The 115343-nt window shown below is 31.2% G+C and carries 112 protein-coding genes and 1 tRNA gene (1 of these 113 only partly in view); 62 read left to right on the top strand and 51 right to left on the bottom strand.

What is annotated here, in order from left to right:
* Window positions 1-27 precede the first annotated feature (27 nt).
* From LX78_RS14780 to LX78_RS04985, 3 genes are all read left to right on the top strand, one after another.
* Complete coding sequence (locus LX78_RS14780) at window positions 28-354, top strand: hypothetical protein (RefSeq protein ID WP_170109799.1); 327 nt, start codon at window positions 28-30, stop codon at window positions 352-354.
* Window positions 355-1091: 737 nt separating this feature from the next.
* Complete coding sequence (locus LX78_RS04980; protein WP_109681545.1) at window positions 1092-1856, top strand: hypothetical protein; 765 nt, start codon at window positions 1092-1094, stop codon at window positions 1854-1856.
* Window positions 1857-1909: 53 nt separating this feature from the next.
* Window positions 1910-2983 (top strand): PCMD domain-containing protein, encoded by a 1074-nt coding sequence (locus LX78_RS04985; RefSeq protein WP_109681908.1) that lies wholly within the window; start codon window positions 1910-1912, stop codon window positions 2981-2983.
* Window positions 2984-3145: 162 nt separating this feature from the next.
* On the opposite strand, the gene LX78_RS04990 is transcribed toward LX78_RS04985, so the two are convergent.
* From LX78_RS04990 to LX78_RS05035, 10 genes are all read right to left on the bottom strand, one after another.
* Window positions 3146-4699 carry a T9SS type A sorting domain-containing protein gene (locus LX78_RS04990; protein ID WP_109681546.1) on the bottom strand — a complete coding sequence of 518 codons (1554 nt, stop codon included), beginning with the start codon at window positions 4697-4699 and terminating at the stop codon, window positions 3146-3148.
* A gap of 18 nt (window positions 4700-4717) precedes the next feature.
* Window positions 4718-5701, bottom strand: coding sequence for a HipA domain-containing protein (locus tag LX78_RS04995; RefSeq protein WP_109681547.1), 984 nt, complete (start codon window positions 5699-5701; stop codon window positions 4718-4720).
* Window positions 5698-6015, bottom strand: coding sequence for a HipA N-terminal domain-containing protein (locus tag LX78_RS05000; protein ID WP_109681548.1), 318 nt, complete (start codon window positions 6013-6015; stop codon window positions 5698-5700). Before LX78_RS05000 ends, LX78_RS04995 begins: the two co-directional genes overlap by 4 nt.
* On the bottom strand, window positions 5987-6226 hold the full coding sequence (locus LX78_RS05005; protein ID WP_109681549.1) for a helix-turn-helix transcriptional regulator: 240 nt from the start codon (window positions 6224-6226) through the stop codon (window positions 5987-5989). Before LX78_RS05005 ends, LX78_RS05000 begins: the two co-directional genes overlap by 29 nt.
* 235 nt (window positions 6227-6461) lie before the next feature.
* A complete protein-coding gene (locus LX78_RS05010) occupies window positions 6462-7073 on the bottom strand; it encodes an ATP-binding protein (RefSeq protein ID WP_170109800.1) in 612 nt (203 codons plus the stop codon).
* Between the two features lie 87 nt (window positions 7074-7160).
* Entirely contained in the window at window positions 7161-7970 is an 810-nt protein-coding gene (locus LX78_RS05015) for a transcriptional regulator (protein WP_109681551.1), read from the bottom strand.
* A 27-nt stretch (window positions 7971-7997) separates the two neighbouring features.
* The gene (locus LX78_RS05020; RefSeq protein WP_109681552.1) at window positions 7998-8297 is read right to left on the bottom strand and encodes a helix-turn-helix domain-containing protein; all 300 of its coding nucleotides are present in this window, start codon (window positions 8295-8297) and stop codon (window positions 7998-8000) included.
* 224 nt (window positions 8298-8521) lie between these two features.
* On the bottom strand, window positions 8522-9358 hold the full coding sequence (locus LX78_RS05025) for an RteC domain-containing protein (protein WP_109681553.1): 837 nt from the start codon (window positions 9356-9358) through the stop codon (window positions 8522-8524).
* A gap of 98 nt (window positions 9359-9456) precedes the next feature.
* Window positions 9457-10704 carry a site-specific integrase gene (locus LX78_RS05030; protein WP_109681554.1) on the bottom strand — a complete coding sequence of 416 codons (1248 nt, stop codon included), beginning with the start codon at window positions 10702-10704 and terminating at the stop codon, window positions 9457-9459.
* Window positions 10705-10977: 273 nt separating this feature from the next.
* A tRNA-Ser gene (locus LX78_RS05035) sits at window positions 10978-11062 on the bottom strand.
* A 182-nt stretch (window positions 11063-11244) separates the two neighbouring features.
* Here LX78_RS05035 and LX78_RS05040 point away from each other — a divergent pair.
* The 8 genes from LX78_RS05040 to LX78_RS05070 all read left to right on the top strand — a co-directional run bounded on the left by LX78_RS05040 (window position 11245) and on the right by LX78_RS05070 (window position 21876).
* The gene (locus LX78_RS05040) at window positions 11245-11883 is read left to right on the top strand and encodes an NAD(P)H-dependent oxidoreductase (RefSeq protein ID WP_109681555.1); all 639 of its coding nucleotides are present in this window, start codon (window positions 11245-11247) and stop codon (window positions 11881-11883) included.
* A gap of 4 nt (window positions 11884-11887) precedes the next feature.
* The gene (locus LX78_RS05045; RefSeq protein ID WP_109681556.1) at window positions 11888-13084 is read left to right on the top strand and encodes a DegT/DnrJ/EryC1/StrS family aminotransferase; all 1197 of its coding nucleotides are present in this window, start codon (window positions 11888-11890) and stop codon (window positions 13082-13084) included.
* Between the two features lie 46 nt (window positions 13085-13130).
* Window positions 13131-17018 carry a two-component regulator propeller domain-containing protein gene (locus LX78_RS05050; RefSeq protein ID WP_109681557.1) on the top strand — a complete coding sequence of 1296 codons (3888 nt, stop codon included), beginning with the start codon at window positions 13131-13133 and terminating at the stop codon, window positions 17016-17018.
* A 108-nt stretch (window positions 17019-17126) separates the two neighbouring features.
* Window positions 17127-17261, top strand: coding sequence for a hypothetical protein (locus LX78_RS14985; protein WP_281267904.1), 135 nt, complete (start codon window positions 17127-17129; stop codon window positions 17259-17261).
* 6 nt (window positions 17262-17267) lie between these two features.
* Entirely contained in the window at window positions 17268-17696 is a 429-nt protein-coding gene (locus LX78_RS05055; protein WP_109681558.1) for a hypothetical protein, read from the top strand.
* 37 nt (window positions 17697-17733) lie between these two features.
* On the top strand, window positions 17734-20418 hold the full coding sequence (locus tag LX78_RS05060) for a tail fiber domain-containing protein (RefSeq protein ID WP_109681559.1): 2685 nt from the start codon (window positions 17734-17736) through the stop codon (window positions 20416-20418).
* Window positions 20419-20422: 4 nt separating this feature from the next.
* Window positions 20423-20881: a T9SS type A sorting domain-containing protein gene (locus LX78_RS14785; protein ID WP_170109801.1), complete on the top strand. Its 459-nt coding sequence runs from the start codon at window positions 20423-20425 to the stop codon at window positions 20879-20881.
* Between the two features lie 29 nt (window positions 20882-20910).
* Entirely contained in the window at window positions 20911-21876 is a 966-nt protein-coding gene (locus LX78_RS05070; RefSeq protein ID WP_109681560.1) for a hypothetical protein, read from the top strand.
* Here the strand turns inward: LX78_RS05070 and ribB are convergent, their stop codons facing one another.
* The 10 genes from ribB to nhaC all read right to left on the bottom strand — a co-directional run bounded on the left by ribB (window position 21877) and on the right by nhaC (window position 31979).
* Window positions 21877-23034, bottom strand: a complete 1158-nt coding sequence (gene ribB, locus LX78_RS05075) for a 3,4-dihydroxy-2-butanone-4-phosphate synthase (RefSeq protein ID WP_109681561.1) — start codon at window positions 23032-23034, stop codon at window positions 21877-21879.
* A gap of 33 nt (window positions 23035-23067) precedes the next feature.
* Complete coding sequence (locus LX78_RS05080) at window positions 23068-24828, bottom strand: LptF/LptG family permease (protein ID WP_245881478.1); 1761 nt, start codon at window positions 24826-24828, stop codon at window positions 23068-23070.
* 76 nt (window positions 24829-24904) lie between these two features.
* Window positions 24905-25543 (bottom strand): LolA family protein, encoded by a 639-nt coding sequence (locus tag LX78_RS05085; RefSeq protein WP_109681563.1) that lies wholly within the window; start codon window positions 25541-25543, stop codon window positions 24905-24907.
* 65 nt (window positions 25544-25608) lie between these two features.
* Window positions 25609-27972, bottom strand: a complete 2364-nt coding sequence (locus LX78_RS05090; protein ID WP_109681564.1) for a DNA translocase FtsK — start codon at window positions 27970-27972, stop codon at window positions 25609-25611.
* A 113-nt stretch (window positions 27973-28085) separates the two neighbouring features.
* The gene (locus LX78_RS05095) at window positions 28086-28454 is read right to left on the bottom strand and encodes a diacylglycerol kinase (RefSeq protein WP_109681565.1); all 369 of its coding nucleotides are present in this window, start codon (window positions 28452-28454) and stop codon (window positions 28086-28088) included.
* On the bottom strand, window positions 28447-28953 hold the full coding sequence (gene tpx / locus LX78_RS05100) for a thiol peroxidase (protein WP_109681566.1): 507 nt from the start codon (window positions 28951-28953) through the stop codon (window positions 28447-28449). The genes LX78_RS05095 and tpx overlap by 8 nt, the downstream gene beginning before the upstream one ends.
* A 107-nt stretch (window positions 28954-29060) precedes the next feature.
* The gene (locus tag LX78_RS05105) at window positions 29061-29318 is read right to left on the bottom strand and encodes a DUF6952 family protein (RefSeq protein ID WP_109681567.1); all 258 of its coding nucleotides are present in this window, start codon (window positions 29316-29318) and stop codon (window positions 29061-29063) included.
* A 6-nt stretch (window positions 29319-29324) separates the two neighbouring features.
* Window positions 29325-29633, bottom strand: coding sequence for a thioredoxin family protein (locus LX78_RS05110; RefSeq protein WP_109681909.1), 309 nt, complete (start codon window positions 29631-29633; stop codon window positions 29325-29327).
* A gap of 100 nt (window positions 29634-29733) precedes the next feature.
* Window positions 29734-30372: a peroxiredoxin gene (locus LX78_RS05115; RefSeq protein ID WP_109681568.1), complete on the bottom strand. Its 639-nt coding sequence runs from the start codon at window positions 30370-30372 to the stop codon at window positions 29734-29736.
* Between the two features lie 140 nt (window positions 30373-30512).
* Window positions 30513-31979: a Na+/H+ antiporter NhaC gene (gene nhaC, locus LX78_RS05120; RefSeq protein ID WP_109681569.1), complete on the bottom strand. Its 1467-nt coding sequence runs from the start codon at window positions 31977-31979 to the stop codon at window positions 30513-30515.
* A 306-nt stretch (window positions 31980-32285) separates the two neighbouring features.
* On the opposite strand from nhaC, the gene LX78_RS05125 reads away from it, so the two are divergent.
* Window positions 32286-33011 carry a hypothetical protein gene (locus LX78_RS05125; RefSeq protein ID WP_109681570.1) on the top strand — a complete coding sequence of 242 codons (726 nt, stop codon included), beginning with the start codon at window positions 32286-32288 and terminating at the stop codon, window positions 33009-33011.
* A gap of 177 nt (window positions 33012-33188) precedes the next feature.
* Window positions 33189-34214 carry a metal-dependent hydrolase gene (locus LX78_RS05130; RefSeq protein ID WP_109681571.1) on the top strand — a complete coding sequence of 342 codons (1026 nt, stop codon included), beginning with the start codon at window positions 33189-33191 and terminating at the stop codon, window positions 34212-34214.
* 57 nt (window positions 34215-34271) lie between these two features.
* Here LX78_RS05130 and LX78_RS05135 read toward each other — a convergent pair whose 3' ends face one another.
* On the bottom strand, window positions 34272-35477 hold the full coding sequence (locus LX78_RS05135) for an aminotransferase class I/II-fold pyridoxal phosphate-dependent enzyme (RefSeq protein ID WP_109681572.1): 1206 nt from the start codon (window positions 35475-35477) through the stop codon (window positions 34272-34274).
* A 164-nt stretch (window positions 35478-35641) separates the two neighbouring features.
* Between LX78_RS05135 and LX78_RS05140 the strand changes: the two genes are divergently transcribed.
* The gene (locus LX78_RS05140; RefSeq protein ID WP_109681573.1) at window positions 35642-36100 is read left to right on the top strand and encodes an Lrp/AsnC family transcriptional regulator; all 459 of its coding nucleotides are present in this window, start codon (window positions 35642-35644) and stop codon (window positions 36098-36100) included.
* A 2-nt stretch (window positions 36101-36102) separates the two neighbouring features.
* Window positions 36103-36729, top strand: coding sequence for a CPBP family intramembrane glutamic endopeptidase (locus LX78_RS05145; RefSeq protein ID WP_109681574.1), 627 nt, complete (start codon window positions 36103-36105; stop codon window positions 36727-36729).
* A gap of 40 nt (window positions 36730-36769) precedes the next feature.
* Here the strand turns inward: LX78_RS05145 and LX78_RS05150 are convergent, their stop codons facing one another.
* The gene (locus LX78_RS05150) at window positions 36770-37858 is read right to left on the bottom strand and encodes a sensor histidine kinase (protein ID WP_109681575.1); all 1089 of its coding nucleotides are present in this window, start codon (window positions 37856-37858) and stop codon (window positions 36770-36772) included.
* The gene (locus LX78_RS05155) at window positions 37855-38631 is read right to left on the bottom strand and encodes a LytR/AlgR family response regulator transcription factor (protein ID WP_109681576.1); all 777 of its coding nucleotides are present in this window, start codon (window positions 38629-38631) and stop codon (window positions 37855-37857) included. Before LX78_RS05155 ends, LX78_RS05150 begins: the two co-directional genes overlap by 4 nt.
* 255 nt (window positions 38632-38886) lie before the next feature.
* On the opposite strand from LX78_RS05155, the gene LX78_RS05160 reads away from it, so the two are divergent.
* The 3 genes from LX78_RS05160 to LX78_RS05170 all read left to right on the top strand — a co-directional run bounded on the left by LX78_RS05160 (window position 38887) and on the right by LX78_RS05170 (window position 43010).
* A complete protein-coding gene (locus LX78_RS05160; protein WP_109681577.1) occupies window positions 38887-40056 on the top strand; it encodes a T9SS type A sorting domain-containing protein in 1170 nt (389 codons plus the stop codon).
* 294 nt (window positions 40057-40350) lie between these two features.
* Window positions 40351-41751 carry a dihydrolipoyl dehydrogenase gene (gene lpdA / locus LX78_RS05165; protein ID WP_109681578.1) on the top strand — a complete coding sequence of 467 codons (1401 nt, stop codon included), beginning with the start codon at window positions 40351-40353 and terminating at the stop codon, window positions 41749-41751.
* A 218-nt stretch (window positions 41752-41969) separates the two neighbouring features.
* Complete coding sequence (locus tag LX78_RS05170; protein ID WP_109681579.1) at window positions 41970-43010, top strand: serine hydrolase domain-containing protein; 1041 nt, start codon at window positions 41970-41972, stop codon at window positions 43008-43010.
* 55 nt (window positions 43011-43065) lie between these two features.
* On the opposite strand, the gene LX78_RS05175 is transcribed toward LX78_RS05170, so the two are convergent.
* Window positions 43066-43782: a LytR/AlgR family response regulator transcription factor gene (locus LX78_RS05175; protein ID WP_109681580.1), complete on the bottom strand. Its 717-nt coding sequence runs from the start codon at window positions 43780-43782 to the stop codon at window positions 43066-43068.
* Window positions 43783-44835, bottom strand: coding sequence for a sensor histidine kinase (locus tag LX78_RS05180; RefSeq protein ID WP_109681581.1), 1053 nt, complete (start codon window positions 44833-44835; stop codon window positions 43783-43785).
* Window positions 44836-45173: 338 nt separating this feature from the next.
* Between LX78_RS05180 and LX78_RS05185 the strand changes: the two genes are divergently transcribed.
* From LX78_RS05185 to LX78_RS05205, 5 genes are all read left to right on the top strand, one after another.
* The gene (locus LX78_RS05185) at window positions 45174-45578 is read left to right on the top strand and encodes a MotA/TolQ/ExbB proton channel family protein (RefSeq protein WP_109681582.1); all 405 of its coding nucleotides are present in this window, start codon (window positions 45174-45176) and stop codon (window positions 45576-45578) included.
* Between the two features lie 24 nt (window positions 45579-45602).
* A complete protein-coding gene (locus LX78_RS05190) occupies window positions 45603-46835 on the top strand; it encodes an alpha/beta hydrolase-fold protein (protein ID WP_109681583.1) in 1233 nt (410 codons plus the stop codon).
* Window positions 46836-47258: 423 nt separating this feature from the next.
* Window positions 47259-48098 carry a helix-turn-helix domain-containing protein gene (locus LX78_RS05195; RefSeq protein WP_109681584.1) on the top strand — a complete coding sequence of 280 codons (840 nt, stop codon included), beginning with the start codon at window positions 47259-47261 and terminating at the stop codon, window positions 48096-48098.
* A 127-nt stretch (window positions 48099-48225) separates the two neighbouring features.
* Window positions 48226-48624, top strand: coding sequence for a GlcG/HbpS family heme-binding protein (locus LX78_RS05200; RefSeq protein ID WP_109681585.1), 399 nt, complete (start codon window positions 48226-48228; stop codon window positions 48622-48624).
* A 188-nt stretch (window positions 48625-48812) separates the two neighbouring features.
* Window positions 48813-49700, top strand: a complete 888-nt coding sequence (locus LX78_RS05205; RefSeq protein WP_109681586.1) for an arsenite methyltransferase — start codon at window positions 48813-48815, stop codon at window positions 49698-49700.
* A gap of 84 nt (window positions 49701-49784) precedes the next feature.
* On the opposite strand, the gene LX78_RS05210 is transcribed toward LX78_RS05205, so the two are convergent.
* Window positions 49785-51140, bottom strand: a complete 1356-nt coding sequence (locus LX78_RS05210; RefSeq protein ID WP_109681587.1) for a DEAD/DEAH box helicase — start codon at window positions 51138-51140, stop codon at window positions 49785-49787.
* Between the two features lie 230 nt (window positions 51141-51370).
* Between LX78_RS05210 and LX78_RS05215 the strand changes: the two genes are divergently transcribed.
* The 5 genes from LX78_RS05215 to LX78_RS05235 all read left to right on the top strand — a co-directional run bounded on the left by LX78_RS05215 (window position 51371) and on the right by LX78_RS05235 (window position 58800).
* Window positions 51371-52684, top strand: a complete 1314-nt coding sequence (locus LX78_RS05215) for an anthranilate synthase component I family protein (RefSeq protein ID WP_109681588.1) — start codon at window positions 51371-51373, stop codon at window positions 52682-52684.
* An 85-nt stretch (window positions 52685-52769) separates the two neighbouring features.
* Window positions 52770-54095: a tRNA lysidine(34) synthetase TilS gene (gene tilS / locus LX78_RS05220; protein WP_109681589.1), complete on the top strand. Its 1326-nt coding sequence runs from the start codon at window positions 52770-52772 to the stop codon at window positions 54093-54095.
* The gene (locus LX78_RS05225) at window positions 54085-56088 is read left to right on the top strand and encodes a protein-disulfide reductase DsbD family protein (RefSeq protein WP_109681590.1); all 2004 of its coding nucleotides are present in this window, start codon (window positions 54085-54087) and stop codon (window positions 56086-56088) included. The genes tilS and LX78_RS05225 overlap by 11 nt, the downstream gene beginning before the upstream one ends.
* Window positions 56089-56211: 123 nt before the next feature.
* Entirely contained in the window at window positions 56212-57831 is a 1620-nt protein-coding gene (gene ade, locus LX78_RS05230; RefSeq protein ID WP_109681591.1) for an adenine deaminase, read from the top strand.
* Between the two features lie 3 nt (window positions 57832-57834).
* Window positions 57835-58800: a YheT family hydrolase gene (locus LX78_RS05235; protein WP_109681592.1), complete on the top strand. Its 966-nt coding sequence runs from the start codon at window positions 57835-57837 to the stop codon at window positions 58798-58800.
* 2 nt (window positions 58801-58802) lie between these two features.
* Here the strand turns inward: LX78_RS05235 and LX78_RS05240 are convergent, their stop codons facing one another.
* Window positions 58803-59780 (bottom strand): NAD(P)H-dependent flavin oxidoreductase, encoded by a 978-nt coding sequence (locus LX78_RS05240; RefSeq protein ID WP_109681593.1) that lies wholly within the window; start codon window positions 59778-59780, stop codon window positions 58803-58805.
* Between the two features lie 142 nt (window positions 59781-59922).
* On the opposite strand from LX78_RS05240, the gene LX78_RS05245 reads away from it, so the two are divergent.
* The 5 genes from LX78_RS05245 to LX78_RS05270 all read left to right on the top strand — a co-directional run bounded on the left by LX78_RS05245 (window position 59923) and on the right by LX78_RS05270 (window position 65184).
* Entirely contained in the window at window positions 59923-61461 is a 1539-nt protein-coding gene (locus LX78_RS05245) for a YifB family Mg chelatase-like AAA ATPase (protein ID WP_109681594.1), read from the top strand.
* Window positions 61462-61509: 48 nt separating this feature from the next.
* Window positions 61510-62013, top strand: coding sequence for a hypothetical protein (locus tag LX78_RS05250; RefSeq protein ID WP_109681595.1), 504 nt, complete (start codon window positions 61510-61512; stop codon window positions 62011-62013).
* Between the two features lie 883 nt (window positions 62014-62896).
* A complete protein-coding gene (locus LX78_RS05260; protein ID WP_109681597.1) occupies window positions 62897-63601 on the top strand; it encodes a hypothetical protein in 705 nt (234 codons plus the stop codon).
* A gap of 376 nt (window positions 63602-63977) precedes the next feature.
* Window positions 63978-64361 (top strand): hypothetical protein, encoded by a 384-nt coding sequence (locus tag LX78_RS14715; protein ID WP_146192543.1) that lies wholly within the window; start codon window positions 63978-63980, stop codon window positions 64359-64361.
* Window positions 64348-65184 carry a sensor histidine kinase gene (locus tag LX78_RS05270; RefSeq protein WP_245881479.1) on the top strand — a complete coding sequence of 279 codons (837 nt, stop codon included), beginning with the start codon at window positions 64348-64350 and terminating at the stop codon, window positions 65182-65184. Before LX78_RS14715 ends, LX78_RS05270 begins: the two co-directional genes overlap by 14 nt.
* 9 nt (window positions 65185-65193) lie before the next feature.
* Here LX78_RS05270 and LX78_RS05275 read toward each other — a convergent pair whose 3' ends face one another.
* Window positions 65194-65910, bottom strand: a complete 717-nt coding sequence (locus LX78_RS05275) for an RluA family pseudouridine synthase (RefSeq protein WP_109681599.1) — start codon at window positions 65908-65910, stop codon at window positions 65194-65196.
* A gap of 41 nt (window positions 65911-65951) precedes the next feature.
* Window positions 65952-66770: a 3-methyl-2-oxobutanoate hydroxymethyltransferase gene (gene panB / locus LX78_RS05280; protein ID WP_109681600.1), complete on the bottom strand. Its 819-nt coding sequence runs from the start codon at window positions 66768-66770 to the stop codon at window positions 65952-65954.
* 120 nt (window positions 66771-66890) lie between these two features.
* On the opposite strand from panB, the gene LX78_RS05285 reads away from it, so the two are divergent.
* A complete protein-coding gene (locus LX78_RS05285; RefSeq protein WP_109681601.1) occupies window positions 66891-67349 on the top strand; it encodes a nuclear transport factor 2 family protein in 459 nt (152 codons plus the stop codon).
* A 67-nt stretch (window positions 67350-67416) separates the two neighbouring features.
* On the opposite strand, the gene LX78_RS05290 is transcribed toward LX78_RS05285, so the two are convergent.
* Window positions 67417-68838, bottom strand: coding sequence for an L-serine ammonia-lyase (locus LX78_RS05290; protein ID WP_109681602.1), 1422 nt, complete (start codon window positions 68836-68838; stop codon window positions 67417-67419).
* Between the two features lie 208 nt (window positions 68839-69046).
* On the opposite strand from LX78_RS05290, the gene dnaK reads away from it, so the two are divergent.
* Entirely contained in the window at window positions 69047-70960 is a 1914-nt protein-coding gene (dnaK, locus tag LX78_RS05295; protein ID WP_109681603.1) for a molecular chaperone DnaK, read from the top strand.
* A gap of 68 nt (window positions 70961-71028) precedes the next feature.
* Here dnaK and LX78_RS05300 read toward each other — a convergent pair whose 3' ends face one another.
* On the bottom strand, window positions 71029-71553 hold the full coding sequence (locus LX78_RS05300; RefSeq protein ID WP_109681604.1) for a nicotinate-nucleotide adenylyltransferase: 525 nt from the start codon (window positions 71551-71553) through the stop codon (window positions 71029-71031).
* Window positions 71554-71910: 357 nt separating this feature from the next.
* Here LX78_RS05300 and LX78_RS05305 point away from each other — a divergent pair, with 357 nt between their 5' ends.
* The 3 genes from LX78_RS05305 (at window position 71911) to LX78_RS05315 (ending at window position 75237) form a co-directional block, all read left to right on the top strand.
* A complete protein-coding gene (locus LX78_RS05305; RefSeq protein WP_109681605.1) occupies window positions 71911-72858 on the top strand; it encodes an NAD(P)H-dependent flavin oxidoreductase in 948 nt (315 codons plus the stop codon).
* A gap of 111 nt (window positions 72859-72969) precedes the next feature.
* On the top strand, window positions 72970-74508 hold the full coding sequence (locus LX78_RS05310) for a M28 family peptidase (protein WP_109681606.1): 1539 nt from the start codon (window positions 72970-72972) through the stop codon (window positions 74506-74508).
* 42 nt (window positions 74509-74550) lie between these two features.
* On the top strand, window positions 74551-75237 hold the full coding sequence (locus tag LX78_RS05315; protein WP_109681607.1) for a hypothetical protein: 687 nt from the start codon (window positions 74551-74553) through the stop codon (window positions 75235-75237).
* A gap of 29 nt (window positions 75238-75266) precedes the next feature.
* Here LX78_RS05315 and LX78_RS05320 read toward each other — a convergent pair whose 3' ends face one another.
* From LX78_RS05320 to LX78_RS05330, 3 genes are all read right to left on the bottom strand, one after another.
* On the bottom strand, window positions 75267-75839 hold the full coding sequence (locus tag LX78_RS05320) for a GNAT family N-acetyltransferase (RefSeq protein ID WP_109681608.1): 573 nt from the start codon (window positions 75837-75839) through the stop codon (window positions 75267-75269).
* Window positions 75840-75911: 72 nt separating this feature from the next.
* Window positions 75912-76214, bottom strand: coding sequence for a GIY-YIG nuclease family protein (locus tag LX78_RS05325; protein ID WP_109681609.1), 303 nt, complete (start codon window positions 76212-76214; stop codon window positions 75912-75914).
* A gap of 199 nt (window positions 76215-76413) precedes the next feature.
* Window positions 76414-77049, bottom strand: coding sequence for an alpha/beta hydrolase (locus tag LX78_RS05330; protein ID WP_109681610.1), 636 nt, complete (start codon window positions 77047-77049; stop codon window positions 76414-76416).
* A gap of 41 nt (window positions 77050-77090) precedes the next feature.
* Between LX78_RS05330 and LX78_RS05335 the strand changes: the two genes are divergently transcribed.
* The 9 genes from LX78_RS05335 to LX78_RS05375 all read left to right on the top strand — a co-directional run bounded on the left by LX78_RS05335 (window position 77091) and on the right by LX78_RS05375 (window position 85159).
* Window positions 77091-77516, top strand: coding sequence for a PaaI family thioesterase (locus tag LX78_RS05335; protein WP_109681611.1), 426 nt, complete (start codon window positions 77091-77093; stop codon window positions 77514-77516).
* Window positions 77516-78637 carry a chorismate-binding protein gene (locus LX78_RS05340; RefSeq protein ID WP_109681612.1) on the top strand — a complete coding sequence of 374 codons (1122 nt, stop codon included), beginning with the start codon at window positions 77516-77518 and terminating at the stop codon, window positions 78635-78637. Before LX78_RS05335 ends, LX78_RS05340 begins: the two co-directional genes overlap by 1 nt.
* A gap of 51 nt (window positions 78638-78688) precedes the next feature.
* Window positions 78689-80449 (top strand): 2-succinyl-5-enolpyruvyl-6-hydroxy-3-cyclohexene-1-carboxylate synthase, encoded by a 1761-nt coding sequence (gene menD / locus LX78_RS05345; RefSeq protein ID WP_109681613.1) that lies wholly within the window; start codon window positions 78689-78691, stop codon window positions 80447-80449.
* A gap of 57 nt (window positions 80450-80506) precedes the next feature.
* Window positions 80507-81337 carry a CvfB family protein gene (locus LX78_RS05350; protein WP_109681614.1) on the top strand — a complete coding sequence of 277 codons (831 nt, stop codon included), beginning with the start codon at window positions 80507-80509 and terminating at the stop codon, window positions 81335-81337.
* A gap of 57 nt (window positions 81338-81394) precedes the next feature.
* Window positions 81395-82234: a 1,4-dihydroxy-2-naphthoyl-CoA synthase gene (locus tag LX78_RS05355; RefSeq protein WP_109681615.1), complete on the top strand. Its 840-nt coding sequence runs from the start codon at window positions 81395-81397 to the stop codon at window positions 82232-82234.
* A 26-nt stretch (window positions 82235-82260) separates the two neighbouring features.
* Complete coding sequence (gene menA, locus LX78_RS05360; RefSeq protein ID WP_109681616.1) at window positions 82261-83166, top strand: 1,4-dihydroxy-2-naphthoate octaprenyltransferase; 906 nt, start codon at window positions 82261-82263, stop codon at window positions 83164-83166.
* 194 nt (window positions 83167-83360) lie between these two features.
* Entirely contained in the window at window positions 83361-84038 is a 678-nt protein-coding gene (locus LX78_RS05365) for a metal-dependent hydrolase (protein WP_109681617.1), read from the top strand.
* 13 nt (window positions 84039-84051) lie between these two features.
* Window positions 84052-84648 (top strand): hypothetical protein, encoded by a 597-nt coding sequence (locus LX78_RS05370; protein ID WP_109681618.1) that lies wholly within the window; start codon window positions 84052-84054, stop codon window positions 84646-84648.
* A 61-nt stretch (window positions 84649-84709) separates the two neighbouring features.
* Entirely contained in the window at window positions 84710-85159 is a 450-nt protein-coding gene (locus tag LX78_RS05375) for an SRPBCC family protein (protein WP_109681619.1), read from the top strand.
* On the opposite strand, the gene LX78_RS05380 is transcribed toward LX78_RS05375, so the two are convergent.
* Together LX78_RS05380 and LX78_RS05385 are read right to left on the bottom strand one after the other, a co-directional pair.
* Window positions 85152-85943, bottom strand: coding sequence for an SDR family oxidoreductase (locus LX78_RS05380; protein WP_109681620.1), 792 nt, complete (start codon window positions 85941-85943; stop codon window positions 85152-85154). The two genes, LX78_RS05375 and LX78_RS05380, sit on opposite strands and share 8 nt — an antisense overlap.
* A gap of 10 nt (window positions 85944-85953) precedes the next feature.
* A complete protein-coding gene (locus tag LX78_RS05385; RefSeq protein ID WP_109681621.1) occupies window positions 85954-86850 on the bottom strand; it encodes a sterol desaturase family protein in 897 nt (298 codons plus the stop codon).
* Between the two features lie 58 nt (window positions 86851-86908).
* Here LX78_RS05385 and LX78_RS05390 point away from each other — a divergent pair, with 58 nt between their 5' ends.
* Genes LX78_RS05390 through LX78_RS05400 form a run of 3 tightly spaced genes read left to right on the top strand, consistent with a single transcriptional unit; the run spans window position 86909 to window position 90013 of the window.
* Window positions 86909-87943, top strand: coding sequence for an o-succinylbenzoate synthase (locus LX78_RS05390; protein WP_109681622.1), 1035 nt, complete (start codon window positions 86909-86911; stop codon window positions 87941-87943).
* Window positions 87944-87946: 3 nt separating this feature from the next.
* Window positions 87947-88918 carry a CPBP family intramembrane glutamic endopeptidase gene (locus tag LX78_RS05395; RefSeq protein WP_109681623.1) on the top strand — a complete coding sequence of 324 codons (972 nt, stop codon included), beginning with the start codon at window positions 87947-87949 and terminating at the stop codon, window positions 88916-88918.
* 6 nt (window positions 88919-88924) lie between these two features.
* The gene (locus LX78_RS05400; protein ID WP_109681624.1) at window positions 88925-90013 is read left to right on the top strand and encodes an AMP-binding protein; all 1089 of its coding nucleotides are present in this window, start codon (window positions 88925-88927) and stop codon (window positions 90011-90013) included.
* Between the two features lies 1 nt (window position 90014).
* On the opposite strand, the gene LX78_RS05405 is transcribed toward LX78_RS05400, so the two are convergent.
* Both LX78_RS05405 and LX78_RS05410 read right to left on the bottom strand, forming a co-directional pair.
* Window positions 90015-90437, bottom strand: coding sequence for a DoxX family protein (locus LX78_RS05405; RefSeq protein WP_109681625.1), 423 nt, complete (start codon window positions 90435-90437; stop codon window positions 90015-90017).
* Window positions 90438-90495: 58 nt separating this feature from the next.
* Entirely contained in the window at window positions 90496-92124 is a 1629-nt protein-coding gene (locus LX78_RS05410) for an acyl-CoA carboxylase subunit beta (protein ID WP_109681626.1), read from the bottom strand.
* A 145-nt stretch (window positions 92125-92269) separates the two neighbouring features.
* Here LX78_RS05410 and LX78_RS05415 point away from each other — a divergent pair, with 145 nt between their 5' ends.
* From LX78_RS05415 to ettA, 7 genes are all read left to right on the top strand, one after another.
* A complete protein-coding gene (locus tag LX78_RS05415) occupies window positions 92270-92626 on the top strand; it encodes a DoxX family protein (RefSeq protein ID WP_109681627.1) in 357 nt (118 codons plus the stop codon).
* Between the two features lies 1 nt (window position 92627).
* The gene (locus LX78_RS05420) at window positions 92628-93158 is read left to right on the top strand and encodes an NADPH-dependent FMN reductase (protein ID WP_109681628.1); all 531 of its coding nucleotides are present in this window, start codon (window positions 92628-92630) and stop codon (window positions 93156-93158) included.
* Window positions 93159-93160: 2 nt separating this feature from the next.
* Complete coding sequence (locus LX78_RS05425; RefSeq protein ID WP_109681629.1) at window positions 93161-93442, top strand: GNAT family N-acetyltransferase; 282 nt, start codon at window positions 93161-93163, stop codon at window positions 93440-93442.
* A 10-nt stretch (window positions 93443-93452) separates the two neighbouring features.
* On the top strand, window positions 93453-93890 hold the full coding sequence (locus LX78_RS05430; RefSeq protein WP_109681630.1) for a MarR family winged helix-turn-helix transcriptional regulator: 438 nt from the start codon (window positions 93453-93455) through the stop codon (window positions 93888-93890).
* Window positions 93891-93938: 48 nt separating this feature from the next.
* Window positions 93939-94658 (top strand): pirin family protein, encoded by a 720-nt coding sequence (locus LX78_RS05435; protein WP_109681911.1) that lies wholly within the window; start codon window positions 93939-93941, stop codon window positions 94656-94658.
* 104 nt (window positions 94659-94762) lie between these two features.
* A complete protein-coding gene (locus tag LX78_RS05440) occupies window positions 94763-94945 on the top strand; it encodes a CAL67264 family membrane protein (protein WP_055444644.1) in 183 nt (60 codons plus the stop codon).
* Window positions 94945-96636, top strand: a complete 1692-nt coding sequence (gene ettA, locus LX78_RS05445; RefSeq protein WP_109681631.1) for an energy-dependent translational throttle protein EttA — start codon at window positions 94945-94947, stop codon at window positions 96634-96636. The genes LX78_RS05440 and ettA overlap by 1 nt, the downstream gene beginning before the upstream one ends.
* A 66-nt stretch (window positions 96637-96702) precedes the next feature.
* Here ettA and LX78_RS05450 read toward each other — a convergent pair whose 3' ends face one another.
* The 5 genes from LX78_RS05450 to LX78_RS05470 form a co-directional block, all read right to left on the bottom strand.
* Window positions 96703-96948, bottom strand: a complete 246-nt coding sequence (locus LX78_RS05450) for a hypothetical protein (protein ID WP_109681632.1) — start codon at window positions 96946-96948, stop codon at window positions 96703-96705.
* Window positions 96949-97032: 84 nt separating this feature from the next.
* Complete coding sequence (locus tag LX78_RS05455) at window positions 97033-97962, bottom strand: MBL fold metallo-hydrolase (RefSeq protein WP_109681633.1); 930 nt, start codon at window positions 97960-97962, stop codon at window positions 97033-97035.
* Between the two features lie 27 nt (window positions 97963-97989).
* Entirely contained in the window at window positions 97990-98733 is a 744-nt protein-coding gene (locus LX78_RS05460) for an MBL fold metallo-hydrolase (protein ID WP_245881480.1), read from the bottom strand.
* A gap of 114 nt (window positions 98734-98847) precedes the next feature.
* Window positions 98848-100323: a helix-turn-helix domain-containing protein gene (locus LX78_RS05465; RefSeq protein WP_109681635.1), complete on the bottom strand. Its 1476-nt coding sequence runs from the start codon at window positions 100321-100323 to the stop codon at window positions 98848-98850.
* A 107-nt stretch (window positions 100324-100430) separates the two neighbouring features.
* Window positions 100431-101453, bottom strand: coding sequence for a formimidoylglutamase (locus LX78_RS05470; protein ID WP_109681636.1), 1023 nt, complete (start codon window positions 101451-101453; stop codon window positions 100431-100433).
* 101 nt (window positions 101454-101554) lie between these two features.
* Here LX78_RS05470 and LX78_RS05475 point away from each other — a divergent pair, with 101 nt between their 5' ends.
* Window positions 101555-102439 (top strand): chromosome partitioning protein ParA, encoded by an 885-nt coding sequence (locus tag LX78_RS05475; protein ID WP_109681637.1) that lies wholly within the window; start codon window positions 101555-101557, stop codon window positions 102437-102439.
* Between the two features lie 74 nt (window positions 102440-102513).
* Here the strand turns inward: LX78_RS05475 and LX78_RS05480 are convergent, their stop codons facing one another.
* From LX78_RS05480 to fumC, 4 genes are all read right to left on the bottom strand, one after another.
* Window positions 102514-103083, bottom strand: coding sequence for a hypothetical protein (locus LX78_RS05480; RefSeq protein ID WP_109681638.1), 570 nt, complete (start codon window positions 103081-103083; stop codon window positions 102514-102516).
* Window positions 103067-104302 (bottom strand): imidazolonepropionase, encoded by a 1236-nt coding sequence (gene hutI, locus LX78_RS05485; RefSeq protein ID WP_109681639.1) that lies wholly within the window; start codon window positions 104300-104302, stop codon window positions 103067-103069. The genes LX78_RS05480 and hutI overlap by 17 nt, the downstream gene beginning before the upstream one ends.
* Before the next feature lie 99 nt (window positions 104303-104401).
* Entirely contained in the window at window positions 104402-105805 is a 1404-nt protein-coding gene (locus LX78_RS05490; RefSeq protein WP_109681640.1) for a T9SS type A sorting domain-containing protein, read from the bottom strand.
* A 79-nt stretch (window positions 105806-105884) separates the two neighbouring features.
* The gene (fumC, locus tag LX78_RS05495) at window positions 105885-107282 is read right to left on the bottom strand and encodes a class II fumarate hydratase (protein ID WP_109681641.1); all 1398 of its coding nucleotides are present in this window, start codon (window positions 107280-107282) and stop codon (window positions 105885-105887) included.
* A 166-nt stretch (window positions 107283-107448) separates the two neighbouring features.
* Between fumC and LX78_RS05500 the strand changes: the two genes are divergently transcribed.
* Both LX78_RS05500 and LX78_RS14790 read left to right on the top strand, forming a co-directional pair.
* Window positions 107449-108525 (top strand): T9SS type A sorting domain-containing protein, encoded by a 1077-nt coding sequence (locus LX78_RS05500; protein ID WP_109681642.1) that lies wholly within the window; start codon window positions 107449-107451, stop codon window positions 108523-108525.
* A gap of 97 nt (window positions 108526-108622) precedes the next feature.
* Complete coding sequence (locus tag LX78_RS14790) at window positions 108623-108799, top strand: hypothetical protein (protein WP_170109802.1); 177 nt, start codon at window positions 108623-108625, stop codon at window positions 108797-108799.
* A 74-nt stretch (window positions 108800-108873) separates the two neighbouring features.
* Here LX78_RS14790 and LX78_RS05505 read toward each other — a convergent pair whose 3' ends face one another.
* From LX78_RS05505 to prfB, 3 genes are all read right to left on the bottom strand, one after another.
* Window positions 108874-111330: a TonB-dependent receptor domain-containing protein gene (locus LX78_RS05505; protein WP_109681643.1), complete on the bottom strand. Its 2457-nt coding sequence runs from the start codon at window positions 111328-111330 to the stop codon at window positions 108874-108876.
* 117 nt (window positions 111331-111447) lie between these two features.
* Window positions 111448-111789 (bottom strand): arsenate reductase (glutaredoxin), encoded by a 342-nt coding sequence (arsC, locus tag LX78_RS05510; RefSeq protein ID WP_109681644.1) that lies wholly within the window; start codon window positions 111787-111789, stop codon window positions 111448-111450.
* A gap of 3 nt (window positions 111790-111792) precedes the next feature.
* Window positions 111793-112900, bottom strand: a protein-coding gene (prfB, locus tag LX78_RS05515; RefSeq protein WP_109681645.1) for a peptide chain release factor 2 whose coding sequence is annotated in 2 segments (ribosomal slippage) — window positions 111793-112836 and window positions 112838-112900 — 1107 coding nt in all. Because the reading frame shifts where the segments join, the coding sequence is not laid out codon by codon here.
* Window positions 112901-112995: 95 nt separating this feature from the next.
* On the opposite strand from prfB, the gene LX78_RS05520 reads away from it, so the two are divergent.
* Together LX78_RS05520 and LX78_RS05525 are read left to right on the top strand one after the other, a co-directional pair.
* Window positions 112996-114021: a threonine aldolase family protein gene (locus LX78_RS05520; protein ID WP_109681646.1), complete on the top strand. Its 1026-nt coding sequence runs from the start codon at window positions 112996-112998 to the stop codon at window positions 114019-114021.
* A gap of 36 nt (window positions 114022-114057) precedes the next feature.
* Window positions 114058-114996, top strand: coding sequence for a hypothetical protein (locus tag LX78_RS05525; protein WP_146192544.1), 939 nt, complete (start codon window positions 114058-114060; stop codon window positions 114994-114996).
* A gap of 67 nt (window positions 114997-115063) precedes the next feature.
* Here the strand turns inward: LX78_RS05525 and LX78_RS05530 are convergent, their stop codons facing one another.
* Window positions 115064-115343, bottom strand: the 3' portion of a protein-coding gene (locus tag LX78_RS05530) for a YbaB/EbfC family nucleoid-associated protein (protein WP_109681648.1). It continues 44 nt past the right edge of the window; only the last 280 of its 324 coding nucleotides appear in the window; the start codon falls outside the window, past its right edge; it ends in the stop codon at window positions 115064-115066.

A 115343-nucleotide genomic window follows, 5' to 3' on the forward strand; every position in this document is an offset into this window, starting at 1 on the left:
GGTCTCATTGTTCTATATGATGCTTTCATGTATAATATACCACTCTATTATATTTTATTTAGTATAGGGGGGTTGCTTATTGGAAAATTGTATTATTTATCTCATAAAGTTATCGTAAATCAAGAAAATTTAGGATTATCTCTTGAGAATAATGGGTTGAGTATTGTGTTTCTTATTGTATTAATAACAATACGATTTATTATTGGTGAAAAGTTACTAGAAAAGTTTCATGTAATTTTAGTTACCGACGCTTTAAATCTATTTTTTATGGGTATTTATTATTCGAAATGGAAAGTAATCATGCAACAAATAGATAACCTTTATTATCTTGTTTTAAAGCAATTTAAAATGTAAATCAAAAGAATTAAATATTGTTTAACCTTAATTTTATTAGAGATTAGAATAACAAATAACATCTAATGATTCACCTATAAATTTAATAACACACTTATAAATTATGAAATATATTTTAAACTTTAGTATGTAACTTTTTTTTCTGATAACACAGGTAGCTGTTTCACAAGACTAAAAGCCCTCCGATAGCCTAAAAATGGAAGATAGAATTGATGACTTTAGAGATAATACATTAGTCTATACGGGGCAGGATTAAATAGACTAGTCATTCCATAATTCAATACCTTTATTTGGATCTAAAGCTCGCATTGCATTTGGCGGTTATGTTAAACTTGATTATTTACAAGATTTTGATGGGGCTTATGACCGTTTTCAATATGAGATCCAAAATGTTCCTATTGTCGTTGAAATTTTGGTACAGAGGGGAAAGCGTTTTCTCCAACTGAATTTAGAGCTGGAATCCAATGAATACCTAATACTTATATCATTCCTTCATTTACTTTTGGTTTTCAGTTAAATGGCAATACAGGAGCTGGATTTGAGATAAGAGTTATGATTATTACACCACCTTTCTTGAAAAAAGATTATTTAAAACAAAATATCCTTGAATATTAATTTTAATAAAATGTAATTTGTGAATAATGAAATTTTATTCTATTCCGCTTTACTATCAAAATGAAATAATTATATTTATTTAAATTGTAACAATATAATATTAACCTCGTTTAACGAATTACATGACAAATTTTATAAAAATCATAGTGGTTTTTTTAGTGTTTTCTTCAGAATTAACATGGTCGCAAACTAAAAATAAAGAAAAAGATAGTACATATACTCCTTATGAGTTATTAACTAGTTACTATACGAATACTTTTAAACCGTTTCAAAAGAAAAATATTTATGTGGGCTTGTCGTTAGCGCTAGAAGACAGACAATCTGAAAACATTAATGTTTTGGTTGGAACCATTTTGGATGGTGATCGTACAAAATACGATATTAACCTAAAAAGCGGTTACTATATTGGAAATTATGTTATGGCAGGTGTTAACTTTAATTATTTTCAGGATAAATTTTCAGGGCTTACATTAAAAGATTCCGATAGCATACAATCCAATTCGTTAACACGGAGTTATGCAGTAACGCCTAATCTGCGATCTTCTGTACCATTAACCGAAAATGAGCGTTTAAGTTTTTTTACGGATATAGGTCTTACTTTTGGAGGAGGTAACACTGTTACGAAAGATGTTAAAAATATAGACGAAGTTGACAAATCATATACCAAAAATTTTAATTTTAGAGTTGGTATCAGTCCTGGTGTAACCTTTTTTGTAATGGAAAATTTTGCATTTGAAATACAATTGGATTTATTAGGATACGAATTAAACAGTTCAAAGACTACTGTAAATGACATTGATCAGTCTAGTAAGACTAGACAAAATATTGATTTAAATATCGATATTTTATCCATGCAATTGGGACTAGCTTATTACTTTAGAAATTGACAAAATTATTTATGTTAACGATAAAAAGAAAGATTGGTTTAAAAAATATAACAATGAAAAAACTAGGTGTTTTATTAATAATGGGTATGGTTCTGTTTTCTTGTGTAAAGGAAGATTATTATGGACAATCACCCTATGGGAATATCAAACAAATCCTATTAAGTAATCAATCAGGTAATGCCACTATTTTGGCAGACAGTCTCCTAGTAACAGTTGAAATTCCGGGAGGTGTTGATTTAACAACTATTACGATTGAAAATTTGGTTCTCTCCTCTTTTGCACAATCCAACAAAATGCAAGGTGATCTCTTAAATTTGGAGAACGATGGTACGATTCAAGTTACGGCCGAAGATGGCTCTGTTTATTTATGGACCATCAGAGCCTACGTAGCCTCCGAAGCCCCTCAACTTGATAATTGGGAGCTTAACTCTTGGTATTTAACGGGAGGTAATTATTATGAGCCGGGTACTGATGCAACCTCAACTATTTGGGGCACGGGTAATCCCGGTACCCAGATTTTAAATAATTTGGCGACTATTCCGGAGGATCTTGGGGCTGATAATTTAGCGGCAAAAATGATAACTCTGGATAATGGCTCATTAGCTGGAACATTTGGCGCACCAATTTCAGCAGGATCTATATTTACCGGCTATTTTAATCCAGATAATATAGATTTAAGTGATCCTCAAGCAGCCATTGAGTTTGGGACTCCATTTTCCGGAAGACCCCTAAAAATACGGTTCAAATATAGTTATGTCCCTGGTGCAGAAAACAAAGATCAAAATGGTGACCTACTTAACTACGGTGATGCCTGCGATATTTATGCCCTGTTAGAAATACGGCAAAATGGACAGACACAGCGTTTAGGTACTGCTTGGTTTAGAAGTGAGCTTGAACAAGGAACGTTAATTACTCAAGAAGTTGTTTTTACCTACGGTGCATTAGATTCTAATTTTCCAGACTATATGTATCCTGAAAACAACGCCTATGTAAGTGATGATTTAGCTCAATTTGCCTTACCAACACATATTACATTTGTAGCCTCTTCAAGTTTTGACGGTGCTAATTTTTCTGGTGCTATAGATAGTATGCTAATTATTGATGATGTCGAGATGGTCTATGAATGATGCTTATTATTAAAATAAATAGCTCTGGTGTAGCAGAGTTGATTTTTTATTTTTTAAACGTAATCAGATCATGGATAAAGTGAAAATAATAATAAGATTATTAAACAAAAAAAAGCGCGATATATCGCGCTTTTTTTTACTGTAAAAATTAAATATTTAAACTTATTTTTTAATAATTCGTTTAACAATTTTATTTCCATTAGAATCACTTACTTTAACTAAATACATACCTGGATTTAAATCAGATAAATCGAAATGAGAGCCTTTGTTAAAACGTTTCACGGTTGCTCCTAAAATATTATAAACAACGATAGTATTAGGTTCGTTTCCATTCTTAAAAGAGATATTTAAAACATCTTTAACCGGATTGGGATACATAGTCATTTCAATATCTTGAATTGTTGGTGTTTCTATACTTAAAGTAGCATAAAGAACATCATAAGTTATTACTCCAAGATCGGGAGTAGCTATAAATGTTCTAAAGCCTTCACTAATATCAATAAAATCAAATGCAATTCCATTAGAATTACTGTATTCCAATTCTGTTACGGGTATCATATTCCAGGTAGAACCATAATCTTCAGAGTAATAAACAGCTGTACTACTAATAGCTGAACTATTAACACCTGCTACCAACACCTCTGGATTGTTTGGATCATAAGATATTTTTGTCACGTGGTTTGTTGGTAAAATATTGGTCCAAGTTGCATAATTGTCTGTTGATTTCCAAACACCATTTTCAGTAGCTAAAACAAATTCATTTGCATTATATGGGCTTTTAACAATATTATAAATAAATCCAGAATTAATATCTAGTGTTAATCCTGTACTAGAATTTGTCCAAGTTGCACCACGATCTAAACTTGACCATAATTCACCACCTATTCCGGCTAATACTTCTTGATTGTTGCTTGGGTTAACCCAAGTTGAATAATGTCTTCCGGTACTAGGCATTGTAACTTGTGAAATTGTTGGAGACCAAGGATCTGGACTAGTTATGTCGATAATAAATGTACCGCTAGCCATAAAAAGTTCAAAAGAAGCCCAAACTTCATTATTATTTACAGGATCTGGATAAATGTTTAAAACAGGATCATAAAAACCTGTATAAAAGGTTTGAAAAGATTGACCATGATCTGTACTAGCATTTAAGGTATTACCATTAAAATCACCAGCTGCAGAAAAAATACGACCATATTGACCTTGCCCTTGATCTACAAAAAATAATGGTGCAGCATTACCTGATACAATATCAACTGATTGCACTCCATAAGCAGTTTCAACACTTGTATTTAGGTTTTTAGATGCCAAACCTTCTTGAACACCATAATAAAGGTATGGGTCTTGACCACTATCTGCATTGGCTATTCCAACATAAGTTGTAAAAGAGTAAGGTGAAAACATTCTTTGAATGGTACTGCCGCCATCAGTAGAACGAAATGGATACCAGTTAGAGGTATAAATTACTTCGTTAGCATCATAAGGATTAAATGTAGCTGATAATCCAAAATAATATTCAGGTACCCAAGGACTATAAGTTTGAACTGACCAATTGGCACCACCATCTGTGCTTATGGCAATTTCATTGGTCTCTAAAACGTAAATTTTATCTTGAATAGTTGGGTGAAAAATCACTTCATTGATTGCTTTTTCAAAATTTTGGAAATATTTATCTAATGTATTATATCTGATGTTTTGGCATTTGATTTCGAACATATTTAGAGCAATAGAATTTTAATATAAGTTCCAATCATTATTCTTGTTATTAACAAAGCTTAAATTGATTTGTTTTGCTCTTGTTTCAATTAACTCTTTAAGTATTTCTTTTTGTTCTAATGTTAAGAAGCTATTATTTATTAACTCAAGCCACTGTCGCATGCCTTTTTCTATACGATTCCATAGGTTTTCAATAGCTTTTGCAGGGATTTGTACTTTGGCCATGGCTTCGTTAAAATCTAGGCGCTTGATTTTTCGCTTTTTTCCGTTGAGGTTTAGCGCTAATTCTTCTTGATCTTCTGGAATTAATAATTTAACCGCTACCATATCATAGGCTGGTGCCAATGCATAGTGTTTACTGTCTTTTGCAATGAGTGAAAAGTTTTTTAAATGCATATCGTTATTTCCAATCAGGAAAGAAACAATAACTTGCTCATAAAATTTTACGGCATCCAGTAATGGGTTTTGTGTATAGGTAATAATACCCTTTGCAATTTGCTCGTAAGATCCACGATATTTATGTTCTGTAAGACGCTCTGTGAATTGGCAAGCATCTTCCATTGGGTATTTTTCGTTATTGGCAGTTCGATCTATACGCTTGGTTAAATAAGCTAAAGCACCATCTTTTAATGGGATTAATAAAAAGGGTACTGTAGCTATGCCACAAGCTTGTGCTAATAACATAGATAGTGCCTCAATTTCTGGCATTTGTGGGTACATTTGAAATGGTGGTTTTAAAATATACCTGCCATTTAATGCACCTACAATGGTTAACCTATTTTGAGCATTTTCTTGAGTGAAACCTAATGATAATTTTGGTTGTACACCAGTAACGATGATGCGTTGTGCTACATTTTCTTTTGCCAACGCTTCGATTTGAGACATCTCAACCTCTAATTTTAGTACAGGCGTGTCTTCTTGCCAAAATGCTGTTAGGCAGTTTTGATGGTAGTTTATGTTACCATCTTCTAGTTTTTTGTGACATGCTAAACAGTAGTTCATACTTTCTCTATAATGCTAATATTGCCAATACAATCTCTACATGTGGTTAATAATAAGCCCATGCGGTCTCTTGGATTTATTTTCCAATTTTTATGTGCGATGTCTAATAACCAACCTTCCGGAATTAAACCATCGAAGAAAGGGAATAGGTATTCGGCACTAAACGATTCTTCTTGTAATGGTAACGTTAAACTCACTGCTAATGCGCTTTCATTTTCTAGGTATGCTTTTTCATACTTGAAATGATAGCCATTATCGTCCTCGGTTAATATACCTGCCAACGTTTTATTTACCCAGATTTCTCCTTGTCTCATCGCTTATAGGTGTTGGTGTTAGTGTGTGTCCAAAAAATAATAATACCTGATTTACTTTATCGGTCATTATATTTGGTTTTCCCTGTTCGAGTTCGCGTACAAAACGCAAGCCTACACCTGTAAAGTCTGATAACTCTACTTGTGTTAGATTTGCTTTTTTACGTCTATCCCTTACAAATTGGGCTATTGTATTTTCTCTATCCCATTCCATTGTATTATACCTTTATGGGTACAATATAGTGAATTATTTTACAATTATACCTTAAAGGGTGTAAATATTTTAATACTGCTGTATTTATACCTTTTAGGGTGTAAAAATGCTATTTTTAATTTGTGATTTGAATTGAGTTAATTACTAATTCGTTCATAAATTTTGCATGTTCATTGTCAATGAACATCAAAGAATAATGAACACCGACATCAATAATTTTTTTTAAAATACTGTGCTATTGCCTTCGTTTGTCTTTTGAATTATTATTAAAGGCTATTAAATTTAAGGTTTCTCTTAATCTGCTTCTAACTCGATTGCCATAATGATGTTCAAGTTCTGATGCAGATAGGTTAGTGGTGAGATGTGTTTTAACTTTTTTGCTAATAAATAAATCATAGCGACTTAATAGAATTTCGCCCATCACATTACACTCGTTACCGAAGTATTTTAAATTGTTTTCTGTACCAAGATCATCAAAGCAGATGATGCCTGCTTTGGATTGATGTAAACTTGGTTTGCTATATCTGCTTATGACGTCGTAACCCTCTTTAATGAACTCGAAACTCACTTCTCGACACGATTTCACATAGTATTTGTTTTGAGGGGAAGCTAAATGTTTCATTAGTGTCATTAACGTTGTTTTACCACAGCCAATAGGACCAGAAAGTAGTATTCCTTTTTCTAAATTAATATCGAGTTGATTTGTTGCTTCTTCATCACCTGTGCTGTAGGCCATGAGTTTATGAATAATGGTTTTGTCTTCGTCATAAATTTTGAAATGGTTACCAAATAGTTCTTGTCCTTTAGATTCTAGCCATTTGGTTGCTTTTTGGTAATTGTAATTCATTTTGATTAGCAGTTGTATTTATGAGATTGCTTCAGATAGGTCTTTCAAATAAGCAGATTGCCGCGTCGTAAACTTCTCGCAATGACGTTAGAGTGGTTCAGAATAATTTTTATTGGTTGCTGTGTTGAGGTTTTTTGCGCGAATTGTCGGTGTTATGTCGGTGTTGTGGTGGTGTTGCGCATTGAAATTGAAGCTATTAATCATCCAATTCTGTGCAGCAGCTTTCCAATTGGCCATAGGTGTTTTGCCACCTACTAGCCAGCCATTACTGGAGAAGTAATTAAAAAACTTTTTTGCTTCTAATTCTGGAAAGTTTTGTTCCAGGAAGTAATTGATCAGATCTTTTTCATTTGGCGTAATCATACTTTTATTTTTTTGACGCAACTTTTTTTGTTTTGTATTAGCAGCTTCTTTTATTAAATCTAAAGTTTCATTTTTAGAATCTAGAGATTGCTTCTTTATGTTTGTATTGTTTAATTTATTTGTATTGTTTATACTGTTTATATAAGATACTTCTGCTTGTTCAGGAATTGTACCAGTACCAGTATAAGACTTGCCTGTTACTTGTTTTATAACCTTGCTGTTTTTTGGTTTTGGTTTTAAGTTTTCAGAAAAATTAAAGAGATGTACTAAACTTCCTTTATAGGGGTTGTATGATGGTTCGTATTTAATATATCCTAATGCGTGTAAATTTTTTAAGCATTTATGGTAAGTTGCTTTAGAGCTTATCTTGCTGATGCGCATGACTTCATCGCGCGAAATGCTAATGGGATTTCTGAAGCGGTTGCAGTTCCAGAATTGAAACAATGCGATATATAAACTGATATGTGTTGGGTTTAAGGTGTTATCGTTAATGACTTTATCGAAAAAACCTGTTAAGTGTTTAATGTAGTTCATGATTAAAGGTTTAAAATTTTATGATGATTAATTTTCTAGCATGTTTTGGATGTCTTCATACTTATAGAAGATGATGCCACCAATGCGCTTAAAATTGAGTGTTCCGTTAATTCGAAGATTTTGAAGCGTTCCTGGAGAGATGCGTAATAGTTTTCTAACTTCTGATGATTTTAACCATTGCGCTGGTTTGTCTTCTTTTTTGACATTTTTTAATTCTTGAAGTAATGCATTAACCACATTTAATAGATCTCTTTTAGTCACTAATTGGTGATTCAAAAGCTCTAAATTTTCGGTTTCTGGGAAAAGTGTTTTTGGATGTAAATTCATAAAGTGTTTTGTATTGTTATGATACAAAGCAACTTCATTTCGTAATTTTTCACTAACAAGGTAAACCCAAGGTGGGTGCTATTTTAATTGAAAAATATTTAATATGTTGATTTTTAATTATATGACTAGCGATCTCTTATAGGTTTGTTTAGATGAGAAGTTGAAAACTGTTTAAATTATTGCCATTAATAATGGAAACCATAGTAGGGAAGACCCTGTGTGTTTTAGGAGTCTTCTTCCATCAATTTTTGGTTGAGGCTGTCCACCAAACTATTTAAGAATTTTGTTCGAACCGTTTTTCTGATCTTGATATCTTGATATACTCGGTAAATGCTATCTTCTAATTTAATATTAAAGAGTTTACCAATATGAGTCGCTAATTCTTTAACATCGGTGTTACCATTGTTAATTAGCTTTGCATGTTTTAATGCATAGATGAGTTCTACCAAATCTATTTTGGTACCAGACCAGGAATAATTTACTGGTTGACCATAATTATTGGTGCCATTTTTATTATCGATTTCGTCAATTTTACGTTCCAAGAAATTAATCAGCATGTCAGCACTAATTAAGCTGGCTACTTGATAATCATGAGACGTCGATATTTTAGAGTCAAAAAACAATAGCATGGAGTGATCACGAATGATATCCTTATAGGGTCTTCTAATAAAATAATTGGTGTCGCTGTAAGTTGCTCTGCATCTAAAGTATTCATAGAATTCGCGATTTTCTTTTCCTAATTGAGTCGCTTTATTTAATGCCTTGATGTAATGTTTACGTTTTCCTTTTTTGCTTGGAGGCAATGTAGATTCAATTTTTAAAATGTGTTTGTAGTACAATATTTTAGAAACTAATGATGGTTTTAGTTCTTTAAAGAAATAGATTTCATCTTTTTCGTTTGCAAAGCAAAATGTTTTCACCCATTTATTGATTTGCTTTAGCTTCTTTTCAAGAAAGAAAATCATTTTTTGACTATGCTCAATACTATTGCAATAGGTGCATTTGAGTAATTCAAAGTCACGCTCCAATTCCTGAAAGAATGGTATGCAAAAGGTATTCATAGATTAAAAAATGGTTTATTTCGAGTGCTATCAAAATAAACCATTTTCTGTTAAAATTATTGAATTGAACACTTAAAAAGTTTTCAACAACATCAAAATTAACCAATTTGTTTGGCTTTTGTAATGGTATGTGTATTACCCAGTTTTTCCTTTAAAAGCCTCATGTCGTCACTTACTTTTCTATCTAAAACTTTGGCGTAATGCTGTGTGGTTCTTAAATTTTTATGACCAAGCATTTTACTAACGCTTTCGATAGGTACGCCATTTGAAAGGGTGACTGTAGTCGCAAATGTATGACGCGCAATATGGAATGTGAGTTCCTTGTTTATTTCGCAAATTCCTGCTATTTCCTTTAAATAGGCATTCATTTTTTGATTGCTTAATATGGGTAGTAAACGATTTTCATTTAAGCATTGTGGATGCTCTAAATATTTATCGATAATTAATTGTGTTACCGGAAGGATCGGAATTTTAGAAGCAGATTCCGTTTTTTGACGGTGTGTAAATATCCATTTCTCACCATCAATACCTAAACTGATGTGAGATTTGGTTAGGTTCTTTACATCGATATAAGCCAGACCAGTAAAGCAGCTAAATAAGAATATATCTCGAACTAGTGATAAGCGCTCTGTTGGGAATTCTTTGTTTAGTATTTTCTGGATTTCATCTTCTGTTAGGTATACGCGTTCTACTTCTCTAACTTTTGCTTTGTAGTTGCTAAATGGATTTTTATCTATCCAATTATTCGCTAAACAGATCTTGATTATTTTGCCGAAATTCTTGATGTATTTTACAGCTGTATTATTACTGCAGTTTCTTACACTTCTTAAATAGAATTCATATTCCGTAATAAATGCATGGTTTATTTTTAAGATGTCGATGTCTGATATTTTATATTTCCATTCTAAAAAATCAACGGTATGTTTTAATGATGTTTTGTAACGTTCTAATGTGCCTGGTGCGTATTCTTTACCAATCAGTTCTTCAATCTTTTTATTATGATCTTGAAAAATGGGAATGAGCATGCGTTGTTTTTCATCAAGTCCGAGTAGTTTGCTTTTAAATGCTTTTGCTGTGATTGGAATATTTTGATGAATTAACTCCATCTGCATGTCAATAATCTTGACTTTTAGCATATCAAGCTGTCTATTTACTGAACGAGCTTCTTCTGATTGGCCTTTCATTTTGCCTGCAGAGGTGGACCATTTGGATGGATCTACAAATCTTCCGGTGCTCATTTCAATTCGTTTTCCGTTAACTGTAATGCGTGTGTAAATAGGGAATAAGCCATTCGCATTGACTTTTGCTCTTTTTGCATAAAAGAGGATAGAAACTTTTGTTTTCATTTTTGGTAACCTTTTTAATTAATAATAAACTTAATTTTTACCTCAATACGACACAAGATGTTTGATTTTTGAACCAGTTTTAGTACTGGTTAACCCTTGTAAACATTGAAGAAAGCTTAAAATTCGGTTACCCTAAAAATTGAAAAAGTTGAGGTAACCGATTTTACCACCTTTGTTACACGATTTAATGAATATTTTGGTATATGCTAAAAAGAAAAAACCCCTTAAAACATACGTTTTAAAGGGTTTTGGTGGAATTTGTTTAATTCCTAGCGGAGAAAGAGGGATTCGAACCCCCGGAGGTGTGACCCTCAACAGTTTTCAAGACTGCCGCATTCGACCACTCTGCCATTTCTCCTTGAGTGTCTCATTAGGTATTCCCTAATTGCGGGTGCAAATATAGAATCCTTTTTTGATTCTTTCAAATAAATAAACTGAAATTTTGTAAAGAAATTTTTCACATGAAATATTATTTTGATTATCTGTTAGTTGAAACAAAATGCATGTCTTACTTTTGTGGTTCTTATTAGAGAATCAATAATGGATATAATACATCATTTACAATGGCGTTACGCTACTAAATCATTTGACTCATCAAAATATATTGCTGAAGAAAAATTAAACGTTTTATATCAAGCTTTTAATTTAACAGCTACATCTTATGGACTACAACCTATTAAATTAGTTGTAATAAAAAATAAGGAGTTGCAATCAGACTTGGTAAAACACTCAATGAATCAGGTTCAAATAGCTCAAGCATCACACCTTTTAATTTTTTGTATTGAATCAAATATTGATGAAGAATTTGTTTTGGAATATTTTAATAGAGTACATACGATTCGAAATACATCCAAAACGATTTTAAAACCATTTCAAGATTTTTTAATTTCCGATTTTGAAAGCAAACCATTAAAAGAAATTGAAGATTGGGCTACCAAACAAGCCTACTTAGCTATGGGAAATATATTAACTGTTTGTGCTTTAGAGGGTATAGATTCTTGTCCTATGGAAGGTTTTGATCCAGAAGCTTATAACGAAATTCTTAATTTAAATAAACTTGGATTAAAATCTGTGTTACTTTTACCAATAGGATACAGAGCTACAGATGATATATTTGCAGATTTTAAAAAAGTAAGAAAAACGGTTACTGAAAGTGTTATAGAATTGAAAACAAATTAGAATTATGCCTGGATTTGAATTATTTGGAGATAAAGAACGAAATGAATTAAACGATGTTTTAGATAATGGTGTCTTGATGCGTTACGGATTTGATGGTATGAGAAAAGGCCATTGGAAAGCCAAAGCATTGGAAACCGAATTAGAAAATCAACTTCAAGTAAAACACGCACAATTGGTTTCTAGTGGAACAGCAGCTGTTTCTGTGGCTATGGCTAGTGCAGGAATTGGAGCAGGAGATGAGGTTATTATGCCGACATTTACCTTTGTAGCCAGTTTTGAAGCCATTATGATGCTTGGAGCCATTCCTATTCTAGTTGATATTGATGATACACTAACACTCTGTCCAGAAGCAGTTGAAAATGCTATAACATCAAAAACTAAGGCTGTTATGCCAGTTCATATGTGTGGAAGCATGGCAAATTTAGAGGCTTTGCAAGCTATTTGTAAAAAACATAATCTTATTTTAATTGAAGATTCTTCGCAAGCAACTGGAGCAACTTATAAAGGAAAACCGTTGGGAAGTATTGGAGATTTAGGCTGTTTGTCTTTAGATTTTGTAAAGATTATTACAGCTGGCGAAGGTGGAGCAGTCTTAACAAATAATGAAACATATTATAAACATGCCGATCATTATTCAGATCATGGACATGACCACGTTGGAAACGATCGTGGAGCTGAAACCCATCCATTTTTAGGATATAACTTTCGAATTTCAGAATTGCATGCTGCCGTTGGTTTGGCACAATTAAGACGTTTAGAAGAGTTTGTTGCTATTCAAAAACGAAACTACATCGTACTTCGTGATGCTTTATCACAAATACCTGAAGTAACTTTTAGAACTGTTCCAGAAGGTGGTATTGAAAGCTATTCATTTTTAAGTTTCTTTTTACCAGATTTAGAAATAGCTCGTATAGCTAGTACATCTTTAAAGGAAAATGGCATAGATGCCTGCTTTCATTATTACGATAATAGCTGGCACTACATTAGAAAATGGGAGCATCTTACAGAACTAAAAACCTTATATCCAATTTCAACAGAAGTAAAAGACGGTTTAAAATATCTTCAAACAAAAACCTTTAAACAGTCTGACCATTATATAGGCAGAAATATATCTTGTTTGATAAAACTGTCTTGGACAGAAGATGAAGTTAAACAACGTGCTGAAAAAATGGTTCATGTAATTACTTTAACTTTAAAATAGACAATCAAAAACAATTTAGTAACTTTAAGTAACGAATCAGCTATAAATGAATTACTTAAAGTTCCTTTTTGTTTGTTTACTTTCTAATATTGCTTTTTCTCAAAGCAATAAACAAGTTGCATTTAGAGAACTAACGGTAGAGCATGGGCTTTCACAAAATAGCGTGGTAAGTATTGCTCAAGATAGTATTGGGTTTATGTGGTTTGCCACACAAGATGGACTCAATAAATATGATGGACGAGAATTTATACATTATAATGTTCAATTTGAAGATGTTACCCGATCTACTTATAGCAAGCTCGGAAAAATTTATGTAGATAATTCAGAAGGGTTGTGGATTGTGTCTAATTCCGGGAAATTAGAGTACTATCAGAAAGATACAGATAGTTTTCAGAAAGTTTCAAATATCGCAAATGTAAGCACACTCATTCAAGACGCTGCTCAAAACTACTACATTGGCACCTATGAAGAAGGTATTTACAAAATTCATCATCAAACAAAAGATACTATACAATTTTTAAAACCACCAAACGCACACTTAACCATTTATGATTTTCTAGAAACAAATAACAAGACCATATTAGCAGCAACTAATAATGGTATTATTGAAATTAAAGATAACACCTATGAATTAATAGAAATTGCTGCAGAAACTAATTTTAGCTCACTTACAAAGTCTAGAGAAAACACCTTGTTTTTAGGGAGTTATGGTAAGGGGTTATTTGTGAAACATAAAAATGACATTGATTTTAAATCGTTTCAAGGCTTTTCTAATTATTTATTACCCGAAAACTTAATCATTCAAGATTTGTTGTTTGATAAGCGAAATCGATTATGGATTGCAACTTATGGCCAAGGGGCTTTTTTAGTTGATTTTGAAGAAAAAACCATTCAAAATTTTACCGAAAATAAAAATGACCCTTATGCCATGCATTATAATGATGTTTTGTCATTGTATGAAGACTACACTGGTACTATCTGGTTAGGAACAGATGGTGCAGGATTAAGTTATTATGATGAATACTTGGTTAAATTTAATGTTTTGACCAATGACCAAGTACCACAAAATATTAATTTAGATGTAATTAGAGCCATAACCATAGATGATAATCATTCTATCTGGGTTGGTACATCTGGAAAAGGGCTCACTAAAATAAATACTAACAATCAAGAATTCTTTACGTATACCACCATCAATTCCAATCTTTTGGGAGATAGAATTATGAGTTTGTTGTATGATGATGGCAATCTTTGGATAGGTCATCAAACCCATGGACTTCAATTGCTGAATGATGCAGGAAGAATGGTATCTTTTAAAGAAACAGAACCGTTTACCATCTGGAAGATTTTTAAAGACACATTTGGTAATCTGTGGCTTTGTACTAGAGATCATGGTCTCATACAATTTGATAAAAATCAAGGTATTATTAAACAGTTAACTTCAGAAAATTCAAATTTTAGTACTAACAATATACGAACCATTGAGCAGGGCAATGCAAGCACACTTTGGGTAGGAACAGAATCTGATGGGTTATACAAGTTGGATATTAAAGAAAATCAATTAGTTAAAATCTATAATGTAACTGATAAAATAAAGTCGCTCTATTACGATGACCCAATACTTTGGGTGGGTACCAATGGTTACGGGTTAATGGCTTTTAATACTAATAATAATACTATAACAATCTATTCTAAAACCGAAGGCTTGCCAAATAATGTTATTTATAGCATTCTGCCAGATTCTGAAGATAATTTATGGTTGAGCTCCAACAAAGGAATAACCAAGATAAAAATTGAGAACGATACCATTTCGGATATTGAAAATTATACGAATTACGATGGTTTACAAGCATTTGAATTTAATACAGGAGCTTATTATAAAGACAAAAATGGAATTTTATATTTTGGTGGTTTAGAAGGTTTAAATTGGTTTGATCCAAGCCAGTTAGAATTTAATCCTATAAAACCAAAGACTATTATTACTGGGTTTGAAGTATTTAATGATCCAAGGGATTTGATTGAAAATATAACCCTTAATTCAAATGAAAATACAGTAACCTTTACGTTTTCTTCTTTACATTTTTCACAACCTGAACGTAACCTATATAAGTATAGATTAATTAATAACGATGCCGATTGGATTATGTCTGGAAATACTAATCTAGCACATTACACCAATTTGTCTCCTGATGATTATGAATTTCAGGTTATTTCATGTAATTATGATGGGGTTTGGAACACAACTCCAGCAACGTATTCATTTACTATTTTAAAACCGTGGTACGCTACCAATTTTTCAAAAGCAGTTTATATTTTATTTGGTATTTTATTAGTCTTTTTAATGTATCGCTATTTAAAATGGCGTTGGTATGTAAAAAACCAATTGCGATTAGAACACGATGAAACGGAAAGGTTAAAAAAGTTGGATGAATTCAAGACCAAACTTTACACCAATATTTCTCACGAATTTAGGACACCATTAACACTCATTTCTGGACCAATTGATAACCAACTAGCAAAACAAGAGCTTTCTAAAAACGATAAGAAAGAACTCACATTGGTTAAACAAAATGCTGATAGGTTACTCAAGTTGGTAGACCAAATGCTTAACCTTTCTATGATAGATTCTGGACAAATCAAACTCAAGGTTTCTGAAGGTAATTTATCTGTTTTATTAAAGCAAATAATAAGTGCGTTTCAATATAAAGCGAATCAGAAAAATAGTTATATAAAAAGTACTATTCAAGATTTAAACCATGTATGGTTTGATAAGGATATTATAGAGAAAGTAACATCCAACTTACTATCAAACGCTGTAAAATATGCGCCAAAACAAAGCGATATTATTTTTGAAGCTAATAAGCAAGACCACATGTTGGTTCTATCGGTTATAAATACGAGTAGTCATGTGGGCAAAAAAGACTTAAGTAGTTTGTTTCAAAGGTTCTATCAAGATAACGAGCTGTCTGAAGGTGTTGGTGTAGGTTTGGCGTTGGTGAGAGATTTAGTAACACTATCCAAAGGAACTATTATTGCCAACAATATAGATGATGATAAAATTCAGTTTTCCTTATCAATTCCTATTCATAAAGATGCTTTTAGTGATGAAGAGATTGTTAATAATACTATTGAAAATCAAAATAAAGTACTATCGCAAGCAAATGTAGGTGTTAATAAAAGTAAACCTACTGTATTGATTGTTGAAGACGACTCTGAAATTCGTGCATTTATTGTGTCAACTTTCAAAAGGAGTTATAATATTATTGAGGCAACCAACGGTAAAATAGGTATTGAAAAAGCCCAGAAAAAACTCCCTGATTTAATTATTAGTGATATTATGATGCCTATACAAGATGGTATAGAACTGTGTCATAACATTAAAACCAATGAGCTTACCAGTCACATACCTATTATTTTGTTAACCGCAAAAGTAGGCGAAGAGAATGAAATTCAAGGGATTAAAACAGGAGCAGATGCTTATGTTACCAAACCGTTTAATAGTGAGAAACTCAAAATTAGAGTCGAAAAGCTTATTGAAAGTAGGTTGAAACTGCAAAAGCATTTCAGTAAAACATTAAGCCTCAATCCAGAATTGGCAATCACTTCAACCGAAACAGAATTTTTAAAACGTCTTCAAACGGTTTTAGATACACATATAACCAATCCGGAATTTACTAGTGAACGTTTTGCCAAACTCATGCAAATAAGTCGAACACAGCTTCATAGAAAATTAAAAGCCATTACAAACATGACAACCAGTGAGTTTATACGTTCACAACGTTTAAAACTTGCTGAAGATTTACTGAAGAAATCTGATGCGACTATTTCTGAAATAGCCTATCAAGTAGGCTTCAATACACCTTCCTATTTTATCAAATGTTTTAAAGAAATTTACCACTGCACACCTAATGAGTTCCAATCAAGAACCTTCTAAATAGGGTGCTTTTAAAAGCATGAAACATATCTTCTAACCTTTGAAACATATCTGGTATTCAAAGGAAAACCTTCTATATACATTTATCACATCTTAAAGAATTGATGAATGAAAAATCATACCGAAAATCATAAAAAAGAAGACAAAATATATTTAAGTATAGATCATCTTAAAGAAGGACAATATCAGTTAAATATACTACTTAAAGACAAAGTAGTGAAATCAATAAAAATCAATAAATAATTTTATATGAAAACAATTAACAAAATACTTATGGCCTTAATCGTGGTAACATTAATATCATGTAGTGACGATAACCCATTAACAGATTCAGGTCAAAATAATAACAATAACAACAACGAGCCAACTTACAATCTTGATGCCCTTCAAGGAGATTGGATTCGCGTTGGAGGGAACAACCCTAATAATGAAGGGATGGTAGTTAAGGTTACTAATGACAAAGCTAAAATTCTTGATCCTGTAGCTTCAGGATTTCTGGTAGACGACATTAAATGGAAAACAATAGAAGCAATAGACGAGGAAAACTACAACCATTTAGAACTTGGTAGCGACCTTAATTATTATAACGGAACCATAGAGTTTGGTGTAGACGACACTTTAAGAATATCTGTAGGCTCATCTGGTCCTGGTAGTGTCCAAAAATGGATACGTCAATAAAATAATTACAAATGCTATTAATCATAAATACAAAATCATGAAAACACAACTAATCATCGCTATTGCATTATTGGCAAGCTTAACAGCAGTTGCGCAACAAGGCATAAATTACAAAGCTTTAATAAAAGATAATTTAGGTAACGTGGTTGCCAATCAGTCCATAGATGTGCAATTTGCCATTTTGGAAGGAGCCACAACGGTTTACCAAGAAGACCATACGGTTGATACGGATTCCAATGGACTTATAATCCTAAACATAGGCGAAGGCACTACTAGTGATGTTTTTTCTGCCATAGATTGGGGAGCAGACAACCATTTTTTAAACGTACAAATAGATACAGGTTCTGGCTTGGTAGATTTAGGAACTTCACAATTTAAAGCAGTGCCTTATGCCTTAAATGCAGCTAATGTTTCTGGTTTAGAAGCTTTAGACGAAGGCAATGGTATTGGTTGGAGATTCATAGGACGAAACGAAGCTAATTATGGCAATATTGGGTTGAATGCTGCTGATTTTAGCTATAGTGATTTTGTTTCCAATATTTATGGTGCTACTGGGAATTACTCAACGTCAATGGGTTATTTAACAACTGCTTCTGGCGAGCGATCAACAGCAGTAGGTTCTGTTACAACTGCTTCTGCAGCTAACTCTGCTGCTATGGGATATGGCACTTTAGCAGATGATTTTAATAGTTTGGTTGTAGGTACTTTCAATGAAAATTCAACGTCATCAACGACCTTATTTCAAGTAGGAAATGGTACTGATATAAATGATCGATCAAATGCTTTTGTTGTAGAAAGAGAAGGAATGATTACAGCACCCAGTTTAGATGTAGAAGAAATCACTGATCCAAAATCCTTGGTAACAAAAGAATATTTTGATGCAAATGGTTCTGCTTCTACTGGTTTAGAAGCTATTGATGAAGGCAATGGTATTGGTTGGAGATTTATTGATAGAGATCCAGCTAATTATGGAAATATAGGTCAAAATGCGGTTGATTTAAGTATTAGTTCTAATTCTAGTTCAAATTTTGGAGCTACTGGTAATTATGCAATAGCATTTGGCGCTGTAGTAACAGCTTCTGGTATAGGATCAATAGCTGGTGGAACAGGATCTATAGCTTCTGGCTTAAGTTCCATAGCATTAGGTATTAATTCCCAAGCAACTGGTGATAATGCAATAGCTTTAGGTGATTCAGCAGAGGCTTCTGGAGCGGATGCGATAGCCTTAGGTAATTCTAATGCTGTGGGGAATGGATCACTTTCATTTGGATTTTTATCTTCCGCTAATGGTAGGTTTTCCACTGCAATTGGCTCTGGATTAATTGTTAATGCATTTAATTCTATGTCAATAGGGCAACTTAATATTGGAGGCGGAAATCCAGAAAGTTGGATACCAACGGATCCGTTATTTGAAATTGGAAATAGTACTGATCCATCTAATAGAAGTAATGCCTTAACAGTTCTAAAAAACGGGACAATAACTGCACCTAGTTTCGATATTACAGAAATTGCAGATCCAAAAGCATTAATCACTAAAGAATATCTAGAAGCTAATGTTTTATCAGCTTCTGGTTTAAGAGCAATAGACGAAGGTAATGGTATTGGTTGGCGATTGATTGGTAGAATTCCAAATAATTACAATAATATTGGTAAAGATGCAGTTGATTTTAGTACAGGTACCTCGATTGCGCCTAGTGGAGCATCTGGTGATAATTCATTTTCTATGGGTTCTTTAAATTATTCATCAGGTAATTACTCATTTAGTTTTGGTTTCCAATGTAGTGCTACAAATGATTACAGTTTAGCATTTGGCCTTTATGCAAATGCAACAGGGACAAATTCCATATCTATAGGGTATAATAATAGAGCTAACGGAAGTTATTCTGTTGCATTAGGTTATAATACTGAAGCAAATCAAACTTATGCTGTAGCTATGGGAGAATCTACAGTTTCTTCTGGGATATCTAGTGTGGCTATGGGAGCAGAAACCACAGCTTCAGGTAATGGTTCTTTTGCAATGGGAGACAGTAACATTGCTTCAGGAAATACCTCTGTAGCTTTAGGGATTATTACGCAAGCGAGTGGTGATTATTCGTTGGCTATGGGAAATAATGTTCAGGTTTCTAGTTTTGCGGCTTCAGCATTAGGATACAACTTAATAAATGACGATTCTTATGCAACTGTAGTTGGTCAGAATAATGACAATACTACTACCTCTAGTGCTTTGTTTCAGGTTGGGAATGGTGTAAGTACAGCGAACAGAACTAATGCCTTCACCGTTTTTCGTAATGGCACTGCAACATTAGCTGGTACCTTAACTCAAAGTTCAGACCGACGCTTAAAACAAGATATAATTGAATTAGACTATGGTTTAAATGAAGTGCTCCAACTTAAACCAGTGAGCTACCATTGGAAAAAACATCCAGACCAACCAAAATCTTTAGGCTTAATTGCTCAAGAGGTACAACCAATTATTAAAGAAATTGTTCATATAGCTGAAGACAAAGACAATACTTTAAGTATTAGCTACACCGAGTTAATTCCAGTGCTTATAAAAGCGATGCAAGAACAGCAAGCTATTATTGACAATCAAAAACAGACAATTCAAAGTCAAGTACAAGCAAGTTCAGAGCAAACCGCATTATTACAAACGCTTTTAGACCGAGTAGAGGCTTTAGAAAAGCAAGCCATTTCTTCAGATATAGAATTAGTAAAAAACTAAAATCATGAAAAAAGTATATTTCTTAATGATGTTATGCGTAGGATTTGCAGCGACAGCTCAAACGATAGAAAAGTTTAGTATTGATAATGGAGGTGCAAGTACCATAGCTGGGGAAGTAAACATACTTTACACTATTGGTGAAGTTAATATTCAAGAATTAAGTGTAGGAAATATTCATGTTTCTGAAGGATTTATTAATCCAATTACAGATGGATCAACTTTATCAATAGAAAGTGAGACTGCAGAAGCTATTAAAATATTCCCAAACCCTGTCTCCGAAACCCTCTATATTTCAACAGACCAACAAATTGAAACGGTAACACTATATGATTTATTAGGCAAACAGGTTTTATTAGCAAAAAAAGTTAATCAAATAGAAGTTCGCAATTTGAAATCAGGAATTTATTTACTTAAAATAAAAACAGATAGAAGTAAAATCACAAAAAAGATAATAATTAACTAACTTTGAATCAAGCCATTAAAAATTAAATTATGAAAACTAAAAACCAACCAATTTTTATATTACTAATTCTATTTAGTATATTTTTCAATTGCAAAAACGACAAGAGAACCGAACCTATTGAAGAAACAATAGTTGAAGTAGAAGAGGTAATTGAAGAACCGTCTAATGTTATTGATATTGTAACTCGAAGCATGGAATTTCAAAGTGTAGATACCATCTCTTCTGGTTGGAATACCTTTAAGTACCAAAACCTATCCAATGAAACACATTTCTTTTTATTAGACAAATATCCTGAAGGTAAAAGTGTAGATAATGCAATTACAGAGATAGCTCCTGTTTTTGAGGAAGGTATGGATCTTATTAATGCAGGTAAAGCAGAAGAAGGTTTTGCTGCCTTCGGTAAATTACCAGAATGGTTTGGAGATATTATTTTCTCGGGTGGTTCTGGCTTAATTGCACCAAAGCATACAGCTACAACTACTATAAAATTAGATCCAGGTTATTATATTATGGAATGCTATGTGAAAATGCCTAATGGTAAATTCCATACACTTATGGGAATGGCAAAACCTTTAATTGTTGCAGATGAAGATAGTGGAAATATACCTCCAGAAGCAGCCGTTAATATTACGTTATCAGGTGAGGAAGGAATAACGTATGACAAAACTATAACAAAAGGAAAGCAAGTGCTTTCTGTGTTTGTAAAAGACCAAAAACCTCATGAAAATTTTATCTGGCACGATTTAAATTTGGTGAAACTTGAAGAAACTGCAAGTGAAGACGCTTTGGAAGCATGGATGGATTGGTCAGACCCAAATGGATTGATAACGCCAGTTCCAGAAGGTGTTACGTTTTTAGGTGGAGTTAACGATATGCCAGCTGGAAATACAGGCTATTTTACTGTTGATTTATTACCAGGTAAATATGCCTTTATTTCTGAAGTGCCTAATACTAAAAGTAAAGGACTTTTTAAGGTGTTTGAAGTAATAGAATAATTAATACTTTACATATTCCACAATCTCTAAACCGTAGCCAATCATACCAACACGTTTGGTTTGTTCGCTATTAGAAATTAGGCGTAGTTTATGGATATCTAAATGATGTAGAATTTGAGCACCAATACCAAAATCTTTATGGTCCATTTCTATTCGTGGTGCTTTAATTATTACGCCATCAATTTGAGATTCTTTTAAAACATGCAATCGTTTTAAGAGATTCATAGATTGAGATTGTTGATTCACAAAAATAATGGCTCCTTTTCCTTCATCATTAACAACCTTAAACATGTCGTCTAGTTTTTCATCAGCATTGTTTGTTAAGGTACCAAGAATATCAGTGTTTACTAATGTAGCATTCACACGAGTTAAAACAGGCTCGTATTTATTCCAAGTACCTTTAGTTAAGGCAATATGTATTTGGTCGTTTGTTGTTTGCTGAAAAGCTCTTAGACGAAATTTTCCAAAACGTGTTTCAAGGTTAAAATCTTCCTTCTTCTCAATTAGAGAATCATGCTCCATTCTATATGCTACAAGGTCTTCAATAGAAACTATTTTTAAATCAAATTTTTCAGCAACCTTCATTAGTTGAGGTAAACGTGCCATAGAACCATCTTCATTCATAATTTCAACAATCACTCCAGCAGGTTTTAAACCAGCCAAACGAGCAAAGTCTATAGCAGCTTCTGTATGCCCTGTTCTTCTTAAAACACCACCTTGTTTAGCTACAAGTGGAAAGATATGTCCAGGTCTACCTAATTCAAATGGTTTTGTATTTATGTCGACAAGTGCTTTTACAGTTTTAGCTCTATCGCTCGCTGAAATTCCTGTAGTTACACCATTACCTCTTAAATCTACAGAAATAGTAAATGCTGTTTCCATTGGGTCAGTATTATTATTAACCATTGGATTTAATTCAAGTTCTTTACAACGTTTTTCTGTAAGTGGAGTGCATATTAGACCACGACCATGAGTTGCCATGAAATTAATCATTTGAGGTGTTACCATTTCGGCAGCAGCCAAAAAATCTCCTTCATTTTCTCTGTCTTCATCATCAACTACAATAATTACTTTACCATTTCTAATATCGTTAATGGCTTCTTCAATAGTATGTAACTGTATTTTGACAGATTCTTTAGTCGTTTTATGCGTAGACATAAGTTTTAATTAAATGTTTTGCAAAGATATGGGTTATTTTAAACTTTTAGGTAGGACCTCTTTTAATTTATTTCTTCTTAAATAAAAGACAATAGGATAGAAAATTAGAATTAAAAAAGTAGAAAAAAAGCTTTTTGTGAATAAGGTAGATTCTACCAATTTAAAAATTTTAGAAATAGCAATTCTTTCTTGGAAGAAATAGATAAAATACACAAACCATGAAATTGCACTTAATTGAATACTAATTTCTGCAAATTCTGGTAATTTATTATTTCTAAAAACAAAGAATAAAATTAAAGAACATAAGCCTATAAAATAGAAGATTATTGATATAGCACTTGTTGCTTTGTAATCTTTGTACAGAGTAAAAAATGTATTTCTGTTTTCAGATTCTATTTCAATAAAAGTTTCTTGAGTTTCTTGGCTGTTTTTGCTTTTTGTAAATTTTGTAGTAACTAATTTTTTTAGAGGCTCTATTACATGGTCAAATTCAAATAATCCACGATCTTCGGTAGCTCTTTTTGTTAAATATATTCCTAATGGCAACATAATTAGTGTGGAAAACCAAGACGCAAAAACAGGATTTAAGCTACCATCTTTTGCGCTGTTTTTGGCAAAAATACCAATAAAGTGATATGTTAAAAACAACAAAATGGCAACAACCATAGGAAGTCCAATTCCACCTTTTCTAATTAATGCACCTAATGGAGCACCAACAAAAAATAAAATAATACATGCAAAGCCTAAAGCTAATTTTTCATGAAGTGCAATAATGTGTCTATTTAACCAAATGCTTTTTGTTTTAAGTCCTTTTTCTTTGTTTTCAATTATTTGTGTGGTGCTTTTAAAGGAATTTGAAGCTAAATCTATTAATTGTACTTTATCCTTATAATTAAATAAGTCTAATACAGCACCATTATAAATAGTATCTTTTTTTACTGAAACACCTGTATTTATTGTTGGGAATGTGGTTCTGTTATATAAATTGTTAGCTAACTCTTTAATGTTATTTTCTCTGTCAATTTTTAAAGTATCTATAGTGTAGCTTAAGTCTGTAATATTAAGCATATTGTATTTATCGCTAATGTTTTTTTCCTCTAGGTCGATATTGTTAAGGTTAGATAAATCAACGTTAATAGTATACTTTTCAAAGTAACTTTTAGTCATTGGTCTTTTCTGCCTTTGTTTATGATCCTTTGGAGGCGTATCATCATAAAAATAGCCATCAAATAGAATGAGTTGCAATATATCTGAATCTTTTTCACCTAGAAGCTCTCCATTTTTAGAATAGATAGTGGTGTAATTTCCAGATTGACCTTTAGACTTTTTATGAATTAAGACTTCTTCTAAAAATTGACCTCTTTCACCACTTTTTTTAGCAACTTTAATATTATACTCGCTACCAACCTCGTTAAATTGTCCTTCAGCAATTACCATTGCAGGTTTTAATTTAGCTATGTTTTTCCTAAGATTATAGGAATTATATTCTGCCCAAGGAATAACATTGTTTGAGAAAAAGAAAGTTGTAATACCTAATGCTACTATAAAGACACTAAGTCCTGCCATAGCTCTTTGAAGTGAAATACCAGTTGATTTCATGGCAGCAAACTCGTAGTTTTCTGCAAAATTACCAAAGACCATTATGGATGCTAAAAGAATGGTTAGTGGTAGAACAAGAGGAATTAATTTTGGTGAGAAATAGAGTAAAAACTTAGCAACCACAACCATATCTAAATCTTTTCCAGCAAGCTCTTTAATATAAAGCCATATGGTTTGTAAAACAAAAATCAGCATGAGAATTACAAACACGCTGATAAAAGTTTTTAGGTAAGAGGTTAGTATGTATCTATCTAAAATTTTCAAAAGTTACTTAATCCAATTTGTTTATATAATAGTCTTTATACTTGTTCTTATCAAAAGTAAATAAGGATTTCGATATAGGTTCGTTTGTTTTAAAAGAATTAACAGTTAATGTAGTTTTAGTGCCATTTTTGCCAACTTCAATTAAATTGTATATGTGTTTTGTTTGCGCATCTATTCCTAGTAGCACATTTTTAATTTCGGAATTGGAATCTATAGGTGTTAATTTTACATACTGTATTTTTCTTCCTTTTACATCTTGAATAATGTCCATTTTGTAGGAGTAACCATCTTCATAAAACGATAGCATTTTACTTGGCGTAATGTTACTGTCTTCATTAGAGACATCCGATGAAATTGTTACTTCTTCATCATCAGGACTGATGCTATATAACGTTTTACCATCGAAGATACGTGTGGCTCCTAAAATGTTTAATCGGTATTTATCTCCTTGCATAACAACATCTCCACGAGTTTCCTGTTTAATATTTTCAGCAGAGTTATCTAATACATATTTAAAATCTAGCGAAATGTTTTCGTAGCTTTTTGCTTTTTGCGAAACTTCGTCTAAAAGCGCTTTAGCTTTAGTGTCTTGCCCAAATGAAATGGCGTAAATGAAGAGGGTAAAAATTACTGTTATTTTTTTCATTTAATAAAATTTTAATCATTCCCTTAGTACTACCATAAGACAGACCAGATAGGAAATTTATTTAATTAATTTGTTTCATTTTCTAAAAGTTGATCTAGTGCTACTAAATCTGGAACTAAAACTTGTCTCGCTTTACTTCCTTCGAAACCACCAACAATTCCAGCAGCTTCTAGTTGATCTATTAATCTTCCTGCACGATTATAACCTAATTTTAGTTTACGTTGCAATAAAGAAGCAGAGCCTTGTTGAGCTGTTACAATAATTTCGGCAGCTTCACGAAAGAGTTTATCTCTGTCTAAGATATCTATATCAAGACTTGTGCCACTTTCCTCACCAACATATTCTGGAAGTAGGTATGCATCTGGATATGCTTTTTGCGAACCAATAAAGTCTGTAATTTTTTCAACTTCAGGTGTATCTACAAACGCACATTGAATACGTATCATATCGTTACCTTGAGTAAATAGCATATCTCCACGTCCAATTAGTTGGTCTGCTCCAGAACCATCTAATATTGTTCTAGAATCTATTTTACTTGTAACTCTAAAGGCAATTCTAGCTGGGAAATTTGCTTTAATAATACCTGTAATAACGTTAACAGATGGTCTTTGAGTTGCAATAATTAAATGAATTCCAATAGCACGAGCTAACTGAGCTAATCTGGCAATTGGTGTTTCAACTTCTTTTCCAGCTGTCATTATTAAATCGGCAAATTCATCTACAACTAAAACAATATAAGGTAAAAATTGATGACCATCGTTTGGGTTTAGCTTACGTGCTTTAAATTTTGCATTGTATTCGGCAATGTTTCTACATAAAGCATTTTTAAGCATCTCGTAACGGTTATCCATTTCAATACAAAGGGAATTTAATGTATTAATAACCTTGGTGTTATCTGTAATTATGGCTTCTTCGCTATCTGGAAGTTTTGCTAGATAATGACGTTCTATTTTATTGAATAATGTTAACTCAACTTTTTTAGGATCTACTAAAACAAACTTAACTTCGGCAGGATGCTTTTTGTAAAGTAAGGAAGTTAAAACAGCATTAAGTCCTACAGATTTTCCTTGTCCTGTTGCTCCAGCCATTAGTAGGTGAGGCATTTTTGCCAAGTCTACAACAAAAGTTTCGTTGCTAATGGTTTTTCCTAAAGCTATTGGTAATTGCATTTCTGATTTTTGAAATTTCTGTGATGCAATAACTGAGCGCATTGAGACTATAGTCGAATTCTTATTAGGCACTTCTATACCAATGGTTCCTTTACCAGGAATTGGTGCAATAATTCTAATTCCTAAAGCTGAAAGAGATAAAGCTATATCGTCTTCTAAATTTTTAATTTTTGAAATTCTAATACCTGCATCAGGTACAATTTCGTATAATGTAACCGTTGGTCCAATGGTAGCTTTTATGCTTGCAATACCAATTTTGTAGTTGTTTAAGGTTTCTACAATTCGGTTTTTATTTTCTTCAAGTTCTTCTTGATTGATAGTAATCCCTTCAGTTTCATACTTTTTTAATAAATCTAATGAAGGGAATTTGTAATTGCTAAGCTCTAAAGTAGGATCGAATTGACCAAAATCTTCAACTAATTTATTAGATAAGTTATCGGTTTCAGATAGTTCTTCTGCAACTTCTTCAACTTCAATAGTCATTTCTGGCTCTACTTTTTCTTCAATTTTTACAGTTATGGGTTTTGCTTTTTCGGTTTCTTTAGGTTCTTCGTCTTTATCTTCAACAGATAACTCAAATGCAGATTTTATATCTTCAGCTTCAGCAGTTAAGTCGTTGTCAATTGGAATTGAAACGTCTTCATTTGAAGTTTTAAAGTCTTGTTTAATATCTTTTGATGCTCTTTGAAACAGATTCTTAAAAGTTTCAGCAGTCACTTTAAACCTAATAGCTAAATATGTAATTAGAAGAAAAACAAGTAGGAGAGAAGTGCCGATTTTACCTAAATAGTCTTGTAGGAAGGTATTCATTTCTAAACCAATAGTACCACCTAATATATCTAAAGTATTAGCAAAAAAACCAAATAGAATAGACAACCAGATTACAATAAAGGTTCCCCAAAACCAATGAGTTCTTAATTTACTGAGATTTGAATTTGTTAAAATAAATACACCAGAAAGGAATAAGAGTCCAGAAAAAATAAATGAAGCAACTCCAAATCCTCTATAAATAAAGAAGTCGCTTAACCAAGCTCCTGTTTTATTTAACCAGTTTTCAGTTTTTACATCTCTGGTTGAAAATTCGGTTAATGTGCTTTGGTCTGCTTTTCCAGTAAAAATATAAGATACAAAGGCAACAAAAAGTAAAAGTCCTAAAATTGATAAAAAGCTACCCAATATCAGTTTTTGCTGACTAGACATTTTAAAACTTGGGGCTTTAATTTTAGGTTTGCTTGTTTTTTTTGTTTTATTTTTTGCCATACGTATTGTTTGTAAAAAACAGAAATCTAATTTTAATAAAAGTCAAGATTGCATTGTTTCCACAATGCAACAAAAATACAAATTACTAACGTTTATCCTAGTCCTAAAAGTATTTAAAAAATCTTAGGAAAATAAATGATGCAACCAATGATTATTGCTACAACTGCAAATATAAAAACAGCTCCAGCAGCAAGGTCTTTTATTAAACCAATTTTTGTATGAAATTCTGGATGTATAAAATCTGCAATTTCTTCAATGGCAGTATTTATGCCTTCAATAGAAATTATTAATCCAATAATTAGTGTTTGAATAATCCATTCTGTTGCACTCAGTCCAACAAAAAAGCCAATAACTGTCATTAAAACGCCAATAAATACTTGAACTTTAATGCTAGACTCGGTTTTTATTAAAAGCACTGCGCCTTTAAAAGCATATTTTATGCTTTTAATTCTATTTATTAAAAACGATTCTTTTTTATTCATTTAGTAAAGCATATAAGCATGCTTTATAGTTTGGTTCATCTACAATTTCTGGAACTTGTTCGGTATATGTTACAATTCCGTTTTCATCAAGAACAATAACACAACGAGAGTGTAATGCTTCAAGAGGACCATTTATAAAATCTAAACCATAAGCTTTTCCAAAGCTACCATCTTTATAATCAGAAAGCATTAAAACATTATTAAGACCTTCTGCACCACAAAAACGTGCTTGAGCAAATGGCAAATCTCTTGAAATACATAATACTTTTGTGTTTTCCATTTCTGAGGCTTCTTTATTGAATTCTCTAACTGATTGCGCACAAGTACCTGTGTCAATGCTTGGAAAAATATTTAAAACAACTTTGTGTCCTTCAAAATCTGATAGAACTTGTGTTGATAAATCTGTAACTGTTAATTTAAAGTCTGGTGCTTTTGTTCCAAGTTTTGGAAGCGTTCCAGATGTTTGTATTGGGTCTCCATGTAAGGTTACTGTTGCCATAATTTGTTTTTTTAATTTATAGTTAAAAGTAATGATTATTGATTAAAACAAAAAGCCTTTTCTAGTTAGAAAAGGCTTTTATAATTTGATATTTTTTTAAATGAATATTATTTATCAATAGAACCAAGTACACGTTTCATAAAACTATTTAGCGCTTCTTTCTTAGGAGTACCATCTTTAACCATTTTATTGACTTCGATGGCTCCATACATGTTTGAAATAAGCTCTCCAATAACATCTAATTCCTCATCTTTTAATGAAGGAACTTCAGTTAAAGATTCAAGAGTTTCAATAGTTTCAATAACAAAATCCTCATCGTTTTCTTCAATGAATTGTGTTAGGTGTTTTATTAATGGTAATTTCATTTAAAATTAATTTAAGGTATTAACTAAATCTTTTAAAATTTCAAATTTGTTTGTTTGCACCTGATTTACAAAATCTCCCTTTTTGAAAGTCGCAAAGGTTGGTAAATTATCAACTTTTGCTAGTTTTCTTGATTCTGGAAATTTTTCAGCATCTGCAATTACAAAAGTTGTTTGATCCATTTCTGAAGCTAATTTTTTGAATTTAGGCTTCATAATTCTACAGTTACCACACCAAGTTGCTGAATATTGAACAACAACTGTGTCGTTATTATTAATAATCTCTTGAAGATTATCTTGTTCTAATTCTTGTACCATATTTTTTAAATATTTCAAATTCCCTGTCTTGCCGACAGGCAGGCAAATTTCAACTTCAAAATTCCAAAACAATATCAATTGGAATTTTTAATTTATTGATTTAATGAGAGGCTAAGTACTCAGCAGTTCCTTTAGCATTAGCTTTCATAGCATCTTTTCCTTCTTCCCAGTTAGCTGGACAAACTTCTCCATGATTTTGAACATGAGAATATGCATCAATTAAACGTAAAAACTCATTGACGTTTCTTCCAACTGGCATGTGATTAATACCTTCATGGAATACTGTTCCTTCTTCGTCTATTAAATAAGTAGCTCTATAGGTTACATTGTCACCATCAACAGTAACAATTCCAGTCTCTTCATTATATTGTTCGTTTGTAATATCTAAAATTCCAAGTGTAGCAGCAAGATTTCTGTTTGAATCAGCTAAAATTGGATACGTTACACCTTCAATTCCACCATTATCTTTTGGAGTGTTTAACCACGCAAAGTGTACTTCAGGAGTATCGCAAGATGCACCAATTACAATGGTATTACGTTTTTTGAATTCTTCCATAGCTGCTTGGAAAGCATGTAATTCTGTTGGGCATACAAAAGTAAAGTCTTTAGGATACCAAAATAAGATTACTTTTTTGTTGTTATTTATCGCTTCTTCTAGAACGTTCACTTTAAAAGTGTCTCCCATTTCGTTCATTGCGTCTACGTTTAAATTTGGGAATTTTTTACCTACAAATGCCATGTGTATTATGTTTAAATATTAATAAATTTCTTTAATGCAAATATAGCCTAGATTAGGATTATTAAAGGCTAATAAAATCTTAATTTTTTATTGTGTTATAAGTTTTACTTATGATAAAAATAAAAAACAATAAGAAAATTCTATTTTGAAGAAAGTTGTTTGATTTTAATCTGTAAAGCTGCAAAGAATAGTGTAGTAAAAGGGCTAAGCCAGTTAAAAATTGCATAAACAAAATAATCTGCAACACTAACACCTAACACACCAGATTGATAAGCGCCACAGGTATTCCATGGTATTAAAACAGAGGTAACAGTCCCAGAATCTTCTAAAGTTCTACTTAAGTTCTCTGGAGCTAAGCCTTTATCTTGATAAGCTTTTTTAAACATTTTTCCTGGAATAACTATGGCTAGATATTGATCGCTAGCTATGGTATTTAATCCTAAACAGCTTATTACAGTACTTGCAAATAAGCCAAATACAGTTGTAGCAACAGAGAGTAAAGCCCTTGTAATTCTAGAAAGCGCACCAATAGCATCCATAGTACCACCAAAAACCATAGCGCAGCAAATTAAAAAGATAGTCCAAAGCATCCCTTTCATACCACCAGCAGAGAATAAGTCATTAAGCTTTTCATTGTCTGTAGTAATTTGAGTATCGGTAAAAATAGCATTGATTATCGAGCCAAATTTAGAAGATGCTAATCCGTCTAAAATATTTGGTTGAAAAATAAAAGCAAAAACAGCAGCTAGTAATACACCAGCTCCTAAAGCAATTAATGGTTTTGTTTTTAATAATATAAGCGCAATTACTGCCAATGGAACAATAAATAAAAGTGGTGTAATATTAAATGTTTTACCAATACTGGTTAATAAACTACTTAAATCTGCATTTCCAGTAGTATCGATAGACATACTTATAATACTAAATGTAATAAGTGTAATAATAATGGTTGGAACTGTAGTTAGAGACATATATCTAATATGAGTAAACAAATCTGTTCCTGCCATTGCTGGAGCTAGGTTTGTTGTATCACTTAATGGCGACATTTTATCACCAAAATAGGCTCCAGAAATAACAGCTCCTGCAATCATTCCAGTGTGAATTCCTAAAGCACTTCCAATTCCAATTAAAGCAATACCAACGGTCGCAGAAGTGGTCCAAGAGCTACCTGTAGCAATAGAAATAACGGCACATATAATTACTGAAGCAGGCAAGAATATAGCAGGACTTAATACTTGTAAACCATAATATACCATAGCAGGTATAACACCACTTACTAGCCAAGTTCCAGCCAAAGCTCCAACTAAAAATAATATCATAATAGGAACAAAGACACTTTTTAAGTTTTCCCATATTTCTTTCAGCATGATGCCAAAATTAACTTTATTAAAAAAACCAACAATAGCAGCAATACCACCACCAATTAATAAAATAAACTGATTAGAATACTCACCTAAGGCTTCACCATCTGCAACAAAAATGTTATAAGCTAACATCATCATTAAAAGAACAACTGGAATTAATGCTTCCCAAATATTAAGTTCCTTATTTTCAATAATTGTTTGATCTTCGATTTCAATTTCGGAAAGATTTTTATCGTCTTGCATTGCTTAAGTTAGTTTTTAGGATTGTAATGTTACGATTTTCACTTTAAGTATGCAAAAAAAAACTATTTAAGAGAGTTACAGTAATATTTAATTTTGACAAATACTTATGATACCTTTTTTTAATTAAAATTAAAATATTTAAATTATAGGTATCCTTCACTTTTTATGATCTTAACTTGTCAATGACTAAACAATTAAAAAGCTTATACACGATAACTAAATTATTGCCTAGTTTATCGAAATAACCTTTTTTTAAAATAGAATTAAATATTTGTATTATATCTTTGATTTACAATTATTTTAGTCATGAGTTTTCAGAAAGTTATCATGCTTTTTTGTATTATTAATCTCTTTTCTTTTGAGTTTTCTGCACAAGTTGGAATTGGGACAACATCTCCTCATGCTTCTTCGGTTTTAGAAATTAATAGTTCAAATTCAGGTATTCTAATACCTAGAATAGCTTTAACGTCTTCTACAGATGTTGTTACTATTCTGGCTCCAGAAGTAAGTTTATTAATATATAATACAAACACAGTAATAGATGATATTACTCCAGGTTTCTATTTTTGGGATGGAAACCAATGGGATAGGGTTAATAAAGAAATTGAATTGGTTTATGGTGAAATATACAAATCTCAATCTGCTTCTTTACAACTATTAAATAGTAGTGTGCCAATTGAGTTTGGTTCTGTAGGTGTTAATCAAGGTGTAACAGCAAACAGTAATAGTTTTCAAGTTTCTCAAGCAGGAGTATATAGAGTTACTTATTCAATTTCGGTCTATAAATCAGGTGGTGGCCCAATTACTTTGGGGTTTTGTTTAGCTACTGGTTTTACTACTGCTGATCGGATTCCAGGTTCTTTTTGTCATTCGAATTTAGATGCTACAAAAGAAATAAATTGTGTTATGAATAAGATTATTCATTTAAACGCAAATCAATCAATCTATCTTTTTCCAGATATTACAAATACAAACGTAAGGGTAAAACCAAATTCTGCTACCATGAATATTGAATTGATAAAAGCTGATTAGATTCTAGATTAAAATAATTATTATTTTAATCTATACAGTTTATTCAATGTTATAACTGAAAATCTCTATGATATATACAATAAGAAGGTTTGAATAATTCCAATTGATGATTCTAAAATTTGACCAGTCTATAAATATTGAATAGATTATCTTTTTGTTATGTATGTTTGTATTTAAATGGATTCACTTACTCAAATAGTTTTAGGTGCTGCGTGTGGCGAAGCAGCTCTAGGAAAAAAAATAGGGAATAAAGCCTTATTGTTTGGTGCTATTGGTGGAACCATTCCAGATTTAGATGTCTTTGTTGGTAATTGGCTTTATGGCAACGAAATTGACGCCATGTTATTTCATAGAGGCTTTATGCATTCCATATTATTTTCTGTACTAGGAGCCCTTTTTTTTGGATGGCTTTTTTACAAATTATACAATACTGGAAAACGTAAAGACACTACCAATTTGAAAGCTTGGATATGGTTATTCTTTTTATCGTTATTTACACATCCTATCCTAGATTGCTTTACGCCTTATGGAACGCAACTTTTTGCTCCATTTAGTAAATATCGCGTAGCATTTAATAATATTTCTGTAGTTGATCCTATTTACACTTTACCTTTCTTGTTCAGCATCCTTGTGATGATGTTTTATAAACGAAATTCTCAAAATAGGGCACTTTGGTTAAGGTTAGGAATAGGTGTTAGTTCAGCATATATGCTCTTTACATTTGGGAATAAGGTTTATATGGATTCCATTTTTAGAGCATCGTTAAAACAAGAAGGCATTGCATATCAACGTTATTTTACCCAACCTACAATTTTTAATAATGTCCTTTGGTATGGGACTGTTGAAACGGAAACATACTACTATGTAGGTTATTATTCTCTCTTGGATAATGGTAATAGATACTCAGATTGGACTAAAATACCTAAAGTTAGAGATTTAACAGCTGATGATTTTAAACGTGTCGAAAGATTGGCTTGGTTTAGTAATAACTATTATAGTATCTATAAGATGGATAATAACTTGTATAAGTATAATGATCTACGCTATCCTTTAACAAATAAGAACAATCCTAATTCTTCTGTTTTTAGTTTTGTGTTATTTAATGATAATGGAAACTTAAATATGAAACCCTTTCAACGAAGTGAAGATAATGTTTCTGAAACCTTAACAGTACTTTGGGAACGATTGAAAGGAAAAAAATAATAGTGCTTTAGAATTGAGCTAAAGCACTATTTAAAAATTATAATTTCTATATGATTTTTATGCCTTTAAAATAGAAAGTGAAATCATACATTCACGCATGGTGTTATATGTACGATCAATATCTGCATCTAGGCCTATTGAAAAACGAATTAAACCATCGCTTAATCCCATTTCTTTTTGTTCGTCTTCAGGAATTTCAGAAGAGGTTGAGCTTCCAGGAGCAGAGAATAAGGTTTTATAAAAACCTAAACTTACTGCTAAATATCCTAGGTTTTTTTCTTGCATTAACTCCATTAAAGCATTGGCTTTATCAATAGAACCTACGTCTATTGTTAACATACCACCAAAGCCATATTTTTCGTTCATCATAGACTTGAATAAACTATGTGAAGGATGTGAGGCTAATCCAGGATAAACCGTTTTTAATCCTAATTTTTCAAATTTTTCAGCTAAATACGTAGCATTCAAACTGTGTTGTTGCATTCTAATATGAAGTGTTCTTAAATTCTTTAAAACTGATGCTGCTCTTAAACTGTCCATAGTAGAACCTAAAAGCATACAAGCACCATTGTTAACGTTACGTAAATCGTTTATAAATTCTTGTGTACCACAAACAACACCACCAACTGTGTCGCTTGAGCCGTTGATGAATTTTGTTAAACTATGGATTACGATATCTGCTCCTAATTGAATTGGTGAAATAGAAAGAGGAGAAAAGGTATTGTCAACAATTAATTTTAGGTTGTGCTTTTTAGCTAATTTGGCAAGCCCTTCAATATCTGCTACTTCCAATAATGGATTACTAACAGATTCGCAATAAAGCACTTTGGTATTTGGTGTAATAGCTGCTTCAACTACATCTAATTTTGTGATATCAACAAAACTTGTTTCAATATTAAATCTTGGCGTAAAGTTCTTTAGAAAAGCGTAAGTACCACCATAAATGGTTCTACTAGAAACCACATGGTCTCCTGCACCACAAAGCTGCATGATTACTGGAGTAATGGCTCCCATTCCTGAGGCTGTTACATTAGCCGTTTCTGTGCCTTCCATTGCAGCTAAAGCTTCACCTAAATATAGATTTGATGGTGAAGAATGACGAGAATATAAATAACAACCATCTGCATTACCTTCAAAAGTATCAAACATGGTTTTTGCTGAAAGAAAAGTGTAAGTAGATGAATCTGAAATGGAAGGATTAACGCCTCCAAATTCTCCAAAATATTGTAGATCCTGTATGTTGTTTGCTGGTTTAAAAGCCATAATATTATTAATTTAAGTTAAATGTGATGTAAAAATGGTGATTAATAGGCAATATATCAATAGAGGTAATTTTCTTTAGATAATAAATCTATAAATAGATATATTTGTAGATTAATAATAAGTTTAAAATGTTTGTAATTCACTTAAACTGAAAATTTTTCAAAATGACTTTCGATGCGATTGATAAAAAATTACTAGCCTTATTGCAGGCAGATAGCAAACAAACCAATAAGCAGCTTTCTTTAAAATTAAATCTATCAGTAACAGCAGTTTACGAACGGATTAAAAAACTGGAGAATAATGGCGTTATTTCTAAATATGTGGCTTTAGTTAAGAAAGATAAAGTAGAAAAAGATTTTGTTGCATTTTGTCATATTAAGCTTATACAGCACTCTCAGGCTTATGTGGTTAAATTTGAAAAAGAGGTTGCCAATTTAGAAGAAGTATTGGAGTGTTATCATATTAGTGGCGATTACGATTACCTTTTAAAAGTAATTGTGGAAGACATGGAAGCTTTTCGAGAATTTATGGTGAATAAACTTACGTCCATAAACCATATTGGTAGTACACACAGTATGTTTGTAATAAATGAAGTAAAACATACCACTGCTATAACTGTTTAATTATGAAATCTACCACGTATAAACTAATTGAGTTTTTTATAGTTTTTATATTAATACCTATCAGTTTTACTCTTGATTATTCAATTTGGTTAAAACTGGCTATTTGTGTACTTGGGTTTATATATGTGGTATTTGTATTATTAAAGGTTGAAAACAATAAATTTAAAATTGCAACGTATCTTAATTGGAAGTTATTTTGGAAACAGACTATTGTTAAGCTAACTGTTATAGCTATTTTGACAACTCTTTTTGTGTATTTTACAGATAAAGAATCATTGTTTCAAGTTGTACAAAACAAGCCATTAAAATGGCTGATTATTTTATTTGTTTATAGCGTTTTTTCAGTATATCCTCAGGAATTAATTTTTAGAACATTTTATTTTCAAAGATTTCAAACCTTTTTTAAAAACAAAAACCTGTTTATTTTCATTAATGCTATTGTATTTTCATTAGCACATTTGTTTTTCCGAAACACCTTAGTATTAATCATGACTTTCTTGGGAGGTATTCTATTTGCGCTCACTTATTCAAAATTAAAATCTACTCTATTGGTTTCAATTGAACATGCCATTTATGGATGTTGGTTATTTACTGTTGGAATGGGAGAGATGCTTGGGTTTCCTTCGTAAAGTAGTAATATTTCTAAAGTTGATACTTTTTAAATCTATATTAATACTGCAAAGGGATTTTTATTATAGTAATAACACCCTTTTTCGATTTTAATGTTTTAAAGGTGAAACTATAGTCAGTATTGTAAAGGGTTTTCAATCGTTCAATACTGTTTTTAATTCCTATGCCTTCATTTCTTTTTTTGTTTTTATCTAATATTTTACCATTATTCTCAATCTCTAAAACAAGGTTATTCTTCTTTTTATAAATATTGATTTTTATTTCTAAATCGGTATGCTCTGCCGAATAGCCATGCTTAATAGAGTTTTCAATGATTGGTTGAACCATTAAACTTGGTATTAAAGCATTCTTGACATCGTCTTCAATGTCTATTTTAATAGATAAATGATCAGAAAATCGAATAAGCATGATTTCCATGTATTTTTCAAGAATCACTAATTCTCTGCTTAGAGGTATGGTGTCTTCATGTTTAATAACAATAATTTCTCTTAAAAGATCTCCTAAATAAGAAATCATGTTTTGTGCTTTACCAGGATCTAGAGAGATTAAAGATGAAATACTATGTAAAGTATTAAATAAGAAATGAGGGTCTAATTGAGCCTTTAACATTTCTAATCTGGCATTTGTTACCTGTTGAGTTAATTGGACTTTCTGTAATTCTATTTTTACAATTTTATTAATATAATAATAGCAATATATAATGCTAACAAAGCCAACGTAGCCTAGAAAATGAAGATTTGAACTGGCAACAGCTTCTATGAAAAAGTCTTTAATATTTATGGAATCTAAGGTTTTTTGATTTGTGATAATTTGGTATGCATATAAGAAAATATACATCGTAATAATGTAAAGCATTGATAATACAAAATGTATAAGAATTACATATTTCCATTTATAATGCCTGTCGAATGTTAATTTAGTAATGAGTATTATTAAAATAATAACAGGGGGAATAATAAGCAGGTTTGTAACGAGTGGATCAATTATAGTTTCCTTCCAATTTAATCTGCCATAGACTCCTAAATTATTTAATTTTAAAACGATTCCTCTTGAAATTAAATAGATGTGATACAGTAAGACATAGCCTAACAGAATGTAGAATAATTTTTTATCTATATACTTTTTCATTTTCTTAGGCCTATTTTTTTTAAAAAGTCCTTTTTATAACTTCTACTTATTCTAAACTGTTTTAAATCTTTCATTTTAACATCTATTTCACCAAAATTAGATTTAATAACTTCCTTAATATATTCAATGTTTATAATAGTAGAGCGATGAATTCTGCTAAATTGATTATCAGGTAATTCAAGCATCATATTTGACATGGAATTACGAAGTAAATATTTTTTATCGGTTGTGAATATTTCTATATAGCTATTTGAAGCTGTTATGTAATTAATATTATTTGCTTCTATAAATGTTGTTTTATTTTTTAATGGAATTGGGATTGTTTTTTTTGTTGAGACTACTTTTTGTTCCTTAGGCTGTATATATTCAAGTAGAGACTGGATTTTATGTTGCAAAAAATCTGTGTCATTAGACTTAAAGGTTTCTAATACTTTGTTTATAGATTTATAAAATCTGTCTTCACTAAAAGGTTTTAATAGATAGTCAAAAGCAAAATAATCAAAGGCTTTTAGAGTATACGTGTCAAATGCAGTAGCAAAAATAACTAAATGAGAGTTTATAGAGATAGCTTCTAAAACATCAAAACCAGTCATGTCCTTAAGTTTAATATCTAAGAAAATTAAATCTGGTATATGCAGATTAATTAATTCTACAGCTTCTTTTCCTGTGCCACACTGCCCAACAATTTCAAATTCAGTTCTAGGAATCAATAATCTTTCAATCATCAATCTAGCTAAAGGCTCATCATCAATTATTAAGGTAGAAATTTTCATTTATAGTCAATATAAAAACAGTGATTTAAAATAGAATTAGTCCAATTTATATAAAAAAAACGGATAATCTTTAATATGGAATATGTCTTATTTTAGGTAAAATGTTATTCACTACAAAATAACAGTAGTTGACAACAAAATTCTAGCAGTTAACATCATTTCCAATAAAATCACCCATAGAAGTTAATAATTTTAAAAAAGCAATCAGGTCGATTGTGCTATTAATTTAACGGATTATTAATTAAATAACAGATTATGAAAAATTTTTACATCTTGCTACTAGTATTGTTTACAATTAGTGCAAACTCACAAACAGTTACTACTTATTTAAATTCCCCAGATGCTACTGTAGACGATGATTTAGTTTTAGATTCTCAAGGAAATCTATATGGTTCTAATTTTTACGGAGGTAACGTTTATAAAATCACTCCAGATGGAAGCTCATCACTATTTGTGTCAGGATTAATTTATGCAAATGGTTTAGCAGTAGATTCAGAAGACAATGTTTATGTTAATGCATATTTAGAAGGGTCTATTAACAAATACGATAGCGATGGTAATTTACTTCAAATATTCCCAATTGGAGATGGTTATCCTTCTGGGCTTATTAAAGCGTATAAAAGCGATAATATGGTGTTTACAGATGTTGGAGATAACAGTATTAAAGAATTGTCAACTACAGATGGCACTGTAAGTGTGCTAACAGGTGGGGAAGGCCTATTAAACATACCAGTAGGTATTGTTTATGGTCCTAAAGGAGATTTATATATAGGAAACTATATTGGAAGAGAAATCTATCGTTTACCAGCAAAAGGTGGTGACTTGGAGTATGTTGCTACAGTTCCTGCCCCAAATAATTATGTGCCATATTTAGCCTTTATTGCTTATGCACAAGGATCTTTGTATGGAACAGTTTACGGAGAGCATAAAATTTATAAAATAAACCCACGAAATGTTGATGATGTAGAAATATATTCAGGTAGTGTTTTTGGAAATACGGATGGACATTTGTCTGAAGTAACATATGCGTTTCCAGCTGGTATTCTAGCAAATCAATCTGGTAATACTTTGTATGTTTCAGAATTTGATGGTAATGGTAATATTAGAAAAATTACTAATGGAAATGCGTATGGAAACAATTCAAGAATGGTCGAAAACACGTTGCGTATAGAAACATATCCTAATCCAGCTACAGATTATATCAATATAGTAAGTCATTCAGATTCTGAGAAAAAATCCAATAACTTATTTGATATAAAACTTTATAGTATCTCAACAGGTCTTGAAGTGCTAAGCCAAGAAGCTGTTGATATTAATGGTAAGTATTCTTTGTCCTTAATAGGATTACAAACAGGATTATATGAGCTAATTATCTCAAATGATGAAGCTAAAAAGTCAAGTACCATTGTTATAAATAGAAAATAAGTTTTAATATTGATAAGAGAAACTATAATACTTAATAATACCTAGTTGACTTAATTTTAATTTAATTTTAAAATTAATTTGGAACGCTTCTCTTCAAACCTGTGCTATCTATTGCTATTAGTTATATACTTTAGTAATAGTTAGCACTTTGGTTTTTTCTATACTAAAACAATCAAAAAAATCATGAACTGTCATTCGCTATTCATAAATCAATATTGTATTTTTGTACTCGTTTAAAAAACTATGTCATGCTGAGCTTGTCGAAGCATCTTTATTAATATTTAATACAATTATATGAATTCATACGATGTAGCCATTATTGGTTCTGGTCCTGGAGGATATGTAGCAGCTATTCGTTGCGCACAGCTAGGAATGAAAACTGCCATTATAGAAAAATATCCAGTTCTTGGAGGAACTTGCCTAAATGTAGGTTGTATTCCAAGTAAAGCCCTTTTAGATTCTTCTCATCATTATGAAGATGCTGTGAAACATTTCGAAGAACATGGAATCGATATTCCAGGAGATATAAAGGTGAATTTAAAACAAATGATTGCCAGAAAACAATCAGTTGTAGATCAAACTACAGGTGGTATTGATTTCTTAATGAAGAAAAATAAAGTGGATGTCTATCAAGGTTTAGGAAGCTTTAAAGATGCCACACATATTACTATTAAAGGTGAAGAAACTACTGAAATAGAAGCGAAAAACACGATTATTGCTACTGGAAGTAAACCTTCAAATTTGCCATTCATAAATATTGACAAAGAGAGAGTTATAACTTCAACTGAAGCGTTGAAACTTACCGAAATTCCAAAACACTTAATCGTTATTGGTGGAGGTGTTATAGGTTTAGAGCTTGGACAAGTTTACAAACGTTTAGGAGCAGAAGTTTCTGTTATTGAATATATGGACAGAATTATTCCAACTATGGACGCTGGCTTGTCTAAAGAATTAAACAAGGTCTTAAAGAAGCAGAAATTCAAAATTAATGCCTCTCATAAAGTAAAATCTGTTGAAAGAAAAGGTAATGAAGTTATAGTAAAAGCAGATAATAAAAAAGGCGAAGAAATAGAATTTAAAGGCGATTACTGCTTGGTATCTGTTGGACGTCGTCCTTATACAGATGGCTTGAATGCTGAAGCAGCAGGTGTTATATTAAACAACAGAGGTCAAGTGGAAGTTAATGACCACTTACAAACCTCAGCTAGTAATATTTATGCCATTGGAGATGTTATAAAAGGTGCTATGTTAGCTCATAAAGCTGAAGAAGAAGGTGTTTTTGTAGCTGAAACCATAGCAGGACAAAAACCACATATTGATTATAACTTAATTCCTGGTGTGGTTTATACATGGCCAGAAGTTGCTGCTGTTGGACAAACAGAAGAGCAACTTAAAGAGGCAGGAGTAGATTATAAAGTTGGACAATTCCCTATGCGTGCTTTAGGTAGAAGTAGAGCTAGTATGGATTTAGATGGTTTTGTGAAAATTCTAGCAGATAAAACTACAGACGAAATTTTAGGAGTTCACATGATTGGTGCACGTGCTGCAGACATGATTGCTGAAGCTGTGGTAGCCATGGAATACAGAGCTTCAGCTGAAGATATCTCTCGTATGTCTCATGCGCATCCAACATTTACAGAAGCCATTAAAGAAGCTGCTTTAGCTGCAACAGGCGATAGAGCTTTGCATATTTAACAAATTCCTGCAAAAGCAGGAATCTCATAATAAAAAGCCACCAATAAGGTGGCTTTTTATTGTTTATAACTGTTTATAACTTCAATAGGGATTCACTATTTAAAATTTTAATTTAGCTTCTGTCTGTCGGCGAATAGGTGTCATCAGATATAAAACATTGAAAAGATTTCTTATCAAGTCGTTTTTTAGAAATTTATAAAGTCACTTACAAAAGTATTATGACAAAGAAAAAAACAAAACGAATTTTTAAAATTGTATTAATAGTAGCAACCATATCCTCCTTATTTTTTGTGCCATGGCTTTTAGTTAAAGCATGGATACTTCCACTACCAGATGCGATTCAGGAACAGATGGACAAAGCTATAGGTTATGGATTTGATGGTATGATAGTTTATGTGGACCAAGCTGGTAATCCACCTCAGTATTTTGCTTCTGGGTGGCACAATCGAGAAACTAAGGTGCCTGCCAAACCAAACGCACTTTTTAAACTTGCCAGTATTAGCAAGCTATATGATGCTGTGGCTGTTACCAAATTGGTGAGTGATGGACAGCTTTCTCTTGATAAAACCATTGCTGATTATTTACCGGAACTTGAAGGAAGAATCGAAAACTCAAACAAAATATCTTTGAGATTGATGTTACAGCATAGAAGCGGCATTCCTAATTTTACAGACGCTCCAAATTTTTGGGCTGCTCCAACTGAGACCTATGAAGAAAGTCTTGCATTGATTCTAGATAAGTCGGCCAACTTTGAACCAGGTGAAGACTATGAATATTGTAATACAAATTATCTTTTAATCAATAAGATTATGGATGACGTACTAGGTTATAATAACTTTCAATTTCTTGAGGAAGAAATACTCATGCCGCTAAATCTTAACAATACCTTCGGTTCACTCAAAGAAGTGAATTTGAAGGATGTAATGAGTGGCTATCATGTTGGACATCCCTTTGATTTAAAAGAAGACGAACATGGCATGTTAGCAACAGCAGAAGACGTAGGTATTTTCCTAAGAGCATTGAATGATGGATCATTGTTTGAACCAGGAGAACAGGAAATATATGCCTCTATTTATAAATATGAACATGCAGGTTGGGTTCCTGGATATCAGAGTTTTGCTAAATATCACGAAGACCTTAATGCTGTAATTGTTGAGTTTTATAGCACTACTGATCCTAAATTGTACAATTGGAACTTATCAGAAATCATAAATAATAGAATTGTTAAAATACTGAAAAGACAACAAAGGTCTGAATAATGTATAAAAGGAATTAAGGTGCTCTTTTTTTTAACGATAAACGAAACTTATTTTTTTAATATTTCTCCAACAACTCCAAAACCTCCTTTTTATAGCTTCTACTAATAGTTAAAGCTTGTCCATGAATAACAATATGCTCATTGGTAAAAGAAGATATATGTGCCAAAGCTATAATAAACGATCTGTGGATTCTAATAAATTGCTTGTTAGGTAGTTTGGCCTCAATAGCACTTATGGTTTCACGAGTGACAATAGTTTCATTAGCTAAATGGATTTTTATATAATCGCTAAAACTTTCAATGTAAATAATGGCATCGAAATCAATTTTAATCATACGCCTGTCTGAACGAACGAACATAAAATTATTGCTTTCTATTTCTAGAGTTTCGTTGTTTTTAGAATCACTATAAACTTCAAAATAGGTGTTTACAGCTTTTAACAAGCGTTCAAAGGAAATGGGTTTTAGTAAATAATCAACAGCTTGAAGCTCAAAACCTTCCACTGCATAATCTCGATAAGCTGTAGTAAAAATAATTTTTATGTTTTTGTTTATGGACTTAGCAAAAGCAATTCCAGAAATTTCAGGCATGTTAATATCCAGGAACACCAAATCAATGTCGTTATTACTAATCTCATTAAATGCTTCCATGGCATTGCTGCAACTTGCCACGATATGGATATTGCTTATTTTAGAGAGATGTGTAGCAATAATTTCTCTGGCAATGGCTTCGTCATCGACAATTAAACAGGATATTTTTTTAGTTTTACTCAATTACTTTGTACTTAATGATAAGTTTACTTTAAATAGGTTTTTTGAATCGTCTATGTTTAGTTCATATTTGTTTTTGTACAGTAAATCCAAGCGTTTTTGCATATTTTCTAAACCAATACCATTATCACTGGTTACCGATTTGGAGCTTGTATTTTCAATAGAGAAAACAATATGTTCTTCAGTACAAGATAAATCAATTTTAATAGTTAACACACCATCTTTTATATGACCATGTTTAAAACTATTTTCAATAAAAGGCAGTAGGAGCATAGGAGCAATTTGAGCGCTTTCTAAGATGTTTTCAGTATGGAAAGTGACATCCAACGTGTTGTTAAATCGCAATTTTTCAAGCTCAATATAATCTTTTATATGATTTATTTCTTCAGTAAGTAACACAAAAGGTTTATCTACTTGATAGAGCAAATAATCTAACAAGTTTGAGAGTTTTAAAATCATTTCAGGTGTTTCATCAGCTTTTTTTAACGCAAAACCATACATGGTATTCAAAGTATTAAACAAGAAATGTGGATGAATTTGCATTTTTAGGTAATTCAGTTCCTGTTCTTTTAGTTTTAGTTGCGTTTCTAGAATTTTAGTTTCGAGTTTCTTAGTGTTTTCGGCTTGAATTAAATTCAATTTTAACAATTTAAAAGCGCTAACAACTACAACTACCAAATACACGCTAGTTGTTACCAACAAGATGTTTCTGGTAATGGGATTCATGTCGGTATATTCAAAATTAGCCAGATAAATCAGGCTAAAAAAAATAGAAACCATAATAAGATAACCCGAAATAATCAATGTATATAAACTGTATAGACCAAATTGCCAATAACGTTTTGTTACTAAATATTCTGGTATTAATTTATAAATAGATACGTAAGTTGTTGCAATGGTTACAGGCATTAAAAACAACGAAAATAGCAAGGTGTTATTAAAATTATCACTCCCAGAACCAAAAAAATATGTAAAGAATAAAAGTACTGCGCACCAAAAGAAGATGTGAAGAATCGCACGTGCTATTGTTTTTAATATGGTTTTTCTTGTAAACATACAGTTTCTTTAAAATACAAATATATTTTGGTTGTTTAATATCTTGTAGTCTCGTCACCCTGAAATTATTTCAGGGTCTCATAATTGTATGATTTTATGCGATTCTGAAATAAGTTCAGAATGACGACAATCAACATAAAATTCTTTTAAATACATTTTAAGCTACAATAATACCATATTTTTTAAGTGATTTCATTTTTTGTAGATGAATGACGGAATTAGCAAGGGTTTCAGCAGATTGTCAAATCCATTACTAATTTGGTTGTTTATCGCATTTAAGTTTTTTATCCAAACTTCTCCAGTAAGTTTGACACATCATTAATTTAAAACCATCAGTTATGAAACTATTAGTATTATTTCCAGAAGCAGTTATTACATTAAATCCTTTAGCAGATCGATTTAGCGAAGGAGGCTTTTTTATGTTTCTAATTTTAATCTGCCTACTATTGTCATTATTCTTTATTGTGAAAGGTTTTTTAAGTTTAAAATCTAATATACCAACTTCCAAGCGCATGCTTCAATTAGCTGTAGATACAAGTCTTTTAGGTCTAGTTATGGGCTTTTTTGCTTCTGTACTTGGATTAATTACAGCTTTCGATTCTATTGAAGCCATGGGAAATGCCGATCCATCTATTTTTGCAGGAGGACTTAAAGTGTCTCTATTAACTGCAACTTTTGGCTTATTTACTTTTATTATTGCTAGAATTGGAATTGTTGTTTTAAGAGGATTACAAAAGGACTAATTAACATAAATCAATCAAATCGATATGCGAACAGTTGTATTTATTTTTATTTGTGTTTTTTTTCAACTAACAGTTAATGCACAAACAGAATACTTGTATCAAGTAGGAAAGAAAGATAGTTTATATTCAAGCGTACTTAACGAATCTAGAGATATTTATATTCAAGTTCCTGAAAGTTATCAATCAAATACAGAAGAGACTTATCCTGTTGTTTATATATTAGATGGCGATGTACTCTTGCCAACTGTAGTTAATGTTCATGATTATTACAGTGGAGGTTTTATGCCAGAAATGATTATAGTTGGTATTTCTAATGCTGAAAACAGAACGAGAGATTTAACAACATCTAAAATCACATCAAGACGTGGAATACCTTATAATGAAGAAAATGGCGAAGCAGATAATTTCCTAGAGTTTATTGAAACTGAACTTATACCTTATGTAGAAGGAAAATATCCAGTTACTAATTATAGAACATTAATAGGTCATTCGTATGCAGGATTGTTTACAATCTATACCTTATTAAATAAACCTGAATTATTTGAAAACTATATAAGCATCGATCCAAGTTTAGATTGGGACGACCAGAAATTATTAAAGCAAGCTGAATCTATTATTCTTAAAAATGATTTCAAAGGGAAAGGTTTGTTTATGTCTTTAGGTGGTCAATTACACATGCAAAATGCTGATATAACCATAGACAACGTCATGCAAGACACATCAGAATATACGTTGTTTGCACGTTCCAATATGATGTTTTCAAATGTTATAGAAGAAAACCCGGAAAACTCCTTGTTTTATAAGTGGCAGTTTTATCCTAACGATTTACATGGAACTATTCCACAGCCTTCTATAAAAGATGGTTTGATAACACTTTTTGAATGGTTTCAAATGGAAAGCATGGACAAAATCAATAGTCCAGAAACAGCCATAGAAGAATTGTTAAACGTTATTAATCATCGGGAAGAAAAATTGTATGACCACTTTGGTTATCAAACACCTCCATATCCAGAATTTTTATTTAATATGTTAGGTTATATGAATATAGATATGGAACAATTAGACAAATCTAAAATGTATTTTGAACAAGCTATTAAATATTACCCAAAAAGCGCTAATGCTTATGATTCTATGGCAGATTATTACGAAGCTATAACTGACTATAAAAACACTTTAAAATATGTAGCTTTAGCCTATAAGATAAGTGGTAACGACTACCATAAAGAGAGATTAGAAAAGCTTAAAGCTCGAAACTAAACAGAGATATCATTATATTTCAATTAATTGCGAATTATATAAATACTGACAATCAGTTTTGTATATGATTCGCTTTTTTATTTGTTATTGTTTATAATTAGTGTAATAGAATTTTCCTATATACTTGGTCAAGTAATAAAAATTGAAGATATTAGACGTTAGTTAATAATTTATGTTATTAATTATTTGAATAATTATGTTGAATTCAAAGCTAGACTTATGTATGGTATAAGTTATTGTTAGGAAGGTTTTGATTAAACAAGGTTATTCTAGTCCCTTTTTAGAAATGAAAAGGGACTTTTTTTGTTATTTTGAATGGTTTTAATTGTAAAAGTCTTTTTTGATTGAAATTGGATATTAACTGCAAAATAAAAGATATAAAGTCTATATTTATAGTACAAAATTTAAGCTAAACGTCAAACGATGCCTATAGAAAACATACCAGAAATCTATATTAAAGACAAAGAAAAACGGCCTGATTTATTTGTCTATGATTTTAAAATGACCAATGATGTAGTTAAAAGCAAGGTCAATCTTGGGATGAATATGTTTAGCTTTCTACAAGTTGGTAAAAAGCAAGTCCATTTTGCAGGTACTGCAGTTGCTGTAAATAAAGAACAATCTCTATTACTAAAAAAAGGAAACTGGCTCTGGACGGAATTATTAGACACTGAAGCAATATATTATTGTAAACTTTTCTTTTTTTCTGAAACGAAACTTAAAGAGTTTCTAGAAAAGCACACAAGAAATGTAGCAATAGTAAAAGACGAAATACCATTTTTTATAATCAGAAATGACGCATATATCACGTCTTATTTAAACTCATTATCTACCATAAGTGATGCACCAGCTGTTTTTATGGAAAATCTACTGTCTGTAAAGTTTGAAGAATTAATGCTTTATTTACTTCAGAAATACGGAAGAAAATTTGAACTTTATCTGTATTCTTTAATCGCTTCAGAAACATCTCCCTTTAAAAAGATTATAGAAAATAAGATTCATTCTAATTTAAAACTTGAAGAAATAGCCTTTTTATGCAATATGAGTTTATCTACTTTTAAACGGCAATTTATTAAGGAATACAATGAGTCTCCTGGAAAATGGCTACAAAACAAAAGGCTTCAAAATGCCAAAAATCTTTTAGAACAAGGTAAGTTAAAGCCTTCAGACATCTATTTGGATTTTGGTTATAACAATCTTTCAAATTTTAGTATCGCTTTTAAGAACAAATTCGGATTTAATCCTAGTGAAATCTCTTCTTAATTCTTCAAAAACTTCATTTTCAAACTTGACCTTTTTTCATAAGTTATTGAACTGTTTTAGTAATTAGATGTCTTATCTCTCATAGTATATTTGCATCACAATAATAACAAAACTAAAAACAAAAATTATGAATATTACATTAGCACAAGCAGAAAAAGCAATTACAGCAGCAAAACTAAAATCTACAGCAATAGACACTAATATGAACATTGCAGTTGTAGATGCAGGAGCAAATTTAGTAGCATTTGGTAGAATGGATGGCGCATGGTTAGGATCATTAGACATCTCTATAAAAAAAGCAAAAACAGCCCGTTTTTTTGATATGAACACAGGAATTATTGGAGAGTTATCTCAACCAGGACAACCTTTATTTAATATTGAACACTCAAATAATGGATTAATTACTTTTCCTGGTGGCGTGCCAATTAAAAACGCATCAGGTGAAATTATTGGAGCCATTGGAGTAAGTGGAAGTTCAGTTGAAAACGATCATACTGTAGCAGAAGCAGGAGCAAAAGCAATCTAAATACATTATTATTTTATTGCTGAAAATTTAGTAAATAATTTTATAATAAATTGAGATTATCCATAATCCCTTTTCATATTTGAAAAGGGATTTTTTTATAATAATTTTAAAATTTTAATAATAATTATTTTCTATTTAAACTATTAATCGTAATATTGCAATGAAGTAATCAATAAGAAATTTTAATCATGAAAAAAGAGCAAGAATTAAAAGACATTGTAAAGGAACGCTATGCTAAAATAGCAGAACAAGGAAAGGCAGAAAACGCTTCGTCTTGTTGTGGAGCGACTACACCATCTAATAAAGTGTATAATATAATGATGGACGATTATTCTGAAACTTCAGGTTATATTGAAGATGCTGATTTAGGATTAGGATGTGGACTTCCTACCCAATTTGCACAAATTAAAAAAGGAGATACTGTAATCGATTTAGGTTCTGGAGCAGGTAATGATTGCTTTGTTGCTAGACATGAGACTGGAAGCGAGGGAAAAGTTATTGGGATTGATTTTACACCAATCATGATTCAAAAAGCTAGAATAAATGCTGAAAAACTTGGATATAATAATGTTGAGTTTAGAGAAGGAGATATTGATGCTATGCCAGTAAGTAATGATGTTGCTGATGTAATAGTAAGTAATTGTGTGTTAAATTTAGTACCTAATAAAGAGAAAGTAATTGCTGAAATTCATAGAGTATTGAAACCAGGTGGACATTTTAGTATTTCGGATATTGTTTTAGTAGGTGAATTACCTGTAGCATTGAAAGAAGATGCCGAAATGTATGCTGGCTGTGTGGCAGGAGCTATTCAAAAAGATGACTATCTGAAATTTATAGAAGACAGAAATTTTAAGAATATAAAAGTTCAAAAAGAAAAAACAATTAATATTCCAGACGATATTCTTGGTAAATATCTATCACAAGATGAAATAAACTCTTTTAATAAAGGGACAACAGGTATTTTTAGTATTACTGTTTATGCTGAGAAAGACGGAGTAAAACAAGAGAAACCGAAACTTAAACTTTCTGAAATAGAAGCTTCAGATTGTTGTGAACCAACAAGTGGCTGTTGCTAAATTCCTGCAAAAGCAGGAATCTCAATCATAAAAAAATCCCTTTTCTGTAATGAATAGGGATTTCTTGTATTTATAAGTTTTTAATTACTTTTTCTTATTTCGTTTATTGTAATTCTTATCTCCACGAGTTTTTGGTTTTTTATACTTCTTAGCAATTTTAAACTTGTAAGATCCACCAAGATTTTCCTTCATATTCTTCTCCTTTTTCTCATGAAAAGCAGGACCAATTTCTTCATTTTTTTTGAGTCTTAAAGGGTTGTTACGTTCTTTTATAACTTCTCTTTCTTCTTCAATAAGTTCAGTTGAAATAACAACGTTTTCTGGTATTTCCATGAATGGAATTTCCATTTGCATTAAAGCTTCAATCTTTTCAAGGGATTCCTGTTCTTTTTCTGTAGAAAATATAATGGCTTGACCTTCACGTTCTGCACGACCTGTTCTACCAATTCTGTGCATATAGTTTTCTGGGAATTCAGGTGTATCAAAATTAATTACATGAGATACATTATCGATATCTAGCCCACGAGCCATAACATCTGTAGCGACTAGAATTCTATTAAAACCTTCTCTAAATTGTTCAATACTACGTAATCTGTAGTTTTGAGTTTTGTTGGAATGAATGACGCATAACTCATCATGAAAAGTTTCGTCTAAAGCATCAAATAATCTATCAGCCATTTTTTTGTAAGCCACAAAAATAAGCACTTTGTTAAATTCTTCAGTATCACTTAATAAATGATTTAAGAGATTCAGCTTCGTATAAAAATTCGGAACAGTATATTTAGTTTGCGATATGTTTTCCAAAGGTGTACCCGAAACAGCTATCGATACACGTTCAGGAGCAATAAAAAAGTCGTAAATTAAATCATCTACATCTTGAGTCATAGTTGCAGAAAACATAATATTTTGTCTTCTTTCTGGAAGAATATCAAAAATATTTAAAAGTTGATGTCTAAAACCTAAATCCAGCATGACATCTACTTCGTCAATCACTAACTTTTGAATAGATTTTAACTGTAAGACTCTACTAACTGCCAAATCATACAAACGTCCAGGAGTTGCAACTATAATGTCTAAACCTTGAGCAACAGCTTGTTTTTGAGTGTTTATGTTAACGCCTCCATAAACACCAAGCACACGAATATTTATATATTTTGCCAGTTTTTCTATTTCTTCAACAACTTGAACAACCAGTTCACGAGTTGGAACCAATACTAAAACTCTAGGATTCTCTTGTTTAGAAAATTTTAGGTTTTTTAAGATAGGCAACATATAAGCAAAGGTTTTACCTGTTCCAGTTTGCGCTATCCCAACCACATCTTTACCAGAAGCCACTACATTAAAGGCTTGTTCTTGGATTGGAGTAGGTTGTGTAAATCCTAAATCATCTAAGGCGTTGTATAAAGGTGTGTTTAAATTTAAATCTCTGAAATGAGCCATATTTAGATATTATTATTAGAATTTGTTTTAGCGAATTCAATCTGACATTAAATAAATGATAACAGCGAGCAGATTAAAACGTGCTCATGGTTATTTTATCTGCTGCAAAGATAGATTTTTATAAGGATTTCACATTCCTGAGACGTTAGGAATCTTTTATATAAGAAAATATATAGATTATAGTTTGCTTCAGCTTTCAAATCCGTTTTTAATTTCGGTAATTTGTAATATTGAGAACAATACATTTATATAAGCCAGAATCTGTAGAAGAATTTAAAAAGCAACTCTTAAATTGGAGTCAGCAATTTTATGAGATAGTATGGATGGATTCCAATCAAGTTCAACAAGCTTATACAAGTTTCGATGCAGTATTAGCAGTAGATGCCATGACTTGTATTCAAACAGATTATCACGAGGCATTTTTAAAATTAAAAGAATATCAATCTATAACTAAAGATTGGATATTTGGGTATTTGACTTACGATTTAAAAAATGCTGTTGAAGACTTAAACTCTAAAAATTTTGATGGATTACAGTTTCCAGAGCTCTTTTTTTTCCAGCCTAAAAAGCTGTTTTTATTTAAAGGAGATACGGTTGAAATGCACTATTTAAATATGGTTGCAGATGAGTTTGAAGATGATATAAACGCTATCTATAATTGCAAGCCTGCCTTGTTGGCAGACAATGACGAAGGAAGAGGCAAACTGTTGAATGATATAAAAATAAAGCTTCGTATCCATAAGGACAAGTATCTAACCAAAGTAAACGTCATGCTCGATCATATTCATCGTGGAGATATTTATGAAGCTAATTTTTGTCAAGAGTTTTATGCTGAAAACTCACACATTCATCCTTTAGAAACATATATAAAACTCAATAATATTTCAAAACCTCCTTTTGCAAACTTTGTTAAGTTAGGAGATAAATACGTGTTATCTGCTTCTCCAGAACGTTATTTAAAGAAAAAAGGAAATAAAATTATATCGCAACCTATAAAAGGAACAGCCAAACGTTCGAATAATAATAAAGAGGATGATTTTTTAAAACAACAATTGGCTGAAGACGAAAAAGAGAGAAGCGAAAACATTATGATAGTCGATTTGGTTCGAAACGATTTATCTAAAACTGCAATAAAAGGAACAGTAAAAGTGGAGGAGTTATGTCAAGTTTATAGCTTTCCTCAAGTGCATCAAATGATTTCAACAATCACTTCAGAAATTGAAGATTCAGAACATGCTGTAAATGTTTTAGAATCAACGTTCCCAATGGGAAGTATGACAGGAGCACCAAAAATTTCAGCCATGCAAATTATAGAGAAATTAGAGGAAACCAAACGTGGTGTGTACTCAGGAGCAGTAGGATATTTTTCTCCTAAGAACGATTTCGATTTTAATGTAGTTATAAGAAGTATTTTATATAATGAAACCAAAAAGTATGTGTCGTTTTCAGTAGGAAGCGCCATAACTGCAAAAAGTAATCCATTAAAAGAATATGAAGAATGTTTAATTAAAGCTAAGGCTATGCGTGAGGTGCTTGAAAACTAAAGTTTTCAGCTAAAAGTTAAATGTTAAAAGTTTCAAGGTGTTATCTTTGAAAGATATTTAATATCATTCGTGAATTTGTGGCAAGATGTTTAAAAAATTCCAAGAACATATCAATAATAATTTAAGTTTTCTAAAGGAAGGTAAGCTCTTGGTTGCTGTATCTGGAGGATTAGACAGTGTCTTATTAACACATCTATGTCATGATTTAAAATTAAACATCAGTCTAGCACATTGTAATTTTAATTTAAGAGGAAATGAAAGTGATGCAGATGAAGAGTTTGTCTTGCAATTAGCAGAAGATTTAGAGTTAGAGGTATTTATTGAAAATTTCGATACAGATTATTTCTCGAGAATCAATAGCATATCAACACAAATGGCTGCTCGAGAATTACGATACAATTGGTTTTCTGAATTAGCAGAACAACTACATTTCGACTATATTTTAACAGCACATCATGCAGACGACAATCTGGAAACATTTTTAATTAATTTGTCTAGAGGAACAGGTTTGGATGGTTTAACAGGTATTCCAGAAATAAATGGAAATATTATTAGACCATTCTTGAATTTCTCCAGAGAAGAATTAGAAAACTATGCCAAAGAAAACAAAATTGAATGGCGTGAAGACAGTAGTAATGCTTCAACTAAATATTTAAGAAATAAATTAAGACATGAAGTTATTCCCGTTTTAAAAGAATTAAATCCACAGATACTTCAAAATTTTAAGTTGACACAATCTCATTTACAAGACTCAAAAAACATTATTAAAGATAGAGTTGAAGAGGTTTTAGAAAAAGTAGTTACAAAAATTTCTGAAAACGAAATTCATTTTAGTATTGGCAAAATTAAAAACTTATCTAACCCAAAAGCTTACTTATTTGAAATCCTAAAAGAGTATCAATTTACCGAATGGCAAGATGTAGAAGATTTACTCGAAGCACAAACAGGAAAGCAAGTTTTTTCTAACACATATCGATTGTTAAAAAATAGAGATGTTTTAATTCTTACTGAAATTCATAAAAAACAAGCAGAAATTGAAGAGGTTTCATTTTCCGAAAATGATAGTCAAGTAGAAATTCCTTTAGGAACACTAACTATTACGGAAACTCAAAATTTCAAAGAACATAACAACTTAACGATATATGTAGATAAAGATTTGTTAAAATATCCTTTAACAGCAAGGAAATGGGAAAAAGGAGACTATTTTTACCCTTTTGGAATGGAAAGTAAAAAGAAATTGAGTAAGTTTTTTAAAGACGAAAAACTTTCTATGTTAGAAAAAGAGAACGTTTGGTTGGTATGTTCTAATGAAGATGTGGTTTGGATAATAAATTACAGAGCAGATAACCGATTTAAAATTACAGAAAAGACAAAAAACATATTAAAAATATCCCTAAAGAATGAAACATAAATTAACCCTTTTTATCACGCTTTTTTTTACTGCTTTTTTAATGCAAGCTCAGGTTTTAAATCCTGTAACATGGACTGGAGAAGTTGAAAAATTATCAGATACTGAATACAATTTAATATTTCTAGCAGATATTGAGGATCATTGGCATTTATACTCTCAAACTATGCCAATAGGAGGAGATGTAATTACTCCAATTCCAACTGATTTTATTTTCGATTCTTTAAGTCAGGTAAATAATTATAAGTTAATTGGAAAAACTCTTGAAAGTCCTTATATAACGGCTTATGATAAAGTGTTTGAAATGGACTTAAATTATTTTGATAAGGAAGCAACCTTTACTCAAAAAATTGAAGTTTTAAACCCAAACCTCAAAACCATAGAAGTTATTGCTTCGTTTCAGGCTTGCGATGATGAGCGTTGTATTTACCAAGATAAAGATGTTGTTTTCGATTTAACAAAAGCAACTATAGCATCTGAAGATCCATCGAATTATGTTGAAGACGAATCAAAAACTGTAATAAAAAAAGGTATAGACCCAGTTAAAACTGATGATAGCAAAGGATTAACATCTATATTTTTTACAGCTTTCTTTTTAGGATTCTTAGTATTGTTGACTCCTTGTGTGTTCCCAATGATTCCAATGACAGTAAGTTACTTTACCAAACAAAGTAAAACTAGAGCTTCAGGAATTAAAAACGCTTTGTTATATGGATTTTTCATTATAGTAATATATACATTATTAGGGACAGCTATTTCAGCCCTTTTTGGAAGTAATGCTATGTATGAATTCTCAACAGGTGTTACTTTTAATGCGATTATGTTTATTGCCTTAATTGTATTTGCTTTTTCATTTTTGGGAGCATTCGAAATTATGTTACCAAATTCTTGGGTAAATAAAGTAGATAGTGGTGCAAATAGAGGAGGTGTAGTTGGTATTTTCTTTATGGCATTGGCTTTGGCTGTTGTGTCATTTTCATGTACGTTTCCTATTGCAGGAACTGCTTTATTGGATGCAGCAACAAAAGGAGGTATAGCTCCAATAGTTAGCATGTTAGGTTTTTCATCTGCCATTGCATTACCTTTTGGGTTGTTTGCGTTTTTCCCAAGTTGGTTAAATTCTTTACCAAAATCTGGAGGATGGTTAAATACAGTCAAAGTAGTTTTAGGATTTTTAGAATTGGCTTTTGCATTTAAATTCTTATCGATGATCGATTTGGTTTTAGAATGGCATTTCTTAGAAAGAGAAGTTTTTTTAGCGATTTGGATAGCTATTTTTGGAACTCTAGGATTGTATTTATTAGGGAAAATTAAATTACCACACGATTCACCTTTAGAACATATTTCTGTTGGAAGATTGAGTATGGCCATATTAGCTTTATCATTCACTTTATATATGGTTCCTGGTCTTTGGGGAGCACCTTTAAAATTAATAAGTGGTTTTCCACCTCCAATGAGCACGAATAGCGAATCGCCTTATGGTGTTGGCTTTATGAAAAAGCAAGTGTCTGCTTCTGGAGAATTTGTAGCTAAAGAATTACCGAAAGATGCTCATTTTGGACCTAACGATTTAATCGCGTTTCACGATTACGAAACTGGGATGGCTTATGCCAAAAAAGTGAACAAACCAGTGATGTTAGATTTTACAGGTTTAACTTGTGTTAACTGCCGAAAAATGGAAGAACAAGTTTGGGTAGAAGATGAAATATATGCTTTATTAGATAATGATATTGTGCTTATTTCACTGTATGTGGACGATAGGACCAAACTTCCTGAGGCAGAACAATTCGAATCTGAACTTACTGGAAACAAGGTAAGAACCTATGGACATAAATGGTTGGAATTTCAACAAACAAGATATAATACTAATGCGCAACCATTGTACGTAATTCAAAATTTAGAAGGCGAAGATATTAGTCCATCTGTTGGTTACACGCCAGATGTTGAAGAATATTACAATTGGTTGAAAAAAGGCATTGAGAATTTCAAGAAATAAACAAATTCCTACGAAATCGAAGATTCACGAATCCAATAATATATATTGTGAATTAATGAGTAAAGTAGGAATCTCTTTTTACAAAAAGGAATTCATTATTAAAGATAAGATTCCAATTTAAGTATGAAACTTCAAGGAAACATCGTAGACATAGAAAATCAACGCATTTTTAAAGGTGAAATTACCATTAAAGATGGAAAGATTTTTAGCATAGAAGAAAAGCCGAATGATGTCAATCATTATATCCTTCCAGGATTTGTAGATGCACACATCCATATTGAAAGTTCCATGTTGGTTCCAAGTGAATTTGCCAGAATTGCTGTAAAACATGGAACGGTTGCAACGGTTTCAGATCCTCATGAAATTGCCAATGTGCTAGGTATTGAAGGTGTGGAGTTTATGATTGCCAACGGAAAGAAAACTCCTTTTAAATTCAATTTTGGAGCACCTTCTTGTGTGCCAGCAACTAATTTTGAATCTGCAGGCGCTGTTATCGATTCCGAAGGCATTAAAACCTTAATGGCTAATCCTGACATTAAATATTTAGCCGAAATGATGAATTATCCTGGCGTTTTATTTGATGATGAAGAAGTCATGAAAAAGATAGCTTGGGCAAAACACAACAACAAACCAATTGATGGTCATGCTCCAGGATTACGAGGCGACGATGTGACTAAATACATTCAAGCTGGAATTAGTACAGATCATGAGTGTTTTACTTACGAAGAAGGTTTAGAAAAACTTCAAAAAGGGATGAAGGTTCTTATTCGTGAAGGTTCAGCTGCTAAAAATTTTGAAGCACTTATCGATTTACTTCCTGAACATTATGAAAACATGATGTTTTGTAGTGATGATAAGCATCCAGACGATTTATTGTTACATCATATAAACAATCTATGTGCAAGAGCTATTGCTAAAGGCATGGATATTTTTAAAGTCTTAAAGGTAGCTTGTGTTAATCCTGTTAAACATTACAATTTAGATGTTGGTTTGCTTAATATTGGAGATATTGCCGATTGTATAGTGGTTGAAGATTTAAAAGACTTTAAAACACTTCAAACATATATTAATGGAAAATTGGTTTTCGATCAAGGTGTTTCAAAAATACATTCTGTTCCTTTTGAAATTCTAAACAACTTTCATACAGATAATAAAGACCTTTCAGACTTTAAATTAGAATCTTCAGCTAAACAAATCCGTGTTATTGAAGCCTTGGAAGGACAATTGGTAACAAATGAGCTTATTGAAGATAGTTTGTTGCAAGACGGAAATTTAGTTTCAAATGTTGAAAAAGACATTTTAAAAATGACTGTTGTAAACAGGTATCAAAATCAGAAACCTGCTATTGCCTTTATAAAGAATTTCGGAATTAAAGAAGGAGCTATTGCTTCTTCTGTTGGACATGATTCGCATAACATCATAGCAGTAGGAGTAAGCGATGAAGCTATTTGTAAAGCTGTTAATTTACTTATTGAAAACAAAGGTGGTATTTGTGCAGTTTCAGATACAATAGAAAAAGTGGTGGCATTGCCAGTTGCAGGAATTATGAGCGATCAGGATGCAAAAACAATTGGAAAACAATATGCTGAACTTGATAAAATGGCAAAACAATTAGGAAGCACACTACATGCACCTTATATGACTTTGAGTTTTATGGCTTTGTTGGTGATTCCGTCATTAAAATTGAGCGATAAAGGGCTATTTGATGGAAATACGTTTCAGTTTACTAGCATTGAAGTTTAGAAAATGCCTATAATAGAATCAGTCTACAAAGCACCATATTTTTTTAGAAAAGGTTTTGTGTCAACCGTTTATTCAGGATTATTTAGAAAAGTAAATGGTCTGATTCAAAAAAGAGAACGGATTACCTTGTCTGATGGCGATTTTCTGGATTTAGATTGGAGTTATTCCGAAGGAAAAACAGAAAGGCTCATCATTATTCTTCATGGCTTGGAAGGGAATGCACAAAGACATTACATGGCTGGAACTGCCAAACTTTTTAATCAGAACCAAATCGATGCTGTTTCCGTAAATTTTCGAGGATGTAGCGGCGAAGATAACTTGTCTTATCGTTCGTATCATTCAGGAGATACTGGAGATTTAGAACAGGTTATTCAACATATTTTAAACACAACCGAGTACTCCGGAATTTATATTAAAGGTTTTAGTTTAGGTGGTAATGTCGCTTTAAAATATTTGGGTGAAAACCAAAATATTCCTGAGCAAATTAAAGCAGGAATTGCTGTTTCTGTACCTTGTTTTTTAGCTGGTTCAGCTAAAGAATTACACACTTTAAAGAATAAACCGTTTCACGATAAATTCAAATATAATTTAAAAGAGAAATTAATTATTAAAAAATTGAAACATACTGATAAATTGAATGATACGGATATTACTTCAATTAAAACTTTATATGATTTTGATAATCTTTATACCTCTAAAGCACATGGATTTAAGGATGCTCAAGACTATTACAAACAGAGTAGTAGCTTACAATTTCTTCCAAACATCCATATTCCAACATTGCTTATTAATGCGCTTAACGATTCGTTTTTGTCAGCAGAATGTTATCCAGTAAAAGAAGCTAAAAACAATCCAAATTTATTTTTAGAAATGCCAAATCATGGAGGTCATGTTGGATTTTTTCAATTTGGTGGTTTTTATTATAATGAAAAACGTGCATTGGAGTTTATAGAGCAAAACGATAAATAATTTTACTTATAAATCTCTAGATACTTAACTTGCTCTTCAATAGCCAATTTAAAGTCTTTTTTGAGTTCTGAAACTAATTCTGCTACACTAGGTGCATTATGAATATTAGTAACACCTTGTCCAGCAGACCAAATGGTTGCCCAAGCTTTAGCATCATCTTTATGTACAGTTAATTCTTCACCAAAATCGACTTTCTTTTTTCGTTTAAGCATCTCTTCGGTGATTCCCATAGCTTCTATACTAGGACCTAGAAAGTTTGCTGCAACACCAGAAATAGCTGCTGTATAAATTATATCGTCTGCTCCAGCTTCAATAATCATATCTCTGTATTCTTTTGGAGCTTTGCTTTCTTCAGTATTAATAAAACGGGTTCCCATATAAGCCAAATCAGCTCCCATTTGTAAGGCAGAAGCAATATCTCGACCTGTACTAATAGTTCCAGCAAGTAGGATGGTTTTCTTGAAAAAGCTTTTAATTTCGGCTACCAAAGGCATCGGATTAATGGTTCCAGCATGTCCACCAGCTCCTGCAGAAACTAATATTAATCCATCAACTCCAGCTTCAGCAGCTTTTTCTGCATGACGTTTTTTTATAATATCATGAAACACTAAACCACCATAGGAATGTACAGCTTTAACCAATTCTGAAACTGCTCCTAAAGAGGTGATAATTAATGGGACTTTATGTTTTATACATAGCTCTAAATCTGCTTGTAAACGTGGATTTGAATTGTGTACAATCAGATTGACACCAAAAGGTGCAGCTTTTTTTCCAGTTTCTTTTTCAAAGGTAGCAAGAGCTGTTTTAATTTCTATCAACCAAGCTTCAAAGCCTTCACTTGTACGTTGGTTTAAAGCAGGAAAAGTACCTACAATGCCATTTTTACAACATTCAATAACTAATTGTGGTCCTGAAATTAAAAACATTGGGGCAGCAACAGCTGGTAATGTTAAATCTTTTATAAACGATGGTTTACTCATTATTTAGTAGCTTTAATTACAAATATACCAATCTAATTCTTTGCATTAAATAAAATGATTCAGAATTATGAATAAGCTATTAGGGTTGTTTTAGTTCTTTAATAATAAATGTTTTTTCTTACATTTAAGCAAACAATTGAATATGCTTAAAAAAGTCTTTGGAAGTGCTGTGTTTGGAGTAGAGGCGACTACCATTACTGTTGAAGTGAATGTGGACACAGGTATTGGATATCATTTGGTTGGATTGCCAGACAATGCTATTAAAGAAAGTAATTTTAGAATAGCAGCAGCTTTACAAAATAATGGTTTTAAAATCCCAGGTAAAAAGATTATTATTAACATGTCTCCTGCCGATTTACGCAAAGAAGGCTCTGCATACGATTTAACCTTAGCCATTGGCATTCTTGCAGCAACCAATCAAATTCAAGCCGAAGATTTAGAAGATTATCTTATTATGGGAGAATTATCCCTTGATGGTTCTTTGCAACCTATTAAAGGTGCTTTACCTATTGCCATAAAAGCTAAAGAAGAAGGTTATAAAGGCTTTATCTTGCCTAAGCAAAATGCCAAGGAAGCTGCTATTGTTTCTGGACTAAACGTGTATGGAGTTGAAACCATTGAACAAGTCATCAATTATTTTGATAAAGGTGAAGCATTAGAGCAAACCATTATTAATGTAGAAGAAGAATTTAATAGAAGTCTCAATTTCCCAGAATTTGATTTTTCAGATGTCAAAGGACAGGAATCTATAAAGCGCTGTATGGAAATTGCAGCAGCTGGAGGACACAATATTATTTTAATTGGTCCACCAGGCGCAGGAAAAACCATGCTAGCTAAGCGTTTGCCAAGTATTTTGCCACCAATGACTTTACATGAAGCTTTAGAAACTACCAAAATACATTCGGTTGTTGGTCGTGTTAAAGAAAATACAGGTCTTATGGCTCAGAGACCGTTTAGAAGTCCTCACCACACAATTTCAAACGTTGCATTAGTTGGAGGAGGAAGCTATCCACAGCCAGGAGAAATTTCTTTGTCGCATAATGGTGTATTATTTTTAGATGAATTACCAGAATTTAAGCGCGAAGTTCTGGAAGTGATGCGTCAGCCTTTGGAAGACAGAGAAGTAACCATTTCCAGAGCGAAGTTTACGGTAACGTATCCTTCGTCGTTTATGTTAGTAGCAAGTATGAATCCGAGTCCGAGTGGTTATTTTAACGATCCAGATTCACCAGTAACATCATCACCAGCTGAAATGCAACGCTATTTGGGTAAGATTTCAGGACCATTATTAGATAGAATCGATATTCATATAGAAGTCACTCCTGTGCCTTTCGAAAAGCTGTCTGATACCAGAAAAGGAGAATCTTCCATTGACATTAGAAAACGCGTAACTGCAGCAAGAGTCCTTCAAACCAAACGCTTTGAAGATTCTAAATCAGTTCATTACAACGCGCAAATGAACACGAAACAAATAAGAAAACACTGTTTGCTAGACGATGGTTCCATGCAGTTGTTAAAAACAGCCATGGAGCGATTAAATCTATCTGCCAGAGCTTACGATCGCATTTTAAAAGTCTCCAGAACCATTGCAGATTTAGAAGGAAGCGAAGACATTAAAGGCTCGCATATTAGTGAAGCCATCCAATACAGAAGTTTAGACAGAGAAGGTTGGCTAGGCTGATATTTTTGTTAACTTTAAAAAGTTATTAATCAATTTAAATAAATACTTATGAAAAAATTTAGTTTACTTATTTTAGGAATTCTTGTAGGTGCTTTTGCAACCTATTATTTTTGTCCAAGTTGCAGTGTTGAAGAAACTGAAGTTGCCATTGTTGCACCCAAAGGACTTATTACACCAGAAGAAGCTAAAACTTTAGACCAAGCGTTTAACAGCAGGCATGCTTTAATTAGCGATTCTATAGTAAAACGTCCAGACAACCGGTCTTCTTGGTGGTCATTAAAAGACATGCGCGATTATTTAAATTATGCTGAAAATGAATCTAAAGATTTAGGTTACACTATGGATGGTGTTCGTGTGTATCTAGGTGCACATGCAACAACTAATGAAGTTGGTTATACCACCATGTTTTTAATACCAACTGGCGTTGAAAACATTTCTCAAGGAAACAGCACCTTATTTAATATGTTGCCACCAGATAGTGGAGATATTCCTGGAGGAGGTCTAAATGCAGGAAATCCAGGAAACCCTCCACCAGCTAATTATCCTCAATAGTTAATTCATGTTTGATTTATTATATAGGTATAGTGAACAATTAAATGACCTAATTTTAATTGTATGTGCTGTTATTGGGATTGTATATTATAAAAAATATAAAAATTATAATAGCAAAATATTTATATACTATTTAATTTATGTGGTATTCGTTGATTTTATTGGAAGTTATCCATATTATGTTATTGAATACGAACAACTTCATGGTCTGCGAGATTATTTAAAAGAAACTTATTTTAGCAGAAATTTTTGGTGGTTTACTACTTTTTGGAATATAGGAAGTGTCTTATTTATGTCTTACTATTATTATGTAATTTTAAAAACTAGAAGTTTTAAAAAAATTGTAAAGTATGTCTGTTTCATATTTTTGTTTAGTTCTGTTATTTATATTAGTCAAAATTTAAACTCATTCTTTAATTCACAATTAAAATTTGTCAATATTTTTGGTGCATTAGTCATTTTGAATTGTATTTGCTTATACTTTATTGAAATTCTCAATAGTGACAAAATATTAGTCTTTTATAAATCGTTAAATTCTATAATAAGTATTACTTTGTTTTTATGGTGGTTAATTATAACCTCTCTTTTATTTTATGAAGTATATTTTTCTGCATTAGATATAGGCTATTTAAATTTAAGAAGTAATGTGTATTTATTTTCAAACTTATTTATGTACTTAACATTTTCATTTGCTTTAATTTGGTGTGATCCAAAACAAGAAATCTAAATTTTAACTTAAAAGAGGTCTATGAGAATTTTTAATTATGCTGAAAACGAATCTTAAAAAAATATAACTCATAGACTTTTAGAGTATTAACATGATAGTATTTTAAATAATTATTATTACATTGAATATAAATTTATTACGTAAGCAATTTTAAGGATGAAAGATTTCCTTCTTAATAATTACATGTTTGTTAATTTAGCAGTTGTTTTTATAGCAGCTATTACTGGCTTGTTATTATTTAAAAAATTCAATAATACACCTGTAAAGTATTTTATATACTTTCTAGTATATGTATTTATTGCAGATTTACTTGGTTCTTATACAAGAATTTTAAACCAATTAGATCTTTCTTATTTAATTGAGGATACTGTATTTAAAAGAAATTTTTGGTGGCATACACTTACTTGGTATATTGGAAGTGCCATTTTTTTTAATTGGTACTTTAGAAAAGTAATAAAAAATAATTTCTTACGGAACGTTCTTCGTTATGCATTACTTTTATTTTTAATTATTTCTGTAGTTAGTATAGCAATTAACTTCAGACAATTTTTTGAAGGCACTTTTAATATAATCAGAATAGGGAATATGTCTATCATTATGTTGTGTGTGGCTTTTTATATGTTTGAAATTCTAAGCAATGAAAAAGTATTGGAATTTAATAAAGACATCAATCTATATATAAGCGTCATTATTTTTATTTGGTTGCTAATTACTATACCATTGGTGCATTTTGTTTGCGATAATGCGAACAAAGACCCAAATCAAGCTGAATTAAAATGGATGATTATGCTGTATGCTAATATCTTTATGTATTTATCTTTTGCCATTACTCTAATAATTTCAAAGTCTAAAAAGGACTAATAAACATGATGTTTTTTAATATAAACTAAAATAACACTCAAATTCTGTGCTCGATTTTTTAACTAGTTATTTTAATTTTATAGTTTATGGTTTTGAGATTCTTGCGGCAATAGCGGGTTTGTATTTTTTAAATAAAACTAAAAACAAAAGCACAAGAATTTTTGTTTTTTATTTGTTATATGTTGTTTTTGTTGAGTTTGTTGCTGTTTGTTTAATATTTTTTAAGTCAACATTACTAGTTTCATATTTAATAAGTCTAGGAATTAAGAGCACAAGCTGGTTTAATTTGTTTTGGTTATATGGTAGTATTTTGTTTGTATTGTTTTATTACCACTCATTATTAACTAACACTAAATTTAAGTTGGTTTTAAAAATTATGGCAATCTTATTTTCAGTAGTCATGTTAAGTCATTTTATAGTATTTCCAAACGTATTTTTAACAGAACATCCTCCTCTTTATCAAATTTCAGGATTGATTATTACTTTAATCTGTGTTGCCTTATATTTTATTGAATTCTTAAATGATGAAAAAGTATTAATGATTTTTCAAACGTTTAGTTTTTATGCCACTTTAGGACTGTTTGTTTGGTGGTTAATTATAACACCAGTTATTTTTTATGATAATTACAATACCATAGCAGATTGGGATTTTGCTAACTTAAAGAGAAGAATTTTTTTATTCGCTAATATATTTATGTATACTTGTTTTACCGTTGGATTTATTATTACTAAACCTAAATCTAATAATGAGATTATTTAATTTCTTTTTCTTATTTCAACAGCCTTCTATATCTACCTCTGCAGAGCGCTACTTACTAATCTACATGATTGGTGTTTTACTAATAGTAACCACCTTGGTTGTTGTTTTTTTTATTGTTTTTCAAAAACGAAAAAATAAATTGTTGTTAGATAAAATAAAACAACAACAAGCTTTCGATGAAGAAATTGCACAAACTCAAACAGAAATACAAGAGGAAACCTTAAAACATATAGGTAGAGAATTGCATGATAATGTAGGACAATTACTTGCATTTGCAAGCATGCAACTAAACATGCTTAAAGCGCAAGTAAATGAAGATATAAAAGATAAAGTAGCTGATGCATCTAGCGTTATAAAAGAAAGCTTGCAGGAAGTTAGAGAGCTTTCAAAGTCTCTAAATTCTGATGTTATATTGAATGCTGGTTTTGAAGATTCTATTATAAATGAATTAAAGCGTATTAAACGAATGAAATTAATGGAAGTTGATTTTGAAAGTTATGGAGGAAAAATTGTGTTTCATAACGAAAAAGATGCCATTATTTTATTTAGAATTTTACAAGAATTTATGTCAAATTCAGTTAAGTATTCTAAAGCCAAACAAATAAAGATTGTGTTAGATTATACAGAAGAAATGCTTATTATTCAAGCTTCAGACGATGGTGTAGGATTTGACATGAAAGCTGTTAAAAAAGGTTCCGGATTAATTAATATGACAAATCGAGCTAATCTAATAGAGTCTACTTTTAGCCTTACATCTCAACCAAACCAAGGAGTTGCTATAAAAATAGAATATCCTATTTCAAAAAGAACGATAACAGGTTAAATTTGATGTTTAACTATTGCTTTCGCAAGCATCCCAAACTGGATCTTTTGGAAGTGGAGCAGTTACATCAATAAAGTCATTAGAAACAGGATGAGTAAACTGTAAACTCCTAGCATGCAAACTGATACTTGCATCTTTATTACTTCTGTCGAAACCATACTTTAAGTCGCCTTTTATTGGACAACCTAAGCTGGCTAATTGAACGCGTATTTGGTGATGTCTACCAGTTTCTAAGGCAATTTCAAGTAAAAAGTAATTGTCTAATTCTTTTAAAACTTGATAATGAAGTATGGCTTTTTTTCCATCTGGAACTTCTTTTGGGTAAGCTGTAGATTTATTGTTTTTCGGATTCTTTCTTAACCAGTGTATAAGTGTGTCTTGTTTTTTTGGAGGCATTATTTTTACTAAAGCCCAATATGTTTTAGACGTTTTTTTATCTGCAAACAACTTATTAAGTCTAGGTAAAGCTTTACTAGTTTTTGCAAACATAACTACTCCAGTTGTAGGTCTATCAAGTCTATGTACTACACCAAGATATACATTTCCTGGTTTGTTGTATTTGTCTTTAATAAAGTCTTTTACAACATCGCTTAAGGGTTTGTCTCCAGTTTTATCTCCTTGAACAATATCTCCTGCACGTTTATTTACTATAATAATATGGTTGTCTTCGTAAAGAACTTGAAGGTTTTCTTTGTTTGAAAGTATTTTATCTGAAGTTTTTGCCACGAATACACGAATAATTAATATTTATTACTGAACACAGAACATTAATACTGTTCCTCATCATTAGGAAAATCTTTCATTTTCACATCATCTACATATTGTGAAATAGCCGAAGTCATATCTTCATACAAATTCATATAGCGTCGTAAAAAACGTGGATGAAATTCATGCGTCATTCCAATCATGTCATGCAAAACTAGAACTTGTCCATCAACACCATTTCCAGCGCCAATTCCTATAACTGGAATTGAGACACTTTTAGCAACTTCAGCTGCTAATTTTGCTGGAATTTTTTCTAGCACAATAGCAAAACACCCTGTTTTTTCTAGCATAAGTGCATCTTCTTTTAATCGGATGGCTTCTTCCTCTTCTTTTGCACGAACAGTATAAGTTCCGAATTTATAAATAGATTGAGGTGTTAAACCTAAATGTCCCATGACAGGAATACCAGCATTTAAAATTCGTTTTATAGATTCTTTTACTTCTTTTCCACCTTCAAGTTTTACAGCATGTCCACCAGATTCTTTCATAATCCTAATTGCAGATCGTAAGGCTTCTTTTGGGTCACTTTGGTAACTTCCAAAAGGTAAATCTACTACAACTAAAGCACGATCTATGGCTCTTACCACAGATGAAGCATGATAAATCATTTGGTCCAATGTAATTGGTAAAGTAGTTTCATGTCCAGCCATAACATTACTTGCAGAATCACCAACAAGTATAACATCAACTCCAGCTCCATCAACAATTTTTGCCATGGTATAATCGTATGCTGTAAGCATGGAAATTTTTTCACCATTAGCCTTCATATCAACTAAGGTTTTTACAGTAATTCTTTTATATTCTTTTTTTGCTACAGACATAGTATGTGGTTGATTTTTATAGATTGTAAAAGTACTAAATTAGAAATTTAATGTTAAACTTTTCTTTAAAGTCTTTATAATAACTAGTTGTTCGGTTAATTTAGTTGAAAACAAATTAAAATGGGACGAATAATTACTTTTTTAGTACTATTAATAACAACAGCAATAACAGCTCAAAATAGTGAGGAAGCTCAGGTGAAATTAGCTGTTGACACTTTTTTTGAAGGTTTTCATAAAGGAGATACAACACTAATGAAATCTGTTATGATTGATAAATTTTTAACCCAAACAACCTATAAAGATAAGGAAGGGAATGGCATGTTAGTCAATGAAGATTCTTCTAAATTAATTCAAGCTATTGCTAATAGACCAGCAGATCAAAAATGGGATGAACGCTTATTAGATTATAACATTCAAATAGATGGAACCATGGCTCATGTTTGGACACCTTACGAGTTTTGGTTTAATGACCAATTTAGTCATTGTGGTGTTAATTCTTTTCAATTGTTTAATGATTCAGGTAACTGGAAAATTATATACTTAATAGATACTAGGAGGAGAAAAGGTTGTCAAGAGTAGATTACTTGATAATAGGTTATTTGAATTTAAGAAATCTGACTTTAAAAACAGATCCAGAAATCTAAGATTAACAATCTGCCATATTAACACCAACGGCAAGTCCACCTTCGCTAGTTTCTTTGTATTTAGAATTCATATCCTTAGCAGTTTCCCACATAGTTGCCACAACTTTATCTAAAGGAACTTTCACATTTTTCGGGTCTGTATCTAAAGCTAATTCAGCAGCATTTATGGCTTTTATGGCTCCCATAGCATTACGTTCAATACATGGTATTTGTACCAAACCACCAATTGGGTCGCATGTTAAACCTAAATGATGTTCCATAGCAATTTCAGCAGCAATTAATACTTGTTCTGGTGTACCACCAAGTAGTTCGGTTAAAGCTCCAGCAGCCATGGCAGAACTCACGCCAATTTCTGCTTGACAGCCTCCCATAGCAGCACTAATAGTAGCACCTTTTTTAAAGATACTTCCTATTTCTCCAGCTACTAATAAGAATTTTTTAATGTCTTCAAAATTCCCATCATGATTTTCAATCACTAAATAATACATTAAAACGGAAGGAATAACACCTGCACTACCGTTAGTAGGAGCAGTTACTACACGTCCTAAAGAGGCGTTAACTTCGTTGACTGCAAGAGCAAAGCAGCTAACCCATTTTATTATTTGTCTAAACTTTACTTCGGTATTTCTAATGGAATAAATCCATTCAACTGGATTCGAATAAGGCGTATTGCCTTTTAAATTTTGATTCATATCGTAAGCTCGACGTCTTACATTTAAGCCTCCAGGAAGATTACCTTCTGTATGACAGCCTATGTACATGCATTCTAACATGGTGTCCCAAATACGTTGTAACTCTTTATCTATTTCTTCTTCCTCTCGAATAGATTTTTCATTTTCTAAAACAACTTGAGAAATTGGTAAACCTAAATCATTACAAAACTGTAAAAGCTCAGTTCCTTTATCAATTGGATAAGGAAAGGAGCATTTAATTTCAAAATTTCTCTTATGATTTGTACGCTCTTCTTTGACTACAAATCCACCACCAATAGAGTAGAAGGTAGATTTTTTCTTCTTACCATCTATCAAAGCAGTAAAAATCATTCCATTAGAATGAAACGGAAGAAATTTTCTATTGAAGACGATGTCAGTTTCAGGATTAAAAGGCAAAGCTCTTTCATTATTTAAAACTAAAGTATTGGTGCTTTTAATGTTTGATATAATGGTAGGTATAGTTTCTGTTGGAATAGTTTCTGGATCACTACCACACAAACCTAACATGACAGCATAGTCTGTAGCGTGTCCTTTTCCTGTAAGCGATAAAGAACCATAAAGATCTACATGAATGCTTTCCACTTTATCAAACGTATTATTGGCTTTTAATTCTTTTATCCAACGTTCAGCTGCGCGCCAAGGACCTAATGTGTGAGAACTTGATGGACCTACGCCAATTTTTAACATATCGAAAACCGAAATACACTCCATGTTTTATGCCTTTTGTTAAAACAAATATATAGTTTTTGTCCATATTGTAGTTTATTAAGGAAGAATATTCGTTAAAGTTTCTGTCTGAGAAAGTGACATCATGTCATATTTTTTCTCATGGCATAATCATTGACTTATACATTCCGAAATTAAAAAATTGAACACAACGTTTTCGTGAAGACGAAAATTTATAAAAACAAATATTATTATGAGTAAAATTATTGGAATCGATTTAGGAACAACCAACTCTTGTGTCTCTGTAATGGAAGGTAATGAGCCAGTTGTAATTCCTAATGCAGAAGGTAAGCGTACAACGCCATCTGTTATCGCTTTTGTTGAAGGAGGCGAGATTAAAGTTGGTGATCCAGCAAAACGTCAGGCAGTTACAAACCCAACAAAAACGGTTTATTCTATTAAACGTTTTATGGGTAATAAATATTCTGAATCTAAAAAAGAAGCAGAACGCGTACCATACAAAGTAGTAAAAGGAGATAACGATACACCTCGTGTAGACATTGATGGTCGTTTATATACACCTCAAGAGTTATCTGCAATGATTCTTCAAAAAATGAAGAAAACTGCTGAAGATTATTTAGGTCAAACAGTAAGTGAAGCAGTAATTACTGTTCCTGCTTACTTTAATGACTCTCAACGTCAAGCAACTAAAGAAGCTGGTGAGATTGCAGGTTTAAAAGTTAGAAGAATTATTAACGAACCTACTGCTGCAGCCTTAGCTTATGGAATGGACAAAAAAGGTAAAGACCAAAAAATAGTGGTTTTTGACTTTGGTGGTGGAACACATGATGTATCTATCTTAGAATTAGGAGATGGTGTTTTTGAAGTACTTTCAACAGATGGAGATACACACTTAGGTGGTGATGATGTTGATCAAAAAATTATTGATTGGTTAGCAGATGAGTTTAAAGCTGAAGAAAGTATTGATTTACGTCAAGACCCAATGGCTTTACAACGTTTAAAAGAAGCTGCAGAAAAAGCGAAGATTGAATTATCATCTTCTGCTCAAACTGAAATCAATTTACCTTATGTTACTGCTACAGCAAGTGGACCAAAGCATTTAGTACGTACATTAACAAAAGCAAAGTTCGAGCAATTAATAGACGATTTAGTAAAACGTACTATAGAACCTTGTAGCGCTGCATTAAAAGCTGCTGGTTTATCTAAAAGCGATATTGATGAAGTTATTTTAGTAGGTGGTTCTACACGTATTCCTGCTGTACAAGAAGCTGTTGAAAAATTCTTCGGAAAAGCACCAAGTAAAGGTGTAAATCCAGATGAAGTAGTTTCTTTAGGAGCTGGAATTCAAGGTGGAGTTTTAACTGGAGATGTTAAAGATGTCTTATTATTAGACGTAACACCTTTATCTCTAGGTATTGAAACTATGGGTAATGTTATGACAAAGCTTATTGAAGCGAATACGACTATTCCAACAAAGAAAAGTCAAGTATTCTCTACAGCAGCAGACAATCAGCCATCCGTAGAAATCCACGTATTACAAGGAGAAAGAGCTATGGCAGCAGACAATAAAACTATTGGACGTTTCCACTTAGATGGTATTCCACCAGCAAGAAGAGGAACTCCTCAAATTGAAGTAACTTTCGATATTGATGCGAATGGTATTATTAAAGTATCTGCTACAGATAAAGCAACAAATAAAACTCAAGATATTCGTATTGAAGCATCTTCAGGTTTAACTGAAGAGGAAATTCAAAAAATGAAAGCTGATGCTGAAGCAAACGCTGAATCTGATAAGTTAGCAAAAGAGAAAGCAGATAAATTAAATGCTGCTGATGCTATGATTTTCCAAACTGAAAGTCAGTTAAAAGAATTTGGTGATAAATTATCTGATGATAAAAAGAAACCAATTGAAGAAGCACTTGAAGAATTGAAAACAGCATTCGAAACTAAAGATCTTGCTGTTATCGATCCAGCTTTAGAAAAAATAAACGAAGCTTGGAAAGTAGCTAGCGAAGAAATGTACAAAGCACAAGCTGAAGCACAACAAGGTGGTGAAGCAGGACCAGATGCTGGACCAGACGCAAGTCAGAATGGGCAAGCAGAAGGAAGTGATGTTGAAGATGTAGATTTCGAAGAAGTGAAATAATTCAATAAAGTATATTAAATAAAAAAAGCGCAACTATAGAGTTGCGCTTTTTTATTAAAAGAAAACCGTTAAATTAATTTACCATCTATACCAACTTTTAGAGTTTTCTTTTCATTATCTTTTTTAATCTTTAGCTTATATACTTTTTTAATATCCTCATTAAAATAATAGGACACTAAATATGTGTCACTATGAATAGTCCATCCAGGATATTCTTTATAGATAGCTTTCCTTACTGCAGGAGGTAAAGTGACATCATTAAATTTTTCGAAAGATTTTAAAATTTTACCTTCGCTATTATAAGTTGCAATAATACTTCCACTATTGGAAGATGCATCCTTAAAAATAACTTCGTAAGCTTCAAATTGTTTGTCAAATACTGGAGATTCTGTAACATCAAATTTCGCAACTTTTTTCTCAAGTTGTTTGACTACTTCTGGAGTGTTCACGTCGTGAACAGCGTTTAAATAACTTAGATTTAGTGGAGAAATAACCACATCTGCTAATTGCACTTCTTCTATCTCATTGCTTGATTGAGAGAAACTTAGGTTGGCGATTCCTAAAAATAGTAAGCCAAGAAAAACTGTTTTCATAATATTAGAAAATTTAAAAGGTTACATGTTAAAAATTCTAATCTTAAAGATGGTTTTGATTAATAACTCGATGGTTTTAATCTATTTCGATTTTTGATTGATGAAATGGATGTTAGTATAATTAATCATTTAAAATTATACTTAAACTTACATATAAAAGTTAGTTTGTAGGATGCTAATTAAGAAGGATTTATGATAAGTTTTTGAATAAATTAAGACAAAAACTAGTTTTTAATATTTTATTAAGAATATTATTGGCTGTCTGTTAAAATTGTAATATCGAAAATACTATGCATGCATAATATTTTTTGATATCTTTGCTTACTATTTTATTTTTTTTCATAAATCTAATTTTAAATGAAAACCAAACTAACTGAACTTTTAGATATAACATACCCAATTATTCAAGCTCCAATGTTTTTGGTGTCAAATACAGCTATGGTTATTGAAGCCATGAAAGGTGGAATTGCAGGTTGTATTCCGGCATTAAATTATAGAACCTTAGACGATTTAAGAGCTTCTATTCAAGAATTAAAAGCTACAAAAGTAAATGGTGGATCTTTTGGTTATAACCTAATTGTTAATAAATCTAATATAAAATATAAAGAGCAACTACGAGTATTATGTGAAGAAGGTTGCGATTTTATTATTACTTCTTTAGGGAGTCCTGAAGAAACTATTAATCAAGCTCATGCTGTTGGAATAAAAGTTTTTTGCGATGTCACAGATTTAAAATTTGCTCAAAAAGTAGAAGGATTAGGTGCTGATGCTGCTATAGCAGTAAATAACCAAGCAGGTGGTCATAGAGGCAACATGAATCCAGAAGAGTTAATAAAGCATTTAACCGATAATATATCTATTCCTGTTATTTCTGCAGGAGGTGTTGGATGTAAAGCAGATATAGATAAGATGTTAAGTTATGGAGCTGCTGGAGTTTCGGTTGGAAGTCCGTTTATTGCTTCAGTTGAAGCTGGAGTTACAGAAGAGTATAAACAAGCTTGTGTAGACTATGGAGCAGAAGATATTGTAATGACCGAACGAATTTCTGGAACACCTTGTACAGTTATTAATACACCTTATGTTCAAAAAATTGGCACCAAACAAACATGGTTAGAATCTGTATTAAACAAAAATAAAAAATTAAAGAAATGGGTAAAAATGATTCGTTTTACAATAGGTATGAATGCAGCTACTAAAGCAGCTACTAAAGTTACTTATAAAACGGTTTGGGTTGCTGGACCTAGTATTGAATACACTAAGAGTATTCTTCCAACAAGGGATATTATTAAAAAACTGACCCAATAAAAATTATTATATCTTCACTCTATTACCATTTCCATATAAATTAATAAGATAAAAACATATACGATTAGTTTTAGTTCATTAACTTCGGAATTACTTTTTTAAAACGAAATCATGAAATTAAAATCAATACTTGTCTTTTTATTGTTCGTAGGAAATTTATTTAATAGCTATTCTCAGTCAGTTACAACAGAGAATGGTGTCATGCTTGAAAAAATTAAAAACGAAGGTTTTAATAACTCTCAAGCTATGTCTATGTTAAGTACATTAACAGATGTTTACGGACAACGCCTTACAGGATCTAACGAATATTTAGCAGCAGCAACTTGGATGTCTCAAAAAATGACAGCAATTGGTTTACAGAATGTGCATTTTGAAAACTATTGCGATAATTGTCGTGGTTGGAGTATGGAAAGTTTTAATGTGGAAATGATTTCACCAAATTTCATGCATATCTCAGCTTATCCATTGTCTATGTCTAAAAGTACAGAAGGTATTGTTACAGGAGACGTGGTTCAAATAAAAAAGTATAAGCACTTAGATTCAGTTAAACTTCAATTTGCAGGAAAGTTAAAAGGTAAAATTATTTTATTAGGCAAGGAGCCACGTAGAAAATCTTTAACAGATACTATTTTTGTAAGATATTCTGAAGCAGATTTAAATAAAATGGCAAAACAAGATTCTGCCAAAGTAAAACAAACTCGATTACCAGAATTATTAAAATCTTGGGAAACAGATGACATTAAAGAAGAAGCATTTCTAAAATTCTTAGAAGCAGAAGGTGCTTTGGCTATTTTAAAATCCCGTTCCATGTATTCGGGTGTTTTACATCCTGATGGCACCTATTTTTATAAAGAAGGTCAATTTAAACCCTTACCATATTTTACTATTATGCCTGAGCATTTTGGCAGATTAGCAAGAATGATTGATATGGACGTAATGCCAAGAATACGTTTAAATTTAGAAACAACTTTTTACTATAAACCAGAGAATAATGTTAATATAATTGCTGAATTAACAGGAACAGATAAAAAATTAAAGGATGAAACAGTTATGGTAGGAGCTCATTTCGATTCTTGGCATTCTGGAACTGGAGCTACTGACAATGGAGCAAGTTCTATTGTTTTGGTTGAAGCTTTAAGAATTCTTAAAGCTATTGGTTATCAGCCAAAAAGAACCATTAAACTTGGGCTTTGGGGAGGAGAAGAGCAAGCCTTCTTAGGATCTGTGTCTTATGGTAAAAAACATTTTGGGCAACATGAAGAGGAGCCAAATGAAGCATCTACAAAAGTATCAGCATATTTAAATTTAGATAATGGAGCAGGAGCTATTAGAGGCTTATATCTTCAAAATAACCCTTTTGCAAAACCTGTGTTTAAAGAGGTTTTTTCATCTATTTCAGATTTATCTGAAGGAACATTAACTATAGAGAATACGTTATCAACAGACCATGAAACGTTTGATTTTTACAACATTCCTTCTTTTCAATTCATTCAAGATCCTTTAGAATATAATACAGTAACACACCATACACAATTAGATCTATTAGAATATGTTCCTGAACAAGATGTAATTAAAAATGCAGTAATTTTAGCTTGGACTATTTATTCACTTTCAGAAAATGAAGAAAAAGTGCCTAGAAAGAAAAACTAATTGATAAATAACATTTAATGTTATTTGAATAAAGTTATTATTATGAAAAAAATATTTCTATTAATAATTAGCATCTCCTTTTTATCTTTTGTTCAGAAGGATAGGGATTTAGAAAAATCAAAATATTTTGAAGGTCAAATTATTTATGATATTGAATATTCTCCTTACAGTGATAATTTTCCATCAGAAAAATTAAAGGAACTAATTGGATCTAAAATGGTACTAACATTTAAAAAAGGGAATTATAAAAAAGAATATTTTTCACCAAGTGGAAACTTAGTACAACAAAGATATTTAAGTTTGAAAGATGAGAAATCATATGCAAGAACTAACGACTCTGATACTATAATTTGGTTAGATATAACTAAACATGAATCGAAAACTACTTTTGAAATAATGAAAGATAGTACTATTTTAAATCATCCTTGTAGAATTATAAAAACTAAATCAATTGTTTCTGTAGAACAGTTTAAGAATAAACCGTTTGAAATTGAAAGTGTTTTTAAATATGCTAAAGATTTGCCAGTTAATCCAGTTTGGTATTCAAATTATTATGAAGATAATTTCAATGAAATAATTAGAATAGGTAAAGGAATCGCAATTGTTTCAATTCATAAAGGAATTTTTTGGGAGCAAAAATTAAAGTTAAAATCTATTATAAAAAGAAAAGTAAAGGATAAAGAAATAAAATTGAATATTTCAAAAAATACTCCTCTTAAAAAAATATAATTACACGTCAATAATTTAAGTAAAAACTCCTAAAATCCTTCAAAAACAGTCCTTTTAATTTCAGCCCATTCCTCTTTTAAAATGCCATAACAACATGTACTGCGTTTAAAACCATCTTGCATGAGTGTGTCCTTTCTTAAAACACCTTCAAGGGTTGCTCCAATTTTTTCAACAGCCTTTCTGGAACGTGAATTACGTTCATCGATTCTAAATTCTACTTTGTCAAATTTTAAAACTTCAAATGCATATTGTAACATTAAAAATTTCATCTGTTTATTTAATCCAGAACCATGAAACTCTTTACCAATCCATGTCCAACCAATATGTAGTAGTTTGTTCTTCCAATTTATAAATCCAAATCGAGTGCTTCCAGCATAGGCTTGTTTGGTTTTATCGTAAATAATAAATGGAATGGTTGTTTTGTTATAATAACCATCTACAGCAGTTTGCACGTATTCTTTAAGTGCTTCTGGTGTTGAAATATCGCTAGGTGAGTAGAAGATGAGATCTTTTTCTTTTGCAATATCTTGAAGATGTTTGTAGTTACTCAAATCCAATAAGGAGAGTTTTACATAAGTATTTTCTAAATGTGGTGCTGTCATAATAATTTACCGTCATTGCGAATCCAGACCTAAGTCTGGATGTGGCAATCTGTTTATTTTGTTCTAATATATTTAAGTATCGAATTTAAAAAGCCAACCATCAGATAAATCATTCCAATTAGGATTCTCTCTGTTTATTAAGTCTTCTTTTCGCTTTCTATTTCCTTTTTTTATTTGTTTTTCTCTAACTATTGCTTCATTTATTGAAGTAAATTCTTCAAAGTAAACCAATTTATTACAGTTATATTTTGTTGTAAAACCTTTATATGTTTCGTTTTTATGTTCAAAGACTCTTTTTATTAAATGATCAGTAACACCAACATACAGAGTGGTATTATTTTTATTTGTCATAAAGTAAACATACGATGTTTTCATTAGTTTTGTAATAGATGTTCTATTGAGAGATTGCCACGTCGCAAGCTCCTCGCAATGACGTTTCAATTAAGAGGTTGCCACGTCGTAAACTCTTGGCAATGGCGTTTAAGTATGAGAGATTGCCACGTCGCAAGCTCCTCGCAATGACGTTTCAATTAAGAGATTGCCACGTCGTGAACTCCTCGCAATGACGTTTGCTTTATACCAGAGCATTAATAAGTTCTACATTAACAATATGTTTCCCTTCAAAAGGAATAATTTCTAGTGCATTCCCAAATAAATCATTAGTTCTTTGGGTTTCATGTACAATGCGTTCTTCATTTAAATATTCGTCCTTTGTGCCATAAATCATGGTTACTTTGGCATTTAGAAAACTAAAATCTTCTGGAGTTAACTCTTTTGGAATTCCTCCAGAATGTAGTACCATTTGAGAACATGGTAATTTTCTTTTGGCAACATATCTCATTGCTACACTAACACCTTGAGAATATCCAAAAATTATTAAATTTTTATCATTTGGTAATTGCTCTGCTTCAAAAACAGCATCAAAATATCGCATCACATTTTCAGTTTCTTTAAGCGTATTTTCTTTAGTTAACCAACTTGCACCAACATGTTTAAATTTTGGTGGAATGTAATATTTACTTTGTGCTTGTGGAGCAATTACATAATTTTCATCTGCATTCAATCCACTAAAATATCTTAAAAAATAACGACTTAAAAACCCCATGCCATGACATACAAACCAAATGTTTTTAGTTTTATCTGTTAAAGTATTTATGGTAGCATAACTATTGGTAGTTGTATAGGATATTTCTTTTTCTTCTAAATTCATTTCGTACTTTTACATTTCGATTTTAAAAATACAAGATTTTTATGCCATTATCTAAAAAAGACCAGTTAGTTGAATTAAATAAAATCAATAAAAACACCTTAATGGAAACTTTAAAAATAGAGTTTATTGATTTTGGTGACGATTTTTTAGTAGCTAGAATGCCAGTAAACTCGAAAGTTCATCAACCAGATGGCGTATTGCATGGTGGAGCAACAGCAGCTTTAGCAGAAAGTGTTGGAAGTTATGCTGCGCAACTATTCTCTAATTTGGATGAGGTTTTTGTAAGAGGTATAGAAATTACTGCTAACCATTTAAAAAGCGTTAAAAGTGGTTATGTATATGCTAAAGGTACTTTTTTACATAATGGAAGAACCACTCAACTAATAGATATTAGAATAACAGACGATAACGATAATTTGGTGTCTATTTGTAGATTGTCCACCATTTCGCTTCCAAAAAAGACATAATGACTTCAGATCATTTTTTAGATTCAATACAGCAGCAATTAGTTAAAAAATTACCATTTGTTGCTTACAGTAAACCAAAAGAAACTTTGGTTAAAGCCATACTGCAAAGTAATAGTGAAGTATATGTAGTTGAAGATTATTCTGAAAAAGGTTTTGTTTTTGCTCCTTTTGACACTTCTAAAGATGCAGTTTTAATTCCAATTAAAAACTCGTTGTCAATTGAATGTAAACATGTCATTACTAACAATAGTGAGAATTCTCAATCTATTATTCAAAATACGGACTCTAGTAAAATACATCACATAAATCTAGTTGAAAAAGGGATTGAGGCTATTAGAAAAGAACAATTTCAAAAAGTAGTATTATCAAGATGTGAGGAAGTTGAGTTTTTGGGAGTAAACCCAATTGATGTTTTTCAAAAATTACTTCAAAGTTACCCAACAGCTTTTGTGTATTGCTGGTATCATCCAGAAATTGGTTTATGGCTTGGAGCAACTCCAGAAACACTATTAGAAGTTGAAGGTTCTCGCTTTAAAACCATGGCTTTAGCTGGAACTCAGAAATATCAAGGTACTGTAGAAGTATCTTGGGAAAACAAAGAAAAAGACGAGCAACAATTTGTAACCGATTTTATAGTTAACAACTTAAAGAATTCAACAATTAATTTGAAAGTTTCAGATGTTGAAACTGTAAAAGCTGGAAGTTTATTACATCTAAAAACAAACATAACTGGAGCACTAAATTTTGAATCCTCAAAACTTAAACAAGTGTTAAAAGCACTTCATCCAACTCCAGCAGTTTGTGGCTTACCAAAAGAAAAAGCAAAGCAATTCATTTTAAAAAATGAAAATTATAATCGTGAATTTTATACTGGATTTTTAGGCGAATTAAATTTTCAAGAAAAAACAACTAGGAACACCAACAGGAGGAATGTTGAGAATAATGTCTATACCTCAGTAAAAAATGTTTCAAACTTATTTGTCAATCTACGTTGCATGCAAATTTTAAAGCAAAACGCACTAATTTATGTAGGAGGAGGTATTACAAAAGACTCAAATCCAGTAGCTGAATGGCAAGAAACAATAGCAAAAGCTGATATCATGAAAAAGGTTTTACAATAATTTTATTTAGTAAACCTATTTACTACATTTACATCTAGATTTCTTTCTAACATGTTATACCCAAAAAACCCTCTTGCACAAACTGTAATTCAGTTGTGTAAAGCCAAAAATATTCAACATATTGTTATTTCTCCTGGAAGTAGAAATGCACCTTTAACTATAGGTTTTACTAACGATTCTTTTTTTACATGCTATAGTATTGTAGACGAACGTTGTGCTGGTTTTTTTGCACTTGGTATTGCACAACAAATTGAGAGTCCTGTGGCACTGGTTTGTACATCTGGTAGTGCTTTGCTTAATTATTATCCAGCAATTGCAGAAGCTTTTTATAGCGATATTCCTTTGGTAGTTCTTTCAGCTGATAGACCTCGTTATTTAATTGGAATAGGAGATGGGCAAACCATTAATCAGAAAGATGTTTTTGCAAATCATATTCTTAATTCTGCCAATTTAAAATTGAATTATGAATATGGTCCAAAAAACACTAATGAAGGTGAACCAGCCATCATAAAATCAATTGAAAACAAGTTGGAACGTATTTTAGGTGTGAAGCAAGAAATTGATGAAGAAAATGAAACTAAAATCAATACAGCTTTAAATAAAGCTATTTCTGGAAATGGACCTGTTCATATAAATATTCCTTTTGAAGAACCACTATATGAAACAACAGACAAATTGGAAGTTAAGCCCAAAGTGATTGACATTGAGGTTAGAAAGAAAAAAATAGACGATTTCTTTATCCAGGAATGTTATGATGATTGGAATAGTTATTCTAAGAAAATGATTTTAGTTGGAGTTAATCATCCTAATAAAATAGATCAACATATTTTAGATGAATTAGCCAAAGACAATAGCGTGATTGTTTTTACCGAAACAACTTCTAATGTTTATAATAAGCATTTCTTTAATAGTATAGATAAAATGATTGCGCCTCTTTCAGAAGAAGAATTTCAAGAGTTGCAACCAGATATTTTGGTAACTTTTGGAGGTTTGATAGTTTCAAAAAAAATAAAAGGATTTTTAAGAAAATTTCAACCTAAGCATCATTGGCATATTGATAAAAAAAATGCAAACGATACTTTTTTCTGTTTGGACAAGCACATTGAGGCAACTCCAAATCAGTTTTTTAACTCTTTATTACCAAGACTTACACATTTTGTAAAGAGTGATTATAAACCACATTGGAGTGATGTAAAATCTGTAAGAGATGAAAAGCACCAAGCGTATTTAAACGAGATTCCTTATAGCGATTTTAAAGTTTTCGATTCTGTTTTAAAGGCGATCCCAGAACAAAGCATATTGCAATTAGGAAATAGCTCTGCTGTTAGATATGCACAACTTTTCGATTTAAAGAAAACCATACAAGTTTTTTGTAATCGTGGTACAAGTGGAATAGATGGTAGCACGAGCACAGCCATTGGTTGTGCAAAAACAAGTAAAAAGCAAACAACTTTAATAACAGGAGATTTGAGCTTCTTTTATGATAGTAATGCCTTATGGAATAATTTTATACCTAATAATTTTAGAATTATACTAATCAATAATCAAGGAGGAGGTATTTTTAGAATTCTTCCAGGACATAAAAATACCAAGAAATTTGAAACCTTTTTTGAAACAACACATGACCTAAATGCAAAGCATTTATGTAAAATGTTCGATTTTGATTACGTTACAGCTTTAAACGAAAGACAAGTAAAAACGCAATTAAAGACATTTTTTGCAGAATCTAACCAGCCTAAATTGTTAGAAATCTTTACACCTAGAACTATAAATGATAATGTGTTGTTAGATTATTTTAAGTTTATTAAGTAAATCTAAATCTGTCATTTAATTTTTCCTTCGCAATCCTAATATTACTACCTTTGCAGCATGATAAAATTAGGAGAATACAATACCTTGGAAATACTTCGCGAATCTGAACAAGGTTTATATTTAGCAGATGAAGAAGGAAATGAAGTGTTATTGCCAAATAGATATGTTCCTGAAACATTTAAAATTTGGGAAAAAATAGAAGTCTTTGTTTATTTAGATAACGAAGAACGCTTAGTTGCAGTTACAGATAAGCCATATATTAAAAAAGGAGATTTTGCACTTTTAAGATGTAATGCCGTTACAGATCATGGTGCTTTTTTAGATTGGGGAATGGTAAAAGAATTATTCTGCCCTTTTAGAGAACAAGCTTTTAAAATGAAAGTTGGAGGCTGGTATTTTGTCTATTGTTTTTTAGACGAACAAAGTAATAGACTAGTAGCTTCTAGTAAAACCAATCGGTTTTTAGATAATACAGAATTAACTGTTAGTCAGTTCGATGAAGTAGATTTAATTGTTTCTCATCCTTCAGATATTGGTATGAATGTTATAATTAATAAAAAGCATTTAGGTCTTATCTTTAAAGATGAAATATTCCAAGACCTTAGCGTAGGAGATAGATTAAAGGGTTTTGTGAAAAAAGTAAGACCTGATAATAAAATTGATATTGTTCTAGGGCAAATAGGTTATAGAAACATAGAACCTAATGCTGATGCTATTATGGTACAACTTCGTGATAATAGTGGTTATTTAAATTTAACTGATAAATCTAATCCCGAGGATATTAAAACAATCCTTCAAATGAGCAAAAAAAGCTTTAAGAAAGCTGTTGGAACTTTATATAAGCAAAAATTAATTGAAATTAAAGAAGACGGAATTTATTTAATTTAGTAGTTTTATTTATTAAAGTGAAAAATTAGTTTCTCATCTTAAAGATGAATTTGTATTATGAGTGAAATAAACTGGATTACAGCTAAAGAATACGAAGACATTACCTACCAAAAATGTGGAGGTGTTGCAAGAATTGCATTTAACAGACCTAATGTTCGAAATGCTTTCAGACCAAAAACTACAAAAGAATTATACGATGCGTTCTATGATGCTGGCGAAGATGTAAATATTGGAGTCGTATTACTTTCTGCAGAAGGGCCTTCAACAAAAGATGGTGTGTATTCTTTCTGTTCTGGAGGAGATCAAAAAGCTAGAGGACATCAAGGTTATGTTGGTGAGGATGGTTACCACAGATTAAATATTCTAGAAGTACAACGTCTTATTCGTTTTATGCCAAAAGCAGTTATTGCAGTTGTTCCTGGTTGGGCTGTTGGTGGAGGACATAGTTTACATGTGGTTTGCGATTTAACGCTAGCTAGTAAAGAACATGCTATTTTTAAGCAAACAGATGCAGATGTTACTAGTTTCGATGGTGGCTATGGTTCAGCTTATCTAGCAAAAATGGTTGGACAGAAAAAAGCACGTGAAATCTTTTTCTTAGGAAGAGATTATTCAGCTCAAGAAGCATATGAAATGGGAATGGTAAATGCTGTTATTCCTCATGAAGAGTTAGAAGAAACAGCTTATCAATGGGCTCAAGAAATATTGGCTAAATCGCCAACATCTATAAAAATGTTGAAGTTTGCTATGAATTTAACAGACGATGGCATGGTTGGTCAACAAGTGTTTGCTGGAGAAGCAACACGATTGGCATATATGACAGACGAAGCCAAAGAAGGTCGTGATGCTTTTCTAGAGAAACGTAAGCCTAATTTTCCAAAAAAATGGATCCCTTAATTCTATTATAGACTCAAAACTTATTTATGTCAAAAAATTTTAAGACTTGGTTGTCTGCATTTAGGTTAAGAACGCTTCCATTATCAATTTCTGGGATTATAGTTGCTGGAAGTTTAGCTGCATACAATGGTTTTTTTGATTGGTTAGTTTTCTTGTTAGCCATTCTTACAACTTTGAGTTTACAAATACTTTCCAATTTAGCAAACGATTATGGAGATGGAGTAAAAGGAACTGATAATAATGAAAGGGTTGGTCCTGAACGTGCTTTGCAAAGTGGTAAGATAACTGCTAAGAGTATGTTTGAAGCCATTAAAATAAATATTCTAATATCTATTGGGTTATCATTCTTTTTAATTTTAGCAGCTTTTGGGAGAAACCATTTTTGGTTAGCTATGTTGTTTTTTGGACTGGGTTTGCTTTCTATTTATGCAGCTATTAAATACACAATGGGTAATAACGCTTATGGATATAGAGGATTAGGAGATTTATTTGTTTTTATATTTTTTGGATTTGTTAGTGTTGTTGGTGGATATATCTTATTTTCTAGACAAATAGACCATATTGTATTTTTACCTGCTAGTATTATTGGCTTATTAAGTGCAGCCGTATTAAATCTAAATAATCTACGTGATGTGAATTCCGATAGAAATGCAAATAAAAACACTCTTGTGGTTAAATTGGGATTTGAAAAAGGGAAAATATATCATTATTTTTTAATTATTACTGCAATTGTATTATCTGTTTTATTTGGAATATTATACTACACTTCAATTTTTAACCTCATTTTTTTTATAGCTTATATTCCATTAATTAAACACCTTATTTTTGTATCTAAAAATAGAGAACCAAGATTATTGGACCCAGAATTAAAAAGACTAGCATTAACTACTTTCTTCTTGAGTATTTTAATGGCATTAGGCCATTTAGTTTAACAATAGTTGTTAAAATATCTTCTTAAAACCTTGTTTTTCAATTAAATATGTTTTATATTTAAGCTGTTGGTAGGTTATTATCAATAATTGAAGCACTATAAATGCTTCATATTTGGGGATTGAAAAACTCAAACAGATTTATAAAATTTGTTTGAGTTTTTTTGTAACTTCAATTTTCTTAAAACACGTTTCAAATGAAAATTACTTTTTATGGTCATGCAAGTTTAGGAATTGAAGTTAATGATGTTCATATTCTAGTAGATCCTTTTATTTCAGCTAATGAGAAAGCTTCTCATATTGATATTAATACTTTAAAAGCAGATTATATTTTATTAACTCATGCACATCAAGATCATATTTTAGATGTTGAAGTTATAGCCAAACGTACAGATGCAGTTATTGTTTCTAATTATGAAATTGTATCGCATTTTCAAAATAAAGGCTTTGAAGGTCATCCAATGAATCATGGTGGAAGCTGGGATTTCGAGTTTGGAAACGTAAAATATGTAAACGCTATTCATACCTCTTCATTTCCTGATGGGAGTTATGGTGGACAACCAGGTGGTTTTGTTATTGAAGGTGAACATAAAAATATTTATATAGCAGGAGATACTGCTTTGACAATGGATATTAAATTAATTCCTCTGCAAGTTAGATTAGACCTGGCTATTTTGCCAATAGGTGATAACTTTACTATGGGAATTGATGATGCGATTCTGGCAAGCGATTTTGTGCAATGCGATAAAATCTTAGGCTACCACTTTGATACCTTTGGCTATATAGAAATTGATCATGAAGAAGCAAAACGAAAATTCTTCGATAAAAATAAAGATTTAATGCTTTTAGAAATAGGAGAGAGTATTGAGTTGTAAATTAACTATTTCTATGAAAATAAAATTAATTTTAGTGATTTTACTTATCACAAATTTATCTTTTGGACAAAAAGAAAAAGATAAATTTAGAAAGTATACTGTTATTTCAATTGAAGGTGCTTCTGAAACTGTTTATAGTAAAATATTGCCTGTTGATGAAATAGGTATTGGAATTAAATTATACGATTATAATGGTAAAAATATTAAAAGAAAAGTAACTCCTATGCTTTACGACTATATAATTTTTAAAGATATTGATAGCTCTTTAGTGAAATTAAAATCAATCAAAAATGATAGAAAAACGATGAATTTTAGATATAAAAAGTCATTCATGGAGGTTTTAATTGATAAACCAAATGGAGAAAAAAATAATGGTAAAATTGGTTTTTATAGACATGATTATTTTGTTGCTAATGGAGCTGGACAAGCAATGGAGTATAACTTATATTTTGAAGATGACAAAGGGACATATAGAGTAGATAGAAAGAAGAATTTTAAAACACATTCTGAATTGTTAGGTGAAGAATTATTTAAAAAAATGAAACAATCCAAAAAAAATAAAACAGAATTTTTATATGATTATTTTAGAAACTATAATGAAGAAAAATAATAGTCAATTATTGAATTTAGTGGTGGCTTAAAAAATTGAAGAAGATTTAAATAAAAATAATATGAAATTCACCTGTACGATTGATATCAATAAGCCTAAAGAATTTGTAGCTAAACTATTTGCTAATCCTGAATATTTAAAAGATTACCAAGATGGATTTATAAGTAAAGAACTAATAGAAGGAACAGAAGGAGAAGATGGAGCTGTATCTACAATGCTTTATAAAATGGGTAAAAACAATATGGAGTTAACTGAAACCATTATCGATAATAAGTTACCTGATTCATTTTTTGCTAAGTATCATCATAAACACATGGATAACACGATGCTTTGTCGATTTGAAGCGATAGATGATAATACAACAAAATATATTTCTGAAATTAATTATACTGAGTTTAGAGGCTTTATTCCAAAAACTTTGGCATTACTTTTTCCAGGGATGTTTAAAAAACAAGTGAATAAGTGGTTGGTTAATTTTAAAAATTTCGCAGAACAAAAAGATGCTATTTAACCTTACTTCTCAATATTAATTTATGGAGAAGTCTTGGAGATAATCGTTTAACAAATACACCAAATTTTTCAAATTTACCAATATAGGCTTCGTATTTTTCTTTTCTAATAGCGTTAAGCATGCGCTTAACAAAAATGTCTACTTGTAAACCGTTTTCTGTCATATCATCTTGATAGCCTTGTTTGCTACCATCAGCTGTTAAGGCATTTCTCGCCACATCTGTATTTACAAATCCAGGACAAATCATGGTTACTTTAATGTTGTCTTTATCATGTTCTAATCGTAAAGCATCAAAAAAGCCATGTAAGGCATGTTTGGCACCACAATAAGCAGAACGTAGTGGAGAACTAAATTTCCCCATAAGACTGGATACAACAACATACTGACCAGATTGATTGGCTACAAAATGTGGTAATAGCGCTTTACTTAGAGCTACAGTTCCTAAGTAGTCAATTTCCATTAGTTTTTTATCCACATCAATAGATGTTTCAATAATGGGAGAACGCTGACTTATTCCTCCATTATTAATTAAAATATCTATTCTTTCAAATAATTTTAAAGCATCATCAGTTACTTGAACCATATTAGCGTAATGAGCCAAATCAAATGGAAGTAATTTAATATTTTCTGGGTTTTTACAAGATTCCTGTACCTTTTGAAGTTGTTCTTTATTTCTTGAAGACAAAATAAGTTTGCAATCTAGTTTTGATAACTCCAAGGCCAATCCTTTGCCAATACCACTAGAAGCACCAGTAATCCAAATAACTTTGTTTTTAAAAGTCATATATTTTTTATTAATTACTCTTTTTAGAATTTAGCCATTCTTCTCTTAAATCAGTACTTATTTTACCAGTACCATCATGTTTCCAACCTGGAGGTTTTATTAAGTATTTAATTCTATTTGAAAAAGATTTTGTTCCAGAGAATGTATCCTTCAGCATATAGTACCATTCAATAAAGGCTACTTTTATTGGATTGAAAGTATGGATGTTTGTAACCAATCCATAAACTACTTTTTCTTCTTTAAGTTCAGCTTGAAAAGTCCCAAATAGTTTATCCCAAATTATAAAAATACCAGCATGATTTCTATCTAAATATATAGGATTACTACCATGATGCACTCTATGGTGAGATGGCGTATTCATTACTGCTTCAAACCATTTTGGGAGTTTATTTATGGTTTCTGTATGTATCCAAAATTGATAAAGTAAACTTATTGACATTTGTAATAATATCATGGCTGGATGAAAACCAAGCAAAGGCAACCATAACCAAAATATAAACGATGTAAAACTTCCAGACCATGTTTGCCTTAATGCTGTACTTAAATTATAATGTTGAGAGGAATGATGTACTACATGCGAAGCCCAAAAGAAGCGACATTCGTGAGAAATTCTATGAAACCAGTAATAAGATAAATCGTCAGCAAATAGCAACAGCACAAAACTCCACCAAGCTACAGGAATGGTAAAAAATCTAAAGTTTTCATAGACATAAAATAAAGCTAATAAAACGAGTCCTTTACTTAAAAATCCAAGAAAGACATTTCCTAAACCCATTACTATAGAAGTAAAAGCATCTTTTATTTCATAAGTTTTAATATGTTGTTTTGTAGACACATACAATTCTAATAGCATTGAAAGAATAAAAAAAGGAATAGCAAAATGTATTAGATTAGGAAAATCAGGCATTAGATATAGGTTTGAAAGACTAAAGTACAAAATATTTTAAGTATTTTTGAATATATCTATGACTGCAACTTACCAGAAATATATTTTACATTTTAAGCAACCAAGTGGCACATCTCGTGGTGTTTTAAAAACTAAGGAAACATGGTTTTTAATGCTTGAAAAAGATGGCAAAAGAGGTATTGGAGAATGTGGTTTATTTAGAGGCTTAAGTATTGATGATGTATCAAAGTATGAAGATATTTTGCAATGGACTTGCCTTAATATTCATTTAGGTTTAAAGGTATTATTAGACGAACTCTATAAATATCCAAGCATTCAGTTTGGTTTAGAAACAGCTTTTGCTTCTTTTCAAAACGAAGACCCATTTAAAATTTTTCCTTCAAAATTTACAGATGGTAGAGATGCAATTCCTATAAACGGTTTGATTTGGATGGGAAGTGAGTCCTTCATGAAACAGCAAATTAAAGATAAGATTGATGCTGGTTTTTCCTGTATTAAAATGAAAATTGGAGCTATAGATTTTCAAACGGAATTAAACTTACTGAAATCTATAAGAAAAGAATTTTCATCAAACGATATTGAATTAAGAGTTGATGCAAATGGCGCATTTCATTCTTCAGAAGCTTTAGAAAAATTAAAGATGCTTTCAGAATTTAATTTGCATTCCATAGAACAACCAATAAAGCAAGGTCAGTTTCAAGAAATGGCAAGATTATGCGAAGATTCTCCATTAGATATTGCTTTAGATGAAGAACTTATTGGTGTTTTTTCAGAAAAAGAAAAGGAAAAATTACTACAAACCATAAAACCACAGTATATCATATTAAAACCAAGTCTAGTAGGAGGGTTTTCTGGTAGTATGGATTGGATTAACCTATCTAATAATCAGAATATTGGTTGGTGGATTACAAGTGCTTTGGAAAGTAATGTTGGTTTAAATGCTATTGCTCAATGGACTTACACGTTAAAAAGCAAGTTGCCACAAGGACTTGGAACAGGAAGTTTATTTACTAATAATTTTGACTGTCCATTACAAGTAAAAAATGGTACATTGCAACATAAAAAAAATAAAAACTGGAATTTTAATTTATAATATATGTACATAACTCAAACGTTTCAAGTGCTTCATGACTGGTGGAGATATTTAATTGGTTTATTAATTGTAATTATTGCTGTAATTATTGGTCAGATACCATTTACAGCTGCCATATTTGTTAAAGCCATGAGCGATGGAGAAAGCATTATTGGTATGGACGAATCGAAAATGATGAACATATTAGAGCCCAATTTAAATTTGTTTCTCATGTTGCTTTCTTTTGCTGTTGGCTTGGTTGGTTTGTTTTTGGTTGTAAAATTTCTTCATAATCAAAGTATTACTTTATTAACAACAGCAAGATCAAAAATAGAATGGAAACGCGTTTGGTTTGCTTTTATATTATGGGGAATTGTAAGCTCTGGTTTTATTCTATTAGATTATTATATGTCTCCTGAAGACTATGTTGTTAACTTTAAGTTGCAACCTTTTATAATTCTATGTGTTATAGCTATTGTTTTAGTTCCATTACAAACTAGTTTCGAAGAATATTTATTTAGAGGTTATTTAATGCAAGGAATTGGTGTTTTAGCAAAAAATAAATGGTTGCCGTTGCTTTCAACTTCTTTAGTATTTGGCTTACTGCATATTGCAAATCCTGAAGTTGAGAAACTTGGATATGTTATTATGGTTTATTATATAGGTACAGGGTTATTTTTAGGAATCATGACATTAATGGACGATGGTTTAGAGTTAGCATTAGGTTTTCATGCTGCAAACAATTTGTTTACAGCCTTATTGGTTACAGCAGATTGGACAGCATTTCAAACACATTCTGTTTTAAAAGATATGTCTGAACCAACTTCTGCTAATTTTGTTGAAATTTTTATGCCAGTTTTTATAGTCTTCCCTTTGTTACTGTATATATTCTCTAAAAAATATAACTGGACTAATTGGAATGAAAAATTATTTGGTTCAATTGAAGAGCCTATAGAAGAAGAAATTCTTATTGAAGATAATAACTTTTTAGAATAGAATCTGTTGACACCTACTTTTAATAAAGTTCATAATAAATTCAAATTAAACAATTCAAACTATACCTTTGAAGAGTTAAAGGATGTTGCTTATAGTTTAATTAAAGAAGGAAAACCATTTGAAAAAGCCCTTGGCGATTTTCTTGCAGATTGGTTAGATCCTAGAGATTATGTTAGAACCAAATCCTCTGGAACTACAGGAAGGCCAAAAACCATTAAGATTAAAAAGCAGGCTATGGTAAATTCTGCCATTGCAACTGGAAATTATTTTGGTTTAAAGCCTGGAGATAAGGCTTTGCACTGTTTGCCAACTCAATTTATTGCTGGAAAAATGATGCTTGTTCGTGCCATTATTTTAGGCCTTCAGGTAGATGTTATAGAGCCAACAACAGTTTTACAATTCAGTACAAAAAAGCATTACGATTTCTGTGCTATGATACCAATGCAGCTTCAGAATAACATTAAAAAGCTAAATAACATAAAAAAACTAATTGTTGGTGGAGCGCCAATTTCATCACTTTTATTAGAGCAAATTCAGCCTTTAAGAACAGAAATACATGCTACTTATGGTATGACAGAAACGATTACTCATATTGCTGTAAAAAAACTCAATAATTTTATGTCATTGCAAGGAGTAACGAGTCAATCTGTTGAATTAGCTTGTTTTAGAACTCTTCCAAATATAAAAATCTCTCAAGATGAAAGGGACTGTTTAGTTATTGAGGCACCAAGCCTAACTAAAGAAAAAATTATTACTAACGATGTGGTTAAAATTCATTCTGAAACAGAATTTGAATGGTTAGGACGTTTTGATAATGTTATAAACTCTGGTGGCATCAAGTTTTTTCCGGAATTAATAGAAGATAAAATTAAAAGTAAAATACAGAGTCGTTTTTTTATAGCTTCAGAGAAAGATGAAACACTAGGTGAAAAGCTAATTCTTATTTTAGAAGGTGAAGTAAACAATTTAACAAATACAGTTTTCAAAGATTTAGATAAATACGAAACTCCAAAGAAAATCTATGTCGTTCCAAAATTCATTGAAACAACTTCAGGTAAGATTCAACGGTTAAAGACGTTGGCAACTATTAAATAAGCTATTGCTGCATTTTAAAATAGTAATCCAATGAATGTTTTCCAGAACCGTAAAACATAAAAAAGATGCATACTAAGAATGCAATTGTTGCTAATAAAAAATTAGTCATACTAAATTCCCCTGCAAAATTGATTATTATTGCTCCAAGTAAAATAGGTAATTGTGCAATAATTGCCCATCGTGTTAAAAGACCAAAGGCAATTAAAATGCCACCTATAAAATGTGCTGGAGCCACATAATGAATCATAATCATGCCACCTGCAAGATTTTGCATTGGCTCTAATAGGTCAACTAAAATTTTACTGTTTCCCATAAAGTGCATGCCTTTAATAAATAAAAACACACCTAAGGCAATTCTTAATACATCTAATGGGAAATACGTATGCGCATTTGCCCATTTGTTAAGCGATTTTATTGTTCCCATGACTGAAATGTTTGATATTCAGTCATTAAGATACAAAATTTTAGAGTAAGAAAATAAATTATACCTGAATAACTCCCATGTTAAACTTTTTTTCGATAGGAGCGTGGTTGGCAGCTTCAATTCCCATACTAATCCATTTTCTAGTATCTAAAGGATCAATAATAGCATCTGTCCAAATTCTGGATGCAGCATAATATGGAGAGACTTGTCTATCGTAACGGTCTTTTATTTTATTGAATAATTCTTCTTCCTTTTCTTTAGTAATTACTTCGCCTTTCTTTTTTAAAGAAGCTGTTTCAATTTGAAGTAATACTTTTGCTGCACTATTGCCACTCATAACTGCCAATTCAGCACTTGGCCAAGCAACTATCAATCTAGGATCATAAGCTTTACCACACATAGCATAATTTCCTGCTCCATAACTATTTCCAAGAATAATAGTAAATTTAGGCACCACGCTATTACTAACTGCATTAACCATTTTGGCTCCATCTTTAATAATACCACCATGTTCGCTTTTACTACCAACCATAAATCCAGTAACATCTTGTAGAAAAACTAAAGGTATTTTCTTCTGATTACAATTGGCAATAAATCGAGTTGCTTTATCTGCACTATCATTATAAATAACTCCACCAAACTGCATTTCGCCTTGTTTGGTTTTTACTAATTTTCTTTGATTAGCAACTATTCCAACAGCCCAACCATCAATTCTGGCGTAAGCCGTGATGATTGTTTTTCCATATCCAGCTTTGTATTCATCATATTCTGAATTATCGACTAAACGCTTAATAATTTCATACATATCATATTGATCTGCACGAGATTTTGGAATAATTCCATATATATCTTCTTGCTTTTCTTTTGGCTTTTTAGAATCAGCTCTGTTAAAACCAGCTTTATCATAATCGCCAATTTTGTCAATAATGTTTTTAATTCTATCTAAAGCATCTTTATCGTCTTTAGCTTTATAATCTGTTACACCAGATATTTCACAATGTGTTGTTGCTCCTCCAAGAGTTTCATTATCTATCGTTTCTCCAATAGCAGCTTTTACCAAATAGCTTCCTGCCAAAAAAATACTTCCTGTTTTATCTACTATCATGGCTTCGTCACTCATAATTGGTAAATATGCTCCTCCAGCCACACAGCTTCCCATAACAGCTGCAATTTGAGTAATTCCTAAACTACTCATTATGGCATTGTTTCTAAAAATACGCCCAAAATGTTCTTTGTCAGGGAATATTTCATCTTGCATTGGTAGATACACTCCAGCAGAATCCACTAAATAAATAATAGGCAATCTGTTTTCTATGGCAATTTCTTGAGCGCGTAAATTCTTTTTCCCAGTAATAGGAAACCATGCTCCAGCTTTTACTGTGGCATCGTTTGCAACAACCATGCATTGTTTTCCTTTAACATATCCAATCTTAACAACAACGCCTCCAGAAGGGCAACCACCATGTTCTTTATACATGTCATCACCTGCAAATGCAGCTATTTCTATACTATCTTTTTTAGGGTCTAATAAGTAATCTATACGTTCTCTGGCAGTCATTTTGCCTTTAGAATGGTGCTTTTCAATGTTTTTTGTGCCACCTCCAAGTTTTACTTTTACCAATCTTTTTTTTAATTCTGATACTAATAGTTTATTATGATCTTCGTTTTTGTTGAAGTTAATGTCCATAGAAATATTTATTTGCTACGAATTTACAAAAGTAGAACATGGTTTAAAAGCGAATATTTTGTTAAATAACATTACATGGAATTAGTTTCCTTGGAAACTAATTATTTTTATTGTATATTTGTACCTCGAAACAAAAAAAATAATTATGAAAAAAAATAAGATTGTTTATAATGTAGCAACTGGTTTGTTAACTGTTTTAATATTGTTTTCAGCTGGAATGTATTTTTTTAACTATGAAGAAGTTGCTCAAATGTTTACCAACTTTGGCTACCCAACTTATATTATTTATCCTTATGCAGTAATTAAGTTAGTAGGCTTATTTGCAATTTGGAATCCTAACTTTAGCATTATAAAAGAATGGGCTTACGCTGGATTCTTTTTCGCATTCATACTTGCTTTTTTTGCACATTATATGATTAATGATGGTGAACATATATCAGCTTTACTGGCGTTACTGTTTTTAGTTGTGTCTTATATATTTAATAAAAAAATACAAGCGTAATATGAAAAAAGTTATTGTATTTGCAGGAAGTAACAGTAGAGAATCAATAAATAAGCAATTAGCTACTTATGCTTCAGGATTATTAGAAAACACAACAATTGATATTTTAGACTTGAACGATTATAGTTTGCCAGTATTTAGTGTTGATTTAGAAAAGGAACAAGGTATTCCAGAAAATGCGATTAAGTTCTTAGATAAAATTAAATCATCAAATGGTGTCATTATATCTTTAGCAGAACACAATGGAGCTTATTCTGCTGTATTTAAAAATTTGTTTGATTGGATGTCAAGGGCAGAACAAAAAACATTTATGAATAAACCCATGCTTTTAATGGCAGCATCTCCAGGAGGTAGAGGTGGAGCTTCGGTTTTAGCAATAGCGAAAGACAGATTTCCAAGACATGATGCTAATATTATTGCTGATTTTTCCCTGCCTTCATTTGAAGCAAACTTTTCAAAAGGAAAACTTATTAATGAAGATTTAAATGAAGAATTAAAAATAAAGGTTGAACAATTTAAAAATGCTTTATAACAATGAATATAGAACAAGAAGATAACGGAAAAAAAGGCAAGTTTTTCATTGAAATAGATGGCAAACAAGAGGCTGAAATGACTTATACTTATGCAGGAGCTAATAAAATAATTATAGATCATACAGAAGTAAGTGATAAGTTAAAAGGTCAAGGTGTTGGTTATAAATTGGTTGAAGCATCTGTGCAGTTTATGCGAAAAAATAATATTGTGGCAATTCCACTTTGTCCTTTTGCAGCAGCTGTTTTTAAAAAGAAACATGAATATTCAGATAGACTAGCTTAATACATTAATTATGGGAGATATATCTAAAGACGTGAGCTCTAAATTTGCAAATAATAGAGTTAAAGCATTAATCAATATTCTTTATACAGCAAATTGGATTACAAATCATCAAAATACCTTTTTTAAACCCTTTGGAGTTTCGCCACAGCAATACAATATTTTACGAATTTTACGTGGTGCAAATGAGCCATTAAAAGTTCAAGCAATTAAAGAACGTATGATTGATAGGTCGCCAAATGCAACACGTTTAATGGATAAATTATGCGACAAAAATTTAATAGAACGTATACCATGTCCTGAAGATAGACGTGTTGTTCATATAGAAATTACAAGTAAAGGTATTAAATTATTAGAAGAAATATCTGATAATTTTAATGATGATTTAGTTAAAAATATCACAGAAGAAGAAGCGCAACTTTTAAGTGATTTATTAGATAAAATGCGATAGAAAAAATTTAATTAAATAGTTTCCATGGAAACTAAAATCAAATTAATTATGAAAAAAGTATTACATAAAGCAGACAGTAGAGGATTTGCTAATCATAGTTGGTTGCAAGCCAATCATTCATTTAGTTTTGCAGGATACTACAATCCGGAAAAAATTCATTTTGGAGCACTTAGAGTACTAAACGATGATATAATTGCTCCAAAAATGGGATTTGGAACTCATCCACATGATAATATGGAAATAATTACCATTCCTTTAAAAGGTGTTTTGAAACATCGAGATAATATGCATCAAGATTGGCAACAATTATTACCTGAAGAAGTGCAGGTTATGAGTGCAGGAACAGGTGTTCAACATTCTGAAATTAATGGCTCAATGGAAGACCATTTAAGTTTATTTCAAATTTGGGTAATTCCTAATAAACAAAACGTAACTCCACGTTATGATCAAAAATCATTTACTTTAGAAGATAGAAAAAACAAGTTACAAACATTAGTAACATCCATAGATGAAGATTTTGAGGGAAGTTTGAAAATCCATCAAGATGCTATTATTTCAAGGATTGATTTAGATGAAGCTAATGCGATAAACTATAAATTAAAAAGCAAGAATCATGGCGTTTACATTATGAATATTTTTGGGAATGTAACCATTGAAAACGAAACTTTAGAAACACGTGATGCTTTGGGAATTTCAGAAACTGATAGTTTTTCTATTCATGCAAGCACAAATTCTAGCTTACTTTTTATTGAAGTTCCTATGATTTAATGTTCAATAATAATTATTATGAAAAAGCATCTATTTAGATGCTTTTTTTTATTAAAATCACGATATTTGTCTTTCGACTAAATTAAAATAAAAAGAAATAGATTATGGCAATGAATAAAAATACCGTTTTAGCATGGGCAACCTGGATTATGATTTTTGTAGGACTAGCATTAATTGCTCTTGGAGCTTTTAGATACGACGATGTTGCTGGTTGGGGTTTTGCTGCTGTTGGTATAGGTTTCTTTTCTATTGCTTGGGTGTTTAATGCTTTAAAAGGAAGAATGTAATGAGCGACGATAAAAAAGTAATTTTCTCTATGTCTGGTCTAACTAAGACCTATCAAAGTGCCAATACGCCAGTTTTGAAGAATATTTATTTAAGTTTCTTTTATGGAGCTAAAATAGGAATCTTAGGACTTAATGGTTCTGGTAAATCAACATTGCTAAAAATTATTGCTGGAGTTGATAAAAACTATCAAGGTGATGTGGTATTTTCTCCAGGTTATACTGTTGGTTACTTAGAACAAGAGCCAAAATTAGATGAAAACAAAACTGTTATGGAAATTGTAAAAGAAGGAGCTGCTGAAACAGTTGCTATTCTTGACGAATACAATAAAATTAACGATATGTTTGGTCTTGAAGAAGTCTATAGCGATCCAGATAAGATGGAAAAGTTAATGAACAGACAAGCAGTATTGCAAGATGAAATAGATGCTTCCGATGCTTGGGAATTAGATACCAAATTGGAAATTGCTATGGATGCATTAAGAACTCCAGATGGCGATAAAAAAATTAGTGTACTATCTGGTGGAGAACGTCGTCGAGTGGCTTTATGTAGATTGCTATTACAAGAACCAGATGTGTTATTATTAGATGAGCCAACTAACCATTTAGATGCAGAATCAGTACATTGGTTAGAGCATCATTTAGCACAATATAAAGGAACTGTTATTGCAGTAACTCACGATAGATACTTCCTTGATAACGTTGCAGGTTGGATTTTAGAACTGGATAGAGGTGAAGGGATTCCTTGGAAAGGAAACTACTCTTCTTGGTTAGACCAAAAGTCTAAACGTATGGCTCAAGAAGGAAAAGCTGCATCAAAACGTCAAAAAACGTTGGAAAGAGAGTTAGACTGGGTGAGACAAGGTGCAAAAGGAAGACAAACCAAACAAAAAGCACGTTTAAAGAACTACGATAAATTATTAAGTCAGGATCAGAAACAATTAGACGAGAAACTTGAAATATATATTCCAAATGGGCCTCGTTTAGGTACTAATGTTATTGAAGCAATTGGTGTTAGTAAAGGTTATGACGATAAATTATTATACGATAATTTAAACTTTAACCTCCCACAAGCTGGTATAGTTGGAATTATTGGCCCTAATGGTGCAGGAAAGACTACTATTTTTAAAATGATTATGGGAGAAATAGCTCCTGATAAAGGCGAATTTAAAGTAGGTGAAACTGCTAAAATAGCTTATGTAGATCAAGCGCATTCTAATATAAATCCTGAAAAAACTATCTGGCAAAATTTTAGCGATGAGCAAGAATTAATCATGATGGGAGGAAAACAGGTTAATTCTCGTGCTTATTTAAGTCGTTTTAATTTTAGTGGAAGTGAGCAAAACAAAAAAGTAAACATGCTTTCTGGTGGTGAACGAAATAGGTTGCATTTAGCTATGACTTTAAAGGAAGAAGGAAATGTTTTGCTTCTTGATGAACCTACAAATGATCTTGATGTAAATACTTTAAGAGCATTAGAAGAAGGACTTGAAAATTTTGCAGGATGTGCAGTAGTTATAAGTCACGATAGATGGTTTTTAGATAGAATTTGTACTCACATTCTAGCATTTGAAGGTAATTCAGAAGTGTATTTCTTTGAAGGTGGATTTAGTGATTATGAAGAGAATAAAAAACAACGTCTAGGTGGAGATTTAATGCCAAAGCGAATTAAATACAGAAAATTAGTTAGATAATATTTTAAGGATAAACAAAAAAAGCCTGCTGAAAGCAGGCTTTTTTAATATGTTAATTTATAATATTTAATGATTATTATCGTACATGTGACCTTCAGTAAAATCTTTATAAACCTTTTTCTCATCTTCAGTATCTATTGTAAAGGTTTCGCTTAACTTATCGCTTTCTTTTCTTAATATATAAGACTTCCTCAACCCTAAAATTAATAATACTAAGAAAAAAATAACTGAAATAGACAGAGCAGTAACAATACTAGATTGTTCAATAAGGACTATAATAAGCAACTCCGAGAGTGACATAATATTTGACATTGTAGGTATTCGATTTGGTTAATAGCTAATCAAATATAAACATTTTTTTTTACTAATCAACTAATACTTATTGCTCTATGTGTTTTAGTACCAATCTAATTGTATGACTTCAATGTTCTTATTCCCTTTGTTTACTATAGATTTAAATTTTTTAACATCGCTAAAACCATTAGTTCCTTTATAATGGTATGGGAATACTTGTTTAGGCTTAAAATCTAATACTGCACTTGCAGCACTTTCAACAGACATTGTATATGGTAAATTCATGCAAACAAATGCGATATCAATATTTTTTAAATGGCGCATTTCAAATGTATCTTCAGTGTCTCCTGAAATATAAATACGTTTATTATTTAAAGTAAGAACATAGCCATTGCCACGAGATTTTGGATGGTATTTTTCTGCTTCTTTACGAATATTATACATAGCTACGCCTTCAACATCTAACGACATTTTAGAAGTTGAAAAAGACCTGCTTAATCCACTAAACATAGTTGTGTAGTTTGTTAATAATTCAGCAGGTAATTTATTCTTTACTGCAGCTGTACCAATAATTATAGTATTTAATGTATTTATACTTTTTAGAGTTTCTAGGTCTAAATGATCGTCATGAATATCTGTGATTAAAATAAAATTAGGTGATTTAAAGTTTTTATAAGTTTCTTTTCCACCAACAGGATCTATATAAATAGTTGTGTTATTATATTCAATAACAAGTGTTGCATGTTCTATAGGAGAAAACTTAATAGAACTATTAGTGTAACTATTATTGCTTTTATGTACTATTTTTTTTGGTTTTGCTATTGCTTTCTTTTTTTCTTGTTTTGGAGGAGTAATTATTTCAGGTTCTTCTATAACAACAGAATCTACTATTATAGAGTCAATTTCAATTTCTGGTGGAATAGAATCAGATATAATTACATCTTCAATTTTTACATCTGGAACTTTGTTTTCTTTTTTGCAACTTAGTACAACAATTGATAGTAATAGCAATGTTAAAATTTTAAATTTCATAATTCTATTTTTAAAATATAGTTAATACTATTGGTTTTTGTACCAATCTAATTGAATGACTTCAATGTTTTTATTACCCTCGTTTACTAGAGATTTAAATTTTTCAACATCACTAAAACCATCTGTTCCTTTATAATGATATGGATAAACCTGTTTAGGTTTAAAATCTAGAACTGCACTTGCAGCACTTTCAACAGACATAGTATATGGTAAATTCATGCAAACAAAAGCTATGTCAATATCTTTAAGACTTCTCATTTCTGGTATATCTTCAGTATCACCTGAAATATAAATTCTTTTACCACCTAATTCTAGAACATAACCATTTCCACGTCCTTTTGGGTGAAAATGCTTGGCCTCTTCTCTTAAATTATACATAGGTACCACATAAACAACAAGATCTAAACCTGCTTTTCTATAGTTTATACTGTGCGAGTTTTTAGGTGCAAATAAATTATATTTTACTGAATCGGGTATTTTGATTGCAACATCAACAGTTACTATGGGCTGTACAGAGTCGGTCATTACAGCTAAAAACGTTTCTAAATCAAAATGGTCTCCATGTATATCTGTTACTAATATAGCACTTGGAGGTTTTTCGTCTTTATAAACTTCTGGACCACCAACAGGATCAACATAAATAACAATATCTTCATATTCTAATATGAAGCTAGCATGATTGATGGGTTTAATTTTAATTTCAGATAATGATTTTTTTTCAGCAGGAATTATAGAATCAGTAATAGCTTCTATATTGTTAGTAGAATCCATTTCTTTCTTGTCTGATTTACAACTGAAAGAAATAAATGCAAATAGAAATAAAATTAGTAAGGACTTTTTCATTGAAATAAATATTATGGAATAAAATTATAAAATAAAAGATAATTAACTAAATCTGCTTTTTAAATCTTCAACTAAAGATTCAATTTGTTTGTTTTTTGCTTCACGTTCTAATCTAATTGCAGGTGCCTGGCGTGATTGACAATCTGATATAGCACAACGTTCGCAAGTAACACCAACTTGTTTTGTTTTAATTTTTGTATTCTCTAAAAAACCTAATTTTCGTTTTAACTGTTTATCAATTAATAAACCAACACTAATACTTCTAAAATGATTTTCTCTAAATGGATCTTTTGTAGCTGAAGAGAGTACAAGGTATTGCACGTTTTCGTTTGGGTAATGTGATATTTGCATATCGAAAATATGTTCTTGTTTACTCTTGCTAATATCTTCTAATACGTTTAAAGATACCCAACGTCTGCAATAATGCTCATTAGTCTCGTTGGCATGTGGAGAATGAAGACTAGATATATGTAATTCTTTTTTTAAATAAAATTTTTCGCTTCCAGCACGATGTGTAAAGCGTAAAAAGAATAAATTTTTAATATTAAAATCTTTAGGTAGAATGTTTGTTAGTCTTTGATAGAAAGATTCTGGAGATGCATTAAAAGAGTTGAGTATATTTAAAAATTGTTTTTCATCGAATTCTTTTTTAAGGAATAGATTTGAAAGTTCTTTTGTAATAATATCTCTTGGTAAAATTAAAGCACCTGCAAAATATGAGGCGTAAAAGTTGTTAAGAACCTGATCGAAATTTTCAAATTTTATCCAGGTAAACGTGTAAAGTCTTTCTTTATATTCTAAATAATTATAGGCTAATTCTTTAGCGTAAATAAAAGTTCGTTGTGCATCGTCTATTTGATTTGCTAACAGTAATGTTTTTGTTTTTGGAATAAAAACAGACCGAAGGTTATCTAAAGCATGATGTTTATTTAATTCAGTTTCATTAATGGTATAGCCATATTCTTCTGTTAAAATTTCTTCTAAATCTTGAGAAGTAATAGGTTTAGATAAGTCTATTTGATACGCTTCAGCAAATGCCACTACACTTTGTTCAATATCATCAAAATAATTATTGTTTGCTTCTTGAAAAGATCGTACTGAGGCTAAATAAAAACTTTCTCTACTAAAATTGTAATTCTGTGCAATTTCTATAATGGTACTTATAAAGGCATTGACTTTAGCTGGTGCATTTGCAACAATATCTATTAGATTACTTTCTTTAATCCCAAATAATTCCAGAGGGATTTCTTTTAATATTTTCGATTGTAAAATATCACCAATTGGAGCTAAATTCTTATCTAATTTTAAGGAAACCATATGATCGTATGGTACATCTAGTTTGTCTGCAAGAATAGCAATTTTGTCTGGTTTCGGATATTTTTTTCCTTTTTCAATTTCATTTAAATAAGACTTTGACAAGCCAGAAAGTTTAGAAAGCCCGAAAAGCGATAATTTCTTATCAACCCTTATTTGCTTTAACTTTAAGCCAAAAATTAGTTTAATATATTCTTCCTCCATAAAGGCAAATATAACTAATTATGCGAACGTTCGTTTTTTAAAGCAAAATGAAAATAAAATATTAAATTTTTTGAATGCTCACTATTTCCTTTTAATTTAAAGATATTTCAATTTGCATTTGCTCTAATAAAGTCGGTTATAAGGTAAGTAATTAATTTACCAACTTGTGTTTCTGTTTCAGGAGTTGGAGCAGCTTCACAAATATGTAAGTATGTAGCATTTTCATGATTTCCAAAATAAGTAACAAATTCTCTAACTTGATTAACTGAAAAACCACTTGGTGTCATAGCACTACTTGGTATATTTTGAATGGCATCGCAATCAATTTCTATTCCGAAAGAATCTTTATTAACATGATCTAATGCTTGTTCCATTGCATTATTATAGCTTAATTCTTTCTTAATTTCAATTTCTTCAAAAGTATTATAGGCTATATTGTTATTGTTGTCAATTGCTTTAAAAATTAAATCGGATGTATAATTTTCATGTAAACCGAATATAAAATAGTTCCTTAAAAAACCTTCGGAAAACGCATAACTAAACCCGTTTCCACTATGTCTACCTTCTTCCTTTCTAAAATCTGTATGGGCATCAAAATTAACAACATTTATACGCTTATTTAAAGCTAAAGAAGTTCCTTTTAAATTTCCATACGCATTGTTATGTCCACCACCAATTATAATTGGTTTTTTACCAGCACAAATTATATTATAGATTAGGTTTGATACTTCTTTGTCTATTTTAGCAACTAATTTTCTCGCTTTGGCAACATCTTTTACTTTACTTTGATTAAGAGTTGAAAGCTTTTTTAATTCAGATTCAAAGTTAAGATGACCTAATACAAGTACTTTTTTAGCAAGAGTGAACTTATTACTTTGAATATTTAACAAAATTTTAATTGTAGCCTCCCAAGAAGCTGAAGTTCCTGATTTTCCGTAGTTTGCGAAAACTCCTACATCTTCGGGTAAACCTATAATTACATAGTCGACATCCAAAGTTTTAAGTTGCTCGTATATATTGGAAATGTCGGTAATCATTTTAATATGTTCACCAAATTTGGATTCAGCTTGACGTTTATTAAGCAGCTTTTTTAAAGTAGATTGATTAAATAAAACTAGTTTGTCTTCCATGTTTGAAAAGAATATTAAAGTAGTTAAAATTACATTTTATTTATTGAAACATTTAAAACTAAAACAAAAAAATAATTTAAAAACAAGTTAAACAAACAACAATGGAAAATAACAAAACAAATAACATAGGATTAAAAGTTGCTTTAGGAATCGCTTTAGTACTTTTTATTGGAACTGCTTTTTATTCTTTCGATCTTTTAAAGAATAAAAAAGAAACTGAAGCTCAATTAATTGAAGAGAAGCAATTAGTTATGAATGACCTAAGCAATATGGCAAAGCAATATGATATTGTAATTGGTGATAATGAAATAGCAAACCAACATTTAATTGAAGCCAAAGAACGCATTCAAGGTTTAATGGACTCTCTAAAAATTTCTGAAACAAACGTAAAAAGTTTATGGAGATATAAATCTAAGTACTTATCTCTACAAAAAGAAATGGATATTTTATTAACTGAAAACGATAAGTTAAAAATTGAAAATTCTTTATTAGCAACATCTTTAGACAGTACAAGAGTTCGTTTAGAAGAGCGTACAATGTTTACAGATTCTTTATTAGTACAAAACACAGCATTAGCTGAAGTTGTTGAAGATGCAGCTGTTTTAACTACTGTTGGATTAAAAGGATTTGGTGTTATTGAAAGATCTTCAGGAAAATTAGTTCCAACTGAAAGAGCAGGACGTTCAGATAAAATTAGAGTATGTTATACTGTTGCTAAAAACAAATTAGTTAATGCAGGAGAACAAGAATTATATGTACAAGTAATAGATCCAAAAAACAATACTTTAGGTGTAAACGAGCAAATTCAGTTTGGTGAGCAAACACTTAATTATAGTTTAGTAAGTAAATTTAATTACGAAAATGCAAACTTAAATATTTGTGAGTTTGTTGCTCCATCTGGTGACGGTTTTGAAAAAGGACGTTATACTGTAAATGTTTTTAATGAAAATGATTTAGTATCAACAACAGAGTTTACTCTTCAATAAAAATTGTTATAATTAGTTAATATCCATAGAACTGATAATAACAAAAACCCGAAAGCTTAATGTTTTCGGGTTTTTTATTGAGATAAACTTTTAATACAGGCTTCACGAATCTTCCAAATACTTTCAAAAGTATAATTTATAGATTCTTTAATAATCCACTGCCTTAAATAGAATTGATGTTGTTTTTCTTTGTAGCTACCTATTTGATTTGGTGTTATTTCTTCTTCAATTAAAATTGATTCTTCAAAAGTTTTAGAGCTAATTGTATTACTTGTAATATCTGTAATAATGTTATTAATTTTCAAATAGCAATGAGCTTCAGGTAAATAGGTAAGTTGCCATTTCTTTAATACTGAACCAACTCCTTGTGTGTTTTCTTCGCACATGTTATAGATTCCAAGAAATAACTTGACATTTGTTATATTATTTTGCCTAGCAATTTCAGCTAGAAATGCATGTTTTGTAGAACATGTTCCTTTTTGTTCTTTCAATACCAACCTGTAATCACTACGATTGGTGTTTCGTCCGTAAGGTAATTTTTTTATATAGGTAAGTGCTTCATCAAAACTATTAACACCACATTCAATAAGCTTTTGCGAAAGTTCTTCTTTAGAGTTTATTACAAATTTAGTATGGTTGTCCATTTATTATTACTTGGTCTATGTGATTTTCGCCAAATGCATATGGCAAAAACGCATAACTTGGAATTGTTTTTGTAATAATTAGATTTGCTTTCTTACCTCTAGTAATACTTCCGTACCTGTTTCCAATATTCATAGCATAAGCACCATTTATAGTAGCTGCATTTATTGCTTCTTCTGGAGTCATTTTCATTTTTATACAGGCTGTACTTATTACAAAATTCATGTTGCCACTAGGTGTAGAACCTGGATTATAATCTGTAGCCAAAGCTAAAGGCAATCCAGCATCAATAATTTGTCTTGCTGGTGTATATGGAATACTTAGAAAGTAGGAGCAGGAAGGTAATGCCACAGGAATTGTATTACTTCCTTTTAAAGCATCAATATCTTCTTGATTTAGTTCTTCTAAATGGTCTACTGAAAGGGCTTGATATTTAACACCAAGTTTTACACCACCAAATGCATTAAATTGGTTTACATGAATTTTTGGAACAAGTCCATGTTCTATTCCGGCTTTTAAAATACGTTCTGTGTCTTCTAAATCGAAATATCCTTTTTCACAAAATACATCTATATAATTTGCTATTTTATCTTTGGCAATTTCAGGAATCATTTTATTTATTACTAAATCAACAAAAGCAGATTTATTATTTTTGAATTCTTTTGGAATTGCATGTGCTGCTAATAGTGTGGCTCTTACTTTTATAGGAAAATCTCTTTTTAATCTTTTAATAACACGAAGCATTTTTAATTCTGCTTCAATGGTTAATCCATATCCAGATTTAATTTCAATGGCACCAGTACCTAATTTAATAACATTATTTAAGCGTTGTGCAGATTGTAAGTATAAATCTTCTTCAGTTGTATTCTGAAGTTTTTCAGCTGAATTTAAAATTCCACCACCACGATTAGCAATATCTTCGTAACTCAACCCATTTATTCTATCAACAAATTCTTGCTCTCTATTTCCAGCATAAACAATATGCGTATGAGAATCGCACCAAGTTGGAAGCACTATTTTTCCAGTGGCATCAATAATTTCGTCTGCATCTAAATTTTGTATATCATTCATAGAGCCATAGTCTACAATGGTATCATGATCAATTAATAGATAAGCATTTTTTATGCTTGGTAAGATTTTCATATCCTTCCCTTTAATAATAGGTACATGAATATCTCTAACTTGGAGTAGTTCTTTAATATTTTTGATAAGAATTGACAAAATGTAGTATTTTTTTCAAAGTTGCTTATTTTTTTGGTAATAAAAAAACGCTAACAAAAGATGTTAGCGTTTTCATATTTTATATTGTAAAAGAAAAAATTATTCTTTTACAAATTTAAAGCTTGAATTTAAATCATCTAATCTAAGTATATAAATTCCATTTTGAAGTTTAGAAACATCTAAAGCTTGATTTACATTTATAGACTGACTTATTATTTTCTTACCTAATATGTCGTATACTGAAACATTTGTTTTTTCAGTTATTCCTTTAAAATTAATTCTGTTAGACGTTGGATTTGGGTAGATACTAACATCACTTGATAATTCAATTGCAGGAATACTCAGCAGATTCAATTCATTTTCAATCCATTTTAATCTATTATCTTGATAACCAATCGTTGCTATATCTATATCACCATCATTATCAAAGTCGTTTATTGTAAAACCGTAAACTTGATTATGGAAATTATTATCTCTAATTATTGTTTCACTACCTAAACCACCAACAGCATCGCTTTCAAACCAAAAAACATCATCATTTGCATTTAAACCATCAGCTGCAATAATATCATTATAAGAGTCGTTGTTTAAATCTGCTACAAAAGCAATTGAAGGATAAGGGTGTGTATTATTAACTATTACCTCAGAAAATGTTCCAGAACCATCATTTTGATAATATGCTATTTGTGGTCCATATAAATCAACTTTTAATATGTCTAAATAAGAATCATCATTTACATCTCCAAAAGCAAGACCAAACAGATATGTGTTTCCAGTTGAAATATCTCCCCCTGCAGATTCTGTGAAACTTACTGGGTCGTTATCTGTAAGGGGATTATAATTATTATAATACAATTCAACTGTTCCTGTATCTACATTTGCAACAACTATGTCTAAATCGGTATCTCCATCAACATCTGCAATGTCTATATTTCCACAACCTAACCCTGCTGTTGCTGGGATAACATCTTGTTCTGTCCAAGGTAATCCATCGTTTGCAAACCAAATTACTCTATCTGTATCTCCATCTCCTCCATATACGGCTAATGCAATATCTAAGGTAGTATCAGAATCAATAAAACCAGTAACTATAGTTCCTGGGCCATCTACAGTACTTGATATTATAGCTTCATCTGCAAATGTGCCATCTCCATTATTTGCATACCAAACTAGTTTGTCACCATCGTAAGATGTTGCAAGAATATCATTTCCATTAATACCATCAAGATCTGCGATATGAACTCCATTAACTTGAGTTAAAGTTTTAACCATTGGTGCAGCAAATGTATCATCTTCATTATTAATGTATATTTCAACGCTATTTGTTTGTGTACCAACAACAATATCTGGATGAGAACCAGAATTTAAATGACCAGAAGCAATGACATAAGGACTTGCACTTGCTGTTGTTCCCACAGTGTGTGTAATAAACGCCTCTGCTTGACTAAATCCAGCAATTATTATAGCGTTTAAAAATAGTAAAGTAAGTATTTGTTTTTTCATAATTTTATTATTTGTTAAAGCTAATATAACAATATTTCTTCATATAACACCTTTTATCGATATTTTTAGTACTTAATCGTTATTTAATAATTCCAACCATATCTTCTGGTTTTACCCAAGCATCATAATCATCGGCAGTAACATAACCTAAATTAATAGCTTCTTCTTTTAAGGTTGTTCCATTTTTATGTGCTGTATTTGCAATTTCTGCAGCTTTATAATAACCAATTTTAGTATTTAAAGCTGTTACAAGCATTAGGGAATTGTTTAATAATTGTTTTATAACTTCATGGTTTGGTTTAATACCTACAGCACAGTGCTCGTTAAAACTCATGCAAGCATCACCTAATAATTGAGCTGACTGTAACACATTGGCAGCCATCATTGGTTTAAATACATTTAGTTCGTAATGTCCTTGAGTACCACCAACAGTAACAGCTACATCGTTACCCATTACTTGTGCACAAACCATTGTTAATGCTTCACATTGGGTAGGATTTACTTTTCCAGGCATAATTGAGCTTCCTGGCTCATTAGCTGGAATAATAATTTCTCCAATTCCTGAACGAGGTCCAGAGGCCATCATTCTAATATCGTTTGCAATTTTATTTAATGAAACGGCTAATTGTTTTAATGCTCCATGTGTTTCTACTAAGGCATCATGTGCAGCTAAAGCTTCAAATTTATTTTCGGCAGAAACAAAAGGTAAGTTGGTAAATTTTGCAATGTATTCTGCAACAAGTTCAGCATAACCGTCAGGAGTATTTAAACCTGTACCAACAGCAGTTCCACCTAAAGCTAATTCAGATAAATGTGGCAACGTATTTTCTAGTGCTTTTAAACCATGATCTAATTGAGATACATAGCCAGAAAATTCCTGACCTAAAGTTATAGGTGTCGCATCCATTAAGTGTGTACGACCAATTTTAACCACATTTTTGAATTCGATAGATTTATTATGAAGTGTATTTCTTAATTGAATAACTCCATGAATGGTATTTTCAACTATTTTTTTATATGCAGCAATATGCATACCTGTCGGAAAGGTGTCGTTTGATGATTGCGATTTATTAACATCATCATTGGGTTGAATGGTTTTTTCACCTTCACCAATAACTTTTCCTGCAATTTGATGTGCTCTGTTTGCAATCACTTCATTGACGTTCATGTTGCTTTGTGTACCAGAACCTGTTTGCCAGATAACTAATGGAAATTGATCGTCATGTTTACCTTCAAGAATTTCATCGCAAACTTGAGCGATTAAATCACGTTTTTCTTCTGAAAGTACACCTAAATCTGAATTCGTATATGCAGCAGCTTTTTTTAGATAGGCAAAACCGTAAATTATTTCTAAAGGCATTGAAGCAGGAGCTCCAATTTTAAAATTATTTCTAGAGCGTTCCGTTTGTGCTCCCCAAAGTTTATCTGCAGGAACTTTAACTTCGCCCATGGTATCTTTTTCTATTCTGTATTTCATGATGTAATTGATATTTTTGCTTTTACAAATTTACGATTTTACACCTAAAAAATATATGAACATGGATTAAGTTTTTATTTAAAAAAGTATAATAACGGAAATATATTCAATTGTATTATTTTGTTTTAGATAATTGTTACTTTAGATAAATAATTTAAATGAATAAATGATGATAAAAAAATTACTACCAATTATTATATTGCTTTTTGTAAATTTCATATTTTCTCAAGAAATTGAAGTCATTTCAGGATATGGAAACCCTTTAGGTATGGCTTTAAAAAATAATGACCTATTTATTTGTGATCATGGTCCTAATTCTGGCATGGGAACTATTTCTAAAATAGATATTTTGGATAGTAATCCAGTAAATGAAGATATTTTAACTGGATTAACATACCCTAGAGTTATTTGTTTATATAATAACGATTTGTATTTTTCATCTAGTGGTCAAGGTTTAAGTAAAATAAACATTAACGAATCTAATCCTACTATACAAAATGTAGCTTCAATCTCAATAATTTACGCATTAATAGTTATAGATGACTATCTATATATTGGGAATTATCAAAATAGAATTTATCGAATTAATCTCTTGAGTTCTACTGTGCAACCTGAAATTGTGTTGGACAATATTGAAGATAGGGTATTAGCTTTTGCTAATAAAGACGACGATTTATATTTTGGATTTTCAAATAAAGTGTCTAAAATTAATGTTACAGATGAAAACCCTGTACCAGAAGAAGTGGTAACAGGATTAGAGTCTAACGTTTATACATTAGAATTTTATAATAACATTTTATTGATGGGTATGGCTATTGCTGATAAGATTGCAAAAATTGATTTAGATGCAGATGTCCCTGAAGTTGAAGACTTTATGACAACAACAATTGGACAACCTAGTTTTTTACTCTTAATAGAAGATGACCTATTTATAGCTGGTGGATTTGATGGTGGAAATATTTTTAAGGTTGAAAACTTAAGTACTTTACTTAGTGTTGAAAATAACTTACCATTTATAATAAAAAAGATATATCCAAATCCTACATCAGATTATCTTCAAATTTCTGGTTTAAAAGAAAACATCCAATATGAAATTTATAATACTAATGGAGCAAAAGTAAGTACTGGAATTTTAGAGCCTAATAGTCAAATAGATATTAGTAGTTTAAGTTCAGGAATGTATAATTTAAAATTGAAGGATGGGACTAAAGAAGCAACATATTTTAAAGTTATTAAGCAATAAAGTAAAAAAGTGTTAATAAATCTTAATATTACTATTGTGTAAAAAAACCATTTCATGTATCTTTGCAATAGATATTAAAAAAAAATAGATTTTTATTATGTTCGAATTTGACCAATACTTAGGATTTATAGCATTTTTAACCATATTAACAATTGGTTTTTGGCTAATGATATTTTTAATAACTTTCGTTATACCTTATTGGATTGGTGGAGCTTTTATGGAGCGCATGAAAGAGATTAAAGAAGAGAAAAAAGCAAAACGTGAATTAAATTAATTTCGTTTTATATTATAAATAAAAAGGAAGCCAATTGGCTTCCTTTTTTTATGCTTTGTTTTTTGAGAATTTAATTATCCTTCAAAATCCATATCGTCTCCACCATAACCACGTTGTTGACGCTTCTTTTGTTGATTAAATCTATATGTAAACGACAGTGTAATACTTCTTTCTCTCCATTGAAATTCAGAAGTTCCAGTATAAGTTGGAGTAGTAGTATCCATTTTACGCTTTCTACTATTTAATAAATCACTTACATTAAGTGCTAATGAAGCATTTTCATTGAAGACATCTTTGCTGAATGCCATATTTGTAGAAAAAATACCTTCTCTTTTATTTTGAGCATCTTCAGATGGACCTCTATAGCTTAAGCTAGTTTGCCATTCAATTTGACCAGGTAGTGTATATTTATTATTTAATCTAGCAAACCAACTAGTATTATCGTTATCAAGTGATAAACCATTTGGAGCTGTTCCAGTAAGAGATTGTTTAAAAATATTAAAATTGGCATTAATATTCCATTTACGAGAATGATTATAACCTACTGTGAATTCAAAACCATATCGATCTTCTTCAGCTAAATTAATTGGTGTACGTTCAATAATTGTAAATTCTTGACCATTAACTGTAACAGGAATGCCTGTATCAAAACTTATAAAACTAAATACATCTGTAGCATGTTGGAAGTATGCAGATGTGTTTAAAGAAACTTTACCAAATTTTTTGTAATATCCTAAATCGAACAAACCTGAATAACTTGGCGCTAATTCTGGATTTCCTCTAAATACACTAGTAATACTAGATCTAGAAGGGAAAGGATTAATAAAATAAGAGCGAGGTCTTTGAATTCGTCTACTATAACCTAAAGTTATATTCTCATCTTCACTTAATTCATAACTTAAGTTAACTGTTGGAAATAAACCTGTATAATCATTTTTACTATAGTCACCACTTGTAGGTTGATCTACTGTAATTCGAGTACTTTCTAGACGAAGTCCTAATAGATATGAAAACTTGCTTCCAACTTTACTACCAAATTGAGTATAAGCTGCATTTATATATTCACGATAGTTTAAGAAGTTAGATAAAGAGTCGTTAACAACAAATTGACCTGTATTTTCATCAAGAAATTCAATGGTGTAATCTGTATCTTGATCATTAAAATTACCACGATATCCTAATTCAAACTGACTCTTTTCTCCTATAGGTAATACATAATCTGCTTGCAATAAGATTCTAGTTTGATCTTCAAGTGTAGCAACATTTTCAGTATTTATTCCTTCAAGTAACACTCCAGAGTATTCATCTTCTGAATTATCTTCATATTGAAAATCCATAGTTAACTTTTCTCCACTAGTATCAAAATCTTTTGTAAAATTTAATGAGTACTGAATAACTTTGTCTGTCTCTTCTTCAGGATCAAAACGATTATTTTGTGAAACAAATTGTTGGTTTTCATCTAACTGAATCAATGTATTAGTCGTGTTACTTTCGTTATCTCCATTTCTATATGAAATTGATCCAATTAATGAAGCTGAATCTGTAACATACCATTCCAAACCAAAATTAGTACTTAAACCTTTTCTAACTCTGTCATAATCATTAGTCTCATCTAAATAAGAATCTGGATTGTCTACAATTAAATTACCATTATCATCATACTCTTTATTAAAGTATTGTGTATAGGAAGATGAATTTCCTGGAACTTCTCTATAATTATAACTTGTTGTATTAAATATATTAAGATCACCATCACCAGTTCTATAGTTAATATTTCCAGAAATTCCAGCTGATTTTGGGTAACCAATACTAGTTGTTACTGCTCCATTTAAGCCTTGTAGTTTACTTCTACGTAAAATAATATTTAATATTCCAGCAGTCCCTTCTGCATCATATCTAGCAGATGGAGACGTTATAACTTCTACACGTTCTATTGATTCTGCTGGTAATTGTCTTAAAGCATCAGTAGAATTTAATCCTACTAAGCCTGATGGTTTTCCATTAATTAATATTCTAACATTTTCATTTCCTCTTAAAGCAACATTTCCTTCAACATCTACAGAAACTGATGGAATGTTGTCTAAAACATCACTTACAGTACCACCACGAACTGTAAGGTCTTTACCAACATTGTATATTTTTTTATCAAGTTTAATTTCTACTGAAGTTTTTTCAGCAATTATATTTACTTCATCTAAAGCTTGAGTGTCTGCTTCTAAACTAAAGTTACCAATATTTTTATCTGAATTAAGATTCTGATTTGGAAGTGTTTGTTTTATAAATGAGATGAACTCAATTGAAACATCGTAAGTACCAACTGGTACAGGAATACTAAAATATCCACTTTGGTCTGTTATACCTCCAGTAACGATTCTGTTTTCAGCTTGACTAAAAAATGCAACAGTTGCATATTCTAAAGGCTGTCCTGTAATTTTTTCTAATACTTTTCCTGTTATGGTAACCTCTTTTTGTGCTTGAATTGTAGCGAAAGAAATAATTGTAAATAGAATTGATAATAAGAATTTATTCATGATTTTATTTTTGCAATATAAGACTGCAAAAATAGAACTTGGTTTAGTGTAGAAGGGTTAAAAGTTTGTTAAATAAAAAAGTAATGAACATCAATGATTTTAAAGCATTTCGACGAGTTATATAATGTCTAAAATTTTCTCTGGAGGTCTTCCAATAACTGCTTTTTTTCCGTTTATAACTATAGGTCTTTCTATGAGTTTTGGATAAGTTATCATAGCATCTATAAGTTGTTCTTCTGTTAAATTTTTGCCCTTAAAATTCTCTTTCCAGATAGCTTCATTCTTTCTAATTAATTCTTCGGCTTTTATATTTAAAAGAGAAAGAATCTGTTTTAACTCTTCTTTAGAAGGCGTATTTTCTAAATAAGATTTTATCTCGAAATCTTTACCAGATTTTTCAACTATTTCAAGTCCACATCTGGATTTACTACAACGCGAATTGTGATATATTTTAATCATAATTTATAAGGTTTCTTCTTCTGTTTTTTGTCCCATCATCATTAAATAGGCCTTCAAAAACGGTTCAATATGTCCATCCATTACAGCATCTACATTGCCTGTTTCATGGCCAGAACGAACATCTTTTACTAATTTATAAGGATGCATCACATAATTTCTAATCTGACTTCCCCATTCAATCTTCATTTTCTCTGATTCAATATCTTCTCGTTGAGCCAATTGTTTTTGCAATTCTATTTCATATAATTGAGATTTCAGCATTTGCATAGCACGAGATCTGTTATCGTGCTGTGAGCGAGTTTCTGAACATGAAATTTGAATGCCAGTAGGTTTATGTGTTAATTGGACTTTAGTTTCAACTTTGTTAACATTTTGTCCACCAGCTCCACTAGAGCGTGCTGTTGTTATTTCAATATCTGCTGGGTTTATATCAATTTCAATGGTATCATCTACTAAAGGATATACATAAACCGAGGCAAAACTGGTATGACGTTTGGCATTACTATCAAACGGAGAGATACGTACCAATCTGTGAACACCATTTTCCCCTTTTAACCATCCAAAAGCGTAATCGCCTTCAATTTCTAAAGTCACAGTTTTTATTCCTGCAACGTCACCTTCTTGATGGTTAAGTTCTTTGACTTTAAAACCACTTTTTTCGGCATACATTAAATACATACGCATAAGCATATTTGCCCAATCACAACTTTCTGTTCCACCAGCTCCAGCAGTTATTTGAAATACAGCACTTAAGCTATCACCTTCTTCAGAAAGCATGTTTTTAAATTCTAAATCTTCAATAAGATCTGTTGCTTTTTCGAAACTAGTTTCTAAATCTTCTTGAGTAGATTCTCCTTCCTTAAAGAATTCGTAAATAATTTCAAGTTCCTCAACAAGGGTTTTTCCTTTTTGAAAATCTTCAACCCATTTTTTCTTGGTTCGAAGCGATTTCATAACAATTTCAGCAGCTGTAGAATCGTTCCAAAACGTAGGTGAGAAAGTTTGTTCTTCTTCGTTTTGAATTTCAATTAGTTTGGCGTCTATGTCAAAGATATTGTCTAAGCGCACTTAGACGTTTATTAAGATCTTTAATTTGATCTGAAGTAATCATATTTTCATTTTGTTTCCACAAAAATAAAATTTAAAACTGGCAGATAAAATATAACTTGATTTAATTTTATAGTTTTATGCTTTAATTTTTCGCAAATGATAATAGATTTAAGAAGTGATACGGTTACTAAGCCAACACAAGATATGCTGGACGCTATGTTGCAAGCTAAAGTTGGCGATGATGTTTATAAAGAAGATCCAACTGTTAATGCTCTGGAAGAACAACTCGCTAAAATGTTTGGAAAGCCTAAAGCCTTGTTTTTTCCAACAGGAACGATGGCAAATCAAACTGCTATAAAGTTACATACCAATCCAGGAGATCAAGTTATTTGTGATAAAGATGCGCATATTTATAATTATGAAGGTGGCGGAGCTTCTTTTAATAGTGGAGTTTCCTGCAAATTGATTGATGGGAATCGTGGCATGTTTACGGCAGAACAAGTTGTCGAAGCTATAAATCCACCTGATTTTTATCACAGTCCATTAACGGCTTTAGTTGAAGTAGAAAATACAGCCAATAGAGGAGGAGGTTCTTGTTGGGATTTTGAAGAGCTAAAAAAAATAAGAACCGTTTGCGATTCTAATAATCTAGGTTTTCATTTAGATGGTGCACGAATTTGGAATGCTTTAGTTGAAAAAAAGGAAACAGCTAAAGATTATGGCCAGTTATTCGACACAATTTCTGTGTGTTTAAGTAAAGGTTTAGGTTGCCCAAGTGGTTCGGTATTGATTGGTGATGAAGCTTTTATGCAAAACGCCATTAGAATACGTAAAATTCTTGGTGGAGGTATGAGACAGGTTGGTTATTTAGCTTCTGCAGGAATTTATGCTTTAGATAATAATTTAGACAGATTAGCTGAAGACCACAAAAAAGCAAAAGAAATTGGAAGCCTATTAAGTGAATTGCCTTTCATTAAAAACGTTTCACCTATTGAAACCAATATCATTATTTTCGAATTACAGAATAAAAGGGATGAGCCTAAATTCTTAAAAGCACTTGAAGATAAAAACATTCGTCTAAGTGGAATGGGTCAAGGGAAGCTACGCATAGTCACTCATTTGGATTACACAGACCAAATGCATGACTATTTTTTAAGTGTTTTAAGTGTTTTGAAATTTTAGGTGATTATGTATGTTTAAACTAGAAAAGAGTAATTGATGATTCGGAATTCAATAATTTGTTTGATTTTTTTGTTGTTTCAAAACAATGTCTATCAACAAGATTTTTTAATCTATCATCAAGAATTCAATAAAGTTGAAGATCTTATAGTCAATGAAAATTTTCCACAAGCTGAAACTCTATTAAATAACTTACTTACTGAATATAAGCCAGCCTTTGCAAAGGATTATGTAATTGCTGCTGAAATTTCTCTAATAAACAAAAACATATCAAAGGCACTATATTGGATCCTTGAAGCAATTAAACATGGTGTGATAATTGAATGTTTAAAAGAAATTCCCATTTTTAATGAGGAATTTAATGTTTCAGATTGGCAAAAACTAGATGAGCAATTCAATGACTTGTATTTTGAATACCAATCTATAATTAGTATTGGAGCATCGAAATCATTTCATCGAAACTATCAAAAAGAACAAGAAAATAAAAGTAATAAGAATTATAAAGGGATTGTTTATTCTAACTTTAATAAAATAAAAGAGGGACTTGATAAAAATGAATATCCAGGCGAAAATGTCATAGGTATTGATAACTCTTATGATGCTTCAAGAATAAGTGATTGCGAATTTGATAATTCTAAAGTAACAGTCACACTCCTGCATTACGATTATCCTATTAGTGAGTTAACCGAAGAAAAATTATTAGCTGCCATAAAATCTGGAGCTATGCATCCAAGAGAATTTGCAATAATTTACACTTTCGAAAAAAATAAGGTTTCTATATTGTATAGAACAAGTGGGAAATCTCGAGCAAAACTAACTAATTATCATTTTAATTTTCCTTTCGATAAGAAATCCCAAGATTTAACTATAGTTGATGCAGATCGAGCAAAATTTGGGATCTGTACATACGAAACTGATAAAAAGAAACCTGAGATTGAAGACAAATATGGCATAAGATTAAAGTTTGGTTATCGGTAAATAGTTCATTTAGTAGAGTGGTTTTTTGTAAATAAAAATCAAAAAACTCTTATTTAACAACTAACTACTATTTAAACATATCCATACCAGGAATATTTGGCATACCATCTTTTGCCACAGCAGCTAACTCGGCTTCATTTATTTGTGTTGCACGTTCAATAGCTTTATTAAGTGTTAAGATTAGGTAATCTTCTAATTCCTCTTTGTCTTGCAAAAGGCCTTCGTCTATACTAATAGATTTAATGGTTCTATTGGCAGTTAAGGTGACTGTTATTTTTTCGTCACTGCTTTTTTCATCAATTAAAACAGTATCTAAACGCTTTTTAGTTTCTTCAACTTTTTTCTGG

Source organism: Xanthomarina spongicola, assembly GCF_003148645.1.
GTDB classification, from domain to species: Bacteria; Bacteroidota; Bacteroidia; order Flavobacteriales; family Flavobacteriaceae; genus Xanthomarina; species Xanthomarina spongicola.

Excerpts from the sequence above, each read along its gene's own strand:
- LX78_RS14780 (WP_170109799.1), top strand. The coding sequence starts at position 28 with ATGTATAATATACCACTCTATTATATTTTATTTAGTATAGGGGGGTTG.
- LX78_RS04980 (WP_109681545.1), top strand. The coding sequence starts at position 1,092 with ATGACAAATTTTATAAAAATCATAGTGGTTTTTTTAGTGTTTTCTTCA.
- LX78_RS04985 (WP_109681908.1), top strand. The coding sequence starts at position 1,910 with ATGAAAAAACTAGGTGTTTTATTAATAATGGGTATGGTTCTGTTTTCT.
- LX78_RS04990 (WP_109681546.1), bottom strand. The coding sequence starts at position 4,699 with ATGTTCGAAATCAAATGCCAAAACATCAGATATAATACATTAGATAAA.
- LX78_RS04995 (WP_109681547.1), bottom strand. The coding sequence starts at position 5,701 with ATGAACTACTGTTTAGCATGTCACAAAAAACTAGAAGATGGTAACATA.
- LX78_RS05000 (WP_109681548.1), bottom strand. The coding sequence starts at position 6,015 with ATGAGACAAGGAGAAATCTGGGTAAATAAAACGTTGGCAGGTATATTA.
- LX78_RS05005 (WP_109681549.1), bottom strand. The coding sequence starts at position 6,226 with ATGGAATGGGATAGAGAAAATACAATAGCCCAATTTGTAAGGGATAGA.
- LX78_RS05010 (WP_170109800.1), bottom strand. The coding sequence starts at position 7,073 with ATGAATTACAATTACCAAAAAGCAACCAAATGGCTAGAATCTAAAGGA.
- LX78_RS05015 (WP_109681551.1), bottom strand. The coding sequence starts at position 7,970 with ATGAACTACATTAAACACTTAACAGGTTTTTTCGATAAAGTCATTAAC.
- LX78_RS05020 (WP_109681552.1), bottom strand. The coding sequence starts at position 8,297 with ATGAATTTACATCCAAAAACACTTTTCCCAGAAACCGAAAATTTAGAG.
- LX78_RS05025 (WP_109681553.1), bottom strand. The coding sequence starts at position 9,358 with ATGAATACCTTTTGCATACCATTCTTTCAGGAATTGGAGCGTGACTTT.
- LX78_RS05030 (WP_109681554.1), bottom strand. The coding sequence starts at position 10,704 with ATGAAAACAAAAGTTTCTATCCTCTTTTATGCAAAAAGAGCAAAAGTC.
- LX78_RS05040 (WP_109681555.1), top strand. The coding sequence starts at position 11,245 with ATGGATATAATACATCATTTACAATGGCGTTACGCTACTAAATCATTT.
- LX78_RS05045 (WP_109681556.1), top strand. The coding sequence starts at position 11,888 with ATGCCTGGATTTGAATTATTTGGAGATAAAGAACGAAATGAATTAAAC.
- LX78_RS05050 (WP_109681557.1), top strand. The coding sequence starts at position 13,131 with ATGAATTACTTAAAGTTCCTTTTTGTTTGTTTACTTTCTAATATTGCT.
- LX78_RS14985 (WP_281267904.1), top strand. The coding sequence starts at position 17,127 with ATGAAAAATCATACCGAAAATCATAAAAAAGAAGACAAAATATATTTA.
- LX78_RS05055 (WP_109681558.1), top strand. The coding sequence starts at position 17,268 with ATGAAAACAATTAACAAAATACTTATGGCCTTAATCGTGGTAACATTA.
- LX78_RS05060 (WP_109681559.1), top strand. The coding sequence starts at position 17,734 with ATGAAAACACAACTAATCATCGCTATTGCATTATTGGCAAGCTTAACA.
- LX78_RS14785 (WP_170109801.1), top strand. The coding sequence starts at position 20,423 with ATGAAAAAAGTATATTTCTTAATGATGTTATGCGTAGGATTTGCAGCG.
- LX78_RS05070 (WP_109681560.1), top strand. The coding sequence starts at position 20,911 with ATGAAAACTAAAAACCAACCAATTTTTATATTACTAATTCTATTTAGT.
- ribB (WP_109681561.1), bottom strand. The coding sequence starts at position 23,034 with ATGTCTACGCATAAAACGACTAAAGAATCTGTCAAAATACAGTTACAT.
- LX78_RS05080 (WP_245881478.1), bottom strand. The coding sequence starts at position 24,828 with ATGCTGATTTTTGTTTTACAAACCATATGGCTTTATATTAAAGAGCTT.
- LX78_RS05085 (WP_109681563.1), bottom strand. The coding sequence starts at position 25,543 with ATGAAAAAAATAACAGTAATTTTTACCCTCTTCATTTACGCCATTTCA.
- LX78_RS05090 (WP_109681564.1), bottom strand. The coding sequence starts at position 27,972 with ATGGCAAAAAATAAAACAAAAAAAACAAGCAAACCTAAAATTAAAGCC.
- LX78_RS05095 (WP_109681565.1), bottom strand. The coding sequence starts at position 28,454 with ATGAATAAAAAAGAATCGTTTTTAATAAATAGAATTAAAAGCATAAAA.
- tpx (WP_109681566.1), bottom strand. The coding sequence starts at position 28,953 with ATGGCAACAGTAACCTTACATGGAGACCCAATACAAACATCTGGAACG.
- LX78_RS05105 (WP_109681567.1), bottom strand. The coding sequence starts at position 29,318 with ATGAAATTACCATTAATAAAACACCTAACACAATTCATTGAAGAAAAC.
- LX78_RS05110 (WP_109681909.1), bottom strand. The coding sequence starts at position 29,633 with ATGGTACAAGAATTAGAACAAGATAATCTTCAAGAGATTATTAATAAT.
- LX78_RS05115 (WP_109681568.1), bottom strand. The coding sequence starts at position 30,372 with ATGGCATTTGTAGGTAAAAAATTCCCAAATTTAAACGTAGACGCAATG.
- nhaC (WP_109681569.1), bottom strand. The coding sequence starts at position 31,979 with ATGCAAGACGATAAAAATCTTTCCGAAATTGAAATCGAAGATCAAACA.
- LX78_RS05125 (WP_109681570.1), top strand. The coding sequence starts at position 32,286 with ATGAGTTTTCAGAAAGTTATCATGCTTTTTTGTATTATTAATCTCTTT.
- LX78_RS05130 (WP_109681571.1), top strand. The coding sequence starts at position 33,189 with ATGGATTCACTTACTCAAATAGTTTTAGGTGCTGCGTGTGGCGAAGCA.
- LX78_RS05135 (WP_109681572.1), bottom strand. The coding sequence starts at position 35,477 with ATGGCTTTTAAACCAGCAAACAACATACAGGATCTACAATATTTTGGA.
- LX78_RS05140 (WP_109681573.1), top strand. The coding sequence starts at position 35,642 with ATGACTTTCGATGCGATTGATAAAAAATTACTAGCCTTATTGCAGGCA.
- LX78_RS05145 (WP_109681574.1), top strand. The coding sequence starts at position 36,103 with ATGAAATCTACCACGTATAAACTAATTGAGTTTTTTATAGTTTTTATA.
- LX78_RS05150 (WP_109681575.1), bottom strand. The coding sequence starts at position 37,858 with ATGAAAAAGTATATAGATAAAAAATTATTCTACATTCTGTTAGGCTAT.
- LX78_RS05155 (WP_109681576.1), bottom strand. The coding sequence starts at position 38,631 with ATGAAAATTTCTACCTTAATAATTGATGATGAGCCTTTAGCTAGATTG.
- LX78_RS05160 (WP_109681577.1), top strand. The coding sequence starts at position 38,887 with ATGAAAAATTTTTACATCTTGCTACTAGTATTGTTTACAATTAGTGCA.
- lpdA (WP_109681578.1), top strand. The coding sequence starts at position 40,351 with ATGAATTCATACGATGTAGCCATTATTGGTTCTGGTCCTGGAGGATAT.
- LX78_RS05170 (WP_109681579.1), top strand. The coding sequence starts at position 41,970 with ATGACAAAGAAAAAAACAAAACGAATTTTTAAAATTGTATTAATAGTA.
- LX78_RS05180 (WP_109681581.1), bottom strand. The coding sequence starts at position 44,835 with ATGTTTACAAGAAAAACCATATTAAAAACAATAGCACGTGCGATTCTT.
- LX78_RS05185 (WP_109681582.1), top strand. The coding sequence starts at position 45,174 with ATGAAACTATTAGTATTATTTCCAGAAGCAGTTATTACATTAAATCCT.
- LX78_RS05190 (WP_109681583.1), top strand. The coding sequence starts at position 45,603 with ATGCGAACAGTTGTATTTATTTTTATTTGTGTTTTTTTTCAACTAACA.
- LX78_RS05195 (WP_109681584.1), top strand. The coding sequence starts at position 47,259 with ATGCCTATAGAAAACATACCAGAAATCTATATTAAAGACAAAGAAAAA.
- LX78_RS05200 (WP_109681585.1), top strand. The coding sequence starts at position 48,226 with ATGAATATTACATTAGCACAAGCAGAAAAAGCAATTACAGCAGCAAAA.
- LX78_RS05205 (WP_109681586.1), top strand. The coding sequence starts at position 48,813 with ATGAAAAAAGAGCAAGAATTAAAAGACATTGTAAAGGAACGCTATGCT.
- LX78_RS05210 (WP_109681587.1), bottom strand. The coding sequence starts at position 51,140 with ATGGCTCATTTCAGAGATTTAAATTTAAACACACCTTTATACAACGCC.
- tilS (WP_109681589.1), top strand. The coding sequence starts at position 52,770 with ATGTTTAAAAAATTCCAAGAACATATCAATAATAATTTAAGTTTTCTA.
- LX78_RS05225 (WP_109681590.1), top strand. The coding sequence starts at position 54,085 with ATGAAACATAAATTAACCCTTTTTATCACGCTTTTTTTTACTGCTTTT.
- ade (WP_109681591.1), top strand. The coding sequence starts at position 56,212 with ATGAAACTTCAAGGAAACATCGTAGACATAGAAAATCAACGCATTTTT.
- LX78_RS05235 (WP_109681592.1), top strand. The coding sequence starts at position 57,835 with ATGCCTATAATAGAATCAGTCTACAAAGCACCATATTTTTTTAGAAAA.
- LX78_RS05240 (WP_109681593.1), bottom strand. The coding sequence starts at position 59,780 with ATGAGTAAACCATCGTTTATAAAAGATTTAACATTACCAGCTGTTGCT.
- LX78_RS05245 (WP_109681594.1), top strand. The coding sequence starts at position 59,923 with ATGCTTAAAAAAGTCTTTGGAAGTGCTGTGTTTGGAGTAGAGGCGACT.
- LX78_RS05250 (WP_109681595.1), top strand. The coding sequence starts at position 61,510 with ATGAAAAAATTTAGTTTACTTATTTTAGGAATTCTTGTAGGTGCTTTT.
- LX78_RS05260 (WP_109681597.1), top strand. The coding sequence starts at position 62,897 with ATGAAAGATTTCCTTCTTAATAATTACATGTTTGTTAATTTAGCAGTT.
- LX78_RS14715 (WP_146192543.1), top strand. The coding sequence starts at position 63,978 with ATGGCAATCTTATTTTCAGTAGTCATGTTAAGTCATTTTATAGTATTT.
- LX78_RS05270 (WP_245881479.1), top strand. The coding sequence starts at position 64,348 with ATGAGATTATTTAATTTCTTTTTCTTATTTCAACAGCCTTCTATATCT.
- panB (WP_109681600.1), bottom strand. The coding sequence starts at position 66,770 with ATGTCTGTAGCAAAAAAAGAATATAAAAGAATTACTGTAAAAACCTTA.
- LX78_RS05285 (WP_109681601.1), top strand. The coding sequence starts at position 66,891 with ATGGGACGAATAATTACTTTTTTAGTACTATTAATAACAACAGCAATA.
- LX78_RS05290 (WP_109681602.1), bottom strand. The coding sequence starts at position 68,838 with ATGGAGTGTATTTCGGTTTTCGATATGTTAAAAATTGGCGTAGGTCCA.
- dnaK (WP_109681603.1), top strand. The coding sequence starts at position 69,047 with ATGAGTAAAATTATTGGAATCGATTTAGGAACAACCAACTCTTGTGTC.
- LX78_RS05300 (WP_109681604.1), bottom strand. The coding sequence starts at position 71,553 with ATGAAAACAGTTTTTCTTGGCTTACTATTTTTAGGAATCGCCAACCTA.
- LX78_RS05305 (WP_109681605.1), top strand. The coding sequence starts at position 71,911 with ATGAAAACCAAACTAACTGAACTTTTAGATATAACATACCCAATTATT.
- LX78_RS05310 (WP_109681606.1), top strand. The coding sequence starts at position 72,970 with ATGAAATTAAAATCAATACTTGTCTTTTTATTGTTCGTAGGAAATTTA.
- LX78_RS05315 (WP_109681607.1), top strand. The coding sequence starts at position 74,551 with ATGAAAAAAATATTTCTATTAATAATTAGCATCTCCTTTTTATCTTTT.
- LX78_RS05320 (WP_109681608.1), bottom strand. The coding sequence starts at position 75,839 with ATGACAGCACCACATTTAGAAAATACTTATGTAAAACTCTCCTTATTG.
- LX78_RS05325 (WP_109681609.1), bottom strand. The coding sequence starts at position 76,214 with ATGAAAACATCGTATGTTTACTTTATGACAAATAAAAATAATACCACT.
- LX78_RS05330 (WP_109681610.1), bottom strand. The coding sequence starts at position 77,049 with ATGAATTTAGAAGAAAAAGAAATATCCTATACAACTACCAATAGTTAT.
- LX78_RS05335 (WP_109681611.1), top strand. The coding sequence starts at position 77,091 with ATGCCATTATCTAAAAAAGACCAGTTAGTTGAATTAAATAAAATCAAT.
- LX78_RS05340 (WP_109681612.1), top strand. The coding sequence starts at position 77,516 with ATGACTTCAGATCATTTTTTAGATTCAATACAGCAGCAATTAGTTAAA.
- menD (WP_109681613.1), top strand. The coding sequence starts at position 78,689 with ATGTTATACCCAAAAAACCCTCTTGCACAAACTGTAATTCAGTTGTGT.
- LX78_RS05350 (WP_109681614.1), top strand. The coding sequence starts at position 80,507 with ATGATAAAATTAGGAGAATACAATACCTTGGAAATACTTCGCGAATCT.
- LX78_RS05355 (WP_109681615.1), top strand. The coding sequence starts at position 81,395 with ATGAGTGAAATAAACTGGATTACAGCTAAAGAATACGAAGACATTACC.
- menA (WP_109681616.1), top strand. The coding sequence starts at position 82,261 with ATGTCAAAAAATTTTAAGACTTGGTTGTCTGCATTTAGGTTAAGAACG.
- LX78_RS05365 (WP_109681617.1), top strand. The coding sequence starts at position 83,361 with ATGAAAATTACTTTTTATGGTCATGCAAGTTTAGGAATTGAAGTTAAT.
- LX78_RS05370 (WP_109681618.1), top strand. The coding sequence starts at position 84,052 with ATGAAAATAAAATTAATTTTAGTGATTTTACTTATCACAAATTTATCT.
- LX78_RS05375 (WP_109681619.1), top strand. The coding sequence starts at position 84,710 with ATGAAATTCACCTGTACGATTGATATCAATAAGCCTAAAGAATTTGTA.
- LX78_RS05380 (WP_109681620.1), bottom strand. The coding sequence starts at position 85,943 with ATGACTTTTAAAAACAAAGTTATTTGGATTACTGGTGCTTCTAGTGGT.
- LX78_RS05385 (WP_109681621.1), bottom strand. The coding sequence starts at position 86,850 with ATGCCTGATTTTCCTAATCTAATACATTTTGCTATTCCTTTTTTTATT.
- LX78_RS05390 (WP_109681622.1), top strand. The coding sequence starts at position 86,909 with ATGACTGCAACTTACCAGAAATATATTTTACATTTTAAGCAACCAAGT.
- LX78_RS05395 (WP_109681623.1), top strand. The coding sequence starts at position 87,947 with ATGTACATAACTCAAACGTTTCAAGTGCTTCATGACTGGTGGAGATAT.
- LX78_RS05405 (WP_109681625.1), bottom strand. The coding sequence starts at position 90,437 with ATGGGAACAATAAAATCGCTTAACAAATGGGCAAATGCGCATACGTAT.
- LX78_RS05410 (WP_109681626.1), bottom strand. The coding sequence starts at position 92,124 with ATGGACATTAACTTCAACAAAAACGAAGATCATAATAAACTATTAGTA.
- LX78_RS05415 (WP_109681627.1), top strand. The coding sequence starts at position 92,270 with ATGAAAAAAAATAAGATTGTTTATAATGTAGCAACTGGTTTGTTAACT.
- LX78_RS05420 (WP_109681628.1), top strand. The coding sequence starts at position 92,628 with ATGAAAAAAGTTATTGTATTTGCAGGAAGTAACAGTAGAGAATCAATA.
- LX78_RS05425 (WP_109681629.1), top strand. The coding sequence starts at position 93,161 with ATGAATATAGAACAAGAAGATAACGGAAAAAAAGGCAAGTTTTTCATT.
- LX78_RS05430 (WP_109681630.1), top strand. The coding sequence starts at position 93,453 with ATGGGAGATATATCTAAAGACGTGAGCTCTAAATTTGCAAATAATAGA.
- LX78_RS05435 (WP_109681911.1), top strand. The coding sequence starts at position 93,939 with ATGAAAAAAGTATTACATAAAGCAGACAGTAGAGGATTTGCTAATCAT.
- LX78_RS05440 (WP_055444644.1), top strand. The coding sequence starts at position 94,763 with ATGGCAATGAATAAAAATACCGTTTTAGCATGGGCAACCTGGATTATG.
- ettA (WP_109681631.1), top strand. The coding sequence starts at position 94,945 with ATGAGCGACGATAAAAAAGTAATTTTCTCTATGTCTGGTCTAACTAAG.
- LX78_RS05450 (WP_109681632.1), bottom strand. The coding sequence starts at position 96,948 with ATGTCAAATATTATGTCACTCTCGGAGTTGCTTATTATAGTCCTTATT.
- LX78_RS05455 (WP_109681633.1), bottom strand. The coding sequence starts at position 97,962 with ATGAAATTTAAAATTTTAACATTGCTATTACTATCAATTGTTGTACTA.
- LX78_RS05460 (WP_245881480.1), bottom strand. The coding sequence starts at position 98,733 with ATGGATTCTACTAACAATATAGAAGCTATTACTGATTCTATAATTCCT.
- LX78_RS05465 (WP_109681635.1), bottom strand. The coding sequence starts at position 100,323 with ATGGAGGAAGAATATATTAAACTAATTTTTGGCTTAAAGTTAAAGCAA.
- LX78_RS05470 (WP_109681636.1), bottom strand. The coding sequence starts at position 101,453 with ATGGAAGACAAACTAGTTTTATTTAATCAATCTACTTTAAAAAAGCTG.
- LX78_RS05475 (WP_109681637.1), top strand. The coding sequence starts at position 101,555 with ATGGAAAATAACAAAACAAATAACATAGGATTAAAAGTTGCTTTAGGA.
- LX78_RS05480 (WP_109681638.1), bottom strand. The coding sequence starts at position 103,083 with ATGGACAACCATACTAAATTTGTAATAAACTCTAAAGAAGAACTTTCG.
- LX78_RS05490 (WP_109681640.1), bottom strand. The coding sequence starts at position 105,805 with ATGAAAAAACAAATACTTACTTTACTATTTTTAAACGCTATAATAATT.
- fumC (WP_109681641.1), bottom strand. The coding sequence starts at position 107,282 with ATGAAATACAGAATAGAAAAAGATACCATGGGCGAAGTTAAAGTTCCT.
- LX78_RS05500 (WP_109681642.1), top strand. The coding sequence starts at position 107,449 with ATGATGATAAAAAAATTACTACCAATTATTATATTGCTTTTTGTAAAT.
- LX78_RS14790 (WP_170109802.1), top strand. The coding sequence starts at position 108,623 with ATGTTCGAATTTGACCAATACTTAGGATTTATAGCATTTTTAACCATA.
- LX78_RS05505 (WP_109681643.1), bottom strand. The coding sequence starts at position 111,330 with ATGAATAAATTCTTATTATCAATTCTATTTACAATTATTTCTTTCGCT.
- arsC (WP_109681644.1), bottom strand. The coding sequence starts at position 111,789 with ATGATTAAAATATATCACAATTCGCGTTGTAGTAAATCCAGATGTGGA.
- LX78_RS05520 (WP_109681646.1), top strand. The coding sequence starts at position 112,996 with ATGATAATAGATTTAAGAAGTGATACGGTTACTAAGCCAACACAAGAT.
- LX78_RS05525 (WP_146192544.1), top strand. The coding sequence starts at position 114,058 with ATGATTCGGAATTCAATAATTTGTTTGATTTTTTTGTTGTTTCAAAAC.